The organism is Pseudomonas sp. FH1 (assembly GCF_000510895.2).
GTDB lineage: Bacteria > Pseudomonadota > Gammaproteobacteria > Pseudomonadales > Pseudomonadaceae > Aquipseudomonas > Aquipseudomonas azotoformans_A.
Genome location: NZ_AOHM01000020.1, coordinates 1 through 112,995 on the forward strand (window position 1 = coordinate 1; position 112,995 = coordinate 112,995).

Here is a 112,995-nt window from a genome sequence, read left to right on the forward strand (position 1 = left end):
AGGTGGCAGCCGGTTTAGTTACGCAAGGGGTGATGCCCGGACGCATACTTTCATGATCCAGAACGCAAGCGTTATCTGCGGCAGTTTGTTCATTTAATTCACCTGGAGGATCGCATGGGAAGTTCGATTGGCCGTGATGGCGCCGAAGCTGGCACATGATCACAATCCATATGTTGAAAATTTGTCAGCCATAAATGAAAAATATGCTAACTGGATGCTATTTTCGGAACCACCTAGATACGGGGTCGCGTCGCGGCTTACAGAAGAAAGTTATCCGCCAATGTACTGGGAAAGTTTTGCCTAAATTCTGAGGTTAAAACGAAAATTTTTGACGAAGTTCAGGATGTTGCTTTCGTTGCTAGTCGCTGGAGCACTTCCCGCACACTGACGGGTGTTAACTTAATACCAAGATGCAGATTGGCAAGCACTCCGTAGACGCTGGTGGGCGCCCAGCTATCGAGCCCTTACAATCAAGGCAGCCGCGGACAACCACATCCTGATCGGCAATCATTTGTCTGAGAAGGAGTTCATCAAAAAAACCTCCAGGTGCGTCATATCCAGAGGCCTATGGTCTATTTGCGGACTTGCTGAGGGCTTTGCTCCAGCTCTGATCCTTGCTGTGTTTCCAGTCACGGTCGGCCTTACTGTCAACGTTAAGCGGGTGGTCGAAGTTGCTGCCTGAACTGACCTGGCATTGGCGAAAGCCATCATCCCAGCCAGCAGCGTACTGGCGATCCTGCAAATACGCTGGCACGTTCTTACGAAACTCGCCAACGGTGCCTGTGGCTTGGCGACCGCTGACGCAACCATCATCAAATCCACTGGCGAATACCGGAGGATACCCTTGAGCGAGCAATTGATCTTTGGTGCTCTGGCAGCCGGCGAGCAGCGCTAGCGGTAAGAACAGTGTGAGGACCATCCGGGCTTTGCGGCTTGTAATGCTTATCTGACGATTCATTTGTCTTGTTCTCTGTGCTGCTGGATGTACATTGCCCTTTGTGATGGTTTGTCACACTGATGCCTCGCCTTGAGCGCAGCAGTCAGCGTGACTGTAGGCCAGGCAGTTTCGCCCAGTCCTCCGCGTCCAGCGAACCGATAATACGGGGCGCTTGTTTGCCGTCGACTTGAACGAAAAACGCTTGGGTGTAGGCGCTGTCACGTTGCCCTGCGCGCACACCCATCTTGCGTTCGAAGTGATCGATACAACCGCTGTGGGTGATCAGAACCAGATTTTCCTGTGATTTCTTATGGGCCAGAACGGCATCTTTGAAATTAATGTCGCAGTCCTCCACCCAGCTTTCAGTAGGCACCACTTGGCCCGAGATAAAATCTGCGGTCTGGCGAGTACGAGTTAATGGACTGGCAATTAGGTGGGCCTTCTGCAGGCCCAGATGCTGCAAACCGACACCGACGGCTGCAGCCGCTTGACTGCCATTAAGAGTGATGCCATCAGGACTGCCCAGGCATGGATTGCCAGAACGATCGCAGCGTTCAGCATGCCTGATCATCAACACTACGTTTCCACGTGCCCATTCAGCATAAAGTTTCGACTGGGTGGTAGTGTCAGCCGCGCCCAAATCGGTCACATGAGTGGCGGTCAATAGCCAGGCAAGGACGATCGACAGGGCCAGTAACAAGCCACATAACACTAACCTGCTAAGGAAAGTCCTGTTGAAACGCAGCGTACGCGGCGCTTTACTCGTTGAAACCAACACAGGATATGGTGCGTGAGCCACAGTATCGCTCCGTAACTAGAAAAGGTAAAACCAAGATAACTGTGAGGGCATCAGCACCTCTTAATCGCAAGGTAAGGGGGGAGCTGTGGTTACTTGGTGAATGAAATGTCAAAAAATAGTTGAGGACATTCGTGAACTGAAGGCGCAGTCCTAAACGTTGGCGTTGAATGGGCATCCCACTAACCGACCTTTTCTTGGCATGGCTTTCACGAAAAATTGATCAATCCGCCCCTAGAGTTCGCTTTATCGACGTCCTGCTGACTCCGCCGCACGACGTGCCTCAATCCAGGGAATGTAATTTGATGTTAAAAATAAAGGCCGTTCGATCGGAATTTGTAACCTTAATCGCCAGCGCTTTCTTGCTGCTTGGATTCAATTCTATCCTGTGGCAGCACCTCTTTAAAATCATCGACGGCAATGAATCGAGCTTACTGCTGCTCGTGGCGTTCGGCATTATAATATTTTGCCTGTTCAATATAGCTTTAAGCCTACTCGCCTTTAAAAAAGTATTGAAACCCGTACTCATCATTTTGTTCATGATCAGTGCTGGAGTGGCTTACTTTATGAGCCGCTACGGCGTATTGATAGACACAGGAATGTTGCGTAACTTCGCCGAAACCAATGCTACCGAAGTGTGGGATCTGCTATCTCTTAAGCTGTTTTTATACATTGTGCTGCTGGGTTTAGCGCCGTCGCTGCTGCTATGGTTAACCCCAGTCTACTATCGGCGATGGCATCGGGAGTTAATCAGTAAAGCCGTTATCTGTATTGGCTGTGGCCTGGTGATCGGTGGTGTTGCGCTCTTCAACTATCAAGGATTGTCCTCACTGTTTCGCAACCACCACGAATTACGACTGATGGTAGTACCCAGCAACTATATCGGCGCCTCTGCCAGCTACCTGCGTGAACAGTTTGTCACCGCGCAGAAGCCTTTCAAGAAGATCGGCGAGGATGCCGTTCTGAGCAGCCAATGGGCTCAACGGACTCGTAAATCTCTGACCGTCTTGGTGGTGGGGGAAAGCGCGCGGGCCGAGAACTTTGGCATTTTGGGCTACACCCGCAACACCACACCGCAATTGCAGAAAGAACAAGGGTTAATTGCCTTTACGGATGTCCACTCCTGCGGCACTGAAACGGCAGTCTCAGTGCCCTGCATGTTTTCCAATATGGCCCGCAAGGACTACAACGCCTCTACCGCAAAAACCCAAGAAGGCATGCTGGATATCCTAAAACGCGCAGGCCTGGACGTCGTCTGGCGGGATAATCAGTCCGGCTGTAAGGGAACCTGCGACCGGGTTACTCTGGACGATGTCAGCAACTCAATCGACTCGAAACTCTGTGCAAACAACGAATGTAGAGACGAAATCCTCCTGAAAGGCCTGCAGAACTATATTGATCATCTGGAAAAAGATACCGTGCTGGTGTTACATCAGATGGGCAGTCACGGTCCGGAGTACTTCAAACGTTATCCAAAAGAATTCGAAAAGTTTACTCCGGTTTGTGAAAGTAATGCGCTCGACAACTGCACTAAAGAAAGCATAATCAACGGTTACGACAACACCCTGCTGTATACCGACCATGTATTGGCTAGCCTGATTGATATCTTGCGAGGAAATCAGGATAACGTGGATACCGCCATGATTTATCTGTCCGATCACGGCGAATCATTGGGTGAGTACAATTTGTTCCTCCATGGCACACCCTACATGCTCGCCCCTGATCAGCAGAAGCACGTACCTATGCTGACCTGGTTTTCGGACAACTATAAACAATCATTCAATCTCAGTACCGACTGCCTTGGGAAAAGCGTCAATAAACCCTTGAGCCAGGACAATCTGTTTCATTCGATGCTGGGTTTACTACAGGTAAACACGGTGGTGTACGACCCTGCACTAGATATGTTTTCAGGGTGCAGGACCGCTCTGGATAACAGCATGCTGTCTGAAAAGTGATCCGTCACCACGCGCGCATCTCCTGAACCCTTTTAAAGCTGCGTCTATTACAGGCGCAGTCATCTTTTGTTAACACATTTATGACATTTATCTTGCACAGCCTTTTTTGATGCCGTTCGGCACTTGGAATAATCGCTCTTCGGTACATGGAGCAAAGGGAGCAGCGCATGAAAGTCACAGTCTTCGGCACCGGTTATGTCGGCTTGACCCAGGCCGCCTGTCTAGCGGAGGTGGGCCACACCGTATGCTGCATGGATGTCGACAGCCAACGTATCGATGCGCTGCGCGACGGGATTTGCCCGATTTTCGAACCGGGCCTTGGAGAGTTGCTGCGCAACGGGCTGAACAGCAAGCGATTGCAATTCACCACAGACGAAGTCGAAGCCAGCCGATTTGCAGAGGTCGTATTCATAGCTGTAGGCACACCGCCCCAAGCGGATGGCAAGGCGGACCTGAGTCAGGTGTTCGCGGTGCTTCGCTCCCTGCTGCAGCATGCCAACGGAGCGCGGATCATCATCAACAAGTCCACCTCGCCGGTCGGGACTGTCGACCAGATGTTCGCTGAAATCGCCGCCAGCCCAAGACGGGATGAAGGCTTCGAGGTAATCAGCAACCCTGAGTTTTTCAAGGAGGGCTCAGCCGTCAGTGATTGCCTGCGTCCGGATCGCATTATCATCGGCGGCGCGAGCCAGGCGGCGCTGGAGCGGTTGCGTGAGCTGTACCAACCCTTCAGCCGCAACCGCGAGAAATTTGTAGTCATGGACGCACGCAGCGCGGAACTGACCAAGTACGCGGCCAACTGCCTGCTGGCGACGAAAATTTCGTTCATCAATGAAATGGCCAACTTGGCCGAACGGTTTGATGCCGACATCGAGCAGGTGCGGCTGGGTATCGGCTCCGATCCACGCATTGGCTATGACTTTATCTATCCAGGCTGTGGCTTCGGCGGCTCATGCTTTCCCAAGGACCTTCAGGCACTAATCAGCGCCGCCCACGAGCACGGCATGGAGACGTCTCTGCTCAGCGCCGTGGAAGAGGTAAACCGTCGCCAGAAGCACCGCCTTTTTGAGAAGGTTAGTACGCATTACCAAGATGCAATAAGGGGCAAAGTGTTCGCTGTTTGGGGGCTGGCGTTCAAACCCAATACCGACGATATCCGCGAAGCGTCGAGTCATGCGCTGCTTGAAGCGCTCTGGGAGGCCGGTGCCACCGTCCAGGCCCACGACCCCCAAGCGATGGGGGCAATCAAGTCTCGCTATGGCGAGCGTGATGACCTCAAACTGATGCCCACCAAGGAAGCTGCACTTGAGGGTGCAGATGCATTGGTCGTGGTCACCGAATGGCAAGATTACCGGGTGCTCAATCTGGAGAAGCTCGGGGAGCAGCTTCGGGATCGCGTGGTATTTGACGGTCGCAACTTGTTCGACCCGCTGCAACTGCGTGAAGCCGGGTTTACTTACTACGGCATTGGCCGTGGTCAGGCGGTTCTGCCATGACCGTACTCGTAACAGGAGTAGCCGGATTCATTGGCTTTCACGTGGCCAGACGGCTGTGTGAACAAGGCATTGAGGTGGTCGGTATCGACAACCTCAATGCCTACTACAGCGTCGAACTCAAGCAGGCACGACTGGCGCAGCTTAAGGAACTGCCCAGCTTCACCTTCCACCGTCTGGACATCACTGACGCCAAGGGGCTGTCCACTCTGTTTGAGCGCCATGACTTCGAGCAAGTCATTCACCTGGCCGCTCAGGCCGGTGTGCGCTACTCCCTGGAAGAGCCGGGCGCCTACGCTCAGTCCAACTTGGTCGGCTTCGTTAATATCCTTGAGGCCTGTCGGCATCATCGGCCGGCCCATCTGATCTACGCGTCAAGCAGCTCCGTTTACGGTGCCAATACATGCATGCCGTTCAGGGTCGAGGACGCCGTCGACAGGCCCCTTTCCCTGTATGCCGCGACCAAACGCGCCAATGAGCTGAGCGCATACAGCTATTCCCACCTGTACGGTCTGCGTGCGAGCGGATTGCGATTTTTCACGGTGTATGGCCCGTGGGGTCGCCCGGACATGGCGCTGTTCAAGTTCACCAGGGCCATGCTCGCCGGGGAGCCCGTGGACATTTACAACCATGGCGAGATGGCCCGGGATTTCACCTACATCGACGACATTGTCGAAAGCATTCTGCGCTTGCGCCTGCGCCCACCCGAAGCGGTCGACAGCGAGCCTGCTCACCAAATCTTCAACATCGGCCGGGGCCAGCCGGTGAAGTTGCTGGAGTTCGTCGACTGCCTGGAGGCCGCTCTCGGTCTGCGTGCCGAACGTCGCTATCTGCCCATGCAGGCCGGGGACGTGCCGCAAACCTGGGCAGACGTCACGGCGCTGACGCGCTGGATTGACTTCCAACCGCAGGTGTCGGTCGACACCGGCGTTCAAGCCTTCGTCGACTGGTATCGGGAGCACTACCAGCCCCGGATCTGCCCATCCTCTTCAGCACCGAGACGTTAATGACTGCGCCTATTTTCCTTTCCGTGATAATTCCCGCCAAAAACGAAGCCGGTAATCTGCCCGCACTACTCCAGGAGGTCCGCGCGGCGGTTTCCGAAGAGCGTTACGAGGTGCTGGTGGTGGACGACGGCAGCACCGATGACACCCTGCAAGTGCTGCGCGACTTGAAGAACGGCGGATTCTCGCAGCTGCGGATTCTGCAACACGAGCGGTCACTGGGTCAGAGCACTTCGGTCTACAACGCTGCGCAGGCCGCACAAGGCCAGTGGCTGGCCACGCTGGATGGCGATGGCCAGAACGATCCCGCGGACATCCCCGGCATGTTGGCTCTGGTGCGTGCTCGCCAAGGCGGTTCCGATGCCATCCAGTTGGTTGCCGGGCATCGGGTGAACCGCCGCGATACCGCGAGCAAACGCTGGGCCTCGCGATTTGCCAATGGGTTACGCAGCCGCCTGCTCAAGGACTCGACGCCCGATACCGGTTGCGGCCTGAAACTGATCGAACGTGACGCATTTCTGCGCCTGCCGTATTTCGATCATATGCACCGCTTCATTCCGGCGCTGATCCAGCGCCAGAACGGCCGCATGCTGGTCCACCCAGTCAACCATCGTCATCGTCAGGCCGGCATATCCAAGTACGGCAACCTCGATCGTGCGCTGGTGGGAATTCTTGATCTGTTCGGCGTCTGGTGGCTGATCCGTCGGACACGGCTGAACAGCCAGCCACGGGAGCTGCATCTATGAAGCTAGATAACGAAACGCTCTGGCTGGTGGTGGGCTTTGCGGGGCAGGCCGTGTTTACCGGGCGCTTTGTCCTGCAGTGGCTCTATAGCGAAATACACAAGCGCAGCCTTATCCCGGTTGGCTTCTGGTATCTGAGCATGGCCGGCAGCGCGCTGCTGCTCGCTTACGCCATCTATCGGCAGGACCCGGTCTTCATCGCGGGCCAGTCCTTCGGGTTCGTGGTTTACCTGCGCAATCTTCAATTGATCAGCCAGCAGGCTAAAGCAGTCAAGGAAGAATAACGGTGCTAAACAAGCTCTCACCACGTCTGGAAGGATGGTTGTTGGTCGCGCTCGCCGTTGTGCTGATTGGGGCCGGACTTGGCCTGCGCCAGGCGCAGAACGTGGACGAAGAACGCTTTCTGGGGGTTGCTCTGGAAATGCTCCAGAGCGGCTCCTGGTTCGTACCCCACCGGGCGGCGGAAATCTACGGTGATAAGCCGCCGCTGTTCATGTGGGCCGTAGCATTTTTCATCTGGTTGACGGGCAGCCCGAATATCGCACTTTACCTGCCGGGACTGCTCTCGGGGAGCGTGGCCACCGCGGCGCTTTACGATCTGGGCAGGCGTCTATGGAATCGTCGCATCGGACGCTACGCCGCCCTTCTGTTCCTGGCTACCTATCAGACTTACAGCATCCTCCGTACCGGGCAGATCGATAGCTTTCTGTGTTTGTGGACCGCCCTGGGCTTCTACGGACTTGTTCGCCACTTGCTGCTCGGCCCCGCCTGGCGCTGGTTTTATATCGGCTGCGCGGCCATGGGTCTGGGCATCATCAGTAAAGGAGTTGGTTTTGTCCCGGCGTTGATGCTTATTCCCTATGCCTATGCCGTCCGTAAAGGATGGCACGGTGTGGTCGCGATGCCCGGTCAGGCAGGCCGCTGGGCGCTCGGCCTGTTGGTGGTCTTGCTGGCGTGCGGCCTCTGGCTGGTACCGATGGTTATCTCGGTAGTGCGCGACGGCGGTCCGGAAGGTTTTGCCTATATCCGCGAGATCCTCCTGCATCAGACCGCCAACCGCTACGCGGCCGCCTGGGATCATCGCGAGCCATTCTGGTACTTCTTCGTCAACGTCATCCCTCAATACTGGTTGCCGCTGGTACTGGTGTTGCCGTGGTTGATTCCGGCTTGGCGCCGACAGTTGAGCAAGCACGACGGCAGAGTCCTGGTGCTGCTCGGCTGGGTGGTATTGGTGCTGCTGTTCTTCAGTCTCTCTAGCGGCAAACGCAAGCTCTACATCTACCCGGCCCTGCCAGGTCTGGTGCTGATTGCCGCGCCTCTGCTGCCGTGGCTATTGCGGCGCTGGTTCCATGAACGCGCTTGGGCTCGAAAAGTATTTCCCGCTGTCGTCGTTGGCTGGTTCTGTCTTTGGTTTGCTCGCGGCTTCATCGAGCCTGTCCTGGACGGCGAAAACCCTCACAAGCTTGTGATGGAACAAGCCGCCGAAGTCACCCAGGGGGCCGACCTGGTGCTGGTCAGCTGGCGCGAAGGCCATTGGCTTTTTGCGCGCCAGCCGATTGTGCATTTCGGCTTCGCCGACGCTCTGGCAATCGAGCAGGCCGCCAGCTGGCTGCGCGAGCATCCCGGCACTTTTGCGCTGGTTCCCGATTCGCAACTGGCCAATTGTTTCATCCCGGAAAAAGCCCACCCGCTGGGTCCGACATCCCGGGCCGACTGGTTCGTGGTAGATGCCAGCGCCGATAACGGCAAATGCCGCCCGCAGACGCATGCCGATGTCTATCACTTCAGTTGGAAACAAAATGCGAATTGACCCGGGTTTCAGTCGTCCATCCCGTCAGCCTGTACCTGAGGTCATGATCCCGCAACGCCGGCCGATATCACGCACTCGAGTTCTGATGGGTATCGGGGTGCTGGGTCTATTGGCTCTTGGCAGCGCCGTATCCAACCATTTTCAGATCCATCAACAGCTCTACCAATATGGAAGTATCTGGCTGCATGGCAATCAGGCTCCCGAGGCAAATATCTGGCTGCCGGACTACCGTGTGGTAATCGACGCAAAGCCCATCGACCCGACACTGGATAACCTCTCCGGCATCACCTACGACTACGATAATGATCGACTGCTTGCTGTGACTAACAAGGGGCCGATGCAACTGCTCAGCCTGGACAAAGACGGCAACATCCTTGCGCGCTATCCGTTGATCGGTTTCGATGACACCGAAGGTGTGGCGTATCTGGGCAACGGTCGTATTGCGCTAAGCGACGAAGAACTGCAGCAACTGGACATCATCACGTTGCCCACCGAGGTTAGGCCCATCCAGGTCGAAGAGGCCCAGTACATCGCGCTGATGATCAACCCCACCACAAGCAACAAGGGTTTCGAGGGTGTGACCTACGACCCGGAGGGCGACCGGCTGTTTGCGATCAAAGAGCGTGACCCACGACAATTGTTCGAAGTGTCCGGGGTCTTGCGTTCGATCGATCAGGGCAGGTTGCAGATCAAGGTGACAGACAGGCAGGACTGGGTGACGCAGAGCATAGCCGCCCGTGACTTGTCGGACGGCTACTATGACTCGCGCACAGGGCATTTACTGGTGCTCAGTGACCAGTCGCGGTCCATTACCGAACTGGACAGAGAGGGCCGCTTCGTCAGTGTTCGCTCATTGCTGGGCGACTTCTCAGATCTTCGCCGCAGCGCACCGCAGCCTGAGGGGATGACCATGGATCGCGACGGCAACCTCTACGTAGTCAGCGAACCCAATCTGTTTTACAAGTTCTCTAAAGCTCCGAAACAGGCCCCAAAATAACCCGAGATGAAATCCCAAATCCCTAAGCTGCCAGCATCCTGCTGTCACTTGGACGCAACGGGCGGTATCCACTTCAACAGGTTTTCCTTGAATCCGTAACTGGCGTTCTGGTAGTAGCTGATCGTCCGGGCCACCAAAGGATCGGCAGTGCTGGACTTTGACTCCAAGCTTTCACCCAGTGCCTGATCATGGCGTCTCAGGCCCTGACGTGGACTGAGAATTGCCAGATCCTTGCCATCGAACATGCCCAGATGCTGGTAGTTGCCAACCAGGACCCGGGGTGGCAATTGGTTTTCCTGTAACAGATTGCGGCCGAAAAATGTGGACTGATAATCAAGGTTCAGCAACCCCAGCAATGTCGGCGCCAGATCAATCTGACTGGCCAAATCCGCAGACTCACGGGCATCGATCATCTTCGGTGCGTAGATGAAAAGCGGGATCTGGTAATTCTCAATGGGCAAATCCTCTCTGCCAGCGCTGCCCGCCGTGTGGTCCGCGACAAATACGAAAATAGTGTTGTCGAACCAGGGTTTGGTTCTGGCCTTCTCTAGAAACTTGCCGATGGCGTAATCGGTGTACTTCACTGCGCCGTCACGGCCATTGCCGGATTTAATATCAATTCGGCCTTCGGGATAGGTGTAAGGACGATGATTAGAGGTGGTCATCAACTGCAGAAGAAACGGCTGTTTTTTTGCAAAGTCATTGTCGGCCAGATTCATGGCCTGATTGTAAAGATCCTCGTCTGCCATACCCCAGGCATTCTTGAAGTGAATCTGTGACTCATCAACGCTGGTCTGATCTACGACTCGATAGCCATTGCCGCTGAAAAAAGCGTTCATGTTGTCAAAATAACCGCGACCGCCATAGACAAATACAGCGTCGTACCCAACAGCAGCTAACTGCTGCCCCAGGCTGGCAAAACCACTTTCGCGGCCTACTCGCTTGACGATTGAGCGTCCCGGAGTTGGCGGCATCGACAGGGTAATAGCTTCAAGGCCTCGGTCAGTACGGGTACCGGTGGCATAGAAATTATTGAAATACAGGCTCTGTTTTCGCAGCTCATCCAAATACGGAGTAAGCCCGCGCGTATCGCCGTTGCTGCCCAGATATTTAGCGCTCAGGCTTTCTATAGTGACCAGCACGATATTGGGTGTGCGCACCGCGCCGGGGCTGGTGATAGCGCGTCGAATATCCAGCGGATCGGTGCCGGTAAATTGAGCATTGGGTTCATTCAGCTCGGCGCGCATAAGCTGTGCCGATTCCGCTTTAGGCAAGGTGCTGTAGAACTGCTGGTAATCCAGCTCATTGTTTCTGAAGGCTGCGAAGAACTGGTAAGGACCGTTGCTGGCCAGTTCATGTTGGTAAGCATTGCCTCCCTGACCCCGGGGGGTTTGCTGGTCCACCAGTTGCAGACTGATTCCCGCCATGACCAACAGCGCAGCGATTGTCGCTAGCCGTTGACGCCATGAAGGCAGTCCTGCCTGCAGCGCCGATTTGACCGGTTTGAACAGGGCAATACTCAGGACAAGGGCAATCACAGCCAGGGCGCTTAACAACTTGCCGACCGGGTAAGATTCAAGAATGTTGTTCAACACTTCATCGGAATAGACCAGATAGTCCACGGCGATAAAATTGAAACGCACGCCAAATTCGTCCCAGAACAACCACTCGGCAATAGCCACGAAGAGCATGACGAACAGACTGACCGTCATGATCCCCTGCAACAGCCAGCGATGGCCTCGGGTGCGCCAGAGTGCGGGCGGACAAACCAGCAAATAGATGCCCAACGGCAAAATCGCATAAACCAGAAATGCCAGGTCATAAAGCAGGCCAATGGCGAATACAGACAGGCTTGCGCTGCCCGCTTCGTCCAGATGAGTCAGCCATAAAACACAACGGGTGGTCAAAAATACAACAAGCCAGCTTGTACAAAGAAGATACAGATACCGCAGGGGCGCGGATGAGAGAACTCTCATTATGGTCAATTCCTTTTGCTCGGTAAGAACCGAGTACTCCAAAGGCCTCGCTCAACTCATTGAGCGGACAGATTTTTTACGCGAACGCCTTACCCACCGTAGTTCACGATATGGAGATCAGCCATTTTTATATTTTGCGCAACACGTAAACGCGCCACATGGCATAGAGCGGAATAAAATCTGACTTGCTCTCGATTTCAAACCCGGCCTGTTCGAACTCTGCCTCAGCCACGGCGCGTGGTATGACAAATCTGTTCTGGTAGTCGCCCTGCTTGCCTTGAGCCTTTCGACGCTCCTCGTGACGATGGCGCCTCCAGGACTTGAAGTTGCCATCGACCCACATCGACAGGATCACTGTCTCACGGGTAACGCGGTGGAATTCTCGCAACATCGTCAAGCGATGGGCAGGCTCACCAATGTGGTGAATCAGGCGCATGCTGAAAATACAGTCGACGGCGTTATCCGGAAGATCAATGTCAAAGGCAGAGGTATGCAATGGCTTTACCCGACTGACGACGTTCGGGGACTGATGATCAATGGCGGTCTTGATCATGTCGGGCGAGTTATCCGCACTAATAATAATTCGATTGGGCTTTTCAGCCAGCAAAGGCCAAAAACGACCAGCACCACAGGGTAAATCCAGTACCAGCCCAGGATCGCCGGCCTTCTGCAGTGCGTCCCGTGCCATCTGTTCATCCCGGTAATGGGACAACTTGCGGGACACACCATCCTGGTGTTTCAGGAAATACTGTTTGGCGTGGTCTTCGTCGTACTTTTCGGAAAACTTGAGTTTTACAGGGTTGCTCATGGGGGATCTCCAATAGCTAGACCCACAGGCTAAGCATTACGGTGTCAGGGAGAGGTGAATGAGTTGTCAAAATGATGTAGAGGCCGTTGCTCACCTTTTTACGGCGAGCGGCCTGATATCCAGAACATGGGCCTGGCCTGACCCGGAAGCACCGACAATAGACAGCCGGCTAACTATTTGATACACGGAGTCGATGCGCTGGATTGTGAGCGTTTTAACAACGATTTCACCTCAAATTGAACTTTGTTCAGGTAACGTCATAATCTCGGCCAGCTTGGTCGGAATCTTTTGGCGATGACTGTTAGGGAGGTGTCGAGTGGAATCGGGAAAAACGAGATTTTTTGCCTGGAACCTGGGTTTGCCACTGGTAATCGGTCTGGCAATTTTTATGATTTTTGATCTCACCCCACTGGACGAAGTGATCAGCAACTGGCTGTACTATCCCGAATCCACGTTTCCATTTGCCCATGATCGCTTCTTCGAAAACCTCACTCACCGCTGGCCACGTGTTATCCCAGACTGGACCGGCGAAGCCGCGCTCATCGGCTCTGTACTCTCGTTCGTCTGGCCACTGATCAAGCCTGAGCGTGATGGGGGGTTGATACGCAGGCTGGAAGTGTTGCGTATCGCCCCGCTACTACGTTTCACTTCCCTACATCGGCGTGATTTTCTGTTCGTCGTTGTTGCCTTTGCAATCACGACCGGCATGATTCACTTTTTCAAGAGCCACACCAGTATCTACTGTCCAGTAGAAACCACGCTTTACGGCGGCATCCAGGAAAAGAAGGAATGGTTTGAGAACTTCAACCTGTTCCATGAAGCAGGTGCCGGCCGTTGCTGGCCCGGAGGGCATGCCTCTGGCGGCTTTACCATGCTCGCCCTGTACTTTGTGGCACGCCGTTATCGATGGCGGTATGCGAAAGCGACCCTGTATGCAGCGCTGGTACTGGGAGTGATTTACGGCACCACACGGATTTTTCAGGGCTGGCACTTCATGTCGCACACATTTTGGGCGGGGGTCATTGTCTGGCTCAGCACCCTGCTTACCGCGCTGGCCTTTTATGGGTGGCGACAATTGGCGCAACCTGTGTTCTGGAAGATCGCGAAGACCAAGCTATTGGGCGACAATGCGAGCGAGAATGTTTAGTCTCCATTGAAAGATGTGTCATGAGAATGGATCACTTGAGCAGACCCCGCGCGCATCCATTTCAAGTCGCCCTTGAGTCTCTAGGCTACCTAGCAGCGACTTGCAGTTATAAGAAAAGGATCACGTAATGCGTATTCTTGTTATAGAAGACCATAAAAATATTCTCGCTAACATTACCGAGTACTTCACGCTCAAAGGCTGTGAAGTGACTGGAGCCCTCGATGGGCTGAGCGGATTGCATCATGCGGTCACCGGTAATTACGACGCCATTATTCTGGACCTTATGTTGCCAGGCATGGATGGCATGCTTGTATGCAAAAACCTGCGAGAAAACACGAAGCATCAAACACCGATTCTAATGCTAACAGCACGTGATGAGTTGAGCGATCGCATATCAGGATTTAATGTTGGTGCCGATGACTACATCGTCAAACCTTTCGCACTTTCCGAGCTGCTTGCCCGGGTCGAAGCGGTTGCGCGGCGTTTCAGGGGCGTCAAAAAGCGCGTGCTGCAGATCCATGACTTGACCTACGATCTGGACTCCCTTGAAGTCAGTCGGGCCGGCTCATTGCTCAAACTTAACCCGACCAACATGGTTTTTCTTGAGTTGTTGATGCGCAGAAGTCCTGCTGTGGTGAAGCGCAAAGAGTTCGAACAGGCCATTTGGGGCGACAGCACCCCGGACTCCGATAGTTTGCGGACCAATATTTACCTGCTGCGCAAAATTATCGATAAGTCGTTTGATATTCCCTTGCTGCATACTGTTCACGGTATGGGATATAAGCTGCAAGGCCCTAGATGAGCAGAGCTTCGGTCACAGGGCAATCAGATTGGTACGGATATTATTTTGCACAACGCGTGGACTTAAATGTCGAATCCAAGGCTTGCCTCCTAGCGTTCCGATCATTACCACTGAAGTCGAGATGTGAGTCGTCCACACGGTCTTCATCGCGAGAAGCAACGCACATACGACACTGATTGAACGAACTCTCTGCGCCATCGGTTCCTGGTCACAAAAATAATCGTCGACGAAACGTCATTAAAGACGTTTGGCCATATCCCCCCAGGGGGGATAAATTGCAGGCCTTAATCATTTAGATCATAGGCTCAAGCAATGAGTGATCACGAATACCCACATCCCCACACGCATCAGACCCACGAAGCGATTATCAAACGCCTGAAGCGTGCGGACGGGCACCTGCGAAGCATCATCGCAATGGTCGAAGACGGGCGTGAATGTGTAGACATCTGTGAACTCTGGTGATTTTAAAGCTGCAGATTGACCAGAGTTCGCCCCAGATAGCCGGGGCAGCTGCTGAATTGGCCAGAAGAGATCATCCCGGTCGCGGCAAATCAGTAGGACGTGCCCAGGAATTCGAATGCTTTTCACGCATTACGGTCTATCCTAAACATCACCGACCCATTTCAGAGGCTACACAGCATGGCTAGGAAGGAGCAAAGGCTTAAGGACATGCTGGTCCGTGCTAAAGCTGAAGTCCTAGCAGGAGAGCATTTCCGTACCCCGGAGTACCTAGCATTGCTTCTTGATAGGGAACTCGACGGGCTCATCCGGTCGCTTGAGCAAGCAGAGGTAAAGCGGGAGATCTTTTCGATAGTGCATCAAGGCCAAGTACTCTATCCGGACTATGCGTTCTCGGATAATCAGGAGGGTAATCTGCTCCCTGGACTGGTAGAGATAATCGAAATCCTTTCCCCAGCGAACGATGATTGGGGAATGGCTTTTTGGTTTAGATCCCCTAACAATTTTCTTGGGGGCAAACGGCCTGAAGATACCCTACATCAAGAATTCGACAAGGTGGTGGCAGCGGCTCATGAACAAGTCGATTCCATCATGCCCGGCTAAGCTCCGACGGAGTCCTCAGCTGTGGGGGTTCAACCTGACCCGAGCCAGGAAGGAGAAGGGATTGACCTTCTTGCTCTTAGAGTACCGGCTTGATTCGACCCGTCATTTCGGTCCAACCAGCGTACTCTGCGCTTCGCTTCATCGAACGATGTTGATAATTGCTCGCGATTTAGCCGACTTTGCCCCAGAGCTTCGCATCAATGGACTAGGGCTGCAGTATGCGCTCTGCCCGCGTGGCAAAATGAGCCAAGCACGCCTCAAAGGCCATAAGCACCCTCTCTGCCTCATCTGAAAGCGCAATGGTCTGGGTAAACTCCGCTGCGCAGTGTCTGGTCACCAAATCTCTATAGGGGTGCGCAACGAAGGTGACTGGACTCATCATTACAACGTCAGGTTGAGCTCGCGGAAAGCGGCGGTGAGTGTTGTATTTGCCAAAAATATATTCCCCTTTCTGTAATGCCTGAAAATGTAGTGAGAGTAGGGGGCTAAGGTTTCTAACCCACTAAATTTCCCCTTACGAAACCGGATTTTGTCGCAGATTGCTTCGATTGCCGGCACGACCTGTTCAGGGCTACTGATTTCTATCAGTAGCCCTGAAACCTGCTCTTCCTGACTGACTGCACCTTTGCGGATTAATTTGCGCTGGAGTTCTAAGAGATAAAAGCTTCGCTTGGCTACGACTATTCGCAGTATGAGAACCGCACGTACAGCGGGTTTGTTATCAGGAAATCTAAGCCAACGGCGGGCTCGGTCGGAAGGAGAGCTATTTGGGTCGAAAGGCTTCAACGATTGAAGCTGGAATTCGCAATCATCACTTTTGAAACCAGTGGACTCTCCATACCAAGCAAGGTCCGAGAAATCCGTCCGCACATTTTTTATTAGGGTTAGCTCATCCCAAACTTGCTGAAGGATGCCTCCACTGCCACTAAAGCGTTCTGATGTAAATCTGAGCCCCCCAATGTCTTTTCCGCTGCCATGTCCGTCGCCCGTAGCATACTTACCATGTTCGCGACGACGAACAGTGACGATTTTCTTATCGCTAAATGACAACTCATCAGTAGTCTGGATGAACGGACATCGATCGCCTAGAATCCGGAATCCAGGGTTGCGTTTTCTCCGAACAGTTGCATCTTCGTCAGGCTCCTCCTCCGAAGTAACCACAAGGGAGTTCTGTTCTTCAGATATCTGGTGAACTGGCTGTACCGGGATTGTGAGCGGTACGCCGTTCTCTTCATCTTTCTCCGTGTACTTTTGACGAATGATTTCATAAATATGATCGCGTGGTTCGCTCATGCCGGTGACTTCAAGACATAGAAATGTCGTGTTATTGTTTATCCATCGGCCAATGCATTCAACTTCTGCAGGGCCCTGAAACCAGGGTCTGACCTTCAAACTCACGCGTTTAATGTTCTTTTCTCGTGCAACATCCAGCTGTGAATAAATTGACCTGGCCGACGCCGCTGCATAAGGATCGTGCTGCAACGAAGCCAGAAACAGCGCGTCGTCGTCAGGGACTGACGGATGCGGTCTGACTACCCAGATGCCTGTTTCGGATTCGGGTTCGGATTGGGGTTTGGGTTTGGGTTTGGCCGCGTAAAGCTTGGTCATCACATCATCCCAGGCATACGTAGCTAGTATCCTCGCCATGTCGGACGTACTGCCGTAACACCGGGCCAAAAATTCTGCACATGGAATGAGCAGGTTTTTTGTATCTGACAGCTTGAAGCTCATCAGGTGAGATAAAGCTTTGGGGGTATAGCTCCTATCAACTGGAGCATCATGTTGGAATTTCGCGAGCTCATACTCAGTTGACGGATGATCTGTCAAATAGACGTATTTCCAAGAGCCATCGCTGAAATCAACGGAGAGTTTTTTCTTTTTCCCGAAATTAGTTTCTCCAACACATTCGCCATTTAGCCACATCGTGCCCACCCGAAAACTGCCGAGATGACTGAGCGCAATTTTCGCGACAGTAAAACCAGCGGGGACATCGTGCTTGCCCAGATAGCGGAAAACAACGTCCACGTAAGGCATGCTTTGAGCGTCATCATTTTTGTGGCAGCGAGCGTACCACCATACAACCACCAACCTATCCTTGATATGCCGGATTTCATTGCCTATGTCTGTATCTGTGCCGCACAGGTATTGACGACGCGACTTACGCCTGATGGCCTTGCTCAATGAACTTACTCCGATGGTACTCTGGCTAGGCAGTCGAAAATGGCGTACGACGCTAACGCTGTGTAATGCCATGTTAATACTACCGGAGGGCGAAAATCATTTTCTAAAATAGGATATTCGAGATCACGAGGACAGCCGAAGCTACCTACTGGATTCTGCGAGTGTTTTTGCCAATCGAATTCTTGCTATGGCCGCTTGGACCTGCGGAACCCTTATTTCCAAAGCCCTGAGCAAAAATCAGTCGTCAAAATTACAACATGGTATTTGCATCTATTGCTCGATATTTGCATCTATATCCAGATGTCACAGCCGCCACCCACCAATGCAGGACCTGATGCCGAATGATGCGGCTGGCGAAACGGCCGATGCGGCCAATGACTCAGCGGCGCCAGGCTGACCACCGACTGAATCGCCGCCACCTCCAAGGCCTCCTGCTCACTCAGCGGTGGCAGCAAACCTGGCAGGCGACTGGCGAGCAATGTCTTGCCGGTGCCGGGCGGGCCGCTGAACAGCAGGTTATGCGCCCCCGCCGCCGCGATCAGCAATGCGCGCTTGGCGGCGAGCTGGCCCTGTACTTCGCTCAAGTCCGGGTAAGGCTTGTTCAGGTACAGCAAACCGTCGGACTTGTAGGGCTCGATTGGCTGATGCCCGTTCAGGTGCGCCACCACCTGAAGCAGGTGGTCCACGGCGATCACTTTCAATCCCGATGCCAGGCAGGCTTCTTCCGCATTCGCCCGTGGCACTATCACAGTGCGCCCGGCCTTGCGCGCCGCCAATGCTGCTGGCAATACGCCTTTCACTGCGCGCACTTCGCCGGACAGTGCCAGTTCCCCGAGGCATTCCACGTCGTCGAGCATCAACGCCGGCACCTGCACGCTGGCCGCCAGGATTCCCAGGGCAATCGCCAGGTCAAAACGCCCGCCGTCCTTGGGCAGGTCGGCGGGCGCCAGGTTCAGGGTGATGCGGCGGGCAGGGTATTGCAGGGCGGAATTGAGGATGGCGCTGCGCACCCGGTCCTTGCTTTCCTTGACCGCCGTTTCAGGCAAACCCACCAGCGTCAGGGACGGCAGACCATTGGCCATATGCACTTCGACGGTGACGGCAGGGGCTTCGACGCCAATTTGGGCGCGGCTGTGGACGATGGCGAGGGACATGCTCGTTCCTTGAAAAAGGGACCGCTTCCTGCGGTTTTCTCAAGGGTAGACGAGGGGTGACGCTATCGAAGGTGGGAGGTTTTACAGAACGTATCCAGCTCCCACATTGACCGCGTTTATTCAGCAGGCGGCATGAGCTTGGCTTCCAGTTCGGCGACTTTCGCTTCCAGGCTCTCAAGCCGCGCACGCGTGCGGGCCAGCACCACCATCTGGCTATCAAACTCTTCCCGGCTCACCAGGTCGAGCTTGCTGAAACCGCTTTGCAGCAATGCCTTGAATTGGCTTTCGATTTCATTGCGGGGCAATGGGGTGTCGCCGCTGAACAGGCGAGAAGCGTGGCCGCTCAGGGCGTCGAGGAGGTCTTTGGGCGCGAGCATGGGAAATATTCCGGAAAACTGTTGGCCGGCAGTGTATCACGCAGCGTCTATAGTCTTTTTCACGGAGGTAAGCGCACGCTTTTCGCGCAGGGGGTCGGGCGGCGACGCACTGTTTTTGTGCGCATTGCCGCCATCAAAAAGCCCCGTAGGTGGGCATAAGTGGGCAAAGGACTGATTTCAGTGATTTTTACGGAGCTGGCAAGGTTTCTGCTTAGACGATCATGACCCATGCACTGATGCAGTCGCTGTGACGAATGCAGTGCGCCGACGGATCAGGGGTACAGGTTTCGTCACCAGTGGTTCGCTGGCGTCGCAAAGGCAAATGCCGAGGCGACGACGCGTTACAAAGCCAGGCACTGCGCTTAGACTTGAGACGGGTTTGTTTTCCTGGGGCAAGTCCACCAATTCGGGAGAGAGTTTTCATGAAGCTAGTCACTGCCATCATCAAGCCGTTCAAGTTGGACGATGTACGCGAGTCGTTGTCCGAGATCGGCGTGCAGGGCATTACCGTTACTGAGGTCAAAGGCTTCGGTCGGCAGAAGGGTCACACCGAGCTGTATCGCGGCGCGGAATACGTGGTCGATTTCCTGCCGAAGGTGAAGATTGATGTCGCCATTGACGACAAGGATCTTGACCGGGTTATCGAGGCGATAACCAAGGCCGCCAACACCGGCAAGATCGGTGACGGCAAGATCTTCGTGGTCAATCTGGAACAGGCTATTCGCATCCGTACCGGCGAAACCGATACCGACGCAATCTAAGCCGCCAAACCCCAACGCCCCAGGAGAAAACAATATGACTCTGCGTAAATTCGCAGGGCTCGGAGCCCTGTTGTCCATCGTAATGCCAAGCCTGGCCATGGCGGCAGACGAAGTGGCTGCTCCAGTCCTCAATTCCGGCGACACCGCCTGGATGCTGACCGCCACCGCTTTGGTGCTGTTCATGACCATCCCTGGCCTGGCGCTGTTCTACGGCGGCATGGTCCGCTCCAAGAATATTCTGTCGGTGATGATGCAGTGTTTCGCGATCACTGGCCTGATCAGCATCCTCTGGGTCGTCTACGGCTACAGCATCGCGTTCGATACCACCGGTATGGAACAGGGTGTGGTCAACTTCAACTCCTTCTTCGGCGGCATGGGCAAGGCGTTCCTGGCGGGCGTGACCCCGGCCAGCATCACCGGCCCTGCGGCATTGTTCCCGGAAGCCGTGTTCATCACCTTCCAGATGACGTTCGCCATCATCACCCCGGCGCTGATCGTCGGTGCCTTCGCTGAGCGTATGAAGTTCTCTGCGATGCTGATCTTCATGGCGATCTGGTTCACCCTGGTCTACGCGCCGATCGCGCACATGGTCTGGAGCGGCAACGGCGGCCTGCTGTGGGATTGGGGCGTACTGGACTTCGCTGGCGGCACCGTGGTGCACATCAACGCCGGTGTGGCTGGCCTGGTTGCGTGCATCGTGCTCGGCAAGCGTAAAGGCTTCCCGACCACCCCGATGGCCCCGCACAACCTGGGTTACACCCTGATCGGCGCGGCGATGCTGTGGATCGGCTGGTTCGGCTTCAACGCCGGTTCCGCCGCCGCGGCCAACGGCACCGCCGGCATGGCGATGCTGGTTACACAGATCGCGACCGCTGCTGCGGCGCTGGGCTGGATGTTCGCCGAGTGGATCACCCACGGTAAGCCAAGCGCACTGGGCATTGCCTCGGGCGTGGTCGCGGGCCTGGTTGCAGTCACCCCAGCCGCAGGCACCGTGGGCCCGATGGGCGCTCTGGTAATCGGCCTGGTTGCCGGTGTGATCTGCTTCTTCTGCGCCACCAGCCTCAAGCGCAAGCTGGGCTACGACGACTCCCTGGACGCTTTCGGCGTGCACGGTATCGGCGGTATCGTGGGGGCGATCCTCACGGGTGTATTTGCAGCGCCTGCTCTGGGTGGCTTCGGTACGGTGACTGACATCGCTGCGCAAGTCTGGATCCAGTGCAAAGGCGTTGGCTTCACGGTGATCTACACGGCGATCGTGACCTACATCATCCTTAAGGTGTTGGACATGGTCATGGGCCTGCGGGTGACCGAAGAGGAAGAGGCCGTCGGCCTCGACCTGGCGCAACACAACGAACGCGGCTACAACTTGTAAGTACGCGAAAAAAAGATGCCCGGCTTGCCGGGCATTTTTTTGTCTGGTGTTTGTCAGTCGTAATACGCTGTAGCGGTTTTTACGCCTTGTTTGTGATGGGATGCACACGGCACTTTTCAGCGTGCCAATGTCTTACAGGCATGTAGGCGTATTCGGCACTTTGTTTTTTCCCAGAGCGCGCTAGAATGCGCGCCGATGGGCGCATAACTGTATTTATCTGGACGAGCACCGTGATCATGGTGGTGTTCGTAAAGTCCTCGCCACCTTGCACGGCGGCGGGGCATAAGCCACTGGTTATCCAGTGGATGTTGATTTTTCCTCGGCAGCCTCGACAGAGGATGAAGCTGGGCTATAACTAATCTGCTTTTCGCAAGTCATGAGGTAGAACATGAGCGACGATGATCTGGAAAACGACGAACTCGAAGTAGGTGACGAAGACGACACCGAAGAAGGCCTTGAAGCGGCGGCGGAAGACGTTGCTGACGACGACGGTGGCGATGATGCGCCTGCCCCGGCTGCCAAAGGCAAAGCCAAGGCTGCTGTGTCGGTAGATGAATTGCCGAGCGTTGAAGCCAAGAACAAAGAGCGTGATGCCCTGGCCCGTGCGATGGAAGAGTTCCTCGCTAAAGGCGGCAAAGTGCAGGAAGTCGAGGCCAACGTGGTGGCAGACCCACCGAAGAAGCCGGATAACAAGTACGGCAGCCGACCTATCTGAGGTCAGCACCCGCTTGTAAGAAAAAGCCCGCCGTCGCTGCGGGCTTTTTCATGGGTGTTATTTCCAGCCAGCCAACAAGGGCGCTAATTCGGCCAGGCTGCGAATCTCCGCATCCGGGCGCTTGTCGGCTTCCCACACCTTACCCGTCGGGTTGAACCACACCGCCCGAAGCCCCGCCTGCTGTGCTCCGGCAATGTCATCCCCCGGATGATCGCCAATGTGCACCGCCGCACTGGCGTCCACGCCACCGCGCTGCAACGCTTCTTGAAACAAACGCGCATCCGGCTTGGCGATGCCGATGTCTTCAGCGCGCAGGGCAAAGTGGAAGTAGTCCGCCAGGCCCACGCGCTGCACGTCGGCATTGCCGTTGGTAATAACGCCCAGCAGGAAGTGTTGGCGAAGCGCCCGAAGCATGGGCTCCGCTTCGGGGAAGGGGGTGAGTTGGTGCCGCGCATGAATGAACGTCTCGTAGCAGACATCCGCCATTTCCGTGGCTTCAGGCTGTGGATAACCGGCTTCTTCAAACGCATGCATCAACACCCGGTGGCGCAAAATGCTGATCCGGTGTTTCAGCTCCGGATGGCGCTCCAGCACCTGCTGGCGAAGACTGGCGAAGTGCTCCAACGGCAAATCGCCGACTTTGGCGGCGTTAAGTGCCAGCCATTCGCGCATCGACGCTTCGGCGTTGATGATGACGGGTACGTTGTCCCAGAGTGTGTCGTCCAGGTCGAAGGTGATCAGCTTGATACTCATGAGTCGCCGCCCTTGATGCGTTTGGCCCGTGGATGGGCGCTGTCGTACACCGTTGCCAGGTGTTGGAAATCCAGATGGGTGTAGATCTGCGTGGTCTTGATGTCGGAGTGGCCGAGCAGCTCTTGAACCGCGCGCAGGTCCTGGGACGATTCCAGCAGGTGGCTGGCAAAAGAGTGTCGCAGCATGTGTGGGTGCAGGTTCTGCCCCAGCTCGCGCTCGCCGGCCGCCTTGACCCGCACTTGAATCGCACGCGGCCCCAGGCGCCGGCCTTGCTGGCTGACAAACACCGCATCATCCGCCGGGTTGGTCAAAAGGCGCAGCGGCAGCCACAGTTGCAAGGCTTCGCGGGCTTTGCGGCCCACTGGTAACACGCGGGTCTTACTGCCTTTACCGAGTACCTGAACCAGGCCGTCCGCCAGGTCCAGCTGGTCGAGGTTCAAGCCAGTCAGCTCCGACAGGCGCAGGCCTGATGAATAGAACAGCTCAAGAATGGCCTGGTCGCGATGGGCCAGGAAGTCATCCTCGACGGCGCCATCCAGCAATTGCAGGGCGCGGTCGGCGTCCAGGGTCTTGGGCAGGCGCCGTTCGCCCTTGGGCGGCGACAGGCCGTTGGCCGGGTCGTGGTCGCACAGGCCTTCGCGGTTCAAATAGTGATAGAGCCCACGCACCGCCGAGAGCAGGCGCGACAGGCTGCGCGAGGATTGGCCCGACTGGTGCAGGCGCGCGATCAGGCTGCGCAGGCTCTGGATATCCAGGGCCTTCCAGCTGCCGATCTGTTGTTTTTCGCAGTAGACCAAGACCTTGTTCAAGTCCCGCCGGTAGGCTTCCAGGGTATGGGGCGACACCTGGCGCTCGTTGCGCAGGTGAGCGCAGTAAGCGTCCAGTTGCCGTTCCATGGCTAGCGCACCGCGCGCAGGGCGGTGGTGAAGCGCGGCAGGACGCGGCCCAGGACTTCGGCAATGTAGGTCAGGAACAGCGTGCCCACTGAACTCTTGTAGTGCTGGGGATCGCGGCTGGCGATGGCCAGCACACCGTGCAAGCCTTGATGGCTGAGCGCGACCACTGCCGTGGAGCCGATCTGCTTGCGCTGTTCGGCACCAAACAGGAAGTCCAGCTCATGCTCACGCAAGGTGCCGCTGATGGTCTTGCCTTCGGACAACAGGCCGCCGATGGCGGTGTGTGCGTCGCTGCCGCTGACCCAGCGACCCACCGGCATCGGGTTGTCGCTGAACAGGATCAGGCTCACGAACGGCACCTGGAAGTCCTGGCGCAGGCTGTCTTCCACGGCGATCACCGTTTCTTCCAGGCTGGTGGCGTCCATCAGGGTCAGGATCAGGCGACGGGTTTTCTCGAACAGGCGGTCGTTGTCGCGGGCGACGTCCATCAGGTGCGAGAGCTTGTGGCGCATCTCGATATTGCGCTCGCGCAGGATCTTCATCTGCCGCTCCACCAGCGATACGGTATCGCCGCGTTGATGGGGGATGCGCAGGGCCGGCAGCAGTTCTTCGTGCTCGACGAAGAAATCCGGATTAGCCTCAAGGTACGCCGCGACGGCAGCGGCCTCCAGACTTTCGCTCGGGGATGCTTGTGCGGGTACTTGAGGCTTATCGGTCATTGGATTGGCTCACTCATAGACGGACCTGTCCTTCGTATACGCGCGAGGCCGGCCCGGTCATCATCACCGGGTGGCCAGGGCCTGCCCACTCGATGGACAAGCGTCCGCCGGGCAGGTCGATCAGCAGCGGCGAATCCATCCACCCCTGGCTGATCGCGGCCACGGCAGCGGCGCAAGCGCCGGTGCCGCAGGCCTGGGTTTCGCCGGCGCCGCGTTCCCAGACGCGCAATTGCGCGCGGGTACGGTCGATCACCTGCAGGAAGCCCACGTTGACCCGTGCCGGAAAGCGCGGGTGGTGTTCGATCTTCGGCCCCAGTTCATGCACGGGTGCGTTGTTGATGTCGTTGACCCGCAGCACGGCGTGGGGGTTGCCCATGGACACTGCGGCCAGGTCGACAACTTTACCGTCGACGTCAACCGCATAGCTCGTGGCCTGTTCGCTGGCTTGGAACGGAATGTCCGCCGGCACCAGGCGTGGCGCGCCCATGTTGACGCTGATCTGGCCGTCACTGCGGATATCCAGCTCGATCACGCCGCTCTTGGTCTCGACGCGGATCTGGCGCTTGGCGGTCAGGCGCTTGTCCAGCACAAAGCGGGCGAAGCAGCGTGCACCGTTGCCGCACTGTTCCACTTCGGAACCGTCGGAGTTGAAGATCCGGTAACGGAAATCCACCTCCGGGTTGCTTGGCGCCTCGACGATCAGCAACTGGTCGAAACCAATGCCGGTGTGACGGTCGCCCCACTGTTTGGCGTGCTTGGGCAGGATATGCGCGTGCTGGCTGACCAGGTCGAGGACCATGAAATCATTGCCCAGCCCGTGCATCTTGGTAAAACGCAGCAGCATGGCTTACTCCGGCAGCAGGCTTTCGCCAGCATACAACTCGGCTACCGTCTCGCGGCGACGCACTTCAAACGCTTGATCACCGTCCACCAGCACCTCGGCGGTACGGCCGCGGGTGTTGTAGTTGGAACTCATGACAAACCCGTAGGCACCGGCCGAATGCACGGCCAGCAGATCGCCTTCTTCCAGGGCCAGCTGACGATCCTTGGCCAGGAAGTCGCCGGTCTCGCAGATCGGGCCGACGATGTCATAGGCACGCGCTTCGCTGTCGCGAGGCGTCACGGCGGTGACATTCATCCAGGCCTGGTACAGCGCCGGGCGGATCAGGTCGTTCATCGCCGCATCGACGATGGCGAAATCCTTGTGTTCGGTGTGCTTGAGGTACTCGACCTGGGTCAGCAGCACGCCGGCATTGGCGACGATATAGCGGCCAGGCTCGAACATCAGCGTCAGGTCGCGGCCTTCGATGCGCTCGCGCACCGCCTGGATGTAATCGGCGATCAGCGGCGGCTCTTCGTCGCGATAACGCACGCCCACGCCACCACCGAGGTCGATGTGGTGCAGGTAGATGCCGCATTCACCCAGGCGGTCGATCAACGCCAGCAGGCGGTCGAGCGCATCCAGGAACGGCGGCAGCGTGGTCAGTTGCGAGCCGATATGGCAGTCGACACCCAGCACTTCCAGGTTCGGCAGTTGCGCGGCGCGGATGTACACGTCCTCGGCGTCGGCAATGGCGATGCCGAACTTGTTCTCTTTGAGACCGGTGGAAATGTACGGGTGTGTACCGGCATCGACGTCCGGGTTGACGCGCAGGGAGATCGGCGCGCGAACGCCCATCTCGGCGGCCACGACCTGCAGGCGTTCCAGCTCGTCGGTGGATTCGATGTTGAAGCAATGCACGCCGACTTCCAGGGCGCGACGCATGTCTTCGCGGGTCTTGCCGACGCCGGAGAACACGATCTTGTCAGCCTTGCCGCCAGCGGCCAGTACGCGTTCCAGCTCGCCACGGGAGACGATGTCGAAACCAGCGCCCAATCGCGCCAGGACATTCAGTACGCCGAGGTTGGAGTTGGCCTTGACCGCGTAGCACACCAGGTGCGGCACGCCGTCGAGGGCGTCGGTGAAGGAGCGGTACTGGGCTTCGATATGCGCACGGGAATACACATAGGTCGGGGTGCCAAAGCGCTGGGCAATCGCGGACAACGCCACGCCTTCCGCGAACAGCTCGCCGTCCCGGTAGTTAAAAGCGTCCATGGGATTCCCTTATTCGTAGGTGTCGTGCTTATGCGCTTTGGAAGGCTTTTGCGACGATTGCGCCTGTTCATTCGGGTCTTTGCTGTCATCGGGCAGGTACAGCGGGCCTTTTTGACCACAGGCACTAACGAGGCAAGCGACCGCGACGAGCGCAGCAAGGGAAGAGATCAGGCGCTTCATGGCGAAATCCTTGAATATGCATTAATTGCGCCCGAGTATACCGACCACCCGCCAGCTTGCCTATGCGCTGGAATACCCGTCCGGCGGGGGTTTGCCGACACAGTCGGGAAGCGGACTACGCTGCTTGAGGATTTTTCACACCGTCAATCGTGTTGAAATCGGTATCCTTTGCAATCGGCGGGGCTCGCCCGTATCGTGCGGCGCTTGAGCAAAACCAGACACTTTTGAGGTTGCCACAATGAGTTTGACCGAAGCCCGTTTTCACGACCTGGTGGATTCGACCCAGCAGGCGCTGGAAGATATTTTCGACGACAGCGGCCTGGACGTGGACCTGGAAAACTCGGCCGGCGTGCTGACCGTCAAGTTCGACAGTGGCCAGCAACTGATCTTCAGCCGCCAGGAGCCGTTGCGTCAGCTGTGGCTGGCGGCGCGTTCCGGCGGCGTTCACTTCGACTACGACGAAGAAAGCGGCAAATGGCAGTGCGACAAGAGTGAAGAGCTGCTGAGTGAAATGCTCGCGCGCCTGGTCAGCGAGTACACCGGCGCCGACCTGGATTTCGACGAGATCTGATGGTGACCCAGCCTGCACCTGTCCGCCCGCCGAAGCCGCTGTTCAGTAATGTCAGCCCGGCGGTGCCGTCACCTTGTATCAGTTTGTGTCGCCTGGACGAGCAAAAAGTCTGCCTCGGCTGCTTCCGCCACGTGGAAGACATCCGTGAATGGCGCTCTGCCGACGATGCGCGGCGCCGCGTGATCTGCGCCGAGGCCGAGCAGCGCAGGGCGCGCGCCTGAGGTCGTCTTGTTTATTTGTGACGCTGTGGTAGTGTCCGGATACGCCTCAACTCATCGAGGCCCGTGAGAACCCCGCCTTTTCCTGGCGGGGTTTTGCTTTTTTGTGCAGAAAAAAGGAGTCTGCCTGAATCATGACCACCGCACCGTCCATCATCCTCACCCGTCTTGACGTGCAGCGTCTGGAGCAACTGATCGACCGCTTGGGCGACGAATCTCCCGGCGTCGAAGCGTTGCAAGCCGAACTCGACCGCGCCGAAGACGTGGTTGGCCACGATGAAGTGCCTGCGGGTGTCGTGACCATGAACTCCAGCGTGCATTGCCGTGAGCAAAGCAGCGGCAAGGACTACCACCTGACGCTGGTCTACCCGAAAGACGCCAATGCGGACGAAGGCAAGATCTCGATCCTGGCTCCCGTGGGCAGCGCCTTGCTCGGTTTGCAGGTTGGCCAGCACATCGACTGGCCCGCACCGGGCGGCAAGACCCTCAAGCTGGAGCTGCTCAGTGTTGAAGGCCAGCCTAAAGACGGCGGCGCCTTCCCCCTTTAAATTTCGCTCAATGCCACATTGAGCGACAGTTCCAGCTCGGCCTTGTAGCGCAGGTACAGGTTGCTCGGGCTTTGCACATCGCCGAGCAGGCCGGACAGATCCAGATCGGTGATGTAGCAGCGGTAACGCTCGGTCTCCCGGCGTTGCCCGACGATTTCCTGGGCGACCACTGCGAACAGTTGGTCGCCAAACTCCAGTTCGGAAAACTCCCGCTGATTGCAGTACAAGGTAATGCCCACCTGGCCCGGTGCGGCCTTGCCGATAATCGCCTGCACGTCGTAAAACGGTTTGTTCGCCGGGTTCAGCGGTGCGGGTCGAGGTTCGATGCCGCGCGCGCGGCCGCTGCCTGACGGCAATAGCTGGTAATACAAGACCTGCACCGCGCCCAGCGGCTCCTGCTGGTCCAACGGCGATAGCGCGTCCCGGCGATAAATGATCGATTGCAAGAAACGCTGCAACGGCGCCAACAGACTCTGTTCATCGTGAAACGGCAGGCGCTGCTGCCAGAGCGCGTTGAACTCATCCAATACATACAGTTCGGCGAAGCCTTCGTTGACCCGGTAGAACACCTGCACGCAATCGGCCATGCCCATCGGCAGCAGCAACGCCAGGTCGTGGTCTTCCAGGGCCATGGCATCCAGGTGCAACGGGCTGTAGCTGGCCAATTCTTCGCTGAGGTAGGCGATCAGCGCATCCTGGGTCGCCAGCGATACATGGTTGGCCTGGCCCGGCATCAACTCCATGACGTGATAGTGCTGCTGCACCTGGAGCAAATAGCGGTGATTGCCCTGGCCGAGCAGCAGGTTCTGCGCGGTGTCGAAGATTTCTTCCACGCGTTGGGCAATGAATTGCGCACGGTTGTGACAGAAACAGCGCACCCGCAGGCGTGGCAGATGGTCCGACGGCAACTGGTTGAGGTAGTCGCGCAGGCAGTCGAGCAGCGCGTGCGGGCCGTCGTAGCGGCTGACCATCACCTCGTTCCAGCTATTGAGCGTGACTTGGTCCAGGGTCAGCACCAGGTTGTCGCGTACACCGGCATAGCTCAGAGAGTCGGTGCGCTCGGTGGTCATCAGGATATTCAGGTCGCGGTGATGCTTGAGCGGGTCGACGCCCACATTGATCAGCAACAACACTTCTTCCGGCACGGCCGAGCGCAGCAGGCGCTCTTCATCCACGCTGGACAGGGGCAGGGCGATGGTTTGTTGCAGGCTGCCCAGCAGGTTGAACAGCTCGAATTCGGTCATGTCGCTGGTGCCGGGGTGCAGCGCCAGGCGCGTGCTGCTATCGATCACGCCGTTGCGATGGCACCAGGTCAGCATCTCCAGCAGGTCGCGGCTGCGTTTGATCGGCGCGAAGTGTTCCCATTCCAGCGCTGTAAGGTTGCCGTTATACAGGCCCCAGTGGTGCTGGCCCGGCTCCTTGCGGTTGGGCGATTGCACCAGGGTCAGGGTGTCTTCAGCCAGGTCCGGGGCAATGCCTGGGTTGATGAACTCGACCTTGCCGGCCTTGCGTTCAAAGGCGGCGTATAGGCGCCGACCCAGCACATTGAGGTCGCGTTTGTTGATCAGGCTGACGGTCTGTTCGGTGCGGGCGAATTGGGTCAGGAAGCGGTAACTGTAGTTGAGCTCGCTCACCAAGGCCCGGCGCTCGGAGGCGACCTGACGCACTTTCCACTGGCTGCGGCTGTCGAGCAACGCCAATTGGCGCTGGTCCCAGCCCCATTCATGGGCCAGGCGCTCCAGCAGTAGGCGCTGCCAGCTGGTGGTACGCTGGCCGGCGCTGAGCTTGCGGTTGACCTTCAGGTACAGCGCGCGCCTTACCAGTTCCAGACGCTCGGGCTCGTTGCGGGCCTTGAGGTATTCCTCGATGCGGCGGTACACCACGATGTACGGGTCCAGCTCATCCAGGTCCATCTGGTTGGCGAACACCGCGCGCTTGAAGCGCAGGCTCAAGCAATGCACGTTCGGGTGTTCGCTGGCGTAGACCTCGGTCAGCAACAGCTTGAGCACGGATTTGTAGGGCGACTCAATGCCCTTGAACAGTTGCCACAGCCCGGCGCCAATAAATTCGCCGGGGGGAATGCGCGCCAGGTGACCCAGGTCGAGGGTTTCGTCGGCGCGGATAAATCGCTTGGAAATCAGTGTGTGGGTGAACTCGGCATAACGGGTTTCTTCATACACCGGCACCAGCCACCAGATCGGCGTGCGCCCGGCCAGCCAGATGGCGGTGCGGTAAAACTCATCCAGCAACAGGTAATGCTGGGTGGTGCCGCAGTCGTCGGAGCTCAGTTGCGTGTCGCGCTCTCCCAGCACAAAGCGTGTCGGCTCGATCAGAAAGAAGTGCGCCTCGGCGCCCATGCTCAGGGCCCAGGCTTCCAGCAACTGGCACTTTTTGCGCAGCTCGGCCAGCTCGGTCTCACTCAGGTCTGGGGCGTGACACACCCACACATCCATATCGCTCTGGTCGGCCTGGGCCAGGGTGCCCAGGCTGCCCATCAGGAACAGGCCGTGGATTGGTCGCGGCGGGTTGCCGTGGCGTGGCTTGTAGGAGAACGAACGGGTCAGGCGCTGGGCTTCGGTGAGGGCTTGGGCGTCCGGTTCGAAATTCGACAGGCCTGCTGGCGTACTGCCCGACACATAGCCCGGCAGCAACGGATGGTTGACGTGAAAAAACAGCGGCAACAGGTTCAGCACGCTTTGCTGGCGCGGCGTCAGCCCCTCGATGGCACGGGCCATACGGCCTTCATTGAGGGCCATGAACCGCGCGCGCAACTGGGCCAGCACCTTGCGGTCGATGCCTTCGTCCAGGTCGGGGCGGATTTCATGGGTGCGGGTCATGTCGAACTCGGTGGCTCGCAGGGCCCGACGTGGGCGGCCGTGTAGGAGTTTACAGCCAGTAGCGTAGGAGGTTTAGAGGGAAATGGTTTTTGACGTCAGAATTTTTGCACGTGCACAGCAACGCCCTCGGAATCCGCAAAGGGCGGACTCCACGGGCGGTATCCGGTATCAGGCGGCTTCTTTGGTGGTGGCAGTGGTCAAGATAGTCAGCAGGGTCTGGGCCTGCTCTGCGGCGTCCCGGCCAAGGCTGGTCAGGTAGCCCCCGTCCGGCTGGTCGATAAGTCCTTTCGCGTGAAGGCGTTTGGCGGCGGCGATAGCAGTAGGCGCAGCGGTCTGGTGGACTTTCAGACCTTCTTTGGTGCTGTCCAAGGGGAAGAGTACAAGGATTTCCAGTTCGGCAACCAACTCAGGGGTATACGACATAAGGACTCCAGACTTTCTAAGAATTTATTAGAGGCTAGCAGGCCATAAGGTGAACGCACTTTGCCGAACTGTCCAGTGTGTTGCCGCGTGTTGGATTTATTGCTTTTCAGGCGGCAATTCCGGCAGGGCGCGCAGTGCAGTTTCATACCATTCGGTATTGAAGGCGCGGTCCTCTTCCAGCAGCGCGTCGATCTCGACAGCCAGCACGTGGGCCATCAGTTGCAGGATCTCTTCACGCTCGTAGCCCACCAGGGTCAGCTTGTTGAACGTGGCCTTGGCCGCTGGCGGGTTTTCGCTCTCGATCTGGTTCTCGATCGCTTCGATCAGGGTGGTTTCGGCGAATTCTTCTTCGTCGTTGTCGATATCGGTCGGCTCGCTCATGGCAGGCTCCTCAAGGAAAGGGCGCCAGTCTAACTCCATTCAGGCCGGTGATGCTGCTGGTCAGGCTGGGCGCCGGGATCTATAACTCTTTGCAGCCAACCCCATTCCCGGCCTGGAGGCACCCGCAATGCTCAAGCTCTACGGATTTTCGGTCAGCAACTACTACAACATGGTCAAGCTGGCGCTGCTGGAGAAAGGGCTGCCTTTCGAAGAGGTACCGTTTTACGCGGGCCAAACCCCGGAGGCCCTGGCGGTGAGCCCGCGAGGCAAGGTGCCGGTGCTGGGCGTGAAACAGGGCTTTATCAACGAAACCAGCGTGATCCTTGAATACATCGAACACACCCAGGAAGGGCCCGCGCTGCTGCCGGCCGAGCCGTTCCAGCGTGCGCAGGTGCTGGCGCTGTGCCGGGAAATCGAGCTGTACATCGAGTTGCCTGCCCGCGCGTGTTTTGCCGAAGCGTTTTTTGGCATGCCGGTGCCGGAGGCGATCAAGGAGAAGTCCAAGGCCGAATTGCTGTTGGGTTTTGGTTCGTTGGGCAGGCACGGCAAGTTTGCGCCTTATGTGGCGGGGGAGAGCTTCACGATTGCCGATTTGTATTTCATGTACAGCGTGAACCTCGCCTGCGCGGTGGGCGAGAAGCTGTTTGGGCTGGATTGGCTGGCTGAGATGCCAAAGGCCAAGGCGTTGTTGGACAGGCTGCATGCAATGCCCAATGCGCAGAAGGTGGCAGCGGACAGGGAGGCGGCGATGCCGGCGTTTATGGCGATGATTGCAGCAAAAAAATAGAGTTTGAAGTTGCGCGCATTTGTGGCGAGCGGGCTTGCCCCGCGTTGGGCCGCGTAGCGGCCCCAAGTAAGAACACCGCGCTTTGTCAGGCATTGCGCGGTGTCAGTTTTTGGGGCTGCTTCGCAGCCCAACGCGGGGCAAGCCCGCTCGCCACAAGGATCAGCGGCTAGACAGTAAAGCCTGGCCACGTACGACGGCTGCCTTGACCTGCACCGGCGCAGTCCCGCCCACGTGGTTACGGGCATTCACCGAGCCTTCCAGGGTCAGCACGGCAAACACGTCCTGCTCGATCTGGTCGCTGAACTGACGCAGTTCTTCCAGGCTCATTTCCGCCAGGTCCTTGCCCGTGTCCACGCCGTACTTCACGGCGTGGCCGACGATTTCATGGCAGTCACGGAACGGCAGGCCACGGCGCACCAGATAGTCCGCCAGGTCGGTTGCGGTAGAGAACCCACGCAGCGCCGCTTCACGCATGATTGCGTGCTTGGGTTTGATCGCCGGGATCATGTCGGCAAACGCGCGCAAGGAGTCGCGCAGGGTGTCTGCGGCGTCGAACAACGGCTCTTTGTCTTCCTGGTTGTCCTTGTTGTAGGCCAGAGGCTGGCCTTTCATCAGGGTCAGCAGGCCCATCAAGGCGCCGAACACGCGGCCGCTCTTGCCACGCACCAACTCGGGCACGTCGGGGTTTTTCTTTTGCGGCATGATCGAGCTGCCGGTGCAGAAACGGTCCGGCAGGTCGATGAACTGGAATTGCGCGCTGGTCCACAGCACCAGCTCCTCGGAGAAGCGCGACAGGTGCATCATCGCGATGCTCGCGGCGGCGCAGAATTCGATGGCGAAGTCACGGTCCGACACGCCATCCAGGGAGTTGCCGCCCACGGCGTCGAAGCCCAGCAATTGCGCGGTGTATTCGCGATCGATCGGGTAGGTGGTGCCGGCCAGCGCAGCGCTGCCCAGAGGCATGCGGTTGGCGCGCTTGCGGCAGTCCACCAGACGCTCGTAGTCGCGGCTGAGCATTTCGAACCAGGCCAGCAGGTGGTGGCCGAAGGTCACAGGCTGTGCGGTCTGCAGGTGAGTGAAGCCCGGCATGATGGTGTCCGACTCGCGCTCGGCTTGCTCAAGCAGGCCTTTTTGCAGGCGGGTGATCTCGGACAGGATCAGGTCGATTTCGTCACGCAGCCACAGGCGGATATCAGTGGCCACCTGGTCGTTACGGCTACGGCCGGTGTGCAGCTTCTTGCCGGTCACACCGATGCGGTCGGTGAGGCGGGCCTCGATGTTCATGTGCACGTCTTCCAGGTCGACACGCCAGTCGAACGTGCCGGCTTCGATCTCGCCACGGATGGTGGTCAGGCCGTCGATGATGCTGTCGCGCTCGGCGTCGGTCAGCACGCCGACCTTGGCCAGCATCGTCGCGTGGGCGATGGAGCCCATGATGTCGTGGCGGTACAGGCGCTGGTCGAAGGTGACGGAGGCGGTGAAGCGGGCGACGAAGGCGTCGACGGGTTCACTGAAGCGGCCGCCCCAGGACTGGTTGGTCTTGTCGGTGCTCATGGATTCGCTCGTGATCTGCTTAATAAAGAGGCATGGAAGTGTGCCGGCGATAATAACAGGGTTGCCCGTGGACGCGGTGCTGCGGGTCGTCGGCATTTTTATTTGTGCAAAGGATGGCTAAGTGCCTTGCCGCCGAACGCGTCCAGGACGAGACTGGGTACAGAGGTTTATTGAAACGATATTTGACGATTGAGCAATGTCGTCTCAGTGAGCGTCTACAGTTGGACTGATAGTGTGTGAATGCACCAAAGTCGGGTGATGCGGTCAGAGCCCAGACTATCCATTTAAAAAGGGGGGTATTCGGATTGTGTATCAGCAAACCCTACGACGATGCCCGAAGGCAGCAGGTTTTGGGCGCTATTGAACAGGTCCGGGTAAATATGGGTGCCACTCTCAGGGCACTTTTTGCCGCTCGCGCTAGTCTTAGCGTGGATCGCTGTGACGCAAGTCACCGCACCTGTCTACGCTATCCTTGTGCGAGACTCACGCAGGAATCCAGCGCAATATGAATGTCCTGATCGTTGATGACGAACCCCAAGCCCGCGAGCGACTGAACCGTTTGGTCAGTGATCTCGAGGGTTACGCAGTACTCGAACCGAGCGCCACCACGGGCGAAGAGGCGTTGACGCTGATCGACAGCCTCAAGCCGGATGTGGTGTTGCTCGATATCCGTATGCCGGGCCTTGATGGCCTGCAAGTTGCCGCCCGACTGAGCGAGCGAGAGTCGCCACCCGCGGTGGTGTTTTGCGCAGCAGGCGATGAGTTTTCCGCGGAGACGCTGGAAGCCAGTGGAGTCAGCTTCCTCACCAAACCGGTGGCTGGCGAAGCATTGCTCAAGGCCCTGAAAAAGGCCGAGCGCCCAACCCGCGTCCAACTCGCCGCCTTGACCCAGCCAGCAGCCCAGAGTGGTAATGGGCCGCGCAGCCATATCAGCGCCCGCACCCGCAAAGGTATCGAGTTGATCCCCTTGGGCGAGGTGGTCTATTTTATCGCCGATCACAAGTACGTGACCCTGCGCCACCAGGGCGGCGAAGTGTTGCTCGATGAGCCACTCAAGGCGCTTGAGGATGAGTTCGGCGACCGCTTCGTGCGTATCCACCGCAATGCGCTGGTGGCCCGCGAGCGCATCGAACGCCTGCAACGCACGCCGCTGGGGCACTTTCAGCTGTTCCTGAAAGGCCTGAATGGCGACGCACTGATCGTCAGCCGACGGCATGTAGCCGGTGTGCGCAAGATGATGCAGCAGCTTTAGCCCGAGGGCTGTGGCGAGGCCTGCAACTCATATCCCGGTGCGACGCGGCCAGGGAGGCCCCGCACTTGCTGATTCAAATCAAAGCGTATTTGCCTGAGCTGTTATTATCTGCCGTATCTATTCAGTACGGATTGATCCATGTCCTCTCGCGAAATCCGCATCGCCACCCGTAAAAGCGCCCTGGCCTTGTGGCAGGCCGAATACGTCAAATCACGCCTGGAACAGGCCCATCCTGGCCTGACCGTGTCCCTGGTGCCCATGGTCAGTCGCGGCGACAAGCTGCTCGACTCGCCACTGTCGAAGATCGGCGGCAAGGGACTGTTCGTCAAGGAACTGGAAACCGCGTTGCTGGAAAACGAAGCCGACATCGCCGTGCATTCGATGAAAGACGTGCCCATGGACTTCCCCGAAGGCCTGGGCCTGTTTTGCATCTGCGAGCGCGAAGACCCGCGTGATGCCTTTGTTTCCAACACCTACGCGTCCCTGGACGAATTGCCTTTGGGCAGCATTGTCGGCACGTCCAGCCTGCGTCGCCAGGCTCAATTGCTGACCCGTCGTCCGGACCTGCAGATCCGCTTTCTGCGCGGCAACGTCAACACCCGACTGGCCAAGCTGGATGCCGGTGAATATGACGCGATCATCCTTGCCGCGGCCGGCCTGATTCGCCTGGGCTTCGAAGACCGCATCACCTCGGCTATCAGCGTCGAGGACAGCCTGCCAGCCGGCGGGCAGGGCGCGGTTGGCATTGAGTGCCGCACCGCCGACAGTGAAATCCACGCCCTGCTCAAGCCTCTTGATCACCACGACACTGAAGTCCGTGTCACGGCCGAACGAGCCCTGAACAAACACCTCAACGGTGGCTGCCAGGTGCCGATCGCCTGCTACGCCGTGCTTGAAGGCGAAAACCTGTGGCTGCGTGGCCTGGTGGGTGATCCGGACGGCGGCACCCTGCTGACCGCCGAGGTGCGTGGCCCACAGCGTGACGCCACAGCCCTGGGTATCCAAGTGGCCGAAGAGCTGCTGGACAAGGGCGCCGGTGCCATCCTGCAAAAAGTCTACGGCGAGGCCGGTCCGCAGTGACCGAATGGCGCGTGCTGCTGACGCGGCCTGCCGAGGAGTCGATGGCCCTGGCGGCCGCGTTGTCCGGCGCGGGCATTTTCAGCAGCAGCCTGCCGTTGCTGGACATTGAGCCGCTCCCCGTAACACCTGAACAGCAAGCTGTCTTCCATGACCTGGGGCGTTACTGTGCGGTGATCGTCGTCAGCAAGCCTGCGGCACGCCTTGCCGTGGCGCAACTTGATCGCGCATGGCCGCAGCTGATGTGGTTCAGTGTCGGCGCGGCCACCGCGCAGGTACTGGCCGAACACGGCCTGAATGTTAAGTATCCGCCTACTGGCGACGACAGCGAGGCTTTGCTTCAATTGCCCGCGTTGCGCGAGGCTATCGCCCGCCCGGATGCCCAGGTGTTGATCCTGCGCGGTGAGGGCGGTCGCGAGCTGCTGGCGGAGCGTTTGCGTGAACAAGGTGCTAGTGTCGACTATCTGGAGTTGTATCGCCGTTTCTTGCCGGCCTATGAGGCCGGTGCACTGATGCAACGCATCCAGTTGGAACGCTTGAACGGCCTGGTGGTCAGCAGTGGGCAGGGTTTTTTACACCTGCAAGCCCTGGCCGGAGCCGATTGGCCCCAGGTGGCACAGCTGCCGTTGTTCGTGCCAAGCCCGCGAGTCCTGGAGATGGCGCGGGCCGCTGGCGCAGAAAAAGTTGTGGATTGTCGCGGTGCGAGTGCCGCGGCTTTGTTAGTGGCGATACGGAGCTATCCCGTTCCCACTCTCTGAAACGCAAAGGACGGATACGTGAGCGAAACAGCCTTGCCTAAAGATGAAACCCAACCCGCACTTGATGCGCCGGTTGAGTCACCGGTCACCGCGCCGCGCCGTGGCAATGGCCTGGCAATTGTCGCCCTGCTGCTCGGCGCTGCGGGTGTTGCCGCCGGCGGTTGGGGGATCTGGCAGGTCCGCGCGTTGCAAGCCAGCAGCCAGCAGCAGTTGGGCCAGGTGCAGACCCTCGATGATCAATCCCAGTCCCTCAAGCAAAGCCAGCAACAACTGGCCGCGCGGCTGGCGCAGTTGCCGGGTGCGGATGAGTTGGAGGAGCGTCGTCGTCTGGTGGCCCAGCTCCAGGGTGATCAGCAGCGCCTGAGCCAGCGCCTGGAAACCGTGCTGGGAGCCAGCCGCCAAGACTGGCGCCTGGCCGAGGCCGAGCACTTGATTCGCCTGGCAAGCCTGCGCCTTTCTGCCCTGCAAGATATCAACAGTGCCCAGGCTTTGGTCCAGGGTGCCGACGAGATTCTTCGTGAGCAGAGCGATCCGGGCGCCTATGCTGCCCGCGAGCAATTGGCCAAGAGCCTTGTTTCGCTGCGCAGTACCGAGCAACCGGACCGCACCGGGCTGTACCTTCAATTGGCGGCCTTGCGTGATCAGGTCGTGCAACTGGCGGCGATCGCTCCTGAATATCAACTGGCCGAACCTGCTCCCGAGTCACGCCCTACCACTGATACGGAAAGCCGCTGGAGCCAATGGTGGGAGCAGATTTCCCGTTACTTCCGCATCGACTTCAACCCGGATGACAACGTCCGTCCGCTGCTGGCAGGCCAAGGTTTGAACCAAGTGCGCCTGGCCCTGAGCCTGGCGCTGGAACAGGCGCAATGGGCGGCGCTCAATGGCGAGTCGGCTGTCTACAGCCGCGCCTTGGGGGAGGCCCGCGGTGTGCTGCAGGATAATTTCAACCAGGACAACCCGCAGAGCAAGGCGATGCTGGCACGTATCACTGAGCTTGAACCCCAAGCGGTATCAGTGGTGACGCCGGACCTGGCCGCGAGCCTGGCCGCCGTGCAGGCTTATCTTGAGCGCCGTCATCTGTCTGCTGACGAAGCCAAGGCGGCTGCGACGCCGGCGAAGCAGGAGTAGAACCGATGAAGCGATTCTATGTAATCCTGATGCTGGCAATTGCGATCGCGCTGGCCGTAGGTGTTGGCATTTCGGAGCACACCGGCTACGTGCTGATCACCTACCCTCATGTACTGAATTACGAGTCGAGCGTGTGGGCGACTCTGGTGGCGGTGTTTGCAATCGGCCTGGCGATCTGCCTGATTCGTGTGCTGCTGAGCCTTATCACCACCTCCGGTGGCCTGGTCAACCCGTGGTCGCGGCGTAACCGCAGCCGTCGTGTGCAGATTGCCATCGAGCAGGGCCAGATGGACCTCGCCGAAGGTCGCTGGGCCAGTGCCGAACGCCACTTGCATCGTGCTGCCGAAGCCGAGCGTCAGCCACTGCTGTATTACCTCGGTGCAGCCCGTGCGGCGAATGAGCAGGGGCGTTACGAAGAGTCCGATGGTTTGCTGGAGCGCGCCCTGGAGCGCCAGCCCCAGGCCGAGCTGGCGGTCGCCCTGAGTCATGCGCAACTGCAACTGGACCGCGGCGATACCGACGGCGCACTGACCACCTTGCAGGCCATGCACGAACGTCACCCCCACAACGCCCAGGTCTTGCGTCAATTACAGCGCCTGCATCAGCAGCGGGGCGACTGGTCGTCGGTGATCCGCCTGCTGCCGGAACTGCGCAAGGATAAAGTGCTGCCCGCCAGTGAACTGGCCGAGCTTGAGCGTCGCGCCTGGGGCGAGAACCTGAGTCTCGCGGCCCAGCGTGAAGAGCAGGGCGAGGCCGGCTTGCAGTCCCTTGAGCGAGCCTGGCAGCAACTCACTTCCGCCCAACGCCAGGAGCCGCAACTGGTCCTGGCTTATGCCGAGCAACTGCGCCAGTTGGGCGCCGATGCCAAGGCCGAGGAAGCGCTGCGTGGCGCGATCAAGCGCGGTTACGACAGCCATCTGATTCGACTCTACGGCTTGTTGCGTGGCAGCGATCCAGCCAAGCAGTTGAAGTTTGCCGAAGGTTGGCTCAAGGATCATCCAGGTGATGCCAGCCTGTTGCTGACGCTGGGCCGCCTGTGCCTGCAAAACAGCCTGTGGGGCAAAGCGCGGGATTATCTGGAAAGCAGCCTGCAGGTGCAGCGTAATCCCGAGGCCTGTGCCGAGTTGGCGCGTTTGTTGGCGCAACTGGGTGACACTGAACGCAGCAACCAGCTGTTCCAAGAGGGCCTTGGGTTGCTGGACAACCGTTTGCTGGCGTCACCGCTGCCTGTGCCGGTCCGAGTTTGATGTAGGAAATGGGTGAGGAGCGGCCCGGAGATAACTGGCCGCCACCCCCTCATTCCATGGGAAAAACTGGCTGTAGAGCGTTTGTGGGCAATGTCTGACGCTCAACAGCCCAACGTCTTCCATCTTCTGGCGGGAAGTCCTTACCCTCTCGCGGAATCGTCTGCTCTGGCATGTATTGAAAGGGGTCAGGCCTTTCCTCTACCGTAGCGACCTATCTTTCGCGATGCGGATAAAGCATGCCTTTGGCCCCTTCACGCTCCTTGTTTTTCCTTGCGTTCCTGGCCGGTGCGCTGACATTGGGCGCGTCCTTTTACCTTGAATTCGGTGTCTCCTTGCGCCCTTGCTTCCTGTGTCAGGTGCAAAGGGGGTTCCTGGCTGCATTCACATTGATCAATCTGGTTGCCGCGATCCATAACCCCAAGCGCTCCGTGAGCTGTCTGTATTGGCTGGCAAGCATGGGCTTCGCGTTGCTTGGCGCCATGACCGCCGCGCGCCAGGTATTGCTACAAAACGCCGCACCGGAGCAGGTGGCTGACTGCTGGCCAAGCCTGCACTACATGATCGAAAACCTGTCGTTTTGGCAGGCCCTGCAATTGACTGTCAAAGGCACTGTCGATTGTGTGGAGATCAACTGGACACTGTTCGACTTGAGCCTGCCGGAGTGGAGCCTGCTGTTCTTCGTCGGGATGTTGATCCTCGGCGCCATGCAGTTTTCACGGCTGTTGTTGAGCCAGCGTTTGCGTCCGGCGAGGCGCTGAATGCCGGTCGCAGTTTGTAGGACGGGATTAAACACTTGTATGAACTTTCTCTCCTGCGTACCTTGAAGCCATAGTCATGCGGGCATAATCTGGCCCGCACGTGTTATTGAAACCGTTTGTCAGATGCGGCCTTGTCCGGTTGCTGCTTTATCCTTGAAGTGTTGCGCGGGCACCAGGCGGCAGCGCCCCTATAGGGAAGAGAGATCATCATGCTGGAAAGTTGTCAGAATGCTCAGGAACGCTGGGGTGGGGTGCACAAGCTGATCGACAGCTGGCTGAAGGCACGTCACGAACTGGTTCGGGCCTTTGATGCGCTCGGCGCCAAGCCCGAGGCACTGGCGCAGAACCGCGAACCGTTGCAGGATTTCTGCGGTGTGTTGGTGGACTACGTGTCAGCCGGTCATTTCGGCGTCTACGAACAACTGACCAAGGAGGCGGAAGCCTTCGACGATCAGCGTGGCCTGGATTTGGCTGAGACCCTTTACCCGCGCATCGATGTCATCACCGAAAAGCTGCTTGAGTTCACCGACCTGTGTGATGCGGGTAACTGCGTGGCAGATAAATTCAAAGAATTGGGCGCGTTGCTGCACGAACGATTCGAGCTGGAAGACTGCTTGATCGAAGTGCTGCACAACGCTCACAAGGAAGAGTCTGCTACCCAGGCTTGACCCTCGATAGCGATATACAAAAAACGGTGCGCATGACGCACCGTTTTTTATTGTCTCAAGGGCGCGTGCCGAGCAATTCGATCTCGAACACCAGTGGCGTGTAAGGCGCAATCAATTCGCCGGCGCCATCGGCGCCATAGGCCTGGGCCGATGGAATCACCAGGCGCCATTTTGCTCCCACCGGCATCTGTTGCAAGGCGCTGCTCCAGCCGCTGATCACACTGTTCAGACGAAACCATTGTGGTTGTGTGCTCTGGTCGAACACTGTCCCATCGGGTAACCGCCCCACGTATTTCACTTGGACCTGGTCGCTGGCTTTGGGTTTTTCACCGGTGCCGGGAGTGAGTTCAGTCAGCAGGATCCCATCCGCCAATTCGCGTACGCCTTTTGCTGCTTTTTCTTTGCTCAGGAATTGTTGTTCGGCCGCGAGTGCTTTTTCGCTTTGAGGCGCCTGCGCGTCGGCGTCGTTTTGCGCTTCGTGTTGGGCAAGGATCGCTTCGATACGGGCATTATCCAGCGCCAGGGGTTTGCCTTGGTAGGCCTGCTTGAGACCATCGATCAGCGCCTGGATTTGCAGGTCGGGAACCTCCTGGCGCAGGCGTTCGCCGAGGCTGGCGCCCAGGCTGTAGGCGAGGTCATGCTGATTCTGGTCAACGGTTTTCGCCGACGATTGATCGCTCGCATTGGCCACCGAAATTGCCAAGCCCAGCACAAGAAAAAGGTAACGCGACATGGGCATTCTCCCGCCGAAAGTGCGACGGATTATGCCAGTGTGAAAGGGTAAAAAGTGCCGCGTATTTTCGTTATATCGATAAGAATTTTCACACGGTGCAACGCAAGGCAAACGATACTGTCAACATGCCCTAGCGGCGGTAAGAGCAGAGGGCTAGTATGAGCCGCACCCACGTCAGCCAGGAGGTAAACCATGTCGGCCAAACAGAAGCCTGTTAATACCCCGTTGCATTTACTCCAACAACTTTCGGGCAGCTTGCTCGAACATCTGGAAAGCGCTTGTTCCCAAGCTCTGGCCGATGCAGAAAAACTGCTCGCCAAGCTGGAAAAACAACGCGGTAAAGCGCAAGAGAAGCTGCACAAATCCCGCACCAAACTGCAAGACGCCGCCACTGCCGGCAAGGCCAAGGCACAAGCCAAAGCCAAAGACGCTGTCAAAGAACTTGAGGACCTGCTGGACGCCCTCAAGGATCGCCAAGCTGAAACCCGCGCCTATATTTCCCAACTGAAAAAAGATGCCCAGGAAAGCCTGAAGCTGGCCCAGGGCGTTGGTCGTGTGAAAGAAGCTGTGGCTAAAGTGCTGGGTGCTCGTACCCCTGCAAAAGCGGTTGCAGCGAGCGCGGCGAAAAAGCCAGCGAGCAAAGCTGTTGCTGCAAAGGCACCTGCTAAAGCTGCGGCAAAACCTGCTGCCAAAACTGCTGCTGCGAAACCAGCCGCCAAGCCAGCTGCTAAAACCGCTGCTGCAAAACCAGCCGCCAAGCCAGCTGCTAAAACCGCTGCTGCGAAACCAGCCGCCAAGCCAGCCGCTAAAACCGCTGCTGCAAAACCAGCCGCCAAGCCAACTGCTAAAACCGCTGCTGCAAAACCAGCCGCCAAGCCAGTTGCTAAAACCGCTGCTGCAAAACCAGCCGCCAAGCCAGCTGCTAAAACCGCTGCTGCAAAACCAGTCGCTAAGCCAGTGGCTAAAACCGCTGCTGCAAAACCAGCCGCTAAGCCAGTGGCTAAACCTGCTGCTGCGAAACCGGCCGCCAAGCCAGCTGCTAAACCTGCTGCTGCGAAACCGGCCGCCAAGCCAGCTGCAAAACCTGCTGCTGCAAAACCGGCCGCCAAGCCAGCTGCAAAACCTGCTGCTGCAAAACCAGCTGCCAAACCAGCCGCAGCGAAGCCCGCCGTTGCCAAGCCAGCTGCCGCAAAACCAGCACCGGCCAAGCCAGCAACACCGGCTGCCCCGGTAGCGTCCACCGCTCCAACTGCACCGGCCAGCAGCACGACTGCCCCGGTAGCGACAAGCACCACCCCAACCAGCGCTTCCTAAGTGTTGGTGGCCACGACGCGCAGCTGTTGCAGCGCGTCGTGGTCAAGGTTGGCGGCATCCTCAGCCGCCAGTCCTTCCAGCCATCGTTGCTGACCCATCGCATCACCCATCTGCCACAGTTGCGCCAACGCTTCCAGACGTGCCAGCAACTGCTGTTCGGCGTCCAGCTCCAGGGCCTTGACCCGTTCGCGTAATCCCGCCAAATCCCTATCTTGCTGTGCCATGGCGCGCCATTGAGTGCGTAGGTGTCTTAACGGTTCGATCACGCCTGTCTGCCAAGGCCTGGCGACCTGTCTCAGCGCCTGTATACGCTCGGCGGTCACTGTCACCGCACGCTGCTCCAACCACGCGCCACACAACAACAGGCACACGTCTGCCCCTTGTGCCTGCAAACGCAGGCAAGCGGCCTCCACGCCCGGGCGGGCGTAAGTCGAGAGGGCAAAGCTCCACAGGTCAGCGCACATATTCACACCCAAGCCAGCGGCGAACGAAGCTGGTAGACTCCGCCGCCATTATGATCCGACTTCAAAGCCTAACATTACAGCGTGGCCCGCAACGTCTTCTCGAAGACGCCGAGCTGACCCTGCACGCCGGTCACAAAGCCGGCCTGATCGGTGCCAACGGCGCCGGCAAATCCACGTTGTTCGCCCTGTTGCTGGGTGAGCTGACCCCGGATTCCGGGGACTGCTTGCTGCCGGCCGACTGGCGCATCGCCCATATGCGCCAGGAGATCGACACCCTGGACCGCATCGCGATCGACTACGTGCTCGATGGCGACCTGCGCCTGCGCCAGGTGCAACACGACCTGGCCGAGGCCGAGAAAGCCCAGGACGGCGCCGCCCAGGCCCGCCTGCACTCGGAGCTCGACAGCGCCGACGGCTACACCGCCGATGCCCGCGCCCGCAAGATGCTCGCCGGCCTTGGCTTTACCAACGAGCAGATGGACCGTCCGGTCGCGGACTTCTCCGGCGGCTGGCGCATGCGCCTGAACCTGGCCCAGGCCCTGATGTGCCCGTCGGACCTGTTGCTGCTCGACGAACCGACCAACCACTTGGACCTCGATGCGATCCTGTGGCTGGAAGACTTCCTCAAGAGTTACCAGGGCACCTTGCTGCTGATTTCCCACGACCGGGATTTCCTCGACGCCGTGGTCGACAACATCGCCCACGTCGAACAGAAGAAAATCACGCTGTACCGTGGCGGCTACACCGCGTTCGAACGTGCTCGTGCCGAACGCCTGGCCCAGCAGCAACAGGCGTTCGAGAAGCAACAGGCGCAACGTGCGCACATGGAAAGCTACATTGCCCGCTTCAAGGCCCAGGCCACCAAGGCCCGCCAGGCCCAAAGCCGGATCAAGGCACTGGAGCGCATGGAGGAGCTGTCGGCGGCCCACGTCGATTCGCCGTTCGACTTCGTGTTTCGCGAGTCGGTGAAGATCTCCAGCCCGTTGCTGGATCTCTCCGATGCACGCCTGGGTTATGGCGACAAAACCATCCTGGAAAAAGTGAAGCTGCAACTCACGCCGGGTGCGCGCATTGGTTTACTCGGCCCTAACGGTGCGGGTAAGTCGACGCTGATCAAGAACCTGTCGGGTGAGCTGTCGCCATTGGCCGGCCGCCTGACCCGTGGCGAGAACACGGTGGTGGGCTACTTCGCCCAGCATCAGCTGGACTCTCTCGATTCCAAGGCCAGCCCGTTGCTGCACCTGCAGCGCCTGGCGCCGACCGAGCGCGAACAAACCCTGCGCGATTTCCTCGGTGGTTTCGACTTCCGTGGTGCGCGCATCGACGAGCCGGTGCTGAACTTCTCCGGCGGCGAAAAAGCCCGTCTGGCCCTGGCATTGATCGCCTGGGACCGTCCGAACCTGCTGCTGCTCGACGAACCGACCAACCACCTGGACCTGGAAATGCGCCTGGCGCTGACCATGGCCCTGCAGGAGTTCAGCGGCGCGGTACTGGTGGTGTCTCACGATCGCCATTTGCTCAAGAGCACCACGGATAACTTCCTGCTGGTGGCGGACGGCAAAGTCGAGGAATTCGACGGCGACCTGGACGACTACGCGCGCTGGCTGACGGACTACCGCCTGCGCAACGCGCCGGTCAGCAACACCCCGGTCAACCCGGACAAGACCGACAAAAAGGCCCAGCGCCAAGCCGCCGCCGCGTTGCGTCAGCAACTCGCGCCGCACAAGCGTGAGGCTGACAAGCTGGAAGCCGAGTTGGGCAAGGTGCATGAGCGCCTGGCCAAGATCGAAGCCAGCCTGGGCGACAGCGCCGTCTACGAGGCCGCCCGCAAGGATGAGTTGCGCGACCTGCTGGCCGAACAGGCCAAGCTCAAGGTGCGTGAAGGGCAATTGGAGGAGACCTGGATGGAAGCTCTCGAATTGCTCGAAACCCTGCAAGCGGAGCTGGAGGCGCTGTCCTGATGGAAGCGTTGCAGCTGCCGATACCGACACAGTGGGTCGAGCCCGTCTGGGTTGGCGTGCAAATCCTGCTCATCCTGCTGGCGGGTTACCTTGCCCAGCGCTTCGTCGCCAAAGGCCTGACCCGGCTGGGTGAGCGCTACCCATTCCCGCCGCAGCTGCTGATGCCGCTGCGCGGTGGCTTGCGCTGGCTGATCATGGGCAGTGCGCTGATCTTCGTGCTGGGCCGCCTGGGTGTGTCCGCCACAGTGCTGTGGACGGCGTTGTCCGGGTTTGTCGCGGTCGCAGCCGTGGCGTTCTTCGCCATGTGGTCGGTGTTGTCCAACCTGCTGTGCGCCATCCTGATCTTCACCGTCGGGCCGTTTCGCCTGGGCGATATCGTCGAATTGGTGGATACCGTCGACAAACCAGGGGTGAAGGGCCGGGTCGTGGCGATCAATCTGCTCTACACCACGTTGATCGAAGTGGCAGAAGCGGGGACTGACAGCGCGATGGTGCAAGTGCCCAACAGCCTGTTTTTCCAGCGTTCGGTGCGGCGTTGGCCAGGTACCCATGTGTTTCCGGGCGACCGCTAGTATTCACATCTTGTAAAAATCTATAGCCAGCCTTTGGTCGGCGGAGTTAGCTTAAGGCACAACAGCAAACTCCCTCTTGAGGTGTGTAATGGCACTCGATACGTGGCTGGCCTTTTTCCTGGCCAGTTGGATCATCTCCCTTTCCCCTGGCGCTGGCGCCATCGCCTCGATGTCCAGCGGCCTGCAATATGGTTTCCTGCGCGGTTACTGGAACGCGATTGGCCTGCAACTGGGCCTGGCGATGCAGATTGCCGTCGTGGCATGCGGCCTGGGTGCCATCCTGGCGACATCCTCCACCGCGTTCTATGCAATCAAATGGTTTGGCGTCGCGTACCTGGTGTATCTGGCCATCAAGCAATGGCGCGCGTTGCCCATGGACATGACCGATGACGCGGCCGTGCGCCCGATCGGCAAGCCGATGGCGATGATGTTCCGTGGTTTCCTGGTGAATGCCAGCAACCCCAAGGCCTTGGTGTTCATGCTGGCGGTGCTGCCGCAGTTCGTGAACCCGCAGGCGCCGCTGCTGACCCAGTACCTGATCCTGGGTGCGACGATGATCTGCGTCGATATGGTGGTGATGGCGGGGTATACGGGGTTGGCGTCGAAGGTATTGCGCCTGTTGCGTACGCCTAAACAACAGAAGCGTATGAACCGTACGTTTGCCGGGTTGTTTGTTGGGGCGGCTGGCTTTCTCGCCAGCCTTCATCGCGCGACCGCGTAACCGTTGTAGGAGCCGGAAAGCCGGCTCCTACGGGGCTCAACGCAGGATTTTGGGTGCTTCATCCCTTGGCAGGTTGTTGCGCAGCGCCGGCTTGCCCGGGTCTTGATACCCGCCCCCCAATTGCTCCGCCAACTGCCGCGCCACATCCTCACCCAGTGCTTTCGACACGTCCTTCACCACGCGCGGCCGGTTCAGGCTCACGCGCACATCGCGGCTGTTCACCAGCTTGGTGTCCTGGCCTTCACCCATGGCGGTGAACGCCGAGGTGATCTCGTAGGTGCGTGTGTTGATCAGGCTGAAATCCGCCACCAACGTCAGGCCCAGTACGGCCGAGTAGCTGTTGGTGTGGTCCAGGGCGTTGATGTCCTGGGTGAAGTCGATGTCCGACAGGGTGCCGAACAGCACATAGTCCGCGCCCTTGAAGTGACCGGCCTTGATGCGCTTGATCACGTCGTAGACGTCACCCTTGGCATCTGCGGTGTAGGGCGTGCCCTGTACCAGCTGGAACTGACGCGACTTGAGAATCTCGCCCTTGATGTCGCCGCTGAATTTACGCAGCTCGGTCTGTTCGATGTAGCTGGTACGGCTTTCGTACTCGCTGTAGTTCGACGCACCGCTGGCGTGGTAGGCGCTTGCCTGGAAGTTGTTGCTGGCCGACACCTGGTGGATATATTCCTCGACCCGCGCCTCGTAGGCCAGGTCGGTCACCGCGATCTTCGGGGCGGCCGAGGCGCCAAAGGCGCACAGCAGGCCGATCATGCCGATCCATGCACGCATTGCTTAGCGCTCCGTGGTCTTGCGGATTTCTTTTTCGTCCATCCATTCGGCCAGGCCGCTCTCGACGTCGACCAGTTGCAGGCTGAATTTGTAGAACACGTCCTTGTAGTCCGAGCTGCGCTTGACGATGGAACTGATGGAGCCTTCCAGGCGGTACTTGGCGGCGACCATGTTGCCGGTCTTGCTGACGGTGGACTTCTTGTACAGGCCGCTCTGGTTCTGCAGCTTGAGCTGGTCGACCTGGCTTTGCATGTCGGTGTTGTCGCTGGCGAAGCGGGCGGTGCCGGTCTTCATCAGCTGGGTCTTGATCGACGTGGTGATCTCGCGGGTATCGATGTACTCGCTGGTTTTGTTCTTCACGTCATACACCTGCACCACCGGGCGGCCCTGCAGGATGCCGGACTGGGCGAGGGAGCGGGTCATGCTTTCGGCGATCATCTGCAGGTCGGTGGAGCCGAACTCGTTGGTGATCGTTTCCACGGCCTTGGTGTCGCCGTAGTTGATGTTCTTGCTGCCCAGTACAGGCGAGGTGTTGGAGCAACCGCTGGCCAGCAGGGCAACCACGGCGAGGATCGAGAAGCGTGCAAACATGGGGAATTCTCTCTGAAACGTAGAAGGGGAACGGCTCAAGGCGTCTTCACTTCAAGGCGGAAGTCCGCCGCTTGAGGCAAGTTGGCGATGGCCGGCAGAAAGGTCGCCTGGTTGGCGTACAGGCTCAGCACTTTCCAGGTTTCTTCGTCGCCCACCGGGAAGCCGTCGGCTCCCAGCCAGGCGAAGCGGTAATACATCGTCTGGTTACTGCTGGTGATGTTGCTCAACTGCACCTTGGCAGTCAGGAAGCCGTTTTCACGCGCAACGCGGATGGCACCGACGGCGATGCCCTTGAACTTGCCCATCACCACGATTTTGCTGGCGGCGCTGCCAGGCTCCGGTGGTGGCGGGGTGGCGCAGCCGGCCAGCAGGACCAGCGCCAGGGCGCCGAGGATGAAATGACGCATAGCGTGCTCCTTAAGGTTGTTTGAGGGCGATGGCCTGGGTGGCGGTGCTCGGCACCACATGGGCGGCCAGGCCACCGGCGAATACCTGGTTGCCAACCACGCGCAGGGTGATCACCTGATAACGCTGGTCAGCCTTGACCGTCACCAGCGTGCCGCCCAGAGCGTTGGGCAGGCTGACCTGGTGCTCGCCGTGCTTGAGGCGCAGGCGCGTCACCTGGGTCATGTCCGGCAGGGTGCGCCAGGTCCGGGTGTCTGCACCTTCAGTGACTGCCGAGGCGATACCCAGCACCAGGCCTGCCATAGGGTTGGTCTTGTTCAGGTTGTTTTGCGCCACACCACGGGTGACCGCACGCACCGTGGTGCGCAGGATGATCCCTGGCATGTCATCGCGCAGGGCGCGGCGGGACATGGCCGTGGTGCTGTTGAGTGCGGTGAGGTTCTGTTGCCGGCCGTCGACGCCGATCTGGGCGAAAGTCGCGGTGGACGTATCGGCCTTGATCACCGGGAACGACAGCGGGGTGATCACCAGGTTACCGTTGATCGGGATCGGAATCGGCAGGCGAATCGAGTCGCGGGCCGGCGCCAGGCCACTTTGCACCACGATCAGCACGTCGGTTTCATCGACACCGACCTTGGATTTGTCCAGATCCAGCAGGGCCTGTTCCAGCAAGGGGGTATTGGGGCGCAACTCGGCCGCCTTGCGATAGCCAGGCGCGGCCAGGTCCTTCTCGCCCAGGGCTTCGTAGACGAAGCCGGCCAGGTAATGGCTGAACGCACTCTGGTAACTGTTCTTCAGACCGACCACTTCCGGCGCGTCGAGGGCTGCCACCGGGTAGCCGCGCAGGTCTTTCATCTGGGTGGTCACGCCTTCACGCTCGGCTTCGTCCTCGCGCTTGAGGTATTCCTTATCCCGCAGTTCCGCGATCACCGCTTCGCGTTCGTGGGTCTTCTTGATCTCGGTGCGTGCGCCGTCGAAGTCGTTCAAGGCCAGCAGGTTCAGCGCCATCTGCGTGGTCAGCATGACTTTTTCGTAGTCATAGCCTTCGTAGCGCCGCACCTTGTCGTTGGCGAGGAAACTGCCGAACTGGGCCAGGTACTTGGCGCTGTCGAACTTGACCGCCTCTTCCCATTTGTAGACTTGCAGATCAGCACTGCGCCAGGCGGTCTGGCTCCCCGTCAAATCACCCTTGGCCCGCAGCAACTCACCCTTCTCGAAGAAATAGAGCAAGTCCTTGTCTTCACCGCTGTTGTTCTTCTCCAACAGCGTCAACGCCGCGTCGACATTCCCGCTGGCCAACTGCTGATTGGTCGCCTGCAACTCGGTGTCATAGCTGCGAAACATCGAACAGCCCGACAACAACGTCACCGCCGAGAGCGCAAGAAAAGGTAAAGCGCGAAATGCCATGCAAACTTCTTCCCTGAAAGTGTCAACCGATGTGGTCATTCCTCATAAAAACAAGGAACGAAATTCCCTTTCGCACTAACAGGGCGCGGCATTATAAGCACCATTACTGGCAAAACAATGGCTATTTGCCCACAAAAAACGCCACCACCCGTTCCTAAAATTCCCCGCCTCTAAGAACACAAAATCACTTACGCCTTGAGTCAAACCCTTTAAGGCTTAACAATGTGTTACTTCGTATTTCCATTTGAGATTCGTTCATGACTGCCCCCTTCCGTTTTCTCGCCTGGCTACTGTTGCCGGCGTTGATGTCGTGCAGCGTCAACCTGTTGGCCGCAACTGCCGAGGGCGCCCCGCAAGCCCTGCATTTGCTCGACTACATTGGCGCTGACTATCCACCGACGGTGGAGGCGGGCAAGGTTATCGATGAATCCGAATACCGCGAACAGGTGGAGTTTCTCGGCGTGTTGCAAGGGTTGGTGGCAGAGTTGCCTCAGCGCCCGGATCGCGCGGCGTTGGTCAAAGGTGTCGATGAACTGTTAGCGGCGGTAACCGCCCATCAGGACGGCGCAACGGTTGCTCGGCAAGCCCGGCAATTAGGTGCCCAACTGGCCGTGGCCTATGAAGTCAGCCAGGCTCCGGCAATCACCCCTGATCCAACCCGCGGCGCACCGCTCTACGCCCAGCATTGCTCGGTGTGCCACGGCACGGCGGGCGCCGGTGATGGCCCGGCCAGCGTCGGCATGACGCCGCCACCGGCCAATCTGCGCGACCCTGTGCGCCTGGACCGCTTGAGCCTCTATGCGATCTACAACACCCTCGGCCTTGGCGTCGAAGGCACCGACATGCCGTCCTTCGCCGACCAACTGGACGACCGTCAGCGCTGGGACCTGGCCACCTATATCGCCGGTTTCACGGCAGACCCGGCCGCCGCGAAAAGCGAGCAACCGTTCAACCTCGCCGACCTGGCCCGCCAGACGCCGAACGAAGTCCTGGCCGCCAACGGTGAAGCTGCCGCCACGACATTCCGTGCCCAGCGTGCGCAACCGCCGCAGGTCAAGCGTGGCCCGGCGCAGCTGCTCGACTACACCTCCACCACCCTGGACAAGAGCCTGGCCGCATTCCGTAACGGCGACCACGAGCAGGCCTACGACCTGTCGGTAGCCGCGTACCTGGAAGGCTTTGAGCTGGTGGAAAGCTCGCTGGATAACGTCGACGCCAACGTGCGCAAAGACACCGAGAAGGCGCTGATGGCCTATCGGCAGTCGTTGCAGGACGGCTTGCCGGTCGAGCAAGTGCAGCAACGCCTGGATCTGGCCAAAGGCAAGCTCACCGAATCCGCTGGCTTGCTGGGCAGTGATGGCCTGAGCTGGTCGCTGAGTTACATCTCCGGCTTGCTGATCCTGCTGCGTGAAGGCCTGGAAGCCATCTTGGTGCTTGCTGCGATCCTCGCGTTCCTGCGTAACACAGGCCAGCAGTCGGCAGTGCGCAGCGTCAACGTGGGTTGGGGCCTGGCGTTGCTGGCGGGTCTGGCGACCTGGGCGTTGGCCGCGTATGTGATTGACGTAAGTGGTGCGCAGCGCGAACTGCTGGAAGGCTGCACGGCGCTGTTCGCCAGTGTGATGGTGCTGTGGCTCGGCGTGTGGATGCACGACCGGCGCCACGCCGCCGCTTGGCAGGACTACATCAAGAGCAGCCTGGTGGGCGGCGGCGGTCGGTTCGGCTTTGCGATGCTGGCGTTCTTCTCGGTGTACCGCGAGCTGTTTGAAGTGATCCTGTTCTACGAAACCCTGTGGCTGCAAGCCGGCCCGGCCGGGCACAACGCGGTGCTGGCGGGTGGCGCCACGGCTCTGGTGCTGTTGGTGGGCCTGGCGTGGGTGATCCTGCGCGGTTCGGCGAAGCTGCCGCTGGCGTTGTTTTTCGGGATCAACGCGGCGTTGCTGTGTGCGTTGTCGGTGGTGTTCGCCGGGCATGGCGTGAAGGCGTTGCAGGAAGCCGGTATCTTCGGCACGCGGCCGGTGGCGTTCTTTGACTTCGACTGGCTGGGCATCCACGCCGATGCGTACTCACTGAGTGCACAGGCCGTGGCGATCCTGGCGATTGTGGTGCTGTATGGCCGCAGCCGCCTGGCCGAGAAGCGCCGAGTGGCAGCCTGACATGCGCGTGTGGATCGATGCCGACGCCTGCCCTCGGGCAGCCAAGGACCAAGTGGTGAAATTCGCCCTCAAGCGTCAGTTCGAGGTGGTGCTGGTGGCCGGGCAGAGCCAGATCAAGCCGAGCTTCGCGTGTGTGAAGCTGATCGTGGTGCCCAGCGGCCCGGATGCGGCGGACGACTACCTGGTGGAGCACGCGGTGCCGGGCGAGTTGGTGATCTGCAGCGATGTGCCGTTGGCCGATCGTCTGGTGAAAAAGGGCGTCACCGCCCTCGATCCACGGGGCAAGGAGTTCAGCCCGGCGAACATGAGCGAACGCCTGGCGGTGCGTAACCTGTTCACGGATCTGCGGGAGCAAGGCCAGATGGGCGGTGGTCCACTGCCCCATGGCGAGAAGGACAAGCAGGCGTTTGCCAATGCCCTGGATCGCATTCTCACGCGGTTGATGCGCCAACCCTGACCTGTGGCGAGGGAGCTTGCTCCCGTTGGGCTGCGTAGCGGCCCCAAAATCTTGGGAGCGCTTCGCACTCCAGCGGGAGCAAGCTCCCTCGCCACAGAAGCTCCCTTGCCACCACAGGTGTTCAGTCGTTTTCGTGGGTCAACTCCAACACCCGGTCCACCAGCTTGTTGATCCCCGAAGCGACCTCGCTGATGTTCTTGCCGAGCATATAGGCTGGCGTGCTCACCAGCTTGCGCGCCTTGTCCTCGACAATATCTTCCACCGTGCATTCCTGGTGAGTGGCGCCCATCTTGTCCAGCGCGGCGGCGGTGTCGGCACAGTTGCCGATGGTGCAGGTCACGCCTGGGCCATAGATCTTCGCCGCCAGGGCCGGTGAGATGCAGATCAGCCCCACCGGCTTGCCCGCTTCGGCAAAGGCCTCGGCCAGCTCCAGCACCTGTGGGTTGACGCTGCAGCCTGCGCCTTCCACGGCAAAGTTCGACAGGTTCTTCGCCGCGCCAAACCCGCCGGGCACGATCAGCGCATCGAAGTCTTCGGCATTGGCTTCGCGGATGTCTTTGACCTCACCGCGGGCAATTCGGGCCGACTCCACCAGCACATTGCGCGACTCGGGCATTTCTTCGCCGGTGAGGTGGTTGATTACATGCAACTGCGCGATGTTGGGGGCAAAACATTGGACCTGAGCGCCGCGCTGGTCCAGGCGCAGCAAGGTGATCACGCTTTCGTGGATCTCTGCGCCGTCGTACACGCCGCAGCCGGAAAGGATCACTGCAATCTTTTTGCTCATGGGCATTTCTCCTGGGGTCTTGGCATTAAATGTCTACTAATTTGTCATCTGTTGCCAATGGGATCTCGCGTCGCTGCACCTAATCTTGATGTAACAAAAATAGACCGGACCAGACCATGGACTTCGTGCCTTACGCGGTACCGTTTTTCATTGCCTTGATCGTGGTGGAGCTGCTCGCCGATCGCTGGCGCGGCGAGCGCAACTACCGGGTGGCGGATGCCATCAACAGCCTCAGCACCGGTGTGCTGTCCACCACCACAGGGCTGTTGACCAAGGGTGTAGGGATTTTGACCTACGCGTTCGCCCTCAAACATCTTGCATTGATTGATCTGCCGGCCCAAAGCGTCTGGACCTGGGCATTCGCCTTTGTGTTCTACGACTTCTGCTACTACTGGCTGCACCGTATGGGCCATGAACGCAATATCCTGTGGGCCGCGCACTCGGTGCATCACCAGAGCGAGGACTACAACCTCAGCACCGCCCTGCGCCAGACCAGCACCGGCTTCCTGCTGAGCTGGATCTTCTACCTGCCCCTGGCGGTCCTTGGCGTGCCATTGGTGGTGTTTATCAGCGTGGCGTCGCTCAACCTGCTCTATCAATTCTGGGTGCACACCCGGCATGTGCCGAAGCTTGGCTGGTATGAATGGTTTTTCGTCACGCCGTCCAATCATCGGGCTCACCATGCGCAGAACGCTCTCTACATGGATCGCAACTACGGCGGGGTGTTCATTATTTGGGACCGGCTGTTCGGCACCTTCCAAGAGGAAGATGACAACGAACCTGTGATTTTCGGTGTGACTACGCCCTTGGCCAGTTGGAATCCGTTGTGGGCCAACCTGCAGTTTTATGCGCAGTTGTGGAGTGATGCGCGGCGTACCGAGCGCTGGTGGGACAAGCTGCGCATCTGGTTCATGCGCACTGGCTGGCGCCCGGCGGACGTGAAGGCCAAGTACCCGTTGGCCAAGCATGACCTGACCCAGTTCCGTAAATTTGAAGTGCCGCTGGATGTTCGCCAGCAGGTCTACATCGCCCTGCAATTTGCGGCGTATGTTGGTTTTGGCAGCTATTTGATGAATTTCGGCGAAGGCTTGCCCACGGCGGCGCTGATCCTGGGGTGGAGTGCCATGGCGCTGGGGTTGTTTACCTTGGGGGTGGCCCTGGAGAATCGCCCGTGGGCGTTGAAGGCCGAGCTTTCGCGGCTGGTGCTGAATGTGCCGCTGGTGTGGCTGGCGCCGCTGGTTGGGCTATGGCCCGCCAGCAACCTGGGCTGGCTGGGCCTGCTGAGCTACAGCCTGCTCAGCGTGATCGGCCTCTACTGCTGCAGGAGCCGTTTTACTCGACTGGTGTCTTAGGCGTTTCGACCGGGACCGGCTCGGCGGCGAGCCGGGCCTTGGCCTCGGCGCAGGCCTCGCGGGCGATGCGTGCATTCTTGATGCGGCGGCGCAGCCACAGGCCGAAGCCCAGTAGCAGCAACGCGCCCAACACCCACAGCTCGTATTTCTTGATGCTGCCCAGCATACCTTCCAGCACCGCGCCGAAGTGATAGGCCGCCGCGCCCAGCGCCAACGCCCAGATCGCGGCACCAATGCCGTTGAGGATCAGGTAGCGCAGAGGTGGGTAGCCGGACAGGCCGATCGCCACCGGCATGACCGTGCGCAAGCCGTAGACGAAGCGGAAGCTCAACACCCAGATATCCGGGTGCTTGCGGATATGCTCCAGGGCCTTGTCACCCATCAGTTGCCAGCGCGGCTTGCGTGCCAACAGCTTGCGGCCGTGCTTGCGGCCCATGTAATACCAAAGCTGGTCGCCGGCGTAGCTGCCGAAAAAGGCAACGACCACCACCAGGTTGATATCCATGTAGCCACGGAACGCCAGGAAGCCTGCGAGGACCAGGATGGTCTCGCCTTCAAAGAAGGTGCCCAGGAAGAGCGCAAAGTAGCCGAAGTCATGCAGAAATTGTTGAAGCATGGTCTGGGGTGCTGGCGAAATGAACGCGCAGCCTACGCCTTCACGAAGATTCATGAAAGTATCGAGATGTGTCACGAAGTGAACAATTCCTACGTGGATGACGAATGCGACTACAGGTCGCATGCTTAAGCACAACTGTCATACCTTCGTCATAATGGCCGCTTATAACTGCAACGCTCGCCCGTGAACCCGGGCTCAGGAGTCTGTCGTGAGCTTTACCCCTGCCAATCGTCTGTTCCCTGCTACCCGTCTGCGTCGCAATCGCCGTGATGATTTTTCTCGCCGCCTGGTGCGTGAAAACGTACTGACGACCAACGATCTGATCCTGCCGGTGTTTGTGCTGGACGGGGAAGATCGTCGGGAGGCGGTGGCTTCGATGCCCGGTGTGGAGCGTTTGACCATTGATCTGCTGCTTGAAGAAGCTGCAGGTTGGGTTGAACTGGGGATTCCAGCGTTGGCACTGTTCCCGGTCACACCGTCTGAACTCAAGTCCCTGGATGCTGCCGAAGCCTGGAACCCGGACGGGATCGCCCAGCGCGCCACCCGTGCCCTGCGCGAGCGCTTCCCGGAGCTTGGGGTGATCACCGACGTGGCGCTGGACCCGTTCACCACCCATGGTCAGGATGGCATTCTGGACGAAGACGGCTATGTTCAAAACGACATCACCGTCGATGCGCTGGTCAAGCAAGCCTTGTCCCACGCCGCTGCTGGCGCCCAGGTGGTTGCACCGTCGGACATGATGGACGGGCGCATCCAGGCGATTCGCGAAGCCCTGGAGCTGGCCGGTCACGTCAATGTGCGGATCATGGCCTATTCGGCCAAGTACGCCAGCGCCTACTACGGCCCGTTCCGCGATGCGGTGGGCTCGGCGTTGAACCTGGGCAAGGCCAACAAGGCGTCGTACCAGATGGACCCGGCCAACAGTCATGAAGCCCTGCACGAAGTGGCGGCCGACCTGGCCGAAGGCGCTGACATGGTGATGGTCAAGCCGGGGATGCCGTACCTGGACATCCTTTACCGGGTCAAAGAAGAATTCAAAGTGCCGACGTTTGTCTATCAGGTCAGCGGCGAGTACGCGATGCACATGGCTGCAATACAGAATGGATGGCTGAGTGAAGGGGTGATCCTAGAATCCCTGACAGCCTTTAAACGCGCCGGGGCTGATGGCATTCTGACCTACTTCGCCGCCCGCGCCGCCCAATTGCTTAGAGAGCAACAATAGCCCTCACAGGAACATTCAATGAATACCGAAGGACTCTCAGAAGTTGCCGTAAAAGACGCTCACCCGGTGGTTGAACAAGTCACCGAGACCCCGCCGGAGCATGAGCCCGCCGCGCCTGCCGTGGTAGCCGAGCCGCCCGTGCCGGCCCCGGTGGCGGCGGTGACCAACCTGGATGACAGCAGCCTGTACATCCACCGCGAGCTGTCACAACTGCAATTCAACATCCGCGTGCTGGAACAGGCGCTGGATGAGTCCTATCCGCTGCTGGAGCGGCTGAAGTTCCTGCTGATCTTCTCCAGCAACCTGGACGAGTTCTTCGAGATCCGCGTCGCCGGCCTCAAGAAACAAATCACCTTCGCCCGTGAACAAGCCGGTGCCGACGGCCTGCAGCCGCACCAGGCCCTGGCGCGCATCAGCGAACTGGTGCACGGCCATGTGGACCGCCAATACGCGATCCTCAACGACATCCTGTTACCGGAACTGGAGAAACACCAGGTCCGTTTTATCCGTCGCCGTCACTGGACCACCAAGATCAAGACCTGGGTGCGTCGTTACTTCCGTGACGAGATCTCGCCAATCATCACCCCGATCGGCCTCGACCCGACGCACCCGTTCCCGTTGCTGGTGAACAAGAGCCTGAACTTCATCGTCGAGCTGGAAGGTATCGACGCCTTCGGTCGCGATTCCGGCCTGGCCATCATCCCGGCCCCGCGCCTGTTGCCACGCATCATCAAGGTACCGGAAGAGGTGGGGGGCGCTGGCGATAACTATGTATTCCTTTCGTCGATGATCCACGCCCACGCCGATGACCTGTTCCAGGGCATGAAGGTAAAGGGTTGCTACCAGTTCCGCCTGACCCGTAACGCCGACCTGGCGCTGGACTCCGAAGACGTCGAAGACTTGGCCCGCGCCCTGCGTGGCGAGTTGTTCTCGCGACGCTACGGCGATGCAGTGCGCCTGGAAGTGGCCGATACCTGCCCGAAACACCTGTCGGACTACCTGCTCAAGCAGTTCAACCTGGCCGAATCCGAGTTGTACCAGGTCAACGGCCCGGTCAACCTGACGCGCCTGTTCAGCATCACCGGCCTGGACAGCCATCCGGAGCTGCAATACACGCCGTTCACGCCGCAGATCCCGAAACTGCTGCAAAACAGCGAGAATATTTTCAGCGTGGTGAGCAAGCAGGACATCCTGCTGTTGCACCCGTTTGAGTCCTTCACCCCGGTGGTCGACCTGCTGCGCCAGGCCGCCAAGGACCCGCACGTATTGGCGGTACGCCAGACCCTGTACCGTTCCGGCGCCAACTCGGAAATCGTCGATGCCTTGGTCGACGCTGCGCGTAACGGCAAGGAGGTCACGGCAGTGATCGAGCTGCGTGCGCGGTTCGACGAAGAATCCAACCTGCAACTGGCCAGCCGCCTGCAAGCGGCCGGTGCAGTGGTGATCTACGGCGTGGTCGGCTTCAAGACCCACGCCAAGATGATGCTGATCCTGCGCCGTGAAGCCGGTGAAATCGTGCGTTACGCCCACTTGGGCACCGGCAACTACCACGCCGGCAACGCCAAGCTCTACACCGACTACAGCCTGCTGACCTCCGACGACGCCCTGTGCGAAGACGTCGGCAAGTTGTTCAGCCAGTTGATCGGCATGGGCAAGACCTTGCGCATGAAGAAACTGCTGCACGCGCCGTTTACGCTCAAGAAGGGCATGCTCGACATGATTGCCCGCGAGACCCAGTTCGCCCTCGACGGCAAGCCGGCGCACATCATTGCCAAGTTCAACTCGCTGACAGATCCGAAGATCATCCGCGCGCTGTACAAGGCCAGCCAGTCCGGCGTGCGCATCGACCTGGTGGTGCGCGGCATGTGCTGCCTGCGTCCGGGCATTGTTGGGGTGTCGCACAATATCCATGTGCGCTCGATCATCGGTCGCTTCCTGGAACACACGCGGGTGTTCTACTTCCTCAACGGCGGCGAAGAGCAGATGTTCCTCTCCAGTGCCGACTGGATGGAGCGCAACCTCGATAAGCGTGTCGAGACGTGCTTCCCGGTGGAAGGCAAGAAGCTGATCATGCGGGTCAAGAAGGAGCTGGAAAGCTACCTCACCGACAACACCCACAGCTGGAGCCTGCAGTCGGACGGCCGCTACGTGCGCAACACACCGACTGGCAACCAGAACCCGCGCAGTGCGCAGGCGACGTTGCTGGAGAAGCTGGGTAGCCCGATTCTGACGGTGAATTGAGTAGCGGTTTGTATAAGCAGGCTCGTGTGGTGAGCGGGCTTGCCCCGCGCTGGGTGGCGAAGCCGCCCCAATAAAAACGCCGCATTCTGTCAGGAAGAATGCGGCGTTTGGCTTTAGGGCTGCTTCGCCACCCAGCGCGGGGCAAGCCCGCTCACCACAGCAAGCCCGCCGCTCGTTAGATCGCGTTAGCGCAGGTTCAGGCTGAACCCCACCCGCGTCAGCCACTCCGCTTCCTGGGCAAAGTCCGCCTGAGTCAGCTGGTTTTCATCCAGCCAGCCCTTCGGGAACACCACATCCAGGCTGTCGCCATTGGCGCGCAAGGTCACCTGGGGCATTTCCTGGGTGCCACGAATGTGGTGGAACAGGATCGCAAAGCGCAGCAGCACGCACAGGCGGATCAGCTTGATGCCTTCGTCACCGAACTCCGCGAACTTGTCCTTGGGGATGTTACGGCGATGACCACGCACCAGCAGGGCGAGCATTTGCTGGTCTTCGCGGGAGAAACCGGCCAGGTCCGAGTGCTCGATCAGGTAGGCGCCGTGCTTGTGGTAATGATAGTGGGCGATGTCCAGGCCTACTTCATGCACCTTGGCGGCCCAGCCCAGCAGCTCGCGCCAGACGCCGTCCTCCAGGTCCCAGTCCTCGGCCACCTGGTCGAAGGCGTGCAGGGCTTTGCGCTCCACGCGGGCGGCTTGTTCCAGGTCGACGTGATAACGCTCCATCAACGAGGTGAGCGTGCGCTCACGCACGTCTTCGTGATGGTGACGCCCCAGCAGGTCATAAAGCACGCCTTCGCGCAGGGCGCCGTCACAGTGGTCCATGCGTTGCAGCTCAAGGGCGTCGAAGATCGCCTCGAGAATCGCCAGGCCGGCCGGGAAGATGGTGCGACGATCGGGCTTGATGCCATCGAAGTCGATTTTCTCGGCGTCCCCCAGCTTGAACAGCTTGCGCTTGAGCCACGCCAAGCCTTCGGCATTCACTTCGCCGGTGCCATGGCCGCCGGCTTTCAGGGCCAGACCGATGGCGCGAATGGTGCCGGACGAGCCGATGGCTTCATCCCACGTCAGGCGGTGCAGGGCGTGCTCGATGCTCATGATCTCCAGCCGCGCCGCCGTATAGGCCTGGGCGTAGCGCGCCGGGGTGATCTTGCCGTCCTTGAAGTAGCGTTGGGTGTAGCTGACGCAGCCCATCTGCAGGCTTTCGCGCAACAAAGGCTCGAATCTTTGCCCAATGATGAATTCGGTACTTCCGCCGCCGATGTCGGCGACCAGGCGTTTGCCGGGGGTGTCGGCCAGGGTGTGGGACACGCCTAGATAGATAAGACGGGCCTCTTCACGACCGGAGATGACTTCGACGGGATGCCCAAGAATCTCCTCGGCGCGGCGGATGAATTCGCCACGGTTGCGCGCTTCGCGCAACGCGTTGGTGCCGACGATTCGCACGGCGCCCAGGGGCATGCCGTTGATCAACTGGGCAAATCGCTTGAGGCAATCGAGCCCGCGCTGCATGGATTCTTCATTGAGCTGGCGCTCGTCGTCGATGCCGGCAGCCAGTTGCACTTTCTCGCCGAGCCGCTCAAGGATGCGGATTTCGCCGTTCTGGGCCTTGGCCACGACCATGTGAAAGCTGTTGGAGCCCAGGTCGATGGCGGCGATCAGGGACAGATTCTTGGCTTGGGATTGCGGCATGGTAAGGGGGTCTCGGTCGATAACCCAGCCATCGTGCCACGATCGACCTTTGGTGCCAACGCGTACGGCTTCGGTAATTTTTCTGCGGGTGTCTGTGAGGGATTCTTGTGGGAGCTGTAGGGCGGTTTTCTAAGTTTAAAGAGAAGTTGAGATTATCTTTGTAGGAGTTATTAACGAATGGTTGTAGTTGTAGTATTTGCGACTTTGCCTACGCGGTGGAAGTTATTGGCTTATCGGATTTTAGTTTAAACCTACTCGGTACTTAAGTTTGGCCCACTTTTTATTTTTACGCCTCCCACATTTATTGGCGTGTTCTCTGATTCATTAATGAGGTGTCAAAGCCACAGACTGTCATTCGGCAATTTCGCCGTGGTGTTATTTATTTATGGTCGAAACTTTCGATCATCGTAAATTCACCGATTCATTACAGATGACAGGTTGAATATGAAGAAAATGCTTGGTGTGACCATGGGTGCTCTTTGCTTGGCCGCAAGTATTGGGGCTCATGCAACGAATGTTGCTGAACTGGTTGTACGAGGGACTATTAAGCCGGTGGCTTGCAACCTCAGCCTCGCCGGCAGCGGCGTCGTCGATTACCAGACAATTCCCGCCGCAAGCTTGTCGCCGACACAGTTCACTCCACTTGTAGCGAAAACGGTGGGTTTGAACATCAATTGCGGCCAAGCGCCGGCGCAGTTTCGAGTGGCACTGACCGACCTGCAACCCGCCAGCAAGGTGACAGGCATCCTCGGTGCCGGGTTCAGCGAGGCGCAGAACTACGGCCTGGGCCTCGCCAACGGCAAGCGTACCGGTGGGTACTCCGTTACGCTCAAAAACCTGCAATCGTCCAGCGGCGCCCTGAGCCCTATCATGCGTAGCAGTCAGGGGGCGTCCTGGCAGAACAGTGACGGTGTAGTCGCCCAATCGCCTGTCCAGTATTCGTGGCGAAGCGGTACCACTGCGGTACCTGCATCCATCACCAGTCTTACAGGCACGCTTGAAGTAAAAGCCGTTATCAACCGCACCCAGGACTTGGACCTGACCCGTGATGTGACGCTGGATGGTCGCACCAGTCTGTCAGTGGATTACATCTAAGTACGTCATTAATAGCCGACATGAGGCAACGGTGCTCGCCTGCCTTTGTTAAGTGTCGGCTGTTTTAACGTGTGCGTTTGTTGGTGTTCGACTTTATGGCTGTGGGGAAAATCGGTGAATGCTCTATCAATAATCATGATGTCGTTGCTGCGCTATATAAGCTTGTGCCTTTTTTTGTGCGGTATGGCAGTAGCGGACGGAATGCAGCCCGAGACAACCGTTGTCATTTTGAATGAAGAAGAGGGTGAGGCGACGCTTAACGTCAAAAATACGGACCCTGGTCCTGCGTTGCTTCATTCGGTCATATTAAACCTACCCGAAGATCCGGAACCCTTGCTGATCGTAACGCCCCCGATTACGCGGGTTGAAGCGGGCGACACCCAACTTGTCCGCTTTATCAGTACCGCAAAGCAACCGCTCAAGACCCAGCGTCTGAAACGAGTGTCCTTTGAAGGTATTCCCGAAGCACGTGCACCCGGCGGTGCGACCATTGGTATCACTCTGCGCCAAAGCCTGCCATTGATCCTGCACCCCAAAGGCTTGCCCAAACATGATGCGCCCTGGCAGCTACTGACATGGAAGCGTGAAGGGGATCAGTTGAAGGTCCACAACAACAGCGCTTACGTCGTGCGCATGGGGATGGAAGTTCAGCTGCACCCACAGGCAAGCGTGGCAACGTTGCCGCGAACCTACATCCTGCCAGGTGAAGTGCTGACGCTCTCGTCGGCAAGCCCGGTGGCGGGAGTGGTGGCCGTGGAGATTAAGCCGGCCACGGTCTACGGGTTTACGGTGGACAGTTACCGCGCGCCCGTTACGGTTGATGCGGATTGACGGGCCTATGAAAAAGATCAGGCATACCCGTCGATCGGCCAATAGCGTTCCGAGCACTATTTCCCTGGTTCGCTCCAGAGTTCTATTGGGGCTTGCGACGCTGTGGAGTCTGCCAGGCACCAGCGCAGCGGTTGGGCTGGGGCAAGGTTTTGATCTGGTCGCGTTGAATTCCCTTGGGATTGATCCGCAGGTGTCTGAATACTTTCGCAGCGCAGCGCGCTTTCGCGAAGGTGTCCATGTGGTCGGACTGCGAGTCAATGGTACGCCGCTGGGGTTGGTTGACGCCCGTTTCGATTACCAGGGCCAGTTGTGCTTCACTCCGGCGCTGCTGGACAAGGCCGGTCTGGTCACGCCGTCCAGGGTGTTGCGCGAGGGCATCACCCCAGACCAGGCTTGCCATGATTTCGTTGGGGAGTATCCGGCGACCATGGTGCGGCTGCGCCCCAGCAGCGATGAGGTCACGTTGGTTGTGCCGACCCAGTCTCTGCGTGCGCCGGAGTGGGAGGCCGGGGACTTTTCCCAGGGTGGCGCGGCGGCCATCTTCAACTACGACATATTGGGTTTCGATACCCAGTCGCGCAGTGGGTCAAGTCGCTTCGTATCGGCCTATACCGAGGCAGGATTCAACCTTGGTAATTGGATTGTACGCAGCCGCCAGTTTTATGTTTCCGACAATGGCAGGTCGCGCACCGAACAGGTGAACGCCTATGCCCAGCGTGATATCGCGTCGTTGCAGTCGACCTTCCAGGTGGGGCAGATTTCCAGCAACAACCCTATCTTTGGCGGTGTACAACTGACGGGCTTGCAGGTCTTCCCGGATGGCCAGCAGCGCACCGGTGGGGGCGACAGCAATGTCGTGGTTGAAGGGCTGGCTCAAAGCCAGTCACGCGTTGAAGTCCGTCAGTCGGGCGCATTGATCCACTCTACGCTGGTGCCGGAAGGCCCGTTCAGACTGACCGGTTTGCCCTTGCTGAACAGCACCAGCGACCTCGACGTGAGCGTGATTGACGTGCGTGGGGCAAAGCGCAGTTTCGTGGTGCCCGCTGCGTCCTTCCGTGGTGGGGTTCCGGTGGCGCCGGGGTACTATTTTTCCATTGGCAAGGTGCGTGAAACGGCCATCGACAACCAGGATTCCCCGGTGGTCGCCATGGGCAGCGGCACGTGGGGGCTGGGCCAACGCTCGTCGCTGGGTTTCGGTTTGCTGAGTACCGACGAGTACCAGTCGGCAGGCGGCTCCCTGAGCAGTGTGTTTTTCCATCAGGTGAACGTGGGCGTGCGCCATAACCTGTCCCGTGATGCTCAAGATGAGGTGTCCGGCGCGCGTAGCACGCTGTCCTTGGGGACGCCGTTATTTGCCAACCTGGATATCAACCTGAGTGCCTCGGCACAGAGCCGCGGCTACCGGGAGGTACTGGATGCGGGCCAGGCGTCGCGGGGGTACAACCTCGATGCGCGTTTCAAGCGCCAGTACACGGCAGGTTTGAACTGGGCGGCCCCGTCCCTGGGTGGTTTCTCCCTCGGTTTCACCCGTAGCTCGCAATTTGACGGGCAATCCAGCGATCACCTTTTTGCCTCGTGGAACAACACGTTCAACGGCGTGGGTGTCGCACTGATCGCCGACGCTCAGGTAGGGGCGACCGAGCCTCGGCGCTTGGAGCCGGTTCGAGGCGGCCGCCGCGATGAGCGGCTGGACGAAGGCACGTCTGTCAGGCTGCAGGTCACGGTGCCCTTGGGGGCTGATCGGAGTGTGAGTTCTTACGTCAGTCGTCGAGGTGACCGGCTGGATGCCGGCACCGCCCTCAGCGAGCGGGTCAACGACTATGTGAATTACGAAGTCGGGGTTGATCGGGATGTGAAAGAGCGAGAGCAAAGCGTGCGCGGTCGTGTGGACGTCTTGCCGCTGTATACCCGCGTGAGCTTGGGCATCGACCGTGATCCGTCGAACACCAACTATTCCGGGCAACTGCAAGGTGGCATCGTGGCCCATGAGCACGGCGTGACCTTCTCGCCGTATGCGGTGCAGGACACTTTTGGCATCGTCTCGGTGGGTGATATCGGAGCGGCCAAGGTCTCGACGCCCCAAGGGCCGGTATGGACCGACTTCAGCGGCCAAGCGGTGATCCCCGGGCTGCAGGCCTACGGCAACAACCATCTGCAGGTGCAGACCCAGTCGTTGCCCAAGCGCGTCGACTTGAAAAACGGCACCAAGGTGCTCGCTGCCGGTCGGGGGTCGGTCAATATTCTCAATTTTGATGTGGTGAAAGTCCGTCGTCTGTTGCTTGAAGCCCAGGACGAAGAGGGCCGACCACTGCCGCAAGGTGCCGCGGTGTTCGGCGAAGGCAACAGCTTTGTAACCAGCGTAGTGGGTGAGGGCATGATTTTCCTGAGCAATATCGATGGGCCGCAAACCCTGAAGGTTTCACTGCCGGACTCCAAATCCTGCGTGCTGCAAGTCAACCCGGAGCAAGAGCCCGACGATGACAAACTCTACGACAGCGCACCGGTGGTGTGCCATGTTCGCTAAGCGTAAGAGCCTGTGGCTGTTGTGGGCGGCCCTCGTGACGAGCCAGGCCCAGGCCGAAAACTGCCGGATGACCCTGAGCGAGCCCCGGGTCGACTATGGGGTGATTCGCCCTTCGCAAGCATCGTCCGGCAGGGCGACAATGACGCTGGACACGCCACGCACGCTGCATTTGAGTGTGCTTTGCACGGACCCTTCGGCGATGGCGCTGCGCTTCAGCGGTGTAGCCGCCGATGCCCAAGGCTTCCAGTTTGGTCGGCAAGGACGTTTTACCTTGAACCTGAGGCAGGCCCAGGTCGACGGCAGGCCGGTATCGTGGCAGCCCGATGAAGCCTCCAGTGGGCAGCTGTTACCGGGGCGTGTGTTATCGACGAGCGCAGGCGGTGCGCCGGTGATGGGCCGTCGGCTGACGGCCCAGGTGGAAATAGCGGTTCAATTGCCGGCCGATGCCCTCTCGGTACGTCGGGAGGTGCTGCTGGAGGGGCGTGGCCAATTCGAACTGGTCAGCCCGGCTGTTCCGTAGAGCCGATAAAGTTGGCCAGCTCGGCGGTCTGCGGGTTGGCAAACAACACCTTGGGATCGCCCACCTCGTGCACCTTGCCCTGGTGCATGAACACCAGCTTGTCGCCGACTTCACGGGCGAAGCGCATTTCGTGGGTCACCATGATCAGGGTCATGCCGTCCTTGGCCAGTTGGCGCACCACGCTGAGCACTTCATTGACCAGTTCCGGGTCGAGGGCCGAGGTGATTTCATCGCACAACAGCACCTTGGGCGACATAGCCAAGGCGCGTGCAATCGCCACGCGTTGTTGCTGGCCGCCAGACAGGCGATCGGGGAAGGCATCGAACTTTTCACCCAGCCCGACGCGCTCCAGCATTTGCCTGGCCAATTGAGCCGCCTTGGCCTTCGGCACTTTTTGCACAACCTGCGGCGCAAGCATGACGTTCTCGCCCACCGTCAGGTGCGGGAACAGGTTGAACTGCTGGAACACCATGCCGACTTTCTGCCGCAGGCTGCGCAGGTCGGCACGGGCGGCATCAAGGTATTCGCCATCGACTTCGATCACGCCGTCGTTGATCGACTCCAGGCCATTGAGGGTGCGCAGCAAGGTGGATTTGCCCGAACCGCTGCGGCCGATGATCGCCACCACCTGGCCTTCTTCAACGCTCAGGTCGATGCCCTTGAGTACATGGTGATCGCCGTAATACTTATGCAGGGCGGAAATTCTAAGCAGAGGCATGCAGTCTCCTTTCCAGGTAGCGCGCACTGAGGGACAAGGGGTAGCAGAGCAAAAAGTAACCAAGGGCCACCAAGCCGTAGACCATGAAGGGCTCGAAGGTGGCGTTGGCGAGCATGCCGCCGGTCTTGGTCAGTTCGGTGAAGCCGATGATCGAGGTCACGGCGGTGCCTTTGACCACCTGCACCGAAAACCCCACGGTGGGCGCGACGGCAATCCGCAGCGCTTGGGGTAGGATCACGTAGCGCAGTTGCTCAAGCGGGTTAAGTGCAAGGCTGGCCGAAGCTTCCCATTGGCCGTGGGCGATGGAATCGACACAGCCGCGCCAGATTTCGGCGAGGTAGGCGCTGGTGAACAAGGTCAGGGCAATCGCCGCCGCCAGCCAGGGCGAGATATCCACACCGAGCAGGGCAATGCCGAAAAACACCAGGAACAGCTGCATTAACAGCGGCGTGCCTTGGAACAGTTCGATATAGGTGCGCGCCAGGTTGCGCGGGAAGGCCTTGCGGCTGATGCGCATCGTCATCACCAGCAAACCGATCACGCCTCCACCGATGAACGCCACCAGCGACAGCAACAGCGTCCATTGCAGACCCGTGAGCAGGTTGCGCACGATGTCCCAGAATGAAAAATCACTCATCGGCTGTTCCTCATCACGAAGCGGCGGCCGATCCAGTTGAGCAACTGGCGAATCATCAGCGCCATGCACAAGTACACCAACGTGGTCAGGGCATAGGTTTCGAACGCACGGAAGTTGCGCGACTGGATAAAGTTGGCGGCAAAACTCAACTCTTCGGTGGCGATCTGCGAACACACCGCCGAACCGAGCATCACGATGATGATCTGGCTGCTCAATGCCGGCCACACCTTGCCCAGCGCCGGCAGCAGCACTACGTGGCGGAAGGCTTCGAAGCGTGTCATCGCCAGCGCGGCGGCGGCTTCCAGTTGTCCGCGCGGGATGGCTTGAATGCCGGCGCGGATGATTTCCGTGGAGTAGGCGCCCAGGTTGATCACCATCGCCAGCACCGCCGCTTGCCATTCGGTGATCTTCAGCCCCAAAGACGGCAGGCCGAAGAAGATGAAGAACAGCTGCACCAGGAACGGCGTGTTGCGGATCAACTCGACATACACACCGAAGATCCACGCAAACGGCTGGATCTTCCACGCCCGCACCACGGCGCCGACGGTGCCCAGGGCCACGCCGAGGAGGGCGCCGATGGCCGTCAGCTCAAGGGTGAACAGCGCGCCGCGCAACAGCAGGTCGGTATTGGCCAGCACCGGCACGAAGTCAAATTGATACGCCATGAGTCAGCTCCGTCGCTTCAGAGATCGGCGGGCAGTGGCTCTTTCAGCCATTGCAGTGCGTTTTTCTCCAGGCTGCCATTGGCCTTGGCCGCGACCAGGATCTGGTTGACCTTCTCCAGCAGCGCCGGCTCGTTCTTGTTCACGCCCACGTACACCGGCGAGTCCTTGAGCTTCACTTTCAGCGCCGGCACGCGTTTGGGGTTGCGTTCGCTGATCGCCACCATCACCACGTTGCCGCTCGCGATCAGGTCGACCTGGCCCGCCAAGTAGGCGGCGATGGTCGAGTTGTTGTCTTCGAAACGCTTGATCGTGGCTTCCTTGGGCGCCACGGCGGTCAGCTCGATGTCTTCAATGGCGCCACGGGTCACGCTGATGGTCTTGCCCTTGAGGTCGTCGGTGCTGCTGATGGCTGCTTCAGGCGGGCCGAACACGGCCAGGTAGAACGGTGCATAGGCCTTGGAGAAGTCGATGACCTTTTCCCGCTCGGCGTTCTTGCCCAGGCTGGAGATCACCAAGTCGACCTTGCCGGTGGTAAGGAAGGGAATGCGGTTGGTGCTGTTGACTGGGGTGAGTTCCAGCTTGACCTTGAGCTGGTCGGCCAGCAGCTTGGCGGTGTCGATGTCCAGGCCACGAGGCTTCATGTCGGGGCCGACCGAACCGAACGGCGGAAAGTCCTGAGGCACGGCGACCTTGAGGGTGCCACGGGCGACGATGTCGTCCAGACCGTTGGCCTGGGCGGGTGCCTGGCCCAGCATCAGGCTGGCAAACAGGGCAGTAAGCAGGGCGCTGTAGCGCTTGGTCATGGCAACTCTCCGAGAAGGGCGAAGGAATTTTCTGGATTTGCTCAGTGCACAGCCCATGCCATCACCCTGAAGAACGCCTGCAAGCCAGGGATTTGTTGAGTTGCGGTGGTCTTACTGGTCTGAACAGTTGCAACGGTTTTCGCACCCTTTTCGAGCGCCGGCAAAACCTCGCGAGCCCCTTTGGGGCGTGGCTTGCCGTCGGCCGCGAATAGCTTTACAACTAGCCGCTCAGTTGTCTGGAACCTTGAGTTTTCTATGAATTCCATCGCCCAAGCCGTACCGGAAGCGGCCCTGCAGGCCATCCGCAAACTGATCAAGGAGCAAGGCTTCGGGCCGGGCGATGCCTTGCCGTCGCAACGGGATCTGGCGGTGCAGTTGGGGGTGAGCAGGGCGTCGTTGCGCGAGGCGTTGTCGTCCCTCAGCGCGTTGGGTGTGGTCAGTGTGCAGCCTGGAAAGGGTGTGTTCGTGCAGGCCGCCGAGGAGTCGCCGGGGTTTGCCTGGCCCTTCGCGGCCCAGGCCACGCCACTGGATATCTTCCAGTTGCGCTATGCGCTGGAAGGGTTTGCGGCGGGGTTGGCGGCGGTGACGCTGACCCTCGATGAGCTGGACAGCCTGCAAGACAACGTCGAGGCCATGCGCAAGGTACTCAAGGCCGGCGACTTCGAGGCGGCCGCACGGCTGGACTTCGAATTCCACCAGCGCATTCTGCTGGCCAGCGGTAATCAGGCGATGGTGAGCATCCTGAGTGCCAGTGCCGAGGTGTTCCTGGAGAGCCAGAAGCTACCGTTCATCCGGCCGGAGCGGGCGATGGAAACCTGGCAGGAGCACCGCCGGATCCTGCGTGCCCTGGCCCGGCGGGCCAGTGCAGCGGCGCAGAAAACCATGCAGGAGCACGTGCGCAACGCGGCGTTGCGCACCGGCATTGCCTTCGTGACTCCCGTCAGGCCGTGAGTTGGGCTATACCCAAACTCATGCACCACCATAGCAAGACTCAATCAGAGGCGGCTTCCTGAACGGGGGAAGGGCGGCTATGATGGGCCACGTTTTTTTTGCTTACAATCCGGAGACATCCATGAGCAACGATCTTATCAAGCACGTCACCGACGCGACCTTTGAGGCCGAAGTACTCAAGGCTGCTGGCCCGGTGCTGGTTGACTACTGGGCTGAATGGTGTGGCCCTTGCAAAATGATCGCTCCAGTCCTGGACGACATTGCGACCACCTACGAAGGCAAGCTGACCATTGCCAAGCTGAACATCGACGACAACCAGGAAACCCCGGCCAAGCACGGCGTGCGTGGTATCCCGACCCTGATGCTGTTCAAGAACGGCAACGTCGAAGCGACCAAAGTAGGCGCGCTGTCGAAGTCTCAGCTGCAAGCTTTCCTCGACGCGAACATCTAAGCGTCGTCAAAAAAGCCCCGCAAATTAGCGGGGCTTTTTCGTGAAACAGGGCTAGACGCTCCGAAACTCAGGTGGTACATTCGGCCCCGCACTGGTTTCTCCACTGCCCCCTGCATGCCGTCGCCGACGCACTCCTTTTCGATTAGTACGCGATCCTGTCGCCTTCTCCGCGGCGCGGCCTCATTAAGCCAAAAGCTTAATTTCCCCCCTCCATAAATGATTACGTCATTCCTATATGAATCTGACTGAACTCAAGCAAAAGCCGATTACCGACCTGCTCCAGCTGGCCGAAGAAATGGGCATAGAAAATATGGCCCGTTCGCGCAAGCAGGACGTGATTTTCTCCCTGCTGAAAAAGCACGCGAAAAGCGGCGAGGAAATCTCCGGTGATGGCGTGCTGGAGATTCTCCAGGACGGCTTCGGCTTCCTCCGCTCTGCTGACGCCTCCTATCTTGCCGGCCCAGACGATATCTACGTCTCGCCGAGCCAGATCCGTCGCTTCAACTTGCGCACCGGTGACACCATCGTTGGCAAGATCCGCCCTCCGAAGGAAGGCGAGCGTTATTTCGCCCTGCTCAAGGTCGACACGATCAACTTCGATCGTCCCGAGAACGCGAAAAACAAGATTCTCTTCGAGAACCTGACGCCGCTGTTCCCGACCGTGCGCATGAAGATGGAAGCCGGTAACGGTTCCACCGAAGACTTGACCGGTCGTGTGATCGACCTGTGCGCCCCGATCGGCAAAGGCCAGCGTGGCCTGATCGTCGCACCGCCGAAAGCCGGTAAGACCATCATGCTGCAGAACATTGCAGCGAACATCGCGCGTAACAATCCTGAGGTTCACCTGATCGTGCTGTTGATCGATGAGCGTCCGGAAGAAGTGACCGAAATGCAGCGCACCGTGCGCGGCGAAGTGGTTGCCTCCACGTTCGATGAGCCGCCAACCCGCCACGTGCAGGTTGCCGAAATGGTGATCGAGAAGGCCAAGCGCCTGGTCGAACACAAGAAGGACGTGGTGATCCTGCTCGACTCCATCACCCGTTTGGCCCGTGCCTACAACACCGTGATCCCGAGCTCCGGCAAGGTATTGACCGGTGGTGTCGATGCCCACGCCCTGGAGAAACCGAAGCGTTTCTTCGGTGCTGCGCGGAACATCGAAGAAGGCGGCTCGCTGACCATTATCGCCACCGCACTGGTTGAAACCGGTTCGAAGATGGACGAAGTGATCTACGAAGAGTTCAAGGGTACTGGCAACATGGAACTGCCCCTGGACCGTCGCATCGCGGAAAAACGCGTGTTCCCGGCGATCAACATCAACCGTTCCGGCACCCGCCGTGAAGAGTTGCTGACCGCCGACGACGAACTGCAGCGCATGTGGATCCTGCGCAAGCTGCTGCACCCGATGGACGAAGTCGCTGCCATCGAGTTCCTGGTCGACAAGCTGAAAACCACCAAGACCAACGACGAGTTCTTCTTGTCGATGAAACGTAAGTAATACGACGCTTCAGGTCCGAAAGAATGGCGCCCTCAGGGGCGCCATTTTTTTTGTGCCGGTTTTTTAAGCATTCTCTGTACCCAAATGCACCGCGATAAGCTGCCAGCGGCCGCCATAGCAGGTAGGATGTACGCCTATTTTACGGGTGGCATGGTTAATGAAATTCAAGGATCTTCGGGATTTCGTGCAGCAACTTGAGCAGCGCGGAGAGTTGAAACGTATCCAGATGCCGATTTCCCCGGTGCTGGAAATGACTGAGATTTGCGACCGTACCCTGCGCAACAAGGGCCCGGCGTTGCTGTTCGAAAACCCGACCGGCTTTGATATCCCGGTGCTCGGCAACCTGTTCGGTACGCCCGAGCGCGTGGCCTTTGGCATGGGCGCCGAGTCGGTCAGCGAATTGCGCGAGATCGGCAAGTTGCTGGCCTTCCTAAAGGAGCCCGAGCCGCCCAAGGGACTGAAGGATGCCTGGTCGAAGCTGCCGATCTTCCGCAAGATCATTGCCATGGCCCCCAAAGTGGTCAAGGACGCGGTGTGCCAGGAAGTGGTCATCGAAGGCGACGATGTCGACCTGGCCATGCTGCCGGTGCAAACCTGCTGGCCAGGCGACGTCGGTCCGCTGATCACCTGGGGCCTGACCGTCACCAAGGGCCCGAACAAAGACCGCCAGAACCTCGGTATCTACCGCCAGCAAGTGATCGGCCGTAACAAGGTGATCATGCGTTGGCTGAGCCACCGTGGCGGCGCGTTGGACTTCCGCGAGTGGTGCGAAAAACACCCCGGCAAGCCGTTCCCGGTTTCCGTGGCCCTGGGTGCCGACCCGGCCACCATCCTCGGCGCCGTGACCCCGGTGCCCGACAGCCTTTCCGAATACGCCTTCGCCGGCCTGTTGCGCGGTAATCGCACCGAACTGGTGAAGTGCCGTGGCAACGACCTGCAAGTGCCGGCCACGGCTGAAATCATCCTCGAAGGCGTGATTCATCCGGGTGAAATGGCCGATGAAGGCCCTTACGGCGACCACACCGGCTACTACAACGAAGTCGATAGCTTCCCGGTGTTCACCGTCGAGCGCATCACCCATCGCATCAAGCCGATTTATCACAGTACCTACACCGGCCGTCCGCCGGATGAGCCGGCCATTCTGGGCGTGGCGCTCAACGAAGTGTTTGTGCCGATCCTGCAGAAGCAATTCCCGGAGATCACTGACTTCTACCTACCGCCTGAAGGCTGCTCGTACCGCATGGCCATCGTGACCATGAAGAAGTCGTACCCAGGCCATGCCAAGCGGGTAATGCTGGGTGTGTGGTCGTTTTTGCGACAGTTCATGTACACCAAGTTCGTTATTGTCACCGACGACGACATCAACGCCCGGGACTGGAACGACGTGATCTGGGCCATCACCACGCGCATGGACCCCAAGCGCGACACGGTGATGATCGACAACACACCGATCGACTACCTCGACTTCGCCTCGCCGGTTTCAGGCCTGGGTTCAAAGATGGGCCTGGACGCCACTCACAAGTGGCCGGGTGAAACCGCCCGCGAGTGGGGCCGGGTGATCGTCAAGGATGAAGCCGTCACCGCCCGTGTCGATGCGATCTGGAAAGAATTGGGAATAGATTGATGCGTGTAACCCTGCAACCTTCTGGCGCCGTGCTGGAGCTGGTCCCCGGCGAGCGAATCCTCGAAGGCGCGCGCCGCCTGGGCTACGAATGCCCCCAGGCCTGTCGCAACGGCGTGTGCCATGTGTGCGCCGCGCTGTTGGTGGAAGGCCGGGTTCAGCAGGCCGGTGAAGTGCGTGATCACGGCGAGTTCTACACCTGTATCGCCGAGCCGCTGGAAGATTGCATTGTGTTGTGGGATGGCGTGCTGGCGCCGGGAGAGTTGCCGTTGCGCAAGTTGTCGTGCCAATTGAGTGAATGCGTCGAGGTGGGTGGCGATGTGTGGCGCGTGCGCCTGCGTGCGCCGGCCGGCAAGGCGGTGCGTTACCACGCCGGGCAATACCTGATGATCGAGCGTGAGAACGGCGAGAAGTCGGCGTTTTCCCTGGCCTCCGCGCCCCACGCCGGGCGCGAGCTGGAGCTGCATGTGCTGGCCCGCGAGGACAGCGCGCGCACCTTGCTTGAGCAGCTGCAACGCAACCAGATGGCGCGCGTCGAGCTGCCTTTTGGTGATACCCACCTGGCCGAGCTGCCGGATGGGCCGCTGGTGTTGATCGCTGCCGGTACCGGCATGGCGCAGATGCACAGCCTGATTGAACACTGCCGTGCTTCCGGCTTCAAACACCCGGTGCACCTGTACTGGGGCGTGCGCCGTCCGGAAGATTTCTACGAGATTGAGCATTGGGACCAGTGGCTGCAACTGCCCAACCTGTTCCTGCACAAAGTCGTCAGTGACCTGTGCGGCTGGGAAGGGCGCTGCGGGCTGTTGCATGAAGCGGTGTGCGAAGACATCACCGATCTCAAGGCTGTGCACGTCTACGCCAGCGGTTCACCGGCCATGATCTACGGCACGCTGGATGCGCTGGTCGAGGCCGGAATGGATGCACACCAAATGCGTGCCGATGTGTTTGCCTACGCGCCACGCCCCTAAAAGCGTACGCCAGTGGTGACCATCGCCGCATTGAACCCCAGCAGCACCACTTCCGCCGCCACCGGTCCGTAATGCGCGCCCACCGACGGAATGATCACCGGCGCCACGCCGAAACGGTTCAACGGGATCTTGTCGCGGTACTTGCCGCGATAACCCTGGATCGCCCCGCCTGTCAGCTTCAAATACACCGGATAGTCGGCCATGTCGTAGCGCTTGCCCGCATACGCGTAGTACGAACGCTGCCGAAACGAGTTGCGAAACGTCGCCCCACCATACACAAAACCTGAGGCTTCATTGCGCTCCAGGCCGATCAGGTCCTGGTTGTTGTTGTGCTCGGGATCGGGTGCGAAGTGCCGGGTGTAGACGCTGGTCTGCGCGTACCAGAAGCCCTTGTCGTCTTCAGTGGCCGGCGCTTCGCCCGCCAACGCGGTGGTGGCCTGGGCCAGGAGCAGCAGGCCAGGCAGTCGGAATTTTTTCATGGGTGCGACCTCGGTAGTCGGTTTGATGGGCGGCTAGGTGGGTCGTGATCTGTGTCCTATTTTGACGGCTTGGCACGTTTTCAGGCTGAACCGGGGCTGAAAGTAGCGGGATTGGCCCCTGCGATCCTGACGAATGGGCCATTTTGCTTATGCATTCGCTTATGCTTTAAAGGTATTTAATTTGTTACATAAATATCCTTAAGCTATATCGCAACGGACTACCGACTCAATCACAACCACCAACAACTGACCGCCACCGCCCGCCAGCCGGATCGATCGTATGAACTCAGAGCACGACGTTCTGGTTTTTGATTCAAGGGGAGCGGTATGGGGAGCTACAAGCAACACGCGCTGTACTCGGCGATTTTGTCGGCCAATTTGCTGACCGCCGTGGGTTTCAATCCAGTCTTCGCGGCCGAAACGTCCGCCACCGATGTGCCCAAGCTCGACACCGTGATCGTCACCGGCACCCGCGCCCAAGAGCGCACGGCCAGTGCGTCGCTGTCGCCGATCGATGTGATTTCCGGCGACACCCTGCGCAGCACCGGTTCCGATGAGCTGGGGGCGGTGTTGGCGCGGCTGATACCATCGATCAACTTCCCGCGCCCAAGCCTGGTGGACGGCGCCGAACTGGTGCGCCCTGCGCAGTTGCGCGGGCTGTCGCCGGATCAGGTGTTGGTGCTGGTCAATGGCAAGCGCCGCCACACCAGTGCTTTCGTCAACTTGGGTGGGGCGGTGGGCCGCGGCTCGGCGCCGGCGGATTTGAATGCGATTCCGCTGTCGGCGGTCGACCATATCGAAGTGCTGCGCGACGGCGCCTCCGCGCGCTACGGCTCGGACGCGATTGCCGGGGTGATCAACGTGATCCTCAAGCACGCCGACCATGGCGGCTCGATCTCCTCCAAGTTCGGCGAGTACAAGAAGGGCGACGGCATCCAGCGCAATCTGAGTGGCAACACCGGCGTGGCATTGGGTGATAACGGCTTTATCAACCTCTCGGCCGAAGGCGCCGACAACGATTACACCAACCGCGCCGGCAAGGATTTCCGCTCAGCCAGCGTAGGCTCCACGACCTACGGCCAGCAGGTGTTTCGCCAGGGCGAGCCGGCCACCAATGAAGGCAAATTCCAGTTCAACTCGGAATATTCCTTCAATGATGCGGCCGAGTTCTACACCTTCGGCGGCTACAGCAAGCGGCGCGGCGAGACGGCGGCGTTCTACCGGGCGAGCAATGCGTCCAACAATATTCCGGCGCTCAATCCCAATGGCTACCTGCCGTTGATCAAGGGCAACCTGGAAGACACGTCGTTGGTGGTGGGCCTGCGCGGGCTGTTGGCCTATGACTGGCATTACGACCTGTCGGCCAACTACGGCAAGAACCAGTACGAGTTGAGCACCGAAACCATCAACACATCCCTGGGCTTGGCCACGCCGCGCAAGTTCGACAATGGCACCCTGAGCAACGACCAGAAGCAAGTCAGCCTGGACCTGTCCCGTGAATTCGACGTGGGCTTCCTGCCGTATCCGGTTTCCGTGGCCTTTGGTGGCGAATACCTGCGCCAGGGTTATGAGATTGAAGCAGGTGAGCCAGCGTCCTACTACCAGACCGGCAGTTCGGGCCTCGGCGGTTTCCGTGATGCCGACGCCGGCAGCAGTTCGCGCCACAACTGGGCGCAGTACCTGGACCTGGAAACCAACTTCACCGAAAAACTCAGCGCCTCGGCTGCCGTACGGCATGAGGATTACAGTGACTTCGGTTCCAACGTCAGCGGCTCGTTGTCGGCCCGCTACGACTTCACTCCACAAGTGGCCCTGCGCGGCAGCATTTCCAACGGTTTCCGCGCGCCGTCCCTGGCTCAGCAGAACTTTGCGTTCACCTCATCGCAGTTGATCGGCAGCGACATCCGCGAGGCCGGTACTTTCCCGGCCTCCAGCCAGGTCGCACGCCTGCTGGGCGCGGAGGACCTGAAGGCCGAGAAGTCACGTAACTACAGCCTTGGCCTGGTGTTGGAGCCCGCCGATGACCTGACCGTGACGGTGGACGTATACCGCATCGATATTCGTGACCGTATCAGCCTGTCGTCGAACCTCAACCTGGACCCGGCCACCCAGGCTTATCTGCGCGCCAATGGCGTGGGCAACATCAACTACACCACCGCCCGCTACTTCACCAACGCCACCGACACCAGCACCGACGGCGTCGATCTGGTAGCCAACTACCGCTACCAGTTCGATAACGGCATCCGTTGGAACAGCACCGTGGGCTACAACTACAACCACACCAAGGTCACGGATGTGAAGCCCAACCCGGCCATCCTCGACAGCCTGGGCGCCAACCTGGTGCGGGTGGATCGTCGTGAGAAAAGCGGTTTGCTGGGCGATACCACCCCGGAACACAAGCTGAGCCTGGGTAACGACTTCACCTTCGGCAATTGGGCGCTGCACAGCAACCTGGTGCGCTATGGTGAATTCACCAGCTACCAGGCCGACAAGGCCAACGACCAGACCTTCAAGGCGGCCTGGGTGCTGGATTTGTCGGCGGACTACAAGCTGAAGAACTGGACCTTCACCCTCGGCGGCGACAACGTAACCGATAAATACCCGGAAAAGGTCAATGCCTTCGCCAGCAGCGGCGGCAACCTCGCCTACAGCACTTTTTCGCCGTACGGTTACAGCGGCGCGTTTTATTACGGTAAAGTTGCTTACAACTGGTAACACACAGGAGGCGTCCCGCTATTCGCCATGACCGCCATTGAAACCGATCTTCTGCAATTGGCTTACCCTCCGCGGCTCGATCTTGGGCCGCAACTCACTCACGAACAATTGATGAGCTCGATGCAGGCCACCATGGCCCGGCATAAGGGTGGGCCGGTCTGGCTGTTTGCGTACGGTTCGCTGATCTGGCGCCCTGAGTGTTCGTCCACCGAGCGGATGCGGGCACGGGTCCACGGTTATCACCGGGGCCTGTACCTGTGGTCCCACGAGCACCGGGGCACACCGGAAATTCCAGGGTTGGTCTTTGGGCTGGATCGCGGCGGTTCCTGCAGCGGGTTTGCCTACCGCTTGCCGGAAGATCAGCTGGAGGCCTCGCTCTATGCCTTGTGGCAGCGCGAAATGCCTTATCCCTCCTACCGGCCGCATTGGCTCAGTTGCCGTCTCGAAGATGGCAGCGCGGTGCAGGCGTTGGGATTTGTCTTGGAGCGGCACTTGCCCAGCTACGCCGGTAACCTGCCCGACATCGTGCTGAACCACGTGTTGCAGAGCGCTTGCGGGCGTTACGGCACCACTCGCGATTATGTCGAGCAGACCGTCAACGCCCTGCGTAGCCACGCCATGCCAGATAAGAACCTGGAGGCGCGGCTCAAGCGTTGTGCAAAGGGTTGCTCAGGCGCTTAACGCGCCGAGCTGACGCTGTTGGTGTGCCACAGCGTTGGGATCAGGAAGGCGATGGCCAAGATACATGCGCCAATCAGCAGTACGAAACCACCGTCCCAGCCGAAATGGTCCACGGTGTAGCCCATGGCCGCACTCGCCGCCACCGAACCACCCAGGTAACCGAACAGACCGGTGAAACCCGCAGCGGTGCCGGCGGCTTTCTTCGGTGCCAGTTCCAGCGCCTGCAGGCCGATCAGCATCACCGGGCCGTAGATCAGGAAGCCGATGGAGAACAGCGCGATCATGTCGATCATCGGGTTACCCGGCGGGTTGAGCCAGTACACCAGGGTCGCCACGGTCACCAATGCCATGAACACAATGCCGGTCAGGCCACGGTTGCCACGGAAGATCTTGTCCGACATCCAGCCGCACAGCAGCGTGCCCGGAATACCGGCCCACTCATAGAAGAAGTACGCCCACGAGGATTTATCCACGGTGAAGTGCTTGGCTTCTTTCAAGTAGGTCGGCGCCCAGTCCAGCACGCCGTAGCGCAGCAGGTAGACGAACACGTTGGCGAAGGCGATATACCACAGCATTTTGTTGCGCAGCACGTACTTGACGAAGATTTCCTTGGCGCTGAATTCGTCTTCGTGGCTGGCGTCGTAGCCTTCCGGGTAGTCGTTCTTGTACTTCTCGATCGGCGGCAGGCCGACCGATTGCGGGGTGTCGCGCATGGTGATGAAGGCAAATGCCGCCACGGCCAGGGCCACGGTGGCCGGTACGTAGAAGGCTGCATGCCAGTCGTTGAACCAGGCCATACCCAGCAGGAACAGCGGGCCGATCAGGCCGCCGCCGACGTTATGCGCCACGTTCCACACGGACACCACGCCGCCGCGTTCTTTCTGCGACCACCAGTGCACCATGGTGCGTCCACTCGGCGGCCAGCCCATGCCTTGGGCCCAGCCGTTGATGAACAGCAAAATGAACATCATGGTCACGCTGGACGTCGCCCAAGGTGCGAAACCGAAAATGAACATCACCCCGGCGGAAACCAGCAGGCCGAAGGGCAGGAAGTAGCGCGGGTTGGAGCGGTCGGACACCAGGCCCATAAGGAACTTGGACAGGCCGTAGGCAATCGCGATGGCCGACATCGCCAGGCCCAGTTCGCCACGGGTGTAACCCTCGTCGATCAAGTAGGGCATGGCCAGGGAGAAGTTTTTGCGCAGCAGGTAGTAACCGGCATAACCGAAGAAAATACCGGCGAAGATCTGCCAGCGCAGGCGTCGGTAGGTACTGTCTATTTTTTCTTCAGGCAGGGGCGCCTGATGAGCGGCAGGACGAAAGAAAGCAAACATTCAAGAGCTCCAAATTTCTTGTTTTGACTGCGGATGCGAATGTTACAGTTTCGTTACCGAAAATAGCATCGCCTCTTATCTGCAAACACAGGAAATGAGAGCAATTGCATGTTCTCTTACGAACATGTCGCGAATAGATAAGTGGTGGTCGTTTTATCAGTGTGGGGCTGGCGAGCAGCCCCAACGACGGCTCAGCGGGTTTGGACGACCACTTTACCAACAGCCTTGCGCTGCCCCAGGTCATTGATCGCCTGGGCGGCCTGCTCCAGCGGGTACACCTGCGACACCAACGGTTTTAGCTTTCCTTCGCCATACCAACTGAACAACTGCTGGAAGTTCGCCGCATTGTCCTGCGGCTGGCGCTGGGCAAACGAACCCCAGAACACCCCGACCACCGCCGCACCCTTGAGCAGCGCCAGGTTCACCGGCAGCTCCGGAATGCGCCCACTGGCAAAACCCACCACCAGCAGGCGGCCGTTCCAGGCGATGGCGCGGATGGCTTGGTCAAACAGATCGCCACCCACCGGGTCGTAGATCACGTCGGCGCCGTTGCCGTCGGTGAGGCGCTTGATCTCGTCTTTCAGGCTGGCTTCGCTGTAGTTGATCAGCTCATCGGCGCCCGCGGCCTTGGCCACGGCGAGTTTGTCGGCGCTGCTGGCGGCGGCGATCACCCGCGCGCCCATGGCCTTGCCGATTTCCACGGCGGCCAGGCCCACGCCACCGGAGGCGCCGAGCACCAGCAGGGTTTCGCCGGGTTGCAGGTGGGCGCGTTGTTTCAGCGCGTGCATGGACGTGCCGTAGGTCATGCTGAAGGCGGCGGCGGTGTTGAAGTCCATGCTCGGCGGAATCGGCAGCACGTTGTAGGCGGGCACCGCGACCTGCTCGGCAAAGCTGCCCCAGCCGGTCAGCGCCATCACCCGGTCACCGACTTTGAGGTGGCTGACCTTTTCCCCGACTTCACTGATCACGCCCGCTGCCTCGCCACCCGGCGAAAACGGGAAAGGTGGCTTGAACTGGTACTTGCCCTCGATGATCAGCGTGTCCGGGAAGTTGACCCCGGCGGCATGCACGTCCAGCAGGATTTCGTTCTTCTTGATCGCCGGGCTGGCGATCTCTTCCAGCACCAGGGTTTCGGCGGGGCCGAAGGCTTTGCACAGCACAGCTTTCATCGGACTATTCCTTTTGGCGTCGTGGCCGATAAGTGTAGGAGGGTACGCCCGTGGGTCAACGAGCATGCCCCGGCCTGATAAGCCGCTATAAGCTTGTGCTCTGCCTTGCTAGCGTTATGCTACCCGGCAACCGAATGTGAGGAATGAACTGTGAAAGCGTGGATCCTGTTGATGCTGGCCCTGACGTTGCCCATGGCAGCCCAGGCCGAAGAAGCCAAAGAAGGCGAGGCGCCGAAGGTCAGCTATATCAGTCTGAGCCCGCCGTTCGTGGGCAACTACGGGCTGGATGGCACGGCGAAACTCAAGGTGTTCAAGGCCGACATCGCCCTGCGCGTGACCGGCCCCGAAGCGGCTGCTGCCGTCAAAGCCAACGACGCGCTGATCCGCAACCAACTGGTGGCGTTGTTCACCCAGCAGACCAACGAGGCCATGAGTACCGTTGAAGGCAAGGAAAAACTGCGTCAGGAGGCCCTGAAGCAAACCCAGCAAGTGATGAATGACGAGACCGGCAAGCCGGTGGTGGAAGATTTGTTGTTCAACAACCTAATCATCCAATAAGAGCGCCGCGCGGTGTGCCCTTTACTCCGCGCGGCCTACGACAGTGTGTAGTCAGTAAGAGGACGTGTTGAAAAAACTATTCTGTGGTCGAGCGACTGAATAAATAGCCTTTATTCACTCGGGGATCTCTTTGGGCATCCTTGTCAAATATGATTTCGACGTTTACGACTTCAGTGCCATGACTAAGCTTGGATACGGAGCTGGCCCATGTGTGCCATGTATTGTTTTGCATGGCATTATCGATAGAAAGTGTGCCGCCCAGTAGCAGCGTTACATTGTAATTTGCTTTGTTTCCTCCATGGTTGTCGCCCTTGTCAATTTTGTATTGAGTGGTGGATAGAGTAAATTCGTTGCCAACAAATTTGTAATGGAGTCTCAACCACCCCCTGAAGCCGTCCTTGGAGAGATCGACCTCATGGGTGCCGGATAGCGAGTCCACGTTCACATGTACTACTTGAGTTTTTGAAGGGGGGGCTTCGACCTTGCTCTTTTTATCTGATGAAGTCGCCATTTGTGGTGTTCCCCTATATCAATGGAATTAGGCGGGTTTTCCTGGCTAATTAATCATTCGTAGTAGGGGATTCCAACTGTCATAAATGACAGTTGTTTATATTTATTTCGAATGTTGAGTGTTTTTATATAGCCAATGTGTCTTTAGTTTCGACTGTTAAGACGTGAGGGTTTTTCTGAAACGCATTAGTGCCACTGCAAAAAACAGCAACCCAATTCCCGCCAATCCCAACAATTCCGGCCAGACTACGTTTACTCCTGCATCCCGAAACAGAATCGCCGCACTCAAACTCACAAAATGCGTCGACGGCGAGCCCTGCATCACCCACTGCAACCACTCGGGCATGCTGTCCAACGGCGTACTGCCGCCGGACAACAACAGCATCGGGATAATCACCGGAATCGCCAGCAAGCCGAACTGCGGTGTCGAGCGGGCCAGCGTGGCCAGAAAGATCCCCAGCGCCGTACTGGCAAACAGATACAGCGCCGTCACAAACAGGAACAAACTCAGCGACCCGGCCAACGGCACGCCAAGCAACCCCTTGACCACCACCTCCAGCGACACCCAGGTACACAACACCACCACCAGCATGTTGCTCCATATTTTCGCCAGCATGATCTCCAGCGCCGTCAGCGGCAGCACCAGCAAATGGTCAAGGGTGCCGTGTTCGCGCTCGCGCAGCAGCGCGGTGCCGGTGAGCACAATGGCCAGGATGGTGATGTTGTTGACGATCTGGATCACCGCCAAAAACCAGCCGCCTTCCAGGTTGGTATTGAACAGCGCCCGCGTCGTCAGCAGCGCCGGCGCCTGGCTGGCGGCATCGGTCTGGCCGCCGTAGGCCAGCAGTTCGCGCTGGAAAATCCGCCCGATGTAACCGGCGCCCATGAATGCCTGGCTCATCGCCGTGGCGTCCACGTTCACCTGCACGCCGGGTTGGCGGCCGGCCAGCAGGTCAGCCTGGAAGTTCGCCGGCACATTGATCACGAATGTGTATTCGCCGCTGTCCATGACCTTGTCCAACTGGTCATAGGCCAACGGCGTTGGTGCCTGAAACTCGGGCGGCTGCAGCGCCTCGGCCAGTTGTCGCGACAGCGAACTGTGGTCTTCATCGACAAACGCCACGCTGGCGTTGTGCACACCGATCACCGAGCCGGCGGCGGGCATATAGATGGCGACGGTGAAGGCGTAGAACAGAAACAGCAGCAAAACGCTGTCATGGCGCAGGCTGGTCAGTTCCTTGATCCCCAGGCGCAGGATATGCGCGAACTTATGCATCAGGCCTCCTGCTTTTTGAGCATGACCAGGCTCAGCCCGGTAAACCCGACAAAGAACCCGAACAGCGCCAGGCATTGCGGCCATAACTGGCGCAGGTCCAGGGCCTTGGTGAACGTGCCCACGGCGACATCAAGGAAGTGCCCCGCCGGAAATAGCATGCCCATCAACGCCGCCGCGCCTTCCAGGGACGAGCGTGGCACGATCAGCCCGGAGAATTGAATGGTCGGCAGGCTGGTGATGATCATGGTGCCGAGGATCGCCGCGATCTGGGTGCGGGTGAACGCCGAAATCAGCAGGCCCATGCTGGTGGTCGCCAGCACATAGAGCAGGCCGCCGAACGCCAGCGTCAGGCCGCTGCCCTTGAACGGCACGCCGAACAGCCAGCGGTTCATCGCCACCAGCACTGCCAGGTTGACCAGGCTCACGGCCAGGTACGGCGCCTGTTTGCCGAGCAGAAACTCCAGGCGAGTCAGGGGCGTGGCGTAGAAGTTGGTGATTGAGCCCAGTTCCTTCTCGCGCACGATGCCGAGGGCGGTGAGCATCGCCGGGATAAACGCCAGGATCAGCGCCATCACACCGGGGCCGATGGCATTCACGCTGACTACGTCCTGGTTATAGCGAAAGCGCGTTTCCAGCTTGGCGGCTGCTGGATTGTTGCGCGGCAGGCTGCTCAGTTCGGCCAGTTGCTGAAGGTTTTCCTGGTGCACGGCCTCGACATAGTTGCGGCTGGTTTCCGCGCGAAACGGCATGCCGCCATCGAGCCAGGCGGCCACGCTGGGCTGGCGGCCGGCGTAGAGATCGCGGCCAAAGCCCGGTGGAATCTCCAGGGCCAGTTTGATTTCCGAACGTTGCAGGCGCCGGTGCAATTCAGTTGAGTCCTGAATCGGCGGTTGCTCGGCGAAGTAGCGTGAGCTGCGGAACGCCTCCAGGTAGGCGCGGCTTTGCGGCGTCTGGTCCTGGTCGTAGACGGCGAAGGCGAGTTTCTCCACATCCAGGGAAATGCCGTAGCCGAAGATCACCATCATGAACATCGCGCCCAGCAACGCGAAGGCCATGCGTACCTTGTCGCGCAGCAGTTCTTTGCCTTCGCGGCTGGCCACCGCCAACAGGCGGGCCAGGCTGAAACCGCGTTTGCTCACCGGCGGCGCGCTGGTTTCGCTGACGGTTGCGGCGGGCACCGTGGGCTCAGGTTCGCCTTGGGCCTGTTCCAGGCAGGTGACGAACGCGGCTTCCAAGGTGTCGCCCTGGAATTGCCGTTGCAGCGCTTGCGGCGTATCGCAGGCGAGCACTTTACCCGCGTGCATCAGGGAAATGCGGTCGCAGCGCTGGGCTTCGTTCATAAAGTGCGTGGACAGGAAAATCGTCACACCTTGTTCGCGGGACAGCTCGATCAGCAATCGCCAGAAATCATCCCGCGCCGCCGGGTCGACGCCCGAAGTCGGTTCATCAAGGATCAGCACTTCCGGGCGATGCAGCACTGCCACGGCCAGTGACAAACGTTGGCGCAGGCCGAGGGGCAGTTCGCCGGAGGGCTGTTCGGCCACGTCGCCGAGATCGAAACGCTGGATCAGCTCATCAATGCGCGGGCCGCTGTCAGCCTTGGGCAGGTCGAACAATTGCGCATGCAGCACCAGATTCTGGCGCACGCTGAGTTCGCCATACAGCGAGAAGCTTTGCGACATGAAACCCACGCGCTTGCGGGTCGCGAGGTCCTTGGCGTTTACCGGATTGCCCAGCAGCGTCGCGCTGCCCTCGGTGGCCGGCATCAGCCCGGTGAGCACCTTCATGGTGGTGGTCTTGCCGCAGCCGTTGGAGCCGAGGAAGCCGAAGATCTCGCCGCGGCCAATGGCGAAGCTGACCTTGTTCACGGCGGTGAAATCCCCGAAACGCAGGGTCAGGTCGTGGGCTTCGATGGCGATATCGGTGTTGTTGCTTTCCCTGGGCGGAATCACCAGCGGCTGGTTGGCGTGGGCGCTGTCGCCCTGGAAGTGGGTGAAGGCGTCGTCCAGTTTGCCGCTGGCGGTCGCGCCCGCCAATTCACGGCTTAGTCCGTCTGCAATCAGCTTGCCGCGATCGAGCATCAGGCAATGTTCGAATTGCTCGGCTTCTTCCATGTAGGCCGTGGCCACCAGCAGCGTCAGTTGCGGGCGTTCTTGGCGGACGCTTTCGACCAGCTCCCAGAAGCGCCGGCGTGACAGTGGGTCGACGCCGGTGGTGGGCTCGTCGAGGATCAACAGGTCCGGGTCGTGGATCAGCGCGCAACACAGGCCGAGTTTCTGCTTCATCCCACCGGAGAGCTTGCCCGCCGGGCGTTCAGCGAAGCGCGCAAGGTCGGTGGCCAGCAGCAGGTTGTGCATGCGCTGGTCGCAGTCGGCTTTCGACAGGCCAAACAACGTGGCAAAGAAACGGATGTTCTCGCTGATGGACAACTCGGGATACAAGTTGCCGCCCAGCCCTTGAGGCATAAAGGCGATGCGCGGGTACAGGCTGTTGCGGTGGCGGCGGTCTTCAATCGCACCGCCCAGCACTTGCAGTTGACCGTCCTGGAGCTTTTTGACCCCGGCGATCAAGCCCAGCAGGCTCGACTTGCCCGCACCATCCGGCCCGATCAACCCGCAACGCGTACCGGCTGCCAGGCTGAACGTGATGTCGACCAGGGCCTGTTGCTTGCCATAGCGGTGGTTGATCGCCGTGGCTTGCAGCGCCAGGGCGGTCATTGCAGGTTGGCCGGCCAGTCGATATCAGCCGTGCGCACGTAGCCGGCGCCGGGCATGCCGGGTTTGGCCTGGGGCACGGCGCTGGGTTGAGTCAGGCGCAGTTTGACGCGGAACACCAGTTTCTGGCGTTCGTCGCGGGTTTCCACTTCCTTGGGGGTGAACTGGGATTTGGCGGCGACAAAGCTGATCTTCGCCGGCAGCGGTTGGTCGGGCAGGGCGTCGAGCAGAATGCGCGCGTCGCTGCCGACGGTCAGGCGGCCGGTGACGGAGGCCGGCAGGTAGAGGTTCATGTATTGATCGTTGGGGTCGATCAGCAACAGGACGCGCCCGCCCGCGCCGAGCACTTCGCCCGGCTCGGCCAGGCGCAGTTGGATAATCCCGTCGATGGGCGCGCGCAGGCTGCTGTCATCGATCTCACTGGTGAGCTGGGCGACCTGGGCTTCGGCGGCGCCAATCGCCGCCTTCACCGAATTGACTTGGGCTTGCGCGGCAATCACGGCGGCGTTGCCGGTGTTCTGCCGTGCCTGCTGTTGGTCAATCAACTGGCTGCTGGCAAAGCCGCGCTTGTACAGCTCTTGGGTGCGCTTGAGTTCCTGGTTGGCCAGCAGTTGCTCGCTCTGACGCAATTGCACGTTGGCCTCGGCGGCCGCGAAGTTTTCCTTGGCGCGCAGCACTTCGGCTTCTGCCTGGGCGCGCTGGGCTTCCAGCGTGCGAGTGTCCATGCGTGCGAGCAGTTGGCCTTTGAGGACCTTGTCGCCTTCGTCCACGCGTACTTCGGCCAGGCGGCCGGGGATCTTGGCGGCGATCTGCACTTCGGTGGATTCCAGACGGCCATTGCCCATGCTCAGGCCTTCGGGCAGGCGGTCCTGGGTGGAGCGCCAGTAACCGAAGCCGCCGGCGCCCAGCAACAAGGCAATGAGGGCGATGGCGAAAAGGCGTGAGGCGTGGTGGTTCGTCGACATGGCTGCTTCCTGCGGCATTAGCGTCCTAGTTTGAGCGGTTTGCCCCGGCGGGGCTTTGATACCGGTCAGTTAAAGCAAATTGATCACGGCGGCCCATTGCTCGGGCGTGACGGCCATCACTGAAAGGCGGCTGCCTTTTTGCACCAGGGGCAGTTCGGCAAGGGCGGATTGTTGTTTGAGGTAGCCCAGGCCAAGCACGTTGGGGAAGGTCTGGACGTGAGCGACATTGATCGCGCTCCACGGATTTTTTTCCGGAGTGGCCTTGGCGTCGAAGTAGTGGCTTTCGGGCTCCAGCGCGGTGGGGTCCGGGTAGGCCGCCTCGACGATTTTGCCGATGCCGGCAATGCCCGGCTCCGGGCAACTGGAGTGGTAGAAGAAAAATTGGTCACCCACCGCCATGGCACGCAGGAAGTTGCGCGCCTGGTAGTTGCGAACCCCGTCCCAGCGCGCTTCGCCGAGCTTTTCCAGGCCTTTGATAGAGAGTTCGTCGGGCTCGGATTTCATCAGCCAATAGGCCATTTTTGGGCTCCTGAAAAAAGCAGTGGGCAAGTTGTCAGGCAATTTGATGACAAACCGACAGTCGGTTGGCGCCAAGGTTTGCGTGTTGGTTCACGTTACCGCAGAATGCCGGCTTTTAAAGCTTGACGCAGCTGCAACGGACTACTTTGGAACGTTGTTGTCATCGTGTACGAGGTGCCTGCAGGGGGGCAATCGATGCAACGTAAACCGGATTTACTATGGATTTTGGTGATTTTGTTTGGTCTGGGCGTCGTGACCACCGGGTATGCCCAAAGCTTATGGTCGAACAAGACCGATGCGCCCGTTGAACTGGCTCAGCAGCAGCCGCAACCGTTCAAACGCTGACTCTTCTTTCAAGGCGCCGCTGATTCCAGTGGCGTCTTCGCACTATACCAATGCTTATCGGTGACGGTGCCCGCCAACGGCACATCCCAGCTTGCCTGTATCAATCGATCGACCTTCTGACATTCATGGGCCAGACCCAACAGCGTCGGCTTGCGCCAGCTTTGGCGGCGCGCCAGGTAGGCCAGGCTGCGATCGTAGAACCCGCCGCCCATGCCCAGGCGTCCACCGGCATCATCGAACCCCACCAACGGCAGCAGCACCAGGTCCAAGGCCCAGACTTTGCGCTGGCGGCTGATATTCACCCGTGGCTCCAGGATGCGAAAGCGATTGGGCAGCAGCTTTTCCCCAGGCCTGACGCGCTGGAACACCATCTTGGTCCGTGGCCAGGCGCTGAGCACCGGCAGGTAAGTGGCCTTGCCCCGGCGCTGGGCGGCGCGCAGCAGCAGGCGCGGATCGATTTCACCGTCCGTCGGTAGATACAAAGAGATATGTTTGGCCCGGCGAAACAGCGGGTGCTGTGCCAGTTGCCGATACAGGCCCTGGGCGGCCTTGCGTTGCTCGCTCGGCGTGAGGGCGCGGCGGGCTTTGCGCAACATGCGTCGAAGTTGCGGACGGGAAAGCGGCGCAGGTTCGGTCATGGTTTCCGGCTCATAAAACAATGCCAGTCCGAGGACTGGCATTGAGTTTGGGAATTCAGGCTCCCCGACAGAGCCGCTGTCGACTTAGCCCTTGAACCCGAAAGTTCAAGGTGGAAGATGCAGTAGGCTTTAAGGCTTTCCGTCTAGCGGACATGCACACCAGCCCAACGTGCAACTTCCAGGGTAGTGCGAATCGGCTCAGGGACATCGCCGACTGGCAAACACGCCAGGGAGTGGGGCGAGTATACCTTAAACAGTCGCGGCAATCAGCCCTTGGGTGCGTCTGAATCGCTGGAAAGCACCAGATCGACACGCTCCAGCAGGTCGCGCACCTGCTCACGCGTCGAGCCGCTGGCCTGCACGTCAGGGCGTTCCTGCTTATGCAGCAGATCGTGGGTAATGTTCAGCGCGGCCATCACGGCGATACGGTCGGCGCCGATCACTTTGCCGCTGCTGCGGATTTCACGCATCTTGCCATCCAGGTAGCGGGCGGCGCTCACCAGGTTGTTGCGCTCTTCCTGGGGGCAGATGATCGAATATTCTTTATCCAGGATCTGCACGGTGACGCTATTGCTTGAACTCATGAGTCTTGCTCCAGGGCCTTCAGGCGCGAAATCATCGATTCGACCTTACGCCGGGCGATTTCGTTTTTTTCAATGAGGTGAGCGCGTTCCTCGCGCCAGGTCTTTTCCTGAGCTAATAGGAGTCCGTTTTGACTCTTTAGTTGCTCGACCCGGGTAATTAGCAATTCGAGTCTGGCCATCAGCGCTTGCAGGTCGGTGTCTTCCATTGGGTTCCACTGGATTTGTCTGATGAATGGCAACTGCAGGATAAACGATCTGACGCCCTTGATAGTCTTGGTACGTCTGCCGGTGCTAGGATACAGCGCTCCATTCTAGACATTGCGCCGTCTGGCGCCTAGCTCACCATGCCTATTCAGAACTCCCCGTACGACGCTTTTTCCAAACTGCTGAGCACCAGCGGCCACCCTTGCTCGCCTGCTGAACTGCACGGCGTATTGCTGGGCCGCAGCTGCACCGGCGTTGGCTTTGATGCCGACAACTGGCTGGCTGACGTGGCCGAGCTGCTTGAGACCGAACCGACCGACAACGTGCGCAACGCGCTGATCGGCCTGCAAGAGATGGTCAAGGGCGAGCTGACCGGTGATGACGTCACCGTGGTCCTGCTGCTACCGACCGACGATGCGCCGCTCGCGGAACGCGCCGCCGCCCTGGGCCAATGGTGCCAGGGCTTCCTCCACGGTTTCGGCGTCAACGCCGGCGGCCTGGAACTGAGCACCGACGCCAAGGAAGTATTGCAGGACCTGGCGGCGATCTCCCAGGTGCAAGACGCCCTGGAAGAGTCCGAAGACGGCGAAGGCGACTACATGGAAGTCATGGAATACCTGCGCGTCGCGCCGCTGCTGCTGTTCACCGAGACCAAGAAGTCCGCTGAACCCGCTGCACCCAAGCCGTCGCTGCACTAAGAAGGGAAGCCCATCTGCCCATGATCCATATCCCCCGAGCGGAATACACCCGACGCCGCAAGGCGCTCATGGCGCAGATGGAACCCAACAGCATCGCGATCCTGCCGGCTGCCGCCGTGGCGATCCGCAATCGCGATGTCGAACACGTGTACCGCCAGGACAGTGACTTCCAGTACCTGAGCGGTTTCCCCGAGCCGGAAGCGGTGATTGTGCTGATGCCCGGTCGCCAGCACGGCGAGTACGTGCTGTTCTGCCGCGAGCGCAACGCCGAACGCGAACTGTGGGACGGCCTGCGCGCGGGCACCGAAGGCGCGATCCGTGATTTTGGCGCCGACGACGCGTTTCCTATCACCGATATCGACGACATCCTGCCCGGCCTTATCGAAGGTCGCGACCGGGTGTACTCGGCCATGGGCAGCAATGCCGAGTTCGACCGGCACCTGATGGAATGGATCAACGTGATCCGCTCCAAGGCCCACCTGGGCGCCCAGCCACCGAACGAATTCGTTGCGCTGGATCATCTGCTCCACGACATGCGCCTGTATAAATCGGCTGCGGAAGTGAAGGTGATGCGCGAGGCCGCGCGAATCTCCTGCGCCGCCCACGTGAAGGCGATGCAGGCCAGCCGTGCCGGTCTCCATGAGTTCAGCCTGGAAGCCGAGCTGGATTATGAATTCCGCAAAGGCGGCGCGAAAATGCCAGCCTACGGCTCCATCGTCGCCGCCGGGCGCAACAGCTGCATCCTGCATTACCAGCAGAATGACGCGCTGCTCAAGGACGGCGATCTGGTGCTGATCGACGCCGGCTGCGAGATCGACTGCTACGCCAGCGACATCACCCGCACCTGGCCGGTCAATGGCAGGTTTTCGCCGGAACAGAAGGCGATCTACGAAATTGTGCTGGCTTCCCAGGAAGCCGCGTTTGCCGAAATCGCCCCGGACAAGCATTGGAACCAGGCGCATGAGGCAACCGTGCAGGTGATTACTGCTGGCTTGGTGAAGCTGGGGTTGCTGCAGGGTGACGTCGACGAGTTGATCGCCAGCGAAGCCTATAAAGCCTTCTACATGCACCGCGCTGGCCACTGGCTGGGCATGGATGTGCATGATGTGGGCGAGTACAAAGTGGGCGGTGAATGGCGGGTGCTGGAAGTCGGCATGGCGCTGACCGTAGAACCGGGCATCTATATTTCGCCGGACAACCCGAATGTGGCAAAGAAATGGCGTGGCATTGGCGTACGCATCGAGGACGACGTGGTAGTGACCAAGCAAGGCTGTGAAATCCTGACCGGTGGCGTGCCCAAGACCGTCGCTGAAATTGAAGCGTTAATGGCGGCTGCCCGATGAGCCGGGTCAACCTGGCAATCATTGGCGGCGGCCTGGTCGGCGCCAGCCTGGCGCTGGCGTTGCAGGCTGGGGCCAAGGCGCGCGGCTGGAAGATCGTGCTGATCGAACCTTTTGCGCCGGGCGACAGCTACCAGCCGAGCTACGATGCGCGCTCTTCTGCGTTGTCCTTTGGTGCGCGGCAGATCTATCAGCGCCTGGGTTTGTGGCAAGAGATTTCGCGCCGCGCCGAGCCGATCAAGCAGATCCACGTGTCTGACCGTGGGCGTTTCTCCACCGCGCGCCTGTCCGCCATGGAAGAGGGCGTGCCGGCCCTCGGCTACGTGGTGGAGAACGCCTGGCTGGGCCAATGCCTGTGGCAAGGCCTGGACAAAGAGGTGGTCAGCTGGCGTTGCCCGGCCGAAGTCACACGCATGGAACCGCTGCCCGATGGCTACCGCCTGACCCTCAACGATGAAACTGTGCTGGAATGCGACCTCGCCGTGCTGGCTGACGGTGGCCGCTCCGGCCTGCGTGAGCAACTGGGCATCGGCGTGAAAACCCGCCCGTACAACCAGAGCGCGCTGATCGCCAATATCACTCCAAGCGAATCCCATAACGGTGAGGCCTTCGAGCGTTTCACCGATGAAGGCCCGATGGCCCTGCTGCCGCTGCCGGACAACCGCTGCGCACTGGTGTGGACGCGCATCGGCATGGACGCGCAGCGCCTGGCCAATCTCGACGAGCGCAGCTTTTTGAGCGAGTTGCAGGGCGTGTTCGGCTACCGCCTGGGCACGCTGAAGCAAGTCGGCGCCCGTCATCTGTACCCGCTGACATTGGTGGAAGCCGAGGAGCAAGTGCGCTCGCACCTGGCGATCCTCGGCAACGCGGCCCACAGCCTGCACCCGATTGCGGGGCAGGGCTTCAACCTGTCCCTGCGTGATGCAAATGCATTGGCTGAAGCCTTGTTGGCGGGACCGCAAGTGCCGGGTGACCTGGCCACCTTGCAGGGTTATCGCGAGCGCCAGCGCCTCGACCAGAAACTCACCGTGGGCTTCTCCGACCAGGTCACGCGCCTGTTCGGCAGTGCCCAACCGCTGGTCGCCCTGGGCCGCAACATGGGCCTGCTGGGCCTGGACTTGCTGCCGCCGGCCAAGCGCTGGTTCGCCCGTCAGGCCATGGGCCTGGGTACCCGTCCCGATGCGTAACTGGTTGATTGAGCGCCTGGGCAAGGCGCGGTTATTGCGCTGGTTCCTGAGCCTGTATCCGCCGTACCTCGGCGCGGGCGTACGGGTGCAAGAACTGAGCGCGGACTTCCGGCATGTCAAAGTGCGCATGGGCCTGGGCTGGTACAACCGCAATTACGTCGGTACGCAGTTTGGCGGCAGCCTGTATTCGATGGTCGACCCGTTCTACATGCTGCTGTTGATGGAGAACCTGGGCCGCGACTACATCGTGTGGGACAAGGCGGCGAGTATCGATTTCATTTCGCCGGGCAAAGGCCCGGTATATGCCGAGTTTTCCATCGACGATGCCTTACTCGATGAGATCCGCCGGCAGACCGAAGGGGGCGAGAAGTACCTGCCCCACCTCAAGGTCCAGATTCATGACGGCTCCGGCACCCTGGTGGCGCGAGTCGACAAAACCCTTTACGTGCGGCGCAAGCCGACAGCGAGACAGGCTTAAAGCATGGACATGCGCGCAGATGTGCTGATTGTCGGGGCCGGAATGGTCGGAAGCGCCCTGGCGCTGGCGTTGCAGGGCAGTGGCTTGCAGGTGCTGCTGCTCGACGGCAGCCCGCTGAGCGTCAAGCCGTTCGACCGCGAGGCCGCATTCGAACCCCGCGTGAGCGCCTTGTCGGCCGCCAGCCAGCGCATCCTCGAGCGCCTGGGCGTGTGGGACGGCATCGTCTCGCGCCGTGCCAGCCCTTATGGCGAGATGCAAGTGTGGGACGGCAGCGGCACCGGGCAGATCCACTTTTCGGCCGCCAGTGTGCATGCCGAGGTGCTGGGGCATATCGTCGAGAACCGCGTGGTGCAGGATGCGCTGCTCGACCGCCTGCACGACTGCGACCTGGGCCTGCTGGCCAATGCACGCCTGGAACAGATGCGCCGCTCCGGCGATGACTGGCTGCTGACCCTGGCCGACGGCCGCACGTTGCGTGCGCCGTTGGTGGTGGCTGCCGATGGCGCCAATTCCGCCGTGCGCCGCCTGACCGGCACCGCGACCCGCGAATGGGATTACCTGCATAACGCCATCGTCACCAGCGTACGCAGCAGCCAGCCGCACCAGCGCACCGCGTGGCAACGCTTTACCGACACCGGCCCATTGGCGTTCTTGCCGCTGGTGCGGGACGGGCAGGAAGATTGGTGTTCGATAGTCTGGTCGACCACGCCCGCCGAGTCCGAGCGTTTGATGGCGCTGGATGATGAAAGCTTCTGCCGTGAGCTGGAGCGCGCCTTCGAAGGGCGGCTCGGCACGGTGCTTAGCGCCGATCCGCGCGTCTGCGTGCCACTGCGCCAGCGTCACGCCAAGCGCTATGTGGCCGAAGGCCTCGCGTTGATTGGCGACGCGGCGCACGTGATCCACCCCTTGGCGGGGCAGGGCGTGAACCTGGGGTTCCTGGATGCGGCGACACTGGCTGAAGTCTTGTTGTCGGCAACCGAGCGCGGCGAGCGCCTGGCGGATGTAAAGGTGCTGAGCCGCTACGAGCGTCGACGCATGCCGCACAACCTGGCGTTGATGGCGGCGATGGAGGGTTTTGAGCGACTGTTCCAGGCCGATCAACTGCCGCTGCGCTGGTTGCGCAACGCCGGTTTGAAAATGGTCGACCAGATGCCCGAGGCCAAGGCCGTCTTTGTGCGCCAGGCGCTGGGTCTGAGCGGGGATCTGCCGGAGCTGGCCCAGCCCTGAAACAGTCGTGCAACATCTGGTAACGCCTCCACCAAGCGCTACCAAATGTGAGTCCTTATCATTTGCCCTCTTTTTGCAAATGAGAGACCGCACCCATGTTGGCACCCAAGCGCCTCCTGACTGCCCTGGCACTCACCCTGATCGGCAGCACCACCGTGCAGGCCGCCGACGAAGTGGTGGTCTACTCCTCGCGCATCGACGAACTGATCAAGCCAGTGTTCGACGCCTACACAAAGAAAACCGGCGTGCAGGTGAAATTCATCACCGACAAGGAAGCCCCGCTGATGCAGCGCATCAAGGCCGAGGGCGAAAACGCCACCGCCGACCTGCTGCTCACCGTCGATGCCGGCAACCTCTGGCAGGCTGAGCAAATGGGCATCCTGCAACCGTTCACTTCCCCGGTGATCGACAAGAACATCCCTCTGCAATACCGCTCGTCCAAACACACCTGGACCGGCTTGAGCCTGCGCGCGCGGACCATCGCCTATTCCACCGACCGGGTAAAACCGGGCGACCTCACCACCTACGAAGCCCTGGCCGACAAACAGTGGGAAGGCCGCCTGTGCCTGCGCACGGCGAAAAAGGTCTACAACCAGTCGCTGACCGCCACCCTGATCGAAACCCACGGCGCAGCCAAGACCGAAGAAATCGTCAAGGGCTGGGTGAACAACCTGTCCACCGATGTGTTCTCCGATGACATCGCTGTGCTGGAGGCCATCAATGCCGGGCAGTGCGACGTGGGCATCGTCAACACCTACTACTATGGCCGCCTGCACAAACAGAAGCCGGACCTGGCGGTAAAACTGTTCTGGCCGAACCAGGGCGACCGTGGCGTGCACGTGAACCTGTCGGGCATCGGCCTGACCCAACATGCACCGCACCCGGAAGCTGCCAAGGCACTGGTGGAGTGGATGACCACGCCTGAGGCGCAGAAGATCTTTGCCGACGTGAACCAGGAATTCCCGGCCAACCCGGCCGTACCGCCGTCGGCGGAAGTCGCGAGCTGGGGCAAGTTCGTGGCGGACACCTTGCCGGTGGAAGTGGCGGGCAAGCGCCAGGCTGAGGCGATTCGGTTGATGGATCGGGCTGGCTGGAACTAAATTTTTAAAACGCCGCAGATCGAAATGTGGGAGCGGGCTTGCTCGCGAAAGCGTCGTGTCAGTCGATACATGTGTGGCTGATACACTGCATTCGCGAGCAAGCCCGCTCCCACATTGGTTAGCGGCGGCTTGAAAATCTTTATTATTCTGAGAGTTTCTCATTGGCCTACCCCGCCCAACGCCGCTGGTACCTGCCGGTCTTCACCGTCGCTGCCCTGGTGCTGCTGCCGCTGAGCGTGCTGTTGCTGTCCTGGCAAAGCATCGATGCACAAATCTGGTCCCACCTCTGGGAAACCCAGATGCCGCGCCTGCTGGGCAACACCCTGACCCTGGTGTTGGGTGTCGGCGTCGGCGTGACCCTGCTGGGCGTGAGCCTGGCCTGGCTGACCAGCCTCTGCGAGTTCCCCGGCCGGCGCTGGCTCGATTGGGCGTTGATGCTGCCGTTCGCCATTCCGGCCTACGTTCTGGCTTTTGTATTTGTCGGCTTGCTGGATTTCTCCGGCCCGGTGCAAACCCTGCTGCGCGAATGGTTTGGCAGTGGCTTGAGGCTGCCTCGGGTGCGTTCCACCAGCGGTGTGATCATCGTGTTGGTGCTGGTGTTCTATCCCTACGTTTATCTGCTGGCGCGCAGCGCATTCCTGGCCCAGGGCAAAGGCCTGATGGAAGCGGCGCGGGTGTTGGGGCAATCGCCGTGGCGCGCGTTCTGGCATGTGGCCCTGCCCGTGGCGCGGCCGGCGATTGGCGCCGGGGTGGCATTGGCATTGATGGAGACCCTGGCGGATTTTGGTGCGGTCTCGGTGTTCAACTTCGATACCTTCACCACCGCCATCTACAAGACCTGGTACGGCTTTTTCAGCCTGTCCAGCGCCGCCCAGTTGGCCAGCTTGTTGCTGTTGGTGGTGATGCTGGTGCTGTATGGCGAGCGGCGAGCACGGGGCGCCAGCCGACCGAGCAACGAGCGGCCACGGGGCAAGGCGCTGTATCACCTGCGCGGGTTCAAGGCGGCAGCGGCGAGTAGTTGGTGTGGGCTGGTGTTCGCCTGTGCCTTTGTGATCCCGATGCTGCAACTGGTTGCCTGGTTCTGGCAGCGCGGTCGCTTCGATCTGGATGAACGCTACTCCGGCCTGATTGTTCACACGCTTTATCTGGGCGGGATCGCTGCCCTGATCACAGTCAGCGTGGCGCTGGTGCTGGCCTTCGCCAACCGGCTGGCGCCGACGCGGGCGATCCGCTCCGGCATCAGCCTGGCCAATGTCGGTTATGCCTTGCCGGGTTCGGTGTTGGCGGTGTCGATCATGTTGGCGTTCAGCTATTTGGACCGTGAACTGGTGGTGCCGCTGTCCGGCTGGCTCGGCGGCGCGGGCAAGCCATTGCTGTTGGGCAGCCTGTCGGCGTTGGTGCTGGCGTATCTGGTGCGTTTCCTGGCGGTGGCCTATGGGCCGTTGGAAAACAGCCTGGCGCGCATCCGGCCCTCCCTGCCGGAAGCAGCACGCAGTCTTGGCGTCAGTGGCCCGCGACTGTTTTGCAAAGTGTATCTGCCGTTGTTGCTGCCGGGGACCTTGAGTGCGGCACTGCTGGTGTTTGTCGATGTGCTCAAGGAAATGCCCGCGACCCTGCTGATGCGCCCGTTCGGCTGGGACACGCTGGCCGTGCGCATCTTTGAAATGACCAGTGAAGGCGAATGGGCAAGGGCCTCTTTGCCCGCGTTGACACTGGTGCTGGTCGGCCTGTTGCCGGTGATCGGGCTGATTCGACGCTCCGCCCGGCAAATCGGTTAGGTGCCAGTCCTACGGCTTGCGGCTACAATGCGCGGCATTCGGTGCGCTTCGTCTTTCGGAGCGGGTCGCTGGGCGTGGCTGCAGGCCTTGTAATTCAAGGTGTTCAGCGCGAACAGTAGCTCCGCGCACCTTCGCCACGCCCGGAAGGAGAAACCCATGGGACAGCGTACGCCTCTGTATGACCTGCATCTCGCCCTCGGCGCGAAAATGGTCGATTTTGGCGGTTGGGATATGCCTCTGCACTACGGCTCGCAGGTTGAAGAACACCACCAGGTGCGACGCGACTGCGGGGTGTTCGATGTATCCCATATGACCGTGATCGATGTCACCGGCCCCCAGGCCAAGGAATGGCTCCAGTACCTGCTGGCCAATGATGTCGAACGCCTGCACGGCTGCGGCCGTGCGTTGTACAGCGCCATGCTCAACGAAAAGGGCGGCGTGGTGGACGACATGATCGTCTACCGCACCGAGTCCGCTTATCGGCTGGTGGTGAATGCCGCCACCCGTGACCAGGACATGGCCTGGATGCACGCGCAACTGGGCAATTACCAGGTGCAGCTGCATGAACGCCCTGAGCTGGCCATGCTCGCTATCCAAGGCCCCCACGCCCGGCAGAAGATTGCCGAGCTGGTGACCCAGTCGCGCGGCGCGCTGATTCACCAGCTCAAACCCTTCGAAGGCCAGGCCGACGGCGATTGGTTTATCGCCCGCACGGGTTATACCGGCGAAGATGGTCTGGAGATTGTCCTGCCGGCCGATCAGGCGCCGGGCTTTTTCAACGACCTGGTAGGTGCCGGTATTTCCCCCATCGGCCTTGGCGCCCGGGATACCCTGCGCCTGGAGGCGGGCATGAACCTCTACGGTCAGGACATCCATCAGGACGTTTCGCCGTTGGCGTCGAACATGGCCTGGAGCATTGCCTGGGAGCCGGCCGAGCGCAACTTCATCGGCCGCGCCGCGCTGGAAGCGGAAAAAGCCGCGGGTGTGCAGTTCAAACTGGTCGGGCTGGTACTGGAAGAACGTGGAGTTTTACGTGCTCACCAGGTGGTTCGTATCGCCAATATTGGCGAAGGGGAGATCACCAGTGGTAGTTTCTCTCCTACGCTGAGCAAATCCATTGCCCTGGCGCGAGTACCGACGGCAACGGCTGATCGGGCCGAAGTGGAAATCCGCGGCAAGTGGTACCCGGTTCGAGTGGTCAAACCGACCTTCGTGCGCCATGGCAAAACCTTGATCTAACCTATTTCCGGCAGGCCAATGGCCGCTGACATTACTTCTTGAGGACACAGATTATGAGCGATATCCCTGCCGACCTGCGTTTTGCCGAAAGCCACGAATGGGCACGCCTGGAAGCTGACGGCACCGTGACCGTCGGTATTTCCGACCATGCTCAGGAAGCGTTGGGTGATGTGGTGTTTGTCGAGTTGGCCGAAGTGGGCGCGCAGTTTGACGCTGCCGGCCAAGCGGGTGTGGTTGAGTCGGTGAAGGCCGCCTCGGACATCTACGCTCCGGTTGCAGGCGAAGTGATTGCCGTCAATGAAGAGCTGAGCGGTAGCCCTGAGCTGCTGAACTCCGACCCGTACGGCGCGTGGATCTTCAAGCTCAAGCCGAGCAATCCGGCTGATCTGGAAAAACTGCTGGATGCTGCTGGCTACAAAGCCGCCATCGGCGAGTGATTCTGTTGCGGGAGCCGGTTATCCGGCTCCCGCAATGTGCTTTCAGCGCTGTAGAACCGCTTTCACTGCCGCTACCGACCGCTCCACATCCGCCTCCGTCATCGCCGTGAACATCGGCAACGACACGATCAAACGACCGACCTTTTCTGCCACCGGGAACATGCCTTCCTTGAAGCCCTGTGCCCGATAAAGACTCAGCAGGTGGATCGGCGGGTAGTGATAGCCAATGCCGACGCCGTGGGCCTGCATCTGCTCCATGAAGGTGGCGCGGGCTGGCAGGCCGTCCTGACGCTCTGGCAGCACCAGTTGGAACAGGTGCCAGTTGCTGTTTTCGAAGTCGGCCGGTGGCAGTTGTGCGCCGTACAACGCTTCAAAATCACTGCCAAAGCACTTGAGGTAGTGCCGCGCCAGGTTCTGGCGATGCGCGGTGATCTTCTCGATATGGGCAAACTGCCCCAGGCCAATGGCGGCGGCGATGTCGGTCATATTGAACTTGCCGCCCAGCACATCTACATCCAAGCCATCGAAGCCGGTACGGGTGACGCCTTGCAGGCGATACTTCTCGGCCAGACGCGCTTCTTCGGCGTTGTTCAACACCAGGCAACCGCCCTCTGAAGAGGTGATGTTCTTGTTGGCCTGGAAACTGAACGACACGAAATCACCGGTGGCGCCGATGCGCTCGCCATCCCAGCTTGAACCCAATGCCTGGGCAGCGTCCTCGACGATACGCAGGTTGTACTTGTTTGCCAGTGCGTACAGCATCGGCATGTCCAGGGGCAGACCGGCCAGGTAAACCGGGATGATCGCCTTGGTGCGCGGGGTAATCGCCGCCTCCACCTGGGCCAGGTCGATGTTGCGGGTGACCGGGTCGATATCGGCAAACACCGGCGTGGCGCCGACTTCCAGGATCACGTTGGCCGTGGCCACCCAGGAGATCGGTGTGGTGATGACTTCATCACCCGGCCCGATGCCGGCAATGCGCAAGGCAATCTCCATGGTGCAGGTGCCCGAGTTGAAGGTGCGCACCGGCCGGCCGCCAAAGTATTCCGACAACTGAGCTTCGAATGCCTGCACTTTCGGCCCGCTGGTGATCCAGCCTGAGCGCAGTACATCGCCGACCGCCGAGATGGTGGCTTCATCGATGGTGGGTTTGGAGAACGGCAGGAAGGGCTGTTGGCTCATGACGACGAAGGCATCCGTTTCAGATTGGCGATGAGTAAGCGAGGTATCAGCACCGGCATGGTTGCACGGCTTGACTGAATATAGCCTGTCGCCCGTGAATGAATTGTCATGCTGACGGTAAAAACGTGGACAAAAAAATGCCGCTTAAAAGCGGCACTTTTCAAAGTGATGGGATCACTCGGTAACGGCGTTTTTCGCGAGGATGGCGTTTGCCAGCTCCATATCCGTGGCTTGCAGGCCAGGGTTATCGGCGCGGACTTTCTGCATCGCCGCTTCCAGGTACGGGCCACGGATGCCGCCATCGCTGGCAACAAAGCTGCCTGCGTCGTCTTGTGCGGCGACCACCAGCTTGTGGTCTTTGAACGTCAGGTACGTCGAGCCGGTAGTGGCGCCAGACGAGATGACGTTGCGCCAGAAACTGTCGGCCATGGCTGAACCGACAGGGAGGGAAAGCACAGCAAGGGTTGCGACAGCATATTTAAGACGCATGATGGGTGACTCCGGGTGGGTTATCTGTACTTTATGATTGTAGTTAGTCCAACCGAGTTCCATCACTGACTAAACAGTTTCAACCCTTAACACCACACCTTCCTGGCCAACTACCCGGACTTGAGCGCCTACGGGGCTGTCCGGGCCAGTGACCATCCACACGCCGTCACCCACCTTTACCTTGCCCCGGCCGTCCACAATCGCCTGATGCACCACGAAGGTGCGGCCGATCAGCTCCGAGCCGCGCTCGTTCAGCCCCGGCTGGTCGCTGACCTTGGCACTGCTGCGCTGGCGCTTCCACCAATACACGGCTGTGACGATCGACAGCACGGCAAACAGTAGCAGTTGCCACTCTAGCCCCAAGGGTGGCACCAAAAACTTGATCACCCCCACGGCCGCCGCCGCGATGCCCATCCACAGCAGGTAACCACCGGCGCCGAATACCTCAAGGATCAACAACACCGTACCCAGCGCCAGCCAATCCCAAAACGACAGATGCTGCAGGAAATCCCACATGGCGCTGGCCTCAGCCTTTCTTGTTGTCGAACGTTGCCTTGACGATCTCGCCGATACCACCAACCGCACCGATCACCTGGCTGGCTTCCAGCGGCATCAGGATGACCTTGCTGTTGTTGGCCGATGCCAGCTTGCCCAGCGCATCGATGTATTTCTGCGCGACGAAGTAATTGACCGCCTGCACGTTGCCCGACGCAATCGCTTCCGACACCACCTGGGTCGCGCGGGCTTCTGCTTCGGCCTGACGCTCACGGGCTTCGGACTCAAGGAATGCCGCCTGCCGGCTACCTTCGGCCTCCAGGATTTGCGCCTGCTTCTTGCCTTCGGCGGTCAGGATCGCGGAGGCGCGCAAGCCTTCAGCTTCAAGGATTTGCGCACGCTTGATCCGTTCGGCTTTCATCTGGCCCGACATGGCGGCCATCAGGTCGGCAGGTGGGCTGATGTCCTTGATCTCGATACGGGTGATCTTGATGCCCCATGGCGCGGTGGCTTCGTCCACGGTTTTCAGCAGTTTCTCGTTGATGCCGTCACGCTGGCTGAGCATGGCATCCAGCTCCATGGAACCGAGCACGGTACGGATGTTGGTTTGCAGCAGGTTGCGGATGGCGTGTTCGAGGTTGTTTACCTCGTACGCGGCCTGGGCGGTGTTGACCACCTGGAAGAAGCACACGGCGTCGATCTGCACGGTGGCGTTGTCGGCGGTGATGACTTCCTGGGGCGGGATATCCAGCACGCTTTCCATCACGTTGATCTTGCGACCGATGCGGTCCATGACCGGGATGATGATGTTCAGGCCAGGCTTGAGGGTGTTGGTGTAGCGGCCGAAACGCTCGACTGTCCACTGGTAACCCTGGGGGACGACCTTGAAGCCCATGAACAGGATGGCGATGGCCAAGCCCACGAAAAGAAGCAATACGGTTCCGATCTGCATAGCGATTCCCTATCTGAATGTGTCAGTGAAACGACGTTGGGCCGATTGTAACGGTGTTGTCACCGATAAGAACGGTTTCACTGCTGATCAAACAAAGGATTTGTTACCGAATCCCCAGGCGTTACTCGTAATACTTCCGCCATCGTGGTCTGCCCCGCCTCGACCTTTTGCAGGCCGGCCATGCGCAGGCTGCACATGCCTTGGGCAATCGCCGCCTGGCGCAGCGCCTGCACATCGGCGCCGGGCGTGATCAGCGTCTTGAGCGCTTCGTTGAGCACCATGATTTCGTACACACCGGCTCGGCCCCGATAACCGCTGTGTCGACATTCCACGCATCCGACCGCCTCATTGACCCCACCCAGCGTCCGCTTGCAGTGAGGACACAAAACCCGCACCAACCGCTGTGCCATCACCCCCAACAGTGTGGCCTTGATCAAATAGTGAGCAATGCCCAGTTCCTGCAAGCGGCTGATGGCGCTGGGCGCGTCGTTGGTATGCAAGGTCGACAGCACCAGATGCCCGGTCAGTGCGGCCTGGATCGCCATTTCGGCGGTCTCTTGGTCGCGGATCTCGCCAATCATGATGATGTCCGGATCCTGGCGCAGCAGGGCGCGGATGCCGCTGGCGAAGGTCAGGTCGATGTTGTGCTGCACCTGCATCTGGTTGAACGCCGGTTCGACCATCTCGACGGGATCCTCCACGGTGCACAGGTTGACCTCCCGGGTCGCCAGTTGCCTGAGCGTGGTGTAGAGCGTGCTGGTCTTGCCTGAACCGGTCGGGCCGGTCACCAGGATGATGCCGTGGGTCTGGCGCGTCATGGATTGCCAGCGTTGCTGGTCATCCGCCGATAAACCCAGCTGGTCAAAGCCCTTGAGCAGCACCTGCGGGTCGAAAATCCGCATCACCAGCTTCTCGCCAAACGCCGTGGGCAAGGTGGAAAGGCGCAGTTCAACTTCCGCGCCCGCCGGGCTTTTGGTCTTGACCCGGCCGTCCTGGGGCCTGCGTTTTTCTGCCACGTTCATGCGACCCAGGCTTTTCAGGCGGCTGACCACCGCCATCGTTACCTGGGCCGGGAACTGATAGACGTCGTGCAGCAGCCCGTCGATGCGAAAGCGCACACGCCCCTGTTCACGGCAGGGCTCGATATGGATATCGCTGGCGCGCTGGGCGAACGCGTATTGCAGTAGCCAATCGACGATATTGACGATGTGCGCGTCGTTGGCATCCGGCTCCTGGTCGCTGGCGCCCAGGTTGAGCAGGTCGACATTGCCAGGCGCCGCGACCTTCTGATCGGCGCCGCTGACGGACTTCGCCAGCCGGTAGAACTCACCGATGCAGCGCGTAATATCCTGGGGATTGGCGACCACGCGCGTGATCGAACGCTTGAGCACCTGCGAGAGCCCGGCTTCCCAGCTGCTGACATGGGGCTGGGCGCTGGCGACCGTGACGGTTTGCGCATCCACCGCCACCGCGAGGATGGCGTGACGCTGGGCGAATGCGTGGGACATCAGCGGCACCACCGTCGCCACGTCGATCTTTAACGGGTCGATGCGCAGATAGGGTTGCCCGGCCTGTTGGGCGAGCCATTCGGTCAGGGTTTCCAGGCACGGGCCTTGGGCTGCGATGCTCTCCAAGGGGTGCTGAGTGTTGCTGGCCGGCAATGCCGACAAGCGTTGGGCGAGTTCAGGCGTGATCAGCCGCCCTTCGACCAAAGCCGGCAACAGCTGATGCAGTTCCAATCGTTGATCAACCGGCATGAAGGTTTTCCTGGGGGCAGTGGGTGTAAATCCCAGGCTAGCCAGCCGATGAGTATCTGCCTCCCAGCGTGTATTGCAGGCTTTTACTGGGCGACCGCCACCACCGCTTGAGGCCCCACGGAATCAGCAGACCACATATCCAGCGTGCACACGCTGATCAGGTTTCGAATCTTTTCACCGACCACTTGGGCGCGGTGCCAGCTCAGGCCATCCATCACGATGTCGATGTTCAGCACGTCATCTTTCCGATTCACCGTGACCTGTCGCGGCGTGAGGAATTGCAGCGCGAAATAGTTGAGGACCCGGCATAACAGATCAGGCTCCGCCTCGGCGACGATCCGGTAGTGCGCCTGGCAATGAACGCTGGTGACGGCCCACGCATCGACGCGGGTAACAGTGTGAGTGGTTTCGACGGCGTGCATGGGAAAGCTCCAGATTCGACTGAAGGAATTTTTACATTCGCCAACAGAGATTTCTTATCTAAGATGAGCCTGTTTCGGATTTAATCGAATTGATCAATTCAAAATAAGCGTTATTAAAGGAATTTGTATGCACAGCGAGTTGGACGTCTACGACCGCCGTATCCTGGCCCTGCTGCAAGAGGACGCCTCGCTGTCCAGCGCGCAGATCGCCGAGCAGGTCGGTTTATCCCAGTCACCGTGCTGGCGGCGTATTCAACGTCTCAAGGAAGAGGGGGTGATTCGCGGTCAGGTGACGTTGCTGGACCGCAAGAAGATCGGCCTCAACACGCAGATTTTCGCCGAGGTCAAACTCAACGCCCACGGCCGCTCCAACTTCACCGAGTTCACTGACGCGATTCGCGGGTTTCCGGAAGTGCTGGAGTGTTATGTGTTGATGGGGGCGGTGGATTTTCTGCTGCGCATCGTCACCTCGGACATCGAGGCGTATGAGCGGTTTTTCTTCGAGAAGTTGTCGATGGTGCCGGGGATTCAGGAGGTCAATTCGATTGTGGCGTTGTCGGAGATCAAGTCCACCACCAGCCTGCCAGTATTGCGCTGACAGGCTGGAGACAGCGATTTTACAGACGCAGCAGCGTCTTCCACGCACGGTTCTGATACACCGCAATCGCTTGATGCATCCGCGCATCCAGCGACTCATCGGTGATCGGCTGGTTGGCCAGTTGCGCCAACTTGTTCAGCTCGCCGTACAGACGGTCCAGCTCCGGGATGTCGACCACCTGACGTGCATGGTGCAACCAGGCTTGGATGCGTTCGATGCGCGGCAGCTGCTCGGCCAGGTCTTCCGGCTGTTGCTGGTAACGCGGCAGTTGCAGGGCGACGGCGTCGTCGGCCAGCAGGCGTGGCAGCCAGTTGGTGATTTGCGCAGCGCCTTGGCGGTTGCCACGTACGTTGCGGTCGGCGGTCCAGGTACGGGCCATCAGCCAGCGCGAAGCGTTCAGTGAGAACAGGCCCCAGCGCACGTCTTCCAGTTCTTCGGCGAATTGTTCCGGTGCGGCTTTGCGAATGTCTTCGTCGTCGTCACCGGCTTGTACCAGTGGGCGCCAGTCTTCCAACAGGGCATCCAGTGCGCTGCGCAGTTCGCTGGTGGATTGGCGTGGCGCGGCTTGGCCGAGGCTGCCGATCAGGGCGCGCAGTTCGCCAAGGTTGTCGACCCAGTCTTGCAACAGGCGCCAGTGGCCATTGAAACGGTATTGCTCAGCCAGGCGCTGGCTGCTGCCCAGCAGGTGCCACATGATGGCGGCGAAGGCGTCGTCCAGCGGCATTTCAGCGTGGATCTGCGGCGCCGGCAGGCTCAGGGAATAGCTGCTGGCGTCGTACAGGCGGTAGCCGCGCTCGGCCTTGCTGATATCGCACGGCATCAGGGCCAGGGTGGCGGCCAGTTCGGCGGCCAACTCCAGCAGTGCAGCCGGTTCGCCTTCGCGCAGTTCCAGTTCCAGCTCGCAGATTTCTTCTTTTTGCTTGCCGACCACCACGTGGCCCAGGTCCAGGGCGGCTTCGATGACCACCTTGGCCTTGCCACGGCCCCAGGCGATTTCGGCGCGTTCACGCACGAAGTCGGTGGTGAAGATCGGCTTGAGGGTCTTTTTGTCCAGCTCGGCCAGTTGCTCGGGCCAGCATTCGCCGTCGAGTTTCTTCACGTCGAGCTTGGCTTTAGGCAGTTCCCAGTTGTACTCGTTGCGTTCCGACAAGCCGGCGACGCTTTGGCCACGGGTCTTGAGGGTCTGGATGATGTCGTCACCGTCCTTGCGCAGGCGCAGGGCGACTTTGGCCTGGGCCAGGTCGCGCTCGGGGGTGTCGAAATACTGGTTCATCAACTCACGGCGTTCCCAGCCACTTTTGTTGCGTTTTTTCAGCAGCGGGTGCTCACGCAGCGCGGCGAGGGTCTCGCGGCTGACGCGAAGCTTGATTTCAGTTTCTTTTTGCATGGCCGGTACATCCAGGATCGGGAGCGCAGCCGGGGAAAAGAGTGGCTGCCAAGGTCGTGCAGTGTACAGGACTGAGCCCGGCAACGTGCCGCAACGGTTTATTGTGTCGTGCAGATGGCTCTATAGTGGGGCTCATCCGGGAAGTCGAGAGGCCGCGCATGCCATTACCGTCCATGAAAGAGCAGTTCGCCGCGCTGATTGCCGCGCCGTCGGTCAGTTGCACCCAAGCCTCTCTCGACCAGACCAACCGCCCGGTGATCGACTTGCTCGCCAGTTGGCTGGGCGACCTGGGTTTTGCCATCGACATCCAACAAGTCAGCCCCGGCAAGTTCAACCTCCTGGCCAGTTACGGCAGTGGCCCCGGCGGGCTGGTGCTGGCAGGCCATAGCGATACCGTTCCCTATGACGCCGCGTTGTGGAAGACCGATCCGCTCAAGCTGACGGAAGTCGACGGTCGTTGGGTAGGACTGGGCAGTTGCGACATGAAGGGCTTTTTCGCCCTGGCCATCGAGGCGGTGCTGCCGTTGCTGGACCAGCCGTTCAAGCAGCCGCTGTTGATCCTCGCCACCTGCGATGAAGAAAGCTCCATGTCCGGCGCCCGCGCATTGGCCGAGGCGGGGCGCCCGCTGGGCCGCGCAGCGGTGATTGGCGAGCCGACCGGGCTCAAGCCGATCCGCCTGCACAAAGGCGTAATGATGGAGCGCATCGACATCCTCGGCCAAAGCGGCCATTCGTCGGATCCCAGCCTGGGCCACAGCGCCCTCGAGGCCATGCACGACGCCATTGGCGAACTGCGCGGCCTGCGGCTGGCCTGGCAGCGCGAGTACCGCAACCCGCAATTCAGTGTGCCGCAGCCGACCCTGAACTTCGGCTGCATCCACGGTGGCGACAACCCCAACCGCATCTGCGGCCAGTGTTCCCTGGAGTTCGACCTGCGGCCGCTGCCGGGCATGGACCCGCAAGTACTGCGCGACGCTATCCGGCAGAAGCTCGTGCCCTTGGCCGAGCGCCATCAGGTCAAGATCGATTACGCGCCGCTGTTCCCCGAGGTGCCACCTTTCGAGCAGCCCGAAGATGCCGAACTGGTGCGGGTGGCGGAACGATTGACCGGCCATCGTGCCGAAGCAGTAGCGTTCGGCACCGAAGCGCCTTATCTTCAGCGCCTTGGGTGTGAAACCCTGGTGCTCGGCCCTGGCGATATCGCCTGCGCCCACCAACCGGGCGAGTACCTCGAAATGTCACGCTTGACGCCTACAGTGCGTCTATTGCGGGAACTGATCGAACATTACTGCCTGAAACCTGCATAAATTAACCCCAACCTGTTCGTACATAGAAAGGAGAGTGAGCGTGTCGCCAAGCCTGTTCCGACGATAACCATCAGCCCGCTGTGCGCTTTCACGATTCATCCTTTTTCGGCTGCTTTTTATTACAGGCCCAGGTTTTATGCCCGACTATGTTAATTGGCTTCGTCACGCGTCCCCTTACATCAACGCCCACCGCGACTGCACCTTTGTGGTCATGCTGCCTGGCGACGGTGTAGAGCATCCCAACTTCGGCAATATCGTCCACGACTTGGTGCTGCTGCACAGCCTGGGCGTGCGCTTGGTGCTGGTCCACGGTTCGCGGCCACAGATTGAAGTGCGCCTTGAAGCACGTGGCCTGATCCCGACTTATCACGAAGGCATGCGCATCACTGATGCGGCGACGCTGGAGTGTGTGATCGACGCGGTCGGCCACCTGCGCATCGCCATTGAAGCGCGCCTGTCGATGGACATGGCCTCGTCGCCGATGCAGGGCTCGCGCCTGCGGGTAACCAGCGGTAATTTCGTGACCGCACGCCCCATCGGCGTATTGGACGGCGTGGACTACCATCACACCGGCGAAGTGCGCCGCGTCGATCGCAAGGGCATCAACCGTCTGTTGGACGAACGCTCTATCGTGCTGCTGTCGCCGTTGGGCTACTCGCCGACCGGTGAAATCTTCAACCTGGCCTGCGAAGACGTCGCTACCCGCGCGGCCATCGACCTGGGTGCCGACAAGCTGTTGCTGTTTGGCGCAGACATGGGCCTGATCGATGAGAACGGTCGCCTGGTCCGCGAGCTGCGCCCACAACAAGTGCCGGCTCACTTGCAACGCCTGGGCAGCAGCAACTATCAGGCTGAACTGCTCGATGCGGCCGCCGAAGCGTGCCGGGGTGGGGTAGGGCGCAGTCATATTGTCAGCTACGCCGAAGACGGTGCCCTGCTCACCGAACTGTTCACCCGCGACGGCGGCGGTACGCTGGTGGCCCAGGAACAATTCGAGCAGGTGCGCGAAGCCGCGATTGAAGACGTGGGTGGGTTGCTCGACCTGATCAGCCCGTTGGAAGAGCAGGGCATCCTGGTGCGCCGTTCGCGGGAAGTGCTGGAGCGTGAGATCGAGCAGTTCAGCGTGGTGGAGCGCGAAGGCATGATCATCGCTTGTGCGGCGCTGTACCAGATCGCGGATTCGGACGCCGGTGAGCTGGCGTGCCTGGCGGTGAACCCGGAATACCGTCATGGCGCACGTGGCGATGTGCTGTTGGAGCGCATCCAGGCCCGTGCCCGTGCGCAGGGGTTGAAGACCTTGTTTGTGCTCACCACCCGCACCGCCCACTGGTTCCGTGAGCGGGGGTTTGTGCCGAGCAGCGTGGATCGTCTGCCGTCGGCGCGGGCGTCGCTGTACAACTATCAGCGTAATTCGAAGATTTTTGAGAAGGCCCTGTAACACTCCATTCTGTAGGCGCCATCCTGGCGCCTACAGATGTCAGGGTTTGATGAATTTATCGGTCACAAAGGCCGAATAGTCAGGCAACACCGCTTCAACCTTCCCCTGTTCCTTCAAGAACTTCGCCGTCTCCCCAATCGCCTTTGCCGTACCGCCTTTAAGCAGCGCGTCAGTTTGCTGTGCCTGGGCATCGGGGAAGGTGGTGCCGGCCAACAGCTCCGGAATGTCGGCAGCATTCGAGCCTGTCAGTTTCGCGATTTTTTGCACCGGCTCGGAATCCACCGTCCAACCGTCTTTATGGGCCGCATACCCGGCAAACGAATCCAGGGTGACCTTGGCAAACTTGGCCACTACGTCAGGATGTTTTTCCGCGAAATCTTTACGCGCTACCCACACCTCAAACGTTGGCGCACCCCACTGACCCACCTGGGCCGCGTCTGTCAGGGTCTTGCCGGTCTTGCGGATTTCTCCCAAAGCTGGCGACCACACGAAGGCACCGTCGATATCGCCGCGTTTCCACGCGGCGGCAATTTCGGCTGGCTGCAGGTTCACCACCTTGACCTGCTTGGTGTCCAGTCCCCAGTGCTTCAGCGCGCCGAGCAGGCTGTAATGAGAGGTTGAGACGAATGGCGTGGCGATGGTTTTGCCGATCAAATCCTGGGGTGCGTCAATGTGGCTGCCGTTACGCACCACCAATGCTTCAGAAGTATTGATCTGGGCCGATACGATGAACGCGACGATGGGTAGATTCCGTGAAGCCGCCGCCGCAAGGGGGCTGGAACCGAGGTTGCCGATCTGTACATCGCCGGAGGCAATGGCGGTGACGACTTCCGGCCCACTGTTGAACCGGCGCCAGGCGATTTTTTCCCCGATGGCCTTCTCATAGAGGCCGTCGGCCTGTGGGACTTTGCTGGGGTCAATGCCGGTTTGGTAGCCGATGGTTAAATCGGCGGCTTTGACACCAAAAGAAAGTATTAGTGACACAAAAACTGTAACAAATTGACGGGAGGATGTGCGTTTGGCCATGATGGCGTCGCCTTTTTGATCGTGGGTGACGTATGCAACAGTACGGCCACACTAATCGATCTAAAAAAGCGCTAACAAATACCCTTTAGGAATTAGCTTATGGAGCGGTTCGTCTACCCTGACGGGTCCGCATCATCAAAAGCCTTATTCCCAAATCGTATGAAAAAGAATGAAACAATTCTTTTTGGGTGTATGAAAAACTCATTACCCTGCAGGGACCAAATCAACTGCGATTAGACGAAGGTAGTAGACACACAAGGTTACGATTGACTTGGTAGTCACTATCTGGCGCTAATCGCGCATCTGTGGATCGAGGGCGTCAGACCCGAGACCAAAGAAATACAAAAATTAGAAATGAGAAGAGCGGTACATGAAGAAGTCCACCTTGGCACTGGCTGTAGCCCTGGGCGCAATCGCTCAGCAAGCAGGCGCTGCCGGTTTCATCGATGACAGCAAAGTAACACTGGGTCTGCGTAACTTTTACATCAACACGGACAACCGTGACTCGGCTGCTGGCACTGCTGCTAACAAGCGCGCCGGTGTTCAGAGCAAGCAGGAAGAGTGGGGCCAAGGCTTCGACCTGCGCTTCATCTCCGGTTACACCCAAGGCACCGTAGGTTTCGGCCTTGACGCAATCGGTCTGCTGGGCGTTCGCCTGGATTCCGGCGGCGGCACCAACGGCGCCACTGCGTCCTCCTACGGCGGCACTGTGTTCCCGAGCAAGTCCAATGGCGAAGCCGTTGATAACTACTCGAGCCTGGGCCTGACTGCCAAAGCCAAGATCTCCCAGACCGAGCTGAAGCTGGGTACCCTGCAGCCTAAACTGCCGGTTATCGTGACCAACGACGGTCGTCTGCTGCCGCAGACCTTCCAAGGCGGCCAGATCACTACCAACGATCTCAACAAAGACCTGACGCTGGTTGCGGGTCAGATCGAAAAAGCCAAAGGTCGTAACTCCAGCAACGTCGACAACCTGTCGATCTCGGGTGCCAACTCCCGTGGCGCCAACTGGCGTGACAGCAACAAGTTCTACTATGCCGGTGGTGACTACAAGATCACCAAGGACCTGACTGCACAGTACTACTACGGCAACCTGGAAGATTTCTACAAGCAACACTTCCTGGGCCTGACTCACAACTGGGCAATCGGCCCGGGCGTGCTGAAGTCTGACCTGCGTTACTTCAACAGCTCCGACGACGGTAAGAACGGTCACGAATCCGCCTACTTCTCGTCGGGCAACTACAGCGGTGTGAACTCCGGTCGCGGCAAGGTTGATAACAACCTGTACAGCGGTCTGTTTCTGTACACCGTTGCCGGTCACACCTTCGGTGGTGGTTACCAAGTCAGCAACGGTAGCAGCGACTTCCCTTGGTTGAACCAAGGCGACGGTTCGTCCGCTTACCTGACCACTGACATGCAGATCGCCAAGTTCGCCCGTGCTGGCGAACGTACCTGGCAAGCTCGCTACTCCTACGACTTCGCCAAGGTTGGCGTGCCTGGCCTGACCGCTGGTGTTGTGTACCTCAAAGGTACTGACATTGACACCGTCAACAGCACCCGCGCTGAGTTCACCGGCCAGTCCGAGTGGGAGCGTGACATCACTGTTGCCTACGTCGTACCAGAAGGCCTGTTCAAAAACGTTGGCGTGGCCTGGAAAAACGCTATGTGGCGCAACGATGTTGCCGCCGCGCGCGATCAGGACGAAAACCGCGTCATCGTAAGCTACACCTACGCGTTCAAGTAACTGCGTAAAACCTTGCCCGGTGCAACACCGAGCAAGGTGTTTTACTTCCAAGTCGGGCTAAACCCCCGCAAGCCCTTCCTGAACCCCTCTTTGTACAGCGTCTCAAGGCCTTCTCGAACCTTGGAAACGATGGTGCTCCTCGCCTTCGGATACGTCCAATGAACAGATTTTTAATATTCCTTTATCGTCTAGATAAATCGATATTTATTCTTTTTAAATAATCCACAATCCATGCACAGTGGGCTCCATAAGCACTCACCAGGAGCCACACCATGAGCCTAAGACTGGGCGATATCGCCCCCGACTTCGAACAGGATTCCAGCGCCGGCAAGATTCGTTTCCACGAATGGCTGGGCGATAGCTGGGGTGTGCTGTTTTCCCACCCGGCGGATTTCACCCCGGTGTGCACCACCGAGCTGGGCTTCACCGCCAAGCTCAAGGACGAATTCGCCAAGCGTGGCGTCAAGGCCATCGCCCTCTCGGTCGACCCGGTGGATTCGCACCACAAGTGGATCGAAGACATCAACGAAACCCAGAACACCCTCGTCAACTTCCCGATCCTGGCCGACGCCGACCGTAAAGTGTCCGACCTGTACGACCTGATCCATCCCAACGCCAGTGACACGCTCACGGTGCGCTCCTTGTTCGTGATCGACCCGAACAAGAAGATCCGCCTGACCATCACCTACCCGGCCAGCACCGGGCGCAACTTCCACGAAATCCTGCGGGTCATCGACTCGTTGCAGCTGACCGACAACCACAAGGTCGCCACACCCGCCAACTGGCAGGACGGTGATGAAGTGGTGATCGTGCCGTCGCTCAAGGATGAGGAAGAGATCAAGAAACGCTTTCCGAAGGGGTATCGCGCGGTGAAGCCGTACCTGCGCCTCACGCCACAACCGAATCGCTGATCACATAGCAGGGGTTTTGAGGCCGTTTCGACGGCCTTTTTTTTCGCCTGAGATTTCATATCTCGTATATGCATTTAAAGAATAAACACATGAAAAAATAAGATTTAAAGATATATGAATCTGCTGATAAGGTCTGTTCTATCTTGGCGCCATCGCCACACAGCGAACCGCCGACACCTGCTCAAGGAATTCCTGCATGTTGGTCGTAACACTTGGAGGCAGTCCCAGCCAGCGTTCCCGCTCCGGGGTGTTGCTGGATAAAACCCGTCAGTGGTTGCAAGACAAAGGCGTAGAAGTGGTGAGTTACCAGATACGGGACTTCCCGGCTGAAGACCTGCTGCATGCGCGCTTCGACAGCCCCAAGGTCATCGACCTGTTGCAGCAAGTGGCTAACGCTGACGGCCTGGTGATCGCCACGCCGGTGTACAAGGCTTCGTTTTCCGGTGCGCTGAAAACCGTGCTGGACCTGCTGCCCGAGCGCGCCCTGGCCCACAAGATCGTGTTGCCGATGGCTACCGGTGGCAGCATCGCCCACATGCTGGCGGTGGACTATGCCTTGAAGCCGGTGCTGTCGGCGCTGAAGGCCCAGGAATTGCTCCACGGCATCTTTGCCGAAGACAGCCAGATCGCCTACGGCGAAGGCAGCGCCCAGGCGCAACTGGTGCCGGTACTTGAACACCGTTTGCACGAAGCCCTGGAAACGCTCTACGGCGCCATGGCCCGTCGCCCGAAACCGCTGGACCCCCATGTGTTGAATGAACGTTTGTTGAGTGCTCGCTGGAGCATTTAAGCCACACCGAAATGTAAAAAAACTCACCTTACTCAGCCGCCAACGGCCAAGCAGGTGCAGCCAACCCCCTGAACGCATTATTTGGAGAGAGCGCCATGCGCACTGTCATCTTGCGTCGTGGTCTGGTCGCACTGTTTGCTGCGGCTGTGTCCTTCGGCGCCATTGTTCAAGCCCAAGCCGCCGAGACCCTGCGGATCGGTTATCAGAAGTACGGCACGCTGGTGCTGCTCAAGGCCAAGGGCACCTTGGAAAAACGCCTGGCTGCCCAAGGTGTGAACGTGCAGTGGACCGAGTTCCCTGGCGGCCCGCAATTGCTCGAAGGCCTGAACGTCGGCTCCATCGACTTCGGCGTCACCGGCGAAACCCCGCCCGTCTTCGCCCAGGCCGCCGGTGCCGACTTGCTCTACGTCGCCTACGAGCCACCTGCACCGACCAGCGAAGCGATCCTGGTGCCGAAAGACTCACCGATCAAATCCGTGGCCGAACTCAAGGGCAAGAAAATCGTCCTGAACAAAGGCTCCAACGTGCATTACCTGCTAGTGCGTGCCCTGGAAGACGCCGGCCTGAAATACACCGATGTGCAGACCGTGTTCCTGCCGCCCGCCGACGCGCGTGCGGCCTTCGAGCGCGGCAGCG

General features: G+C 59.6%; 110 protein-coding genes, 1 other RNA gene and 3 pseudogenes (1 of these 114 only partly in view). 64 read left to right on the forward strand and 50 right to left on the reverse strand.

Translation table 11 applies throughout. The features are described from left to right. Positions 1-565: 565 nt before the first annotated feature. Positions 566-919: a hypothetical protein gene (locus H096_RS07260; protein ID WP_033897480.1), complete on the reverse strand. Its 354-nt coding sequence runs from the start codon at positions 917-919 to the stop codon at positions 566-568. Between the two features lie 121 nt (positions 920-1,040). Next, complete coding sequence (locus H096_RS07265; protein ID WP_241495485.1) at positions 1,041-1,736, reverse strand: histidine phosphatase family protein; 696 nt, start codon at positions 1,734-1,736, stop codon at positions 1,041-1,043. Between the two features lie 302 nt (positions 1,737-2,038). On the opposite strand from H096_RS07265, the gene H096_RS07270 reads away from it, so the two are divergent. From H096_RS07270 to H096_RS07300, 7 genes are all read left to right on the forward strand, one after another. Next, positions 2,039-3,688, forward strand: coding sequence for a phosphoethanolamine--lipid A transferase (locus H096_RS07270; protein WP_033897482.1), 1,650 nt, complete (start codon positions 2,039-2,041; stop codon positions 3,686-3,688). Positions 3,689-3,855: 167 nt separating this feature from the next. Next, positions 3,856-5,184 carry a UDP-glucose/GDP-mannose dehydrogenase family protein gene (locus H096_RS07275; RefSeq protein WP_033897483.1) on the forward strand — a complete coding sequence of 443 codons (1,329 nt, stop codon included), beginning with the start codon at positions 3,856-3,858 and terminating at the stop codon, positions 5,182-5,184. After that, positions 5,181-6,188, forward strand: coding sequence for an NAD-dependent epimerase (locus tag H096_RS07280; protein ID WP_033897485.1), 1,008 nt, complete (start codon positions 5,181-5,183; stop codon positions 6,186-6,188). The genes H096_RS07275 and H096_RS07280 overlap by 4 nt, the downstream gene beginning before the upstream one ends. Next, positions 6,188-6,931 (forward strand): glycosyltransferase family 2 protein, encoded by a 744-nt coding sequence (locus H096_RS07285; RefSeq protein WP_033897486.1) that lies wholly within the window; start codon positions 6,188-6,190, stop codon positions 6,929-6,931. Before H096_RS07280 ends, H096_RS07285 begins: the two co-directional genes overlap by 1 nt. Continuing rightward, positions 6,928-7,212, forward strand: coding sequence for a lipid-A-disaccharide synthase N-terminal domain-containing protein (locus H096_RS07290; RefSeq protein WP_033897487.1), 285 nt, complete (start codon positions 6,928-6,930; stop codon positions 7,210-7,212). Before H096_RS07285 ends, H096_RS07290 begins: the two co-directional genes overlap by 4 nt. Next, positions 7,209-8,738, forward strand: coding sequence for a glycosyltransferase family 39 protein (locus tag H096_RS07295; protein ID WP_033897488.1), 1,530 nt, complete (start codon positions 7,209-7,211; stop codon positions 8,736-8,738). Before H096_RS07290 ends, H096_RS07295 begins: the two co-directional genes overlap by 4 nt. 85 nt (positions 8,739-8,823) lie before the next feature. Beyond that, positions 8,824-9,735 (forward strand): SdiA-regulated domain-containing protein, encoded by a 912-nt coding sequence (locus tag H096_RS07300; protein ID WP_033897489.1) that lies wholly within the window; start codon positions 8,824-8,826, stop codon positions 9,733-9,735. A gap of 44 nt (positions 9,736-9,779) precedes the next feature. Here the strand turns inward: H096_RS07300 and H096_RS07305 are convergent, their stop codons facing one another. After that, positions 9,780-11,711 carry an LTA synthase family protein gene (locus H096_RS07305; protein WP_033897490.1) on the reverse strand — a complete coding sequence of 644 codons (1,932 nt, stop codon included), beginning with the start codon at positions 11,709-11,711 and terminating at the stop codon, positions 9,780-9,782. A 127-nt stretch (positions 11,712-11,838) separates the two neighbouring features. Further along, positions 11,839-12,519 carry a class I SAM-dependent methyltransferase gene (locus H096_RS07310; RefSeq protein WP_033897491.1) on the reverse strand — a complete coding sequence of 227 codons (681 nt, stop codon included), beginning with the start codon at positions 12,517-12,519 and terminating at the stop codon, positions 11,839-11,841. 316 nt (positions 12,520-12,835) lie between these two features. On the opposite strand from H096_RS07310, the gene H096_RS07315 reads away from it, so the two are divergent. From H096_RS07315 to H096_RS07325, 4 genes and pseudogenes are all read left to right on the forward strand, one after another. Further along, positions 12,836-13,666 (forward strand): phosphatase PAP2 family protein, encoded by an 831-nt coding sequence (locus H096_RS07315; RefSeq protein WP_033897492.1) that lies wholly within the window; start codon positions 12,836-12,838, stop codon positions 13,664-13,666. Positions 13,667-13,793: 127 nt separating this feature from the next. Beyond that, positions 13,794-14,468: a response regulator transcription factor gene (locus H096_RS07320; protein WP_033897493.1), complete on the forward strand. Its 675-nt coding sequence runs from the start codon at positions 13,794-13,796 to the stop codon at positions 14,466-14,468. Between the two features lie 312 nt (positions 14,469-14,780). Next, positions 14,781-14,915, forward strand: a pseudogene (locus H096_RS32985) (metal-sensing transcriptional repressor); the annotation flags it as partial. Positions 14,916-15,137: 222 nt separating this feature from the next. After that, the gene (locus H096_RS07325) at positions 15,138-15,530 is read left to right on the forward strand and encodes a DUF2384 domain-containing protein (protein ID WP_143513851.1); all 393 of its coding nucleotides are present in this window, start codon (positions 15,138-15,140) and stop codon (positions 15,528-15,530) included. Between the two features lie 381 nt (positions 15,531-15,911). On the opposite strand, the gene H096_RS07330 is transcribed toward H096_RS07325, so the two are convergent. From H096_RS07330 to H096_RS07340, 3 genes and pseudogenes are all read right to left on the reverse strand, one after another. After that, on the reverse strand, positions 15,912-17,711 hold the full coding sequence (locus H096_RS07330; protein WP_051421980.1) for a hypothetical protein: 1,800 nt from the start codon (positions 17,709-17,711) through the stop codon (positions 15,912-15,914). A 308-nt stretch (positions 17,712-18,019) separates the two neighbouring features. Next, a pseudogene (locus tag H096_RS07335) lies at positions 18,020-18,865 on the reverse strand (magnesium chelatase domain-containing protein); the annotation flags it as partial. Positions 18,866-18,981: 116 nt separating this feature from the next. After that, positions 18,982-19,242, reverse strand: a complete 261-nt coding sequence (locus tag H096_RS07340) for an accessory factor UbiK family protein (protein ID WP_033897494.1) — start codon at positions 19,240-19,242, stop codon at positions 18,982-18,984. A 422-nt stretch (positions 19,243-19,664) separates the two neighbouring features. On the opposite strand from H096_RS07340, the gene glnK reads away from it, so the two are divergent. The 4 genes and pseudogenes from glnK to sutA all read left to right on the forward strand — a co-directional run bounded on the left by glnK (position 19,665) and on the right by sutA (position 22,090). Next, a complete protein-coding gene (gene glnK, locus H096_RS07345; RefSeq protein WP_002555808.1) occupies positions 19,665-20,003 on the forward strand; it encodes a P-II family nitrogen regulator in 339 nt (112 codons plus the stop codon). Between the two features lie 34 nt (positions 20,004-20,037). After that, entirely contained in the window at positions 20,038-21,375 is a 1,338-nt protein-coding gene (locus H096_RS07350; RefSeq protein WP_033897495.1) for an ammonium transporter, read from the forward strand. A 211-nt stretch (positions 21,376-21,586) separates the two neighbouring features. Continuing rightward, positions 21,587-21,661, forward strand: a pseudogene (locus H096_RS33840) (YjbQ family protein); the annotation flags it as partial. 102 nt (positions 21,662-21,763) lie between these two features. Continuing rightward, positions 21,764-22,090 carry a transcriptional regulator SutA gene (gene sutA, locus H096_RS07355; protein ID WP_016975879.1) on the forward strand — a complete coding sequence of 109 codons (327 nt, stop codon included), beginning with the start codon at positions 21,764-21,766 and terminating at the stop codon, positions 22,088-22,090. Between the two features lie 57 nt (positions 22,091-22,147). Here the strand turns inward: sutA and H096_RS07360 are convergent, their stop codons facing one another. Genes H096_RS07360 through H096_RS32990 form a run of 6 tightly spaced genes read right to left on the reverse strand, consistent with a single transcriptional unit; the run spans position 22,148 to position 26,733 of the window. Beyond that, positions 22,148-22,843 (reverse strand): HAD family hydrolase, encoded by a 696-nt coding sequence (locus H096_RS07360; protein WP_033897496.1) that lies wholly within the window; start codon positions 22,841-22,843, stop codon positions 22,148-22,150. Further along, positions 22,840-23,739: a tyrosine recombinase XerC gene (gene xerC, locus H096_RS07365; protein ID WP_033897497.1), complete on the reverse strand. Its 900-nt coding sequence runs from the start codon at positions 23,737-23,739 to the stop codon at positions 22,840-22,842. Before xerC ends, H096_RS07360 begins: the two co-directional genes overlap by 4 nt. A 2-nt stretch (positions 23,740-23,741) precedes the next feature. Beyond that, positions 23,742-24,458 carry a DUF484 family protein gene (locus H096_RS07370; RefSeq protein WP_033897498.1) on the reverse strand — a complete coding sequence of 239 codons (717 nt, stop codon included), beginning with the start codon at positions 24,456-24,458 and terminating at the stop codon, positions 23,742-23,744. A 13-nt stretch (positions 24,459-24,471) separates the two neighbouring features. Then, positions 24,472-25,302: a diaminopimelate epimerase gene (dapF, locus tag H096_RS07375; protein WP_033897499.1), complete on the reverse strand. Its 831-nt coding sequence runs from the start codon at positions 25,300-25,302 to the stop codon at positions 24,472-24,474. A 3-nt stretch (positions 25,303-25,305) separates the two neighbouring features. After that, positions 25,306-26,553, reverse strand: coding sequence for a diaminopimelate decarboxylase (lysA, locus tag H096_RS07380; RefSeq protein ID WP_033897500.1), 1,248 nt, complete (start codon positions 26,551-26,553; stop codon positions 25,306-25,308). Between the two features lie 9 nt (positions 26,554-26,562). Next, positions 26,563-26,733 carry a lipoprotein gene (locus H096_RS32990; RefSeq protein WP_010207449.1) on the reverse strand — a complete coding sequence of 57 codons (171 nt, stop codon included), beginning with the start codon at positions 26,731-26,733 and terminating at the stop codon, positions 26,563-26,565. A gap of 238 nt (positions 26,734-26,971) precedes the next feature. On the opposite strand from H096_RS32990, the gene cyaY reads away from it, so the two are divergent. The 3 genes from cyaY (at position 26,972) to rnk (ending at position 28,070) form a co-directional block, all read left to right on the forward strand. Beyond that, on the forward strand, positions 26,972-27,304 hold the full coding sequence (cyaY, locus tag H096_RS07385) for an iron donor protein CyaY (RefSeq protein ID WP_033897501.1): 333 nt from the start codon (positions 26,972-26,974) through the stop codon (positions 27,302-27,304). Between the two features lie 2 nt (positions 27,305-27,306). Further along, positions 27,307-27,525, forward strand: coding sequence for a DUF1289 domain-containing protein (locus H096_RS07390; protein ID WP_016975872.1), 219 nt, complete (start codon positions 27,307-27,309; stop codon positions 27,523-27,525). A 131-nt stretch (positions 27,526-27,656) separates the two neighbouring features. Beyond that, positions 27,657-28,070: a nucleoside diphosphate kinase regulator gene (rnk, locus tag H096_RS07395; protein ID WP_033897502.1), complete on the forward strand. Its 414-nt coding sequence runs from the start codon at positions 27,657-27,659 to the stop codon at positions 28,068-28,070. On the opposite strand, the gene H096_RS07400 is transcribed toward rnk, so the two are convergent. The 3 genes from H096_RS07400 to H096_RS07410 form a co-directional block, all read right to left on the reverse strand. Continuing rightward, on the reverse strand, positions 28,067-30,907 hold the full coding sequence (locus H096_RS07400) for a class I adenylate cyclase (protein WP_033897503.1): 2,841 nt from the start codon (positions 30,905-30,907) through the stop codon (positions 28,067-28,069). The two genes, rnk and H096_RS07400, sit on opposite strands and share 4 nt — an antisense overlap. A 168-nt stretch (positions 30,908-31,075) precedes the next feature. Then, complete coding sequence (locus H096_RS07405) at positions 31,076-31,330, reverse strand: TIGR02647 family protein (RefSeq protein ID WP_010207442.1); 255 nt, start codon at positions 31,328-31,330, stop codon at positions 31,076-31,078. A 96-nt stretch (positions 31,331-31,426) separates the two neighbouring features. Next, positions 31,427-31,711, reverse strand: a complete 285-nt coding sequence (locus H096_RS07410; RefSeq protein ID WP_010207441.1) for a hypothetical protein — start codon at positions 31,709-31,711, stop codon at positions 31,427-31,429. Between the two features lie 127 nt (positions 31,712-31,838). Between H096_RS07410 and H096_RS07415 the strand changes: the two genes are divergently transcribed. Continuing rightward, entirely contained in the window at positions 31,839-32,498 is a 660-nt protein-coding gene (locus H096_RS07415; protein ID WP_033897504.1) for a glutathione S-transferase, read from the forward strand. Between the two features lie 159 nt (positions 32,499-32,657). On the opposite strand, the gene argH is transcribed toward H096_RS07415, so the two are convergent. Beyond that, entirely contained in the window at positions 32,658-34,052 is a 1,395-nt protein-coding gene (gene argH, locus H096_RS07420; protein ID WP_033897505.1) for an argininosuccinate lyase, read from the reverse strand. A gap of 505 nt (positions 34,053-34,557) precedes the next feature. On the opposite strand from argH, the gene H096_RS07425 reads away from it, so the two are divergent. The 7 genes from H096_RS07425 to H096_RS07455 all read left to right on the forward strand — a co-directional run bounded on the left by H096_RS07425 (position 34,558) and on the right by H096_RS07455 (position 40,943). Next, the gene (locus H096_RS07425) at positions 34,558-35,304 is read left to right on the forward strand and encodes a LytTR family DNA-binding domain-containing protein (protein ID WP_033897506.1); all 747 of its coding nucleotides are present in this window, start codon (positions 34,558-34,560) and stop codon (positions 35,302-35,304) included. 138 nt (positions 35,305-35,442) lie between these two features. Further along, positions 35,443-36,384, forward strand: coding sequence for a hydroxymethylbilane synthase (hemC, locus tag H096_RS07430; protein ID WP_033897507.1), 942 nt, complete (start codon positions 35,443-35,445; stop codon positions 36,382-36,384). Continuing rightward, positions 36,381-37,139, forward strand: a complete 759-nt coding sequence (locus H096_RS07435) for a uroporphyrinogen-III synthase (RefSeq protein WP_033897508.1) — start codon at positions 36,381-36,383, stop codon at positions 37,137-37,139. Before hemC ends, H096_RS07435 begins: the two co-directional genes overlap by 4 nt. 18 nt (positions 37,140-37,157) lie before the next feature. Beyond that, positions 37,158-38,270, forward strand: a complete 1,113-nt coding sequence (locus H096_RS07440; RefSeq protein ID WP_033897509.1) for a uroporphyrinogen-III C-methyltransferase — start codon at positions 37,158-37,160, stop codon at positions 38,268-38,270. A 5-nt stretch (positions 38,271-38,275) separates the two neighbouring features. Beyond that, positions 38,276-39,517: a heme biosynthesis protein HemY gene (locus H096_RS07445; protein ID WP_033897510.1), complete on the forward strand. Its 1,242-nt coding sequence runs from the start codon at positions 38,276-38,278 to the stop codon at positions 39,515-39,517. A 236-nt stretch (positions 39,518-39,753) separates the two neighbouring features. Continuing rightward, positions 39,754-40,275 carry a disulfide bond formation protein B gene (locus tag H096_RS07450; protein ID WP_033897511.1) on the forward strand — a complete coding sequence of 174 codons (522 nt, stop codon included), beginning with the start codon at positions 39,754-39,756 and terminating at the stop codon, positions 40,273-40,275. A 209-nt stretch (positions 40,276-40,484) separates the two neighbouring features. After that, on the forward strand, positions 40,485-40,943 hold the full coding sequence (locus tag H096_RS07455) for an Rsd/AlgQ family anti-sigma factor (RefSeq protein ID WP_016975860.1): 459 nt from the start codon (positions 40,485-40,487) through the stop codon (positions 40,941-40,943). Between the two features lie 55 nt (positions 40,944-40,998). Here the strand turns inward: H096_RS07455 and H096_RS07460 are convergent, their stop codons facing one another. Next, positions 40,999-41,676 carry an FKBP-type peptidyl-prolyl cis-trans isomerase gene (locus H096_RS07460; protein ID WP_033897512.1) on the reverse strand — a complete coding sequence of 226 codons (678 nt, stop codon included), beginning with the start codon at positions 41,674-41,676 and terminating at the stop codon, positions 40,999-41,001. Between the two features lie 192 nt (positions 41,677-41,868). Here H096_RS07460 and H096_RS33000 point away from each other — a divergent pair, with 192 nt between their 5' ends. Then, positions 41,869-42,990, forward strand: coding sequence for an AlgP family protein (locus tag H096_RS33000; protein ID WP_082461458.1), 1,122 nt, complete (start codon positions 41,869-41,871; stop codon positions 42,988-42,990). Here H096_RS33000 and H096_RS07475 read toward each other — a convergent pair. Further along, on the reverse strand, positions 42,987-43,454 hold the full coding sequence (locus H096_RS07475) for a TIGR02444 family protein (RefSeq protein ID WP_033897514.1): 468 nt from the start codon (positions 43,452-43,454) through the stop codon (positions 42,987-42,989). The two genes, H096_RS33000 and H096_RS07475, sit on opposite strands and share 4 nt — an antisense overlap. 50 nt (positions 43,455-43,504) lie before the next feature. Here H096_RS07475 and H096_RS07480 point away from each other — a divergent pair, with 50 nt between their 5' ends. The 3 genes from H096_RS07480 to H096_RS07490 all read left to right on the forward strand — a co-directional run bounded on the left by H096_RS07480 (position 43,505) and on the right by H096_RS07490 (position 46,708). Next, positions 43,505-45,415, forward strand: coding sequence for an ATP-binding cassette domain-containing protein (locus tag H096_RS07480; protein WP_028618428.1), 1,911 nt, complete (start codon positions 43,505-43,507; stop codon positions 45,413-45,415). Continuing rightward, positions 45,415-45,987: a mechanosensitive ion channel family protein gene (locus H096_RS07485; RefSeq protein ID WP_010207425.1), complete on the forward strand. Its 573-nt coding sequence runs from the start codon at positions 45,415-45,417 to the stop codon at positions 45,985-45,987. The genes H096_RS07480 and H096_RS07485 overlap by 1 nt, the downstream gene beginning before the upstream one ends. A gap of 88 nt (positions 45,988-46,075) precedes the next feature. Beyond that, positions 46,076-46,708 carry a LysE family transporter gene (locus H096_RS07490; protein WP_016975855.1) on the forward strand — a complete coding sequence of 211 codons (633 nt, stop codon included), beginning with the start codon at positions 46,076-46,078 and terminating at the stop codon, positions 46,706-46,708. A gap of 36 nt (positions 46,709-46,744) precedes the next feature. Here the strand turns inward: H096_RS07490 and H096_RS07495 are convergent, their stop codons facing one another. The 4 genes from H096_RS07495 to H096_RS07510 are packed head-to-tail and all read right to left on the reverse strand — an operon-like array spanning position 46,745 to position 49,888. Then, positions 46,745-47,485 carry a hypothetical protein gene (locus tag H096_RS07495; protein ID WP_033897515.1) on the reverse strand — a complete coding sequence of 247 codons (741 nt, stop codon included), beginning with the start codon at positions 47,483-47,485 and terminating at the stop codon, positions 46,745-46,747. A gap of 3 nt (positions 47,486-47,488) precedes the next feature. Then, complete coding sequence (gene lpoB, locus H096_RS07500; protein WP_033897516.1) at positions 47,489-48,076, reverse strand: penicillin-binding protein activator LpoB; 588 nt, start codon at positions 48,074-48,076, stop codon at positions 47,489-47,491. Positions 48,077-48,111: 35 nt separating this feature from the next. Next, the gene (locus tag H096_RS07505) at positions 48,112-48,483 is read right to left on the reverse strand and encodes a YcfL family protein (protein ID WP_028618423.1); all 372 of its coding nucleotides are present in this window, start codon (positions 48,481-48,483) and stop codon (positions 48,112-48,114) included. Between the two features lie 10 nt (positions 48,484-48,493). Beyond that, positions 48,494-49,888, reverse strand: coding sequence for a lipoprotein (locus tag H096_RS07510; protein ID WP_033897517.1), 1,395 nt, complete (start codon positions 49,886-49,888; stop codon positions 48,494-48,496). A 257-nt stretch (positions 49,889-50,145) separates the two neighbouring features. On the opposite strand from H096_RS07510, the gene H096_RS07515 reads away from it, so the two are divergent. Next, positions 50,146-52,041 (forward strand): FTR1 family protein, encoded by a 1,896-nt coding sequence (locus tag H096_RS07515; RefSeq protein WP_033897518.1) that lies wholly within the window; start codon positions 50,146-50,148, stop codon positions 52,039-52,041. A 1-nt stretch (position 52,042) separates the two neighbouring features. Next, positions 52,043-52,498, forward strand: a complete 456-nt coding sequence (locus tag H096_RS07520) for a YaiI/YqxD family protein (protein ID WP_033897519.1) — start codon at positions 52,043-52,045, stop codon at positions 52,496-52,498. 121 nt (positions 52,499-52,619) lie between these two features. Here the strand turns inward: H096_RS07520 and elbB are convergent, their stop codons facing one another. Beyond that, a complete protein-coding gene (elbB, locus tag H096_RS07525) occupies positions 52,620-53,285 on the reverse strand; it encodes an isoprenoid biosynthesis glyoxalase ElbB (RefSeq protein ID WP_033897520.1) in 666 nt (221 codons plus the stop codon). A gap of 116 nt (positions 53,286-53,401) precedes the next feature. Between elbB and H096_RS07530 the strand changes: the two genes are divergently transcribed. Next, positions 53,402-54,637, forward strand: coding sequence for a sterol desaturase family protein (locus H096_RS07530; protein WP_033897521.1), 1,236 nt, complete (start codon positions 53,402-53,404; stop codon positions 54,635-54,637). On the opposite strand, the gene H096_RS07535 is transcribed toward H096_RS07530, so the two are convergent. After that, a complete protein-coding gene (locus H096_RS07535) occupies positions 54,618-55,253 on the reverse strand; it encodes a DedA family protein (protein ID WP_033897595.1) in 636 nt (211 codons plus the stop codon). The two genes, H096_RS07530 and H096_RS07535, sit on opposite strands and share 20 nt — an antisense overlap. Before the next feature lie 208 nt (positions 55,254-55,461). On the opposite strand from H096_RS07535, the gene hemB reads away from it, so the two are divergent. Both hemB and ppk1 read left to right on the forward strand, forming a co-directional pair. Further along, on the forward strand, positions 55,462-56,475 hold the full coding sequence (hemB, locus tag H096_RS07540; protein WP_033897522.1) for a porphobilinogen synthase: 1,014 nt from the start codon (positions 55,462-55,464) through the stop codon (positions 56,473-56,475). An 18-nt stretch (positions 56,476-56,493) separates the two neighbouring features. After that, positions 56,494-58,716 carry a polyphosphate kinase 1 gene (ppk1, locus tag H096_RS07545; protein WP_028618415.1) on the forward strand — a complete coding sequence of 741 codons (2,223 nt, stop codon included), beginning with the start codon at positions 56,494-56,496 and terminating at the stop codon, positions 58,714-58,716. A gap of 185 nt (positions 58,717-58,901) precedes the next feature. On the opposite strand, the gene ppx is transcribed toward ppk1, so the two are convergent. Further along, the gene (ppx, locus tag H096_RS07550; protein WP_033897523.1) at positions 58,902-60,404 is read right to left on the reverse strand and encodes an exopolyphosphatase; all 1,503 of its coding nucleotides are present in this window, start codon (positions 60,402-60,404) and stop codon (positions 58,902-58,904) included. 444 nt (positions 60,405-60,848) lie between these two features. Here ppx and H096_RS07555 point away from each other — a divergent pair, with 444 nt between their 5' ends. From H096_RS07555 to H096_RS07570, 4 genes are all read left to right on the forward strand, one after another. Further along, complete coding sequence (locus tag H096_RS07555) at positions 60,849-61,499, forward strand: DUF1120 domain-containing protein (protein WP_033897524.1); 651 nt, start codon at positions 60,849-60,851, stop codon at positions 61,497-61,499. 135 nt (positions 61,500-61,634) lie between these two features. Continuing rightward, positions 61,635-62,330, forward strand: a complete 696-nt coding sequence (locus tag H096_RS07560) for a fimbria/pilus chaperone family protein (RefSeq protein WP_082461460.1) — start codon at positions 61,635-61,637, stop codon at positions 62,328-62,330. A gap of 7 nt (positions 62,331-62,337) precedes the next feature. Further along, a complete protein-coding gene (locus tag H096_RS07565) occupies positions 62,338-64,854 on the forward strand; it encodes a fimbria/pilus outer membrane usher protein (RefSeq protein ID WP_241495486.1) in 2,517 nt (838 codons plus the stop codon). Further along, positions 64,844-65,374, forward strand: a complete 531-nt coding sequence (locus H096_RS07570; RefSeq protein WP_033897525.1) for a hypothetical protein — start codon at positions 64,844-64,846, stop codon at positions 65,372-65,374. Before H096_RS07565 ends, H096_RS07570 begins: the two co-directional genes overlap by 11 nt. On the opposite strand, the gene H096_RS07575 is transcribed toward H096_RS07570, so the two are convergent. Genes H096_RS07575 through H096_RS07590 form a run of 4 tightly spaced genes read right to left on the reverse strand, consistent with a single transcriptional unit; the run spans position 65,355 to position 68,197 of the window. Next, positions 65,355-66,092, reverse strand: coding sequence for an amino acid ABC transporter ATP-binding protein (locus H096_RS07575; protein WP_033897526.1), 738 nt, complete (start codon positions 66,090-66,092; stop codon positions 65,355-65,357). The two genes, H096_RS07570 and H096_RS07575, sit on opposite strands and share 20 nt — an antisense overlap. Beyond that, on the reverse strand, positions 66,079-66,729 hold the full coding sequence (locus H096_RS07580) for an amino acid ABC transporter permease (RefSeq protein ID WP_033897527.1): 651 nt from the start codon (positions 66,727-66,729) through the stop codon (positions 66,079-66,081). Before H096_RS07580 ends, H096_RS07575 begins: the two co-directional genes overlap by 14 nt. Beyond that, complete coding sequence (locus tag H096_RS07585; RefSeq protein WP_005792409.1) at positions 66,726-67,394, reverse strand: amino acid ABC transporter permease; 669 nt, start codon at positions 67,392-67,394, stop codon at positions 66,726-66,728. The genes H096_RS07580 and H096_RS07585 overlap by 4 nt, the downstream gene beginning before the upstream one ends. A 17-nt stretch (positions 67,395-67,411) precedes the next feature. Beyond that, a complete protein-coding gene (locus H096_RS07590; RefSeq protein ID WP_033897528.1) occupies positions 67,412-68,197 on the reverse strand; it encodes a transporter substrate-binding domain-containing protein in 786 nt (261 codons plus the stop codon). A 255-nt stretch (positions 68,198-68,452) separates the two neighbouring features. On the opposite strand from H096_RS07590, the gene H096_RS07600 reads away from it, so the two are divergent. From H096_RS07600 to H096_RS07620, 5 genes are all read left to right on the forward strand, one after another. Then, positions 68,453-69,148, forward strand: coding sequence for an FCD domain-containing protein (locus H096_RS07600; RefSeq protein ID WP_033897530.1), 696 nt, complete (start codon positions 68,453-68,455; stop codon positions 69,146-69,148). A gap of 121 nt (positions 69,149-69,269) precedes the next feature. Continuing rightward, complete coding sequence (gene trxA / locus H096_RS07605; RefSeq protein WP_015886460.1) at positions 69,270-69,599, forward strand: thioredoxin TrxA; 330 nt, start codon at positions 69,270-69,272, stop codon at positions 69,597-69,599. 235 nt (positions 69,600-69,834) lie between these two features. Further along, entirely contained in the window at positions 69,835-71,094 is a 1,260-nt protein-coding gene (rho, locus tag H096_RS07610) for a transcription termination factor Rho (RefSeq protein ID WP_016973082.1), read from the forward strand. 157 nt (positions 71,095-71,251) lie between these two features. After that, entirely contained in the window at positions 71,252-72,718 is a 1,467-nt protein-coding gene (gene ubiD, locus H096_RS07615) for a 4-hydroxy-3-polyprenylbenzoate decarboxylase (protein ID WP_033897531.1), read from the forward strand. Continuing rightward, complete coding sequence (locus H096_RS07620; protein WP_033897532.1) at positions 72,718-73,686, forward strand: CDP-6-deoxy-delta-3,4-glucoseen reductase; 969 nt, start codon at positions 72,718-72,720, stop codon at positions 73,684-73,686. Before ubiD ends, H096_RS07620 begins: the two co-directional genes overlap by 1 nt. Here the strand turns inward: H096_RS07620 and H096_RS07625 are convergent. Next, a complete protein-coding gene (locus tag H096_RS07625) occupies positions 73,683-74,165 on the reverse strand; it encodes a hypothetical protein (protein ID WP_033897533.1) in 483 nt (160 codons plus the stop codon). The genes H096_RS07620 and H096_RS07625 overlap by 4 nt on opposite strands. Positions 74,166-74,492: 327 nt before the next feature. Between H096_RS07625 and H096_RS07630 the strand changes: the two genes are divergently transcribed. Both H096_RS07630 and H096_RS07635 read left to right on the forward strand, forming a co-directional pair. Beyond that, a complete protein-coding gene (locus H096_RS07630; protein WP_033897534.1) occupies positions 74,493-76,880 on the forward strand; it encodes a TonB-dependent receptor in 2,388 nt (795 codons plus the stop codon). Between the two features lie 27 nt (positions 76,881-76,907). Next, positions 76,908-77,561 carry a gamma-glutamylcyclotransferase gene (locus H096_RS07635; RefSeq protein WP_033897535.1) on the forward strand — a complete coding sequence of 218 codons (654 nt, stop codon included), beginning with the start codon at positions 76,908-76,910 and terminating at the stop codon, positions 77,559-77,561. Here H096_RS07635 and glpT read toward each other — a convergent pair. After that, on the reverse strand, positions 77,558-78,895 hold the full coding sequence (gene glpT / locus H096_RS07640; protein ID WP_033897536.1) for a glycerol-3-phosphate transporter: 1,338 nt from the start codon (positions 78,893-78,895) through the stop codon (positions 77,558-77,560). The two genes, H096_RS07635 and glpT, sit on opposite strands and share 4 nt — an antisense overlap. Positions 78,896-79,086: 191 nt before the next feature. Beyond that, complete coding sequence (locus H096_RS07645; protein WP_033897537.1) at positions 79,087-80,064, reverse strand: NADPH:quinone oxidoreductase family protein; 978 nt, start codon at positions 80,062-80,064, stop codon at positions 79,087-79,089. 150 nt (positions 80,065-80,214) lie between these two features. On the opposite strand from H096_RS07645, the gene H096_RS07650 reads away from it, so the two are divergent. Then, on the forward strand, positions 80,215-80,622 hold the full coding sequence (locus H096_RS07650; protein ID WP_016978962.1) for a flagellar basal body-associated protein FliL: 408 nt from the start codon (positions 80,215-80,217) through the stop codon (positions 80,620-80,622). A gap of 76 nt (positions 80,623-80,698) precedes the next feature. On the opposite strand, the gene H096_RS07655 is transcribed toward H096_RS07650, so the two are convergent. The 5 genes from H096_RS07655 to H096_RS07675 form a co-directional block, all read right to left on the reverse strand. Then, on the reverse strand, positions 80,699-81,133 hold the full coding sequence (locus H096_RS07655; RefSeq protein ID WP_033897538.1) for a hypothetical protein: 435 nt from the start codon (positions 81,131-81,133) through the stop codon (positions 80,699-80,701). A gap of 156 nt (positions 81,134-81,289) precedes the next feature. Further along, the gene (locus tag H096_RS07660; RefSeq protein ID WP_033897539.1) at positions 81,290-82,408 is read right to left on the reverse strand and encodes an ABC transporter permease; all 1,119 of its coding nucleotides are present in this window, start codon (positions 82,406-82,408) and stop codon (positions 81,290-81,292) included. Further along, entirely contained in the window at positions 82,408-85,125 is a 2,718-nt protein-coding gene (rbbA, locus tag H096_RS07665; protein WP_033897540.1) for a ribosome-associated ATPase/putative transporter RbbA, read from the reverse strand. The genes H096_RS07660 and rbbA overlap by 1 nt, the downstream gene beginning before the upstream one ends. Next, positions 85,122-86,087 carry an HlyD family efflux transporter periplasmic adaptor subunit gene (locus H096_RS07670; RefSeq protein ID WP_033897541.1) on the reverse strand — a complete coding sequence of 322 codons (966 nt, stop codon included), beginning with the start codon at positions 86,085-86,087 and terminating at the stop codon, positions 85,122-85,124. Before H096_RS07670 ends, rbbA begins: the two co-directional genes overlap by 4 nt. 69 nt (positions 86,088-86,156) lie before the next feature. Beyond that, a complete protein-coding gene (locus H096_RS07675; protein ID WP_033897542.1) occupies positions 86,157-86,606 on the reverse strand; it encodes an EVE domain-containing protein in 450 nt (149 codons plus the stop codon). Between the two features lie 195 nt (positions 86,607-86,801). On the opposite strand from H096_RS07675, the gene H096_RS34220 reads away from it, so the two are divergent. Continuing rightward, a complete protein-coding gene (locus H096_RS34220; RefSeq protein WP_010207387.1) occupies positions 86,802-86,951 on the forward strand; it encodes a hypothetical protein in 150 nt (49 codons plus the stop codon). A gap of 8 nt (positions 86,952-86,959) precedes the next feature. Here H096_RS34220 and H096_RS07680 read toward each other — a convergent pair whose 3' ends face one another. From H096_RS07680 to H096_RS07690, 4 genes are all read right to left on the reverse strand, one after another. After that, positions 86,960-87,589 carry a 5-formyltetrahydrofolate cyclo-ligase gene (locus H096_RS07680; protein WP_033897543.1) on the reverse strand — a complete coding sequence of 210 codons (630 nt, stop codon included), beginning with the start codon at positions 87,587-87,589 and terminating at the stop codon, positions 86,960-86,962. Positions 87,590-87,646: 57 nt separating this feature from the next. Then, positions 87,647-87,825: non-coding RNA, 6S RNA (gene ssrS, locus H096_RS33010), on the reverse strand. Between the two features lie 30 nt (positions 87,826-87,855). Further along, positions 87,856-88,173: a cell division protein ZapA gene (locus tag H096_RS07685; protein ID WP_003176812.1), complete on the reverse strand. Its 318-nt coding sequence runs from the start codon at positions 88,171-88,173 to the stop codon at positions 87,856-87,858. Further along, a complete protein-coding gene (locus tag H096_RS07690) occupies positions 88,170-88,379 on the reverse strand; it encodes a TIGR02449 family protein (RefSeq protein ID WP_007982902.1) in 210 nt (69 codons plus the stop codon). Before H096_RS07690 ends, H096_RS07685 begins: the two co-directional genes overlap by 4 nt. A gap of 138 nt (positions 88,380-88,517) precedes the next feature. Between H096_RS07690 and H096_RS07695 the strand changes: the two genes are divergently transcribed. The 9 genes from H096_RS07695 (at position 88,518) to gcvH (ending at position 97,861) form a co-directional block, all read left to right on the forward strand. Then, positions 88,518-89,075 (forward strand): YecA family protein, encoded by a 558-nt coding sequence (locus tag H096_RS07695; RefSeq protein ID WP_021492630.1) that lies wholly within the window; start codon positions 88,518-88,520, stop codon positions 89,073-89,075. A gap of 20 nt (positions 89,076-89,095) precedes the next feature. Further along, positions 89,096-90,418 carry a Xaa-Pro aminopeptidase gene (pepP, locus tag H096_RS07700; RefSeq protein ID WP_033897544.1) on the forward strand — a complete coding sequence of 441 codons (1,323 nt, stop codon included), beginning with the start codon at positions 89,096-89,098 and terminating at the stop codon, positions 90,416-90,418. After that, positions 90,415-91,602 (forward strand): 2-octaprenyl-6-methoxyphenyl hydroxylase, encoded by a 1,188-nt coding sequence (gene ubiH / locus H096_RS07705; RefSeq protein ID WP_033897545.1) that lies wholly within the window; start codon positions 90,415-90,417, stop codon positions 91,600-91,602. Before pepP ends, ubiH begins: the two co-directional genes overlap by 4 nt. Continuing rightward, the gene (locus tag H096_RS07710; RefSeq protein WP_033897546.1) at positions 91,595-92,080 is read left to right on the forward strand and encodes a DUF4442 domain-containing protein; all 486 of its coding nucleotides are present in this window, start codon (positions 91,595-91,597) and stop codon (positions 92,078-92,080) included. Before ubiH ends, H096_RS07710 begins: the two co-directional genes overlap by 8 nt. 9 nt (positions 92,081-92,089) lie before the next feature. Next, positions 92,090-93,307 (forward strand): 2-octaprenyl-3-methyl-6-methoxy-1,4-benzoquinol hydroxylase, encoded by a 1,218-nt coding sequence (locus H096_RS07715; protein ID WP_167351277.1) that lies wholly within the window; start codon positions 92,090-92,092, stop codon positions 93,305-93,307. A 95-nt stretch (positions 93,308-93,402) separates the two neighbouring features. Continuing rightward, positions 93,403-94,407, forward strand: coding sequence for an extracellular solute-binding protein (locus H096_RS07720; protein WP_028618388.1), 1,005 nt, complete (start codon positions 93,403-93,405; stop codon positions 94,405-94,407). 161 nt (positions 94,408-94,568) lie between these two features. Beyond that, entirely contained in the window at positions 94,569-96,185 is a 1,617-nt protein-coding gene (locus H096_RS07725) for an iron ABC transporter permease (RefSeq protein ID WP_033897548.1), read from the forward strand. A gap of 156 nt (positions 96,186-96,341) precedes the next feature. Continuing rightward, positions 96,342-97,424 (forward strand): glycine cleavage system aminomethyltransferase GcvT, encoded by a 1,083-nt coding sequence (gene gcvT / locus H096_RS07730; protein ID WP_033897549.1) that lies wholly within the window; start codon positions 96,342-96,344, stop codon positions 97,422-97,424. 53 nt (positions 97,425-97,477) lie between these two features. Further along, positions 97,478-97,861 (forward strand): glycine cleavage system protein GcvH, encoded by a 384-nt coding sequence (gcvH, locus tag H096_RS07735; RefSeq protein WP_033897550.1) that lies wholly within the window; start codon positions 97,478-97,480, stop codon positions 97,859-97,861. A gap of 42 nt (positions 97,862-97,903) precedes the next feature. On the opposite strand, the gene H096_RS07740 is transcribed toward gcvH, so the two are convergent. The 6 genes from H096_RS07740 to H096_RS07765 all read right to left on the reverse strand — a co-directional run bounded on the left by H096_RS07740 (position 97,904) and on the right by H096_RS07765 (position 103,158). Further along, positions 97,904-99,043 carry a DegT/DnrJ/EryC1/StrS aminotransferase family protein gene (locus H096_RS07740; RefSeq protein WP_033897551.1) on the reverse strand — a complete coding sequence of 380 codons (1,140 nt, stop codon included), beginning with the start codon at positions 99,041-99,043 and terminating at the stop codon, positions 97,904-97,906. Positions 99,044-99,217: 174 nt separating this feature from the next. Beyond that, on the reverse strand, positions 99,218-99,532 hold the full coding sequence (locus H096_RS07745) for a DUF2388 domain-containing protein (RefSeq protein WP_003176799.1): 315 nt from the start codon (positions 99,530-99,532) through the stop codon (positions 99,218-99,220). Positions 99,533-99,601: 69 nt separating this feature from the next. Further along, positions 99,602-100,048: an NfeD family protein gene (locus H096_RS07750; protein ID WP_033897552.1), complete on the reverse strand. Its 447-nt coding sequence runs from the start codon at positions 100,046-100,048 to the stop codon at positions 99,602-99,604. A 10-nt stretch (positions 100,049-100,058) separates the two neighbouring features. After that, positions 100,059-100,979 carry an SPFH domain-containing protein gene (locus H096_RS07755; protein WP_010207363.1) on the reverse strand — a complete coding sequence of 307 codons (921 nt, stop codon included), beginning with the start codon at positions 100,977-100,979 and terminating at the stop codon, positions 100,059-100,061. 77 nt (positions 100,980-101,056) lie between these two features. Continuing rightward, entirely contained in the window at positions 101,057-102,736 is a 1,680-nt protein-coding gene (locus H096_RS07760) for a GspE/PulE family protein (protein ID WP_033897553.1), read from the reverse strand. A gap of 83 nt (positions 102,737-102,819) precedes the next feature. Continuing rightward, a complete protein-coding gene (locus H096_RS07765) occupies positions 102,820-103,158 on the reverse strand; it encodes a hypothetical protein (protein ID WP_033897554.1) in 339 nt (112 codons plus the stop codon). A gap of 127 nt (positions 103,159-103,285) precedes the next feature. On the opposite strand from H096_RS07765, the gene H096_RS07770 reads away from it, so the two are divergent. Continuing rightward, positions 103,286-103,756 (forward strand): Lrp/AsnC family transcriptional regulator, encoded by a 471-nt coding sequence (locus H096_RS07770; protein ID WP_033897555.1) that lies wholly within the window; start codon positions 103,286-103,288, stop codon positions 103,754-103,756. Between the two features lie 19 nt (positions 103,757-103,775). Here the strand turns inward: H096_RS07770 and H096_RS07775 are convergent, their stop codons facing one another. Further along, positions 103,776-105,143, reverse strand: coding sequence for a CYTH domain-containing protein (locus H096_RS07775; protein ID WP_033897556.1), 1,368 nt, complete (start codon positions 105,141-105,143; stop codon positions 103,776-103,778). Positions 105,144-105,301: 158 nt separating this feature from the next. Between H096_RS07775 and argE the strand changes: the two genes are divergently transcribed. Continuing rightward, positions 105,302-106,450 (forward strand): acetylornithine deacetylase, encoded by a 1,149-nt coding sequence (gene argE, locus H096_RS07780; RefSeq protein WP_033897557.1) that lies wholly within the window; start codon positions 105,302-105,304, stop codon positions 106,448-106,450. 136 nt (positions 106,451-106,586) lie between these two features. Further along, on the forward strand, positions 106,587-107,888 hold the full coding sequence (argA, locus tag H096_RS07785; RefSeq protein ID WP_016978985.1) for an amino-acid N-acetyltransferase: 1,302 nt from the start codon (positions 106,587-106,589) through the stop codon (positions 107,886-107,888). 39 nt (positions 107,889-107,927) lie between these two features. On the opposite strand, the gene tauA is transcribed toward argA, so the two are convergent. After that, complete coding sequence (gene tauA / locus H096_RS07790) at positions 107,928-108,914, reverse strand: taurine ABC transporter substrate-binding protein (RefSeq protein ID WP_033897558.1); 987 nt, start codon at positions 108,912-108,914, stop codon at positions 107,928-107,930. Between the two features lie 370 nt (positions 108,915-109,284). Here tauA and H096_RS07795 point away from each other — a divergent pair, with 370 nt between their 5' ends. The 4 genes from H096_RS07795 to H096_RS07810 form a co-directional block, all read left to right on the forward strand. Further along, a complete protein-coding gene (locus H096_RS07795; protein WP_033897559.1) occupies positions 109,285-110,658 on the forward strand; it encodes an OprD family porin in 1,374 nt (457 codons plus the stop codon). 272 nt (positions 110,659-110,930) lie between these two features. Then, positions 110,931-111,569, forward strand: coding sequence for a peroxiredoxin (locus H096_RS07800; RefSeq protein ID WP_033897560.1), 639 nt, complete (start codon positions 110,931-110,933; stop codon positions 111,567-111,569). A gap of 196 nt (positions 111,570-111,765) precedes the next feature. After that, entirely contained in the window at positions 111,766-112,359 is a 594-nt protein-coding gene (ssuE, locus tag H096_RS07805) for an NADPH-dependent FMN reductase (protein ID WP_015886424.1), read from the forward strand. Between the two features lie 95 nt (positions 112,360-112,454). Further along, positions 112,455-112,995 carry the 5' portion of a sulfonate ABC transporter substrate-binding protein gene (locus H096_RS07810; protein ID WP_016978990.1) on the forward strand. Its footprint extends 428 nt past the window's final position, so 541 of the gene's 969 nt are visible here — the first part of the coding sequence; the start codon lies at positions 112,455-112,457; its stop codon lies off the right edge, out of view.

Bases quoted from the DNA above. Each gene is read 5' to 3' on its own strand.
- H096_RS07715 (WP_167351277.1), top strand. From the start codon at position 92,090: ATGCGCGCAGATGTGCTGATTGTCGGGGCCGGAATGGTCGGAAGCGCC.
- glpT (WP_033897536.1), bottom strand. From the start codon at position 78,895: ATGTTTGCTTTCTTTCGTCCTGCCGCTCATCAGGCGCCCCTGCCTGAA.
- rbbA (WP_033897540.1), bottom strand. From the start codon at position 85,125: ATGACCGCCCTGGCGCTGCAAGCCACGGCGATCAACCACCGCTATGGC.
- H096_RS07750 (WP_033897552.1), bottom strand. From the start codon at position 100,048: ATGTGGGATTTCCTGCAGCATCTGTCGTTTTGGGATTGGCTGGCGCTG.
- H096_RS07675 (WP_033897542.1), bottom strand. From the start codon at position 86,606: ATGGCCTATTGGCTGATGAAATCCGAGCCCGACGAACTCTCTATCAAA.
- argH (WP_033897505.1), bottom strand. From the start codon at position 34,052: ATGAGCACCGACAAGACCAACCAGTCCTGGGGCGGCCGCTTCAGTGAA.
- H096_RS07575 (WP_033897526.1), bottom strand. From the start codon at position 66,092: ATGCCTCTGCTTAGAATTTCCGCCCTGCATAAGTATTACGGCGATCAC.
- H096_RS07460 (WP_033897512.1), bottom strand. From the start codon at position 41,676: ATGTCGCGTTACCTTTTTCTTGTGCTGGGCTTGGCAATTTCGGTGGCC.
- argE (WP_033897557.1), top strand. From the start codon at position 105,302: ATGCCATTACCGTCCATGAAAGAGCAGTTCGCCGCGCTGATTGCCGCG.
- H096_RS07310 (WP_033897491.1), bottom strand. From the start codon at position 12,519: ATGAGCAACCCTGTAAAACTCAAGTTTTCCGAAAAGTACGACGAAGAC.
- H096_RS07620 (WP_033897532.1), top strand. From the start codon at position 72,718: ATGCGTGTAACCCTGCAACCTTCTGGCGCCGTGCTGGAGCTGGTCCCC.
- H096_RS07680 (WP_033897543.1), bottom strand. From the start codon at position 87,589: ATGACCGAACCTGCGCCGCTTTCCCGTCCGCAACTTCGACGCATGTTG.
- H096_RS07645 (WP_033897537.1), bottom strand. From the start codon at position 80,064: ATGAAAGCTGTGCTGTGCAAAGCCTTCGGCCCCGCCGAAACCCTGGTG.
- dapF (WP_033897499.1), bottom strand. From the start codon at position 25,302: ATGCTGCTGCGTTTTACCAAGATGCACGGGCTGGGCAATGATTTCATG.
- H096_RS07415 (WP_033897504.1), top strand. From the start codon at position 31,839: ATGCTCAAGCTCTACGGATTTTCGGTCAGCAACTACTACAACATGGTC.
- H096_RS07490 (WP_016975855.1), top strand. From the start codon at position 46,076: ATGGCACTCGATACGTGGCTGGCCTTTTTCCTGGCCAGTTGGATCATC.
- H096_RS07450 (WP_033897511.1), top strand. From the start codon at position 39,754: ATGCCTTTGGCCCCTTCACGCTCCTTGTTTTTCCTTGCGTTCCTGGCC.
- H096_RS07530 (WP_033897521.1), top strand. From the start codon at position 53,402: ATGGACTTCGTGCCTTACGCGGTACCGTTTTTCATTGCCTTGATCGTG.
- H096_RS07740 (WP_033897551.1), bottom strand. From the start codon at position 99,043: ATGAGCCAACAGCCCTTCCTGCCGTTCTCCAAACCCACCATCGATGAA.
- H096_RS07625 (WP_033897533.1), bottom strand. From the start codon at position 74,165: ATGAAAAAATTCCGACTGCCTGGCCTGCTGCTCCTGGCCCAGGCCACC.
- H096_RS34220 (WP_010207387.1), top strand. From the start codon at position 86,802: ATGCAACGTAAACCGGATTTACTATGGATTTTGGTGATTTTGTTTGGT.
- H096_RS07285 (WP_033897486.1), top strand. From the start codon at position 6,188: ATGACTGCGCCTATTTTCCTTTCCGTGATAATTCCCGCCAAAAACGAA.
- H096_RS07350 (WP_033897495.1), top strand. From the start codon at position 20,038: ATGACTCTGCGTAAATTCGCAGGGCTCGGAGCCCTGTTGTCCATCGTA.
- H096_RS07660 (WP_033897539.1), bottom strand. From the start codon at position 82,408: ATGCATAAGTTCGCGCATATCCTGCGCCTGGGGATCAAGGAACTGACC.
- ssuE (WP_015886424.1), top strand. From the start codon at position 111,766: ATGTTGGTCGTAACACTTGGAGGCAGTCCCAGCCAGCGTTCCCGCTCC.
- gcvT (WP_033897549.1), top strand. From the start codon at position 96,342: ATGGGACAGCGTACGCCTCTGTATGACCTGCATCTCGCCCTCGGCGCG.
- tauA (WP_033897558.1), bottom strand. From the start codon at position 108,914: ATGGCCAAACGCACATCCTCCCGTCAATTTGTTACAGTTTTTGTGTCA.
- H096_RS07760 (WP_033897553.1), bottom strand. From the start codon at position 102,736: ATGCCGGTTGATCAACGATTGGAACTGCATCAGCTGTTGCCGGCTTTG.
- ppk1 (WP_028618415.1), top strand. From the start codon at position 56,494: ATGAATACCGAAGGACTCTCAGAAGTTGCCGTAAAAGACGCTCACCCG.
- H096_RS07795 (WP_033897559.1), top strand. From the start codon at position 109,285: ATGAAGAAGTCCACCTTGGCACTGGCTGTAGCCCTGGGCGCAATCGCT.
- trxA (WP_015886460.1), top strand. From the start codon at position 69,270: ATGAGCAACGATCTTATCAAGCACGTCACCGACGCGACCTTTGAGGCC.
- lysA (WP_033897500.1), bottom strand. From the start codon at position 26,553: ATGGACGCTTTTAACTACCGGGACGGCGAGCTGTTCGCGGAAGGCGTG.
- H096_RS07535 (WP_033897595.1), bottom strand. From the start codon at position 55,253: ATGCTTCAACAATTTCTGCATGACTTCGGCTACTTTGCGCTCTTCCTG.
- H096_RS07370 (WP_033897498.1), bottom strand. From the start codon at position 24,458: ATGACCGATAAGCCTCAAGTACCCGCACAAGCATCCCCGAGCGAAAGT.
- H096_RS07405 (WP_010207442.1), bottom strand. From the start codon at position 31,330: ATGTCGTATACCCCTGAGTTGGTTGCCGAACTGGAAATCCTTGTACTC.
- H096_RS07410 (WP_010207441.1), bottom strand. From the start codon at position 31,711: ATGAGCGAGCCGACCGATATCGACAACGACGAAGAAGAATTCGCCGAA.
- H096_RS07505 (WP_028618423.1), bottom strand. From the start codon at position 48,483: ATGCGTCATTTCATCCTCGGCGCCCTGGCGCTGGTCCTGCTGGCCGGC.
- H096_RS07425 (WP_033897506.1), top strand. From the start codon at position 34,558: ATGAATGTCCTGATCGTTGATGACGAACCCCAAGCCCGCGAGCGACTG.
- H096_RS07510 (WP_033897517.1), bottom strand. From the start codon at position 49,888: ATGGCATTTCGCGCTTTACCTTTTCTTGCGCTCTCGGCGGTGACGTTG.
- H096_RS07270 (WP_033897482.1), top strand. From the start codon at position 2,039: ATGTTAAAAATAAAGGCCGTTCGATCGGAATTTGTAACCTTAATCGCC.
- hemC (WP_033897507.1), top strand. From the start codon at position 35,443: ATGTCCTCTCGCGAAATCCGCATCGCCACCCGTAAAAGCGCCCTGGCC.
- H096_RS07770 (WP_033897555.1), top strand. From the start codon at position 103,286: ATGCACAGCGAGTTGGACGTCTACGACCGCCGTATCCTGGCCCTGCTG.
- H096_RS07775 (WP_033897556.1), bottom strand. From the start codon at position 105,143: ATGCAAAAAGAAACTGAAATCAAGCTTCGCGTCAGCCGCGAGACCCTC.
- H096_RS32990 (WP_010207449.1), bottom strand. From the start codon at position 26,733: ATGAAGCGCCTGATCTCTTCCCTTGCTGCGCTCGTCGCGGTCGCTTGC.
- H096_RS07445 (WP_033897510.1), top strand. From the start codon at position 38,276: ATGAAGCGATTCTATGTAATCCTGATGCTGGCAATTGCGATCGCGCTG.
- H096_RS07590 (WP_033897528.1), bottom strand. From the start codon at position 68,197: ATGACCAAGCGCTACAGCGCCCTGCTTACTGCCCTGTTTGCCAGCCTG.
- H096_RS07280 (WP_033897485.1), top strand. From the start codon at position 5,181: ATGACCGTACTCGTAACAGGAGTAGCCGGATTCATTGGCTTTCACGTG.
- xerC (WP_033897497.1), bottom strand. From the start codon at position 23,739: ATGGAACGGCAACTGGACGCTTACTGCGCTCACCTGCGCAACGAGCGC.
- lpoB (WP_033897516.1), bottom strand. From the start codon at position 48,076: ATGTTTGCACGCTTCTCGATCCTCGCCGTGGTTGCCCTGCTGGCCAGC.
- ubiD (WP_033897531.1), top strand. From the start codon at position 71,252: ATGAAATTCAAGGATCTTCGGGATTTCGTGCAGCAACTTGAGCAGCGC.
- gcvH (WP_033897550.1), top strand. From the start codon at position 97,478: ATGAGCGATATCCCTGCCGACCTGCGTTTTGCCGAAAGCCACGAATGG.
- H096_RS07745 (WP_003176799.1), bottom strand. From the start codon at position 99,532: ATGCGTCTTAAATATGCTGTCGCAACCCTTGCTGTGCTTTCCCTCCCT.
- H096_RS07685 (WP_003176812.1), bottom strand. From the start codon at position 88,173: ATGAGTTCAAGCAATAGCGTCACCGTGCAGATCCTGGATAAAGAATAT.
- H096_RS07765 (WP_033897554.1), bottom strand. From the start codon at position 103,158: ATGCACGCCGTCGAAACCACTCACACTGTTACCCGCGTCGATGCGTGG.
- H096_RS07260 (WP_033897480.1), bottom strand. From the start codon at position 919: ATGGTCCTCACACTGTTCTTACCGCTAGCGCTGCTCGCCGGCTGCCAG.
- H096_RS07515 (WP_033897518.1), top strand. From the start codon at position 50,146: ATGACTGCCCCCTTCCGTTTTCTCGCCTGGCTACTGTTGCCGGCGTTG.
- H096_RS07560 (WP_082461460.1), top strand. From the start codon at position 61,635: ATGATGTCGTTGCTGCGCTATATAAGCTTGTGCCTTTTTTTGTGCGGT.
- H096_RS07400 (WP_033897503.1), bottom strand. From the start codon at position 30,907: ATGACCCGCACCCATGAAATCCGCCCCGACCTGGACGAAGGCATCGAC.
- H096_RS07585 (WP_005792409.1), bottom strand. From the start codon at position 67,394: ATGGCGTATCAATTTGACTTCGTGCCGGTGCTGGCCAATACCGACCTG.
- H096_RS07690 (WP_007982902.1), bottom strand. From the start codon at position 88,379: ATGGAAGACACCGACCTGCAAGCGCTGATGGCCAGACTCGAATTGCTA.
- H096_RS07455 (WP_016975860.1), top strand. From the start codon at position 40,485: ATGCTGGAAAGTTGTCAGAATGCTCAGGAACGCTGGGGTGGGGTGCAC.
- H096_RS07695 (WP_021492630.1), top strand. From the start codon at position 88,518: ATGCCTATTCAGAACTCCCCGTACGACGCTTTTTCCAAACTGCTGAGC.
- H096_RS07670 (WP_033897541.1), bottom strand. From the start codon at position 86,087: ATGTCGACGAACCACCACGCCTCACGCCTTTTCGCCATCGCCCTCATT.
- H096_RS07520 (WP_033897519.1), top strand. From the start codon at position 52,043: ATGCGCGTGTGGATCGATGCCGACGCCTGCCCTCGGGCAGCCAAGGAC.
- H096_RS07655 (WP_033897538.1), bottom strand. From the start codon at position 81,133: ATGGCGACTTCATCAGATAAAAAGAGCAAGGTCGAAGCCCCCCCTTCA.
- ppx (WP_033897523.1), bottom strand. From the start codon at position 60,404: ATGCCGCAATCCCAAGCCAAGAATCTGTCCCTGATCGCCGCCATCGAC.
- cyaY (WP_033897501.1), top strand. From the start codon at position 26,972: ATGAGTTTGACCGAAGCCCGTTTTCACGACCTGGTGGATTCGACCCAG.
- rho (WP_016973082.1), top strand. From the start codon at position 69,835: ATGAATCTGACTGAACTCAAGCAAAAGCCGATTACCGACCTGCTCCAG.
- H096_RS07600 (WP_033897530.1), top strand. From the start codon at position 68,453: ATGAATTCCATCGCCCAAGCCGTACCGGAAGCGGCCCTGCAGGCCATC.
- H096_RS07555 (WP_033897524.1), top strand. From the start codon at position 60,849: ATGAAGAAAATGCTTGGTGTGACCATGGGTGCTCTTTGCTTGGCCGCA.
- sutA (WP_016975879.1), top strand. From the start codon at position 21,764: ATGAGCGACGATGATCTGGAAAACGACGAACTCGAAGTAGGTGACGAA.
- H096_RS07720 (WP_028618388.1), top strand. From the start codon at position 93,403: ATGTTGGCACCCAAGCGCCTCCTGACTGCCCTGGCACTCACCCTGATC.
- H096_RS07630 (WP_033897534.1), top strand. From the start codon at position 74,493: ATGGGGAGCTACAAGCAACACGCGCTGTACTCGGCGATTTTGTCGGCC.
- glnK (WP_002555808.1), top strand. From the start codon at position 19,665: ATGAAGCTAGTCACTGCCATCATCAAGCCGTTCAAGTTGGACGATGTA.
- ubiH (WP_033897545.1), top strand. From the start codon at position 90,415: ATGAGCCGGGTCAACCTGGCAATCATTGGCGGCGGCCTGGTCGGCGCC.
- H096_RS07475 (WP_033897514.1), bottom strand. From the start codon at position 43,454: ATGTGCGCTGACCTGTGGAGCTTTGCCCTCTCGACTTACGCCCGCCCG.
- H096_RS07290 (WP_033897487.1), top strand. From the start codon at position 6,928: ATGAAGCTAGATAACGAAACGCTCTGGCTGGTGGTGGGCTTTGCGGGG.
- H096_RS07300 (WP_033897489.1), top strand. From the start codon at position 8,824: ATGGGTATCGGGGTGCTGGGTCTATTGGCTCTTGGCAGCGCCGTATCC.
- rnk (WP_033897502.1), top strand. From the start codon at position 27,657: ATGACCACCGCACCGTCCATCATCCTCACCCGTCTTGACGTGCAGCGT.
- argA (WP_016978985.1), top strand. From the start codon at position 106,587: ATGCCCGACTATGTTAATTGGCTTCGTCACGCGTCCCCTTACATCAAC.
- H096_RS07710 (WP_033897546.1), top strand. From the start codon at position 91,595: ATGCGTAACTGGTTGATTGAGCGCCTGGGCAAGGCGCGGTTATTGCGC.
- H096_RS07275 (WP_033897483.1), top strand. From the start codon at position 3,856: ATGAAAGTCACAGTCTTCGGCACCGGTTATGTCGGCTTGACCCAGGCC.
- H096_RS07570 (WP_033897525.1), top strand. From the start codon at position 64,844: ATGTTCGCTAAGCGTAAGAGCCTGTGGCTGTTGTGGGCGGCCCTCGTG.
- H096_RS07340 (WP_033897494.1), bottom strand. From the start codon at position 19,242: ATGCTCGCGCCCAAAGACCTCCTCGACGCCCTGAGCGGCCACGCTTCT.
- H096_RS07320 (WP_033897493.1), top strand. From the start codon at position 13,794: ATGCGTATTCTTGTTATAGAAGACCATAAAAATATTCTCGCTAACATT.
- elbB (WP_033897520.1), bottom strand. From the start codon at position 53,285: ATGAGCAAAAAGATTGCAGTGATCCTTTCCGGCTGCGGCGTGTACGAC.
- H096_RS07305 (WP_033897490.1), bottom strand. From the start codon at position 11,711: ATGAGAGTTCTCTCATCCGCGCCCCTGCGGTATCTGTATCTTCTTTGT.
- H096_RS07495 (WP_033897515.1), bottom strand. From the start codon at position 47,485: ATGCGTGCATGGATCGGCATGATCGGCCTGCTGTGCGCCTTTGGCGCC.
- H096_RS33000 (WP_082461458.1), top strand. From the start codon at position 41,869: ATGTCGGCCAAACAGAAGCCTGTTAATACCCCGTTGCATTTACTCCAA.
- H096_RS07580 (WP_033897527.1), bottom strand. From the start codon at position 66,729: ATGAGTGATTTTTCATTCTGGGACATCGTGCGCAACCTGCTCACGGGT.
- pepP (WP_033897544.1), top strand. From the start codon at position 89,096: ATGATCCATATCCCCCGAGCGGAATACACCCGACGCCGCAAGGCGCTC.
- H096_RS07480 (WP_028618428.1), top strand. From the start codon at position 43,505: ATGATCCGACTTCAAAGCCTAACATTACAGCGTGGCCCGCAACGTCTT.
- H096_RS07485 (WP_010207425.1), top strand. From the start codon at position 45,415: ATGGAAGCGTTGCAGCTGCCGATACCGACACAGTGGGTCGAGCCCGTC.
- H096_RS07800 (WP_033897560.1), top strand. From the start codon at position 110,931: ATGAGCCTAAGACTGGGCGATATCGCCCCCGACTTCGAACAGGATTCC.
- H096_RS07635 (WP_033897535.1), top strand. From the start codon at position 76,908: ATGACCGCCATTGAAACCGATCTTCTGCAATTGGCTTACCCTCCGCGG.
- H096_RS07325 (WP_143513851.1), top strand. From the start codon at position 15,138: ATGCTGGTCCGTGCTAAAGCTGAAGTCCTAGCAGGAGAGCATTTCCGT.
- H096_RS07755 (WP_010207363.1), bottom strand. From the start codon at position 100,979: ATGCAGATCGGAACCGTATTGCTTCTTTTCGTGGGCTTGGCCATCGCC.
- H096_RS07360 (WP_033897496.1), bottom strand. From the start codon at position 22,843: ATGAGTATCAAGCTGATCACCTTCGACCTGGACGACACACTCTGGGAC.
- H096_RS07565 (WP_241495486.1), top strand. From the start codon at position 62,338: ATGAAAAAGATCAGGCATACCCGTCGATCGGCCAATAGCGTTCCGAGC.